Source organism: Nocardioides palaemonis, assembly GCF_018275325.1.
Classification (GTDB): domain Bacteria; phylum Actinomycetota; class Actinomycetes; order Propionibacteriales; family Nocardioidaceae; genus Nocardioides; species Nocardioides palaemonis.
Window position 1 is genome coordinate 1,346,456 of the sequence record NZ_JAGVQR010000001.1, and the last position, 113,422, is coordinate 1,459,877.

General features: G+C 73.3%; 111 protein-coding genes (2 of these 111 cut by a window edge). 80 read left to right on the forward strand and 31 right to left on the reverse strand.

The genetic code is table 11. From position 1 onward, the window contains the following. The 7 genes from KDN32_RS06595 to ftsY all read left to right on the forward strand — a co-directional run. On the forward strand, positions 1-1,120 hold the 3' portion of the coding sequence (locus KDN32_RS06595; RefSeq protein ID WP_211731253.1) for a hypothetical protein. The gene continues 347 nt to the left of window position 1, outside the view; 1,120 of the gene's 1,467 nt are visible here — the last part of the coding sequence; its start codon lies beyond the left edge, outside the window; the stop codon is at positions 1,118-1,120. A gap of 28 nt (positions 1,121-1,148) precedes the next feature. Next, on the forward strand, positions 1,149-1,622 hold the full coding sequence (locus KDN32_RS06600) for a GNAT family N-acetyltransferase (RefSeq protein ID WP_211731254.1): 474 nt from the start codon (positions 1,149-1,151) through the stop codon (positions 1,620-1,622). Between the two features lie 147 nt (positions 1,623-1,769). After that, positions 1,770-5,324, forward strand: a complete 3,555-nt coding sequence (gene smc / locus KDN32_RS06605) for a chromosome segregation protein SMC (RefSeq protein ID WP_211731255.1) — start codon at positions 1,770-1,772, stop codon at positions 5,322-5,324. Next, positions 5,321-5,803: an acyl-CoA thioesterase gene (locus tag KDN32_RS06610; RefSeq protein ID WP_211731256.1), complete on the forward strand. Its 483-nt coding sequence runs from the start codon at positions 5,321-5,323 to the stop codon at positions 5,801-5,803. Before smc ends, KDN32_RS06610 begins: the two co-directional genes overlap by 4 nt. A gap of 103 nt (positions 5,804-5,906) precedes the next feature. Then, entirely contained in the window at positions 5,907-6,083 is a 177-nt protein-coding gene (locus KDN32_RS06615) for a hypothetical protein (protein ID WP_211731257.1), read from the forward strand. A gap of 81 nt (positions 6,084-6,164) precedes the next feature. Then, the gene (locus tag KDN32_RS06620) at positions 6,165-7,091 is read left to right on the forward strand and encodes a methyltransferase domain-containing protein (protein ID WP_211731258.1); all 927 of its coding nucleotides are present in this window, start codon (positions 6,165-6,167) and stop codon (positions 7,089-7,091) included. Between the two features lie 12 nt (positions 7,092-7,103). Beyond that, on the forward strand, positions 7,104-8,252 hold the full coding sequence (gene ftsY / locus KDN32_RS06625; RefSeq protein WP_211731259.1) for a signal recognition particle-docking protein FtsY: 1,149 nt from the start codon (positions 7,104-7,106) through the stop codon (positions 8,250-8,252). Positions 8,253-8,371: 119 nt separating this feature from the next. On the opposite strand, the gene KDN32_RS06630 is transcribed toward ftsY, so the two are convergent. Then, positions 8,372-11,356: a glycosyltransferase family protein gene (locus tag KDN32_RS06630; protein WP_211731260.1), complete on the reverse strand. Its 2,985-nt coding sequence runs from the start codon at positions 11,354-11,356 to the stop codon at positions 8,372-8,374. Continuing rightward, on the reverse strand, positions 11,346-12,290 hold the full coding sequence (locus KDN32_RS06635; RefSeq protein WP_211731261.1) for a rhamnan synthesis F family protein: 945 nt from the start codon (positions 12,288-12,290) through the stop codon (positions 11,346-11,348). The genes KDN32_RS06630 and KDN32_RS06635 overlap by 11 nt, the downstream gene beginning before the upstream one ends. 216 nt (positions 12,291-12,506) lie before the next feature. On the opposite strand from KDN32_RS06635, the gene KDN32_RS06640 reads away from it, so the two are divergent. From KDN32_RS06640 to KDN32_RS06670, 7 genes are all read left to right on the forward strand, one after another. Next, positions 12,507-13,811: an ammonium transporter gene (locus KDN32_RS06640; RefSeq protein WP_307853780.1), complete on the forward strand. Its 1,305-nt coding sequence runs from the start codon at positions 12,507-12,509 to the stop codon at positions 13,809-13,811. Further along, positions 13,808-14,146: a P-II family nitrogen regulator gene (locus tag KDN32_RS06645; RefSeq protein ID WP_210438240.1), complete on the forward strand. Its 339-nt coding sequence runs from the start codon at positions 13,808-13,810 to the stop codon at positions 14,144-14,146. Before KDN32_RS06640 ends, KDN32_RS06645 begins: the two co-directional genes overlap by 4 nt. Positions 14,147-14,198: 52 nt before the next feature. Beyond that, positions 14,199-16,421 (forward strand): [protein-PII] uridylyltransferase, encoded by a 2,223-nt coding sequence (locus KDN32_RS06650; protein WP_211731263.1) that lies wholly within the window; start codon positions 14,199-14,201, stop codon positions 16,419-16,421. Positions 16,422-16,519: 98 nt separating this feature from the next. After that, on the forward strand, positions 16,520-18,085 hold the full coding sequence (gene ffh, locus KDN32_RS06655; protein ID WP_211731264.1) for a signal recognition particle protein: 1,566 nt from the start codon (positions 16,520-16,522) through the stop codon (positions 18,083-18,085). 233 nt (positions 18,086-18,318) lie between these two features. Next, positions 18,319-18,699, forward strand: coding sequence for an aminopeptidase (locus tag KDN32_RS22830; protein WP_211731265.1), 381 nt, complete (start codon positions 18,319-18,321; stop codon positions 18,697-18,699). A gap of 11 nt (positions 18,700-18,710) precedes the next feature. Continuing rightward, complete coding sequence (locus tag KDN32_RS06665) at positions 18,711-19,547, forward strand: aminopeptidase (protein ID WP_504739248.1); 837 nt, start codon at positions 18,711-18,713, stop codon at positions 19,545-19,547. A 12-nt stretch (positions 19,548-19,559) separates the two neighbouring features. Further along, on the forward strand, positions 19,560-19,922 hold the full coding sequence (locus tag KDN32_RS06670; RefSeq protein ID WP_211731267.1) for a hypothetical protein: 363 nt from the start codon (positions 19,560-19,562) through the stop codon (positions 19,920-19,922). Positions 19,923-19,928: 6 nt separating this feature from the next. On the opposite strand, the gene KDN32_RS06675 is transcribed toward KDN32_RS06670, so the two are convergent. Continuing rightward, complete coding sequence (locus tag KDN32_RS06675; RefSeq protein ID WP_211731268.1) at positions 19,929-21,176, reverse strand: ROK family transcriptional regulator; 1,248 nt, start codon at positions 21,174-21,176, stop codon at positions 19,929-19,931. An 81-nt stretch (positions 21,177-21,257) separates the two neighbouring features. Between KDN32_RS06675 and KDN32_RS06680 the strand changes: the two genes are divergently transcribed. Together KDN32_RS06680 and KDN32_RS06685 are read left to right on the forward strand one after the other, a co-directional pair. Next, positions 21,258-23,288, forward strand: coding sequence for a glycoside hydrolase family 3 protein (locus KDN32_RS06680; RefSeq protein ID WP_211731269.1), 2,031 nt, complete (start codon positions 21,258-21,260; stop codon positions 23,286-23,288). A 76-nt stretch (positions 23,289-23,364) separates the two neighbouring features. Beyond that, entirely contained in the window at positions 23,365-24,447 is a 1,083-nt protein-coding gene (locus tag KDN32_RS06685; protein ID WP_211731270.1) for an amidohydrolase family protein, read from the forward strand. Here the strand turns inward: KDN32_RS06685 and KDN32_RS06690 are convergent. Beyond that, positions 24,431-25,312: a VanW family protein gene (locus KDN32_RS06690; protein WP_211731271.1), complete on the reverse strand. Its 882-nt coding sequence runs from the start codon at positions 25,310-25,312 to the stop codon at positions 24,431-24,433. The two genes, KDN32_RS06685 and KDN32_RS06690, sit on opposite strands and share 17 nt — an antisense overlap. Positions 25,313-25,393: 81 nt before the next feature. Between KDN32_RS06690 and KDN32_RS06695 the strand changes: the two genes are divergently transcribed. The 13 genes from KDN32_RS06695 (at position 25,394) to KDN32_RS06755 (ending at position 35,860) form a co-directional block, all read left to right on the forward strand. Beyond that, a complete protein-coding gene (locus KDN32_RS06695; RefSeq protein WP_211731272.1) occupies positions 25,394-26,047 on the forward strand; it encodes a GNAT family N-acetyltransferase in 654 nt (217 codons plus the stop codon). Positions 26,048-26,238: 191 nt separating this feature from the next. Further along, positions 26,239-26,757, forward strand: a complete 519-nt coding sequence (rpsP, locus tag KDN32_RS06700; RefSeq protein WP_211731273.1) for a 30S ribosomal protein S16 — start codon at positions 26,239-26,241, stop codon at positions 26,755-26,757. 5 nt (positions 26,758-26,762) lie between these two features. Then, positions 26,763-27,005, forward strand: a complete 243-nt coding sequence (locus KDN32_RS06705; protein WP_191279416.1) for an RNA-binding protein — start codon at positions 26,763-26,765, stop codon at positions 27,003-27,005. 102 nt (positions 27,006-27,107) lie between these two features. Continuing rightward, a complete protein-coding gene (gene rimM / locus KDN32_RS06710) occupies positions 27,108-27,707 on the forward strand; it encodes a ribosome maturation factor RimM (RefSeq protein WP_307853783.1) in 600 nt (199 codons plus the stop codon). Then, on the forward strand, positions 27,704-28,876 hold the full coding sequence (gene trmD / locus KDN32_RS06715; protein ID WP_211731274.1) for a tRNA (guanosine(37)-N1)-methyltransferase TrmD: 1,173 nt from the start codon (positions 27,704-27,706) through the stop codon (positions 28,874-28,876). Before rimM ends, trmD begins: the two co-directional genes overlap by 4 nt. A 222-nt stretch (positions 28,877-29,098) precedes the next feature. After that, positions 29,099-29,449 (forward strand): 50S ribosomal protein L19, encoded by a 351-nt coding sequence (rplS, locus tag KDN32_RS06720; RefSeq protein ID WP_211731275.1) that lies wholly within the window; start codon positions 29,099-29,101, stop codon positions 29,447-29,449. A gap of 56 nt (positions 29,450-29,505) precedes the next feature. Beyond that, positions 29,506-30,333: a signal peptidase I gene (lepB, locus tag KDN32_RS06725; RefSeq protein WP_307853784.1), complete on the forward strand. Its 828-nt coding sequence runs from the start codon at positions 29,506-29,508 to the stop codon at positions 30,331-30,333. 44 nt (positions 30,334-30,377) lie between these two features. Then, a complete protein-coding gene (locus KDN32_RS06730; RefSeq protein ID WP_211732399.1) occupies positions 30,378-31,091 on the forward strand; it encodes a ribonuclease HII in 714 nt (237 codons plus the stop codon). Next, a complete protein-coding gene (locus KDN32_RS06735; RefSeq protein WP_211731276.1) occupies positions 31,088-31,396 on the forward strand; it encodes a DUF2469 domain-containing protein in 309 nt (102 codons plus the stop codon). The genes KDN32_RS06730 and KDN32_RS06735 overlap by 4 nt, the downstream gene beginning before the upstream one ends. Positions 31,397-31,720: 324 nt before the next feature. After that, positions 31,721-32,119, forward strand: coding sequence for a YraN family protein (locus KDN32_RS06740; protein ID WP_211731277.1), 399 nt, complete (start codon positions 31,721-31,723; stop codon positions 32,117-32,119). After that, a complete protein-coding gene (locus tag KDN32_RS06745) occupies positions 32,119-33,717 on the forward strand; it encodes a YifB family Mg chelatase-like AAA ATPase (RefSeq protein WP_211731278.1) in 1,599 nt (532 codons plus the stop codon). The genes KDN32_RS06740 and KDN32_RS06745 overlap by 1 nt, the downstream gene beginning before the upstream one ends. Then, positions 33,714-34,886 (forward strand): DNA-processing protein DprA, encoded by a 1,173-nt coding sequence (gene dprA, locus KDN32_RS06750; RefSeq protein ID WP_307853787.1) that lies wholly within the window; start codon positions 33,714-33,716, stop codon positions 34,884-34,886. The genes KDN32_RS06745 and dprA overlap by 4 nt, the downstream gene beginning before the upstream one ends. Positions 34,887-34,915: 29 nt before the next feature. After that, positions 34,916-35,860: a tyrosine recombinase XerC gene (locus KDN32_RS06755; RefSeq protein ID WP_372446478.1), complete on the forward strand. Its 945-nt coding sequence runs from the start codon at positions 34,916-34,918 to the stop codon at positions 35,858-35,860. Positions 35,861-35,871: 11 nt separating this feature from the next. Here the strand turns inward: KDN32_RS06755 and KDN32_RS06760 are convergent, their stop codons facing one another. Next, on the reverse strand, positions 35,872-36,480 hold the full coding sequence (locus KDN32_RS06760) for a M23 family metallopeptidase (protein WP_211731279.1): 609 nt from the start codon (positions 36,478-36,480) through the stop codon (positions 35,872-35,874). 431 nt (positions 36,481-36,911) lie between these two features. Between KDN32_RS06760 and rpsB the strand changes: the two genes are divergently transcribed. From rpsB to KDN32_RS06810, 10 genes are all read left to right on the forward strand, one after another. Beyond that, positions 36,912-37,835: a 30S ribosomal protein S2 gene (gene rpsB, locus KDN32_RS06765; RefSeq protein WP_211731280.1), complete on the forward strand. Its 924-nt coding sequence runs from the start codon at positions 36,912-36,914 to the stop codon at positions 37,833-37,835. A gap of 111 nt (positions 37,836-37,946) precedes the next feature. Further along, entirely contained in the window at positions 37,947-38,759 is an 813-nt protein-coding gene (gene tsf, locus KDN32_RS06770; protein WP_211731281.1) for a translation elongation factor Ts, read from the forward strand. Between the two features lie 184 nt (positions 38,760-38,943). Next, entirely contained in the window at positions 38,944-39,660 is a 717-nt protein-coding gene (gene pyrH / locus KDN32_RS06775; RefSeq protein ID WP_307853789.1) for a UMP kinase, read from the forward strand. A gap of 71 nt (positions 39,661-39,731) precedes the next feature. Continuing rightward, positions 39,732-40,286: a ribosome recycling factor gene (gene frr / locus KDN32_RS06780; RefSeq protein ID WP_211732402.1), complete on the forward strand. Its 555-nt coding sequence runs from the start codon at positions 39,732-39,734 to the stop codon at positions 40,284-40,286. A gap of 11 nt (positions 40,287-40,297) precedes the next feature. Further along, positions 40,298-41,185 carry a phosphatidate cytidylyltransferase gene (locus tag KDN32_RS06785; protein ID WP_211731283.1) on the forward strand — a complete coding sequence of 296 codons (888 nt, stop codon included), beginning with the start codon at positions 40,298-40,300 and terminating at the stop codon, positions 41,183-41,185. After that, positions 41,185-41,961, forward strand: a complete 777-nt coding sequence (locus KDN32_RS06790) for an SDR family oxidoreductase (RefSeq protein ID WP_211731284.1) — start codon at positions 41,185-41,187, stop codon at positions 41,959-41,961. Before KDN32_RS06785 ends, KDN32_RS06790 begins: the two co-directional genes overlap by 1 nt. After that, positions 41,958-42,482, forward strand: coding sequence for a histidine phosphatase family protein (locus tag KDN32_RS06795; protein WP_211731285.1), 525 nt, complete (start codon positions 41,958-41,960; stop codon positions 42,480-42,482). The genes KDN32_RS06790 and KDN32_RS06795 overlap by 4 nt, the downstream gene beginning before the upstream one ends. Positions 42,483-42,491: 9 nt before the next feature. Then, a complete protein-coding gene (locus tag KDN32_RS06800) occupies positions 42,492-42,842 on the forward strand; it encodes a hypothetical protein (RefSeq protein WP_211731286.1) in 351 nt (116 codons plus the stop codon). A 46-nt stretch (positions 42,843-42,888) separates the two neighbouring features. Then, positions 42,889-44,037, forward strand: coding sequence for a dual-specificity RNA methyltransferase RlmN (gene rlmN / locus KDN32_RS06805; RefSeq protein ID WP_211731287.1), 1,149 nt, complete (start codon positions 42,889-42,891; stop codon positions 44,035-44,037). A 114-nt stretch (positions 44,038-44,151) separates the two neighbouring features. Continuing rightward, the gene (locus KDN32_RS06810) at positions 44,152-45,354 is read left to right on the forward strand and encodes a glycosyltransferase family 4 protein (protein WP_211731288.1); all 1,203 of its coding nucleotides are present in this window, start codon (positions 44,152-44,154) and stop codon (positions 45,352-45,354) included. On the opposite strand, the gene KDN32_RS06815 is transcribed toward KDN32_RS06810, so the two are convergent. Continuing rightward, positions 45,332-46,435 (reverse strand): LOG family protein, encoded by a 1,104-nt coding sequence (locus KDN32_RS06815; protein ID WP_211731289.1) that lies wholly within the window; start codon positions 46,433-46,435, stop codon positions 45,332-45,334. The two genes, KDN32_RS06810 and KDN32_RS06815, sit on opposite strands and share 23 nt — an antisense overlap. A 40-nt stretch (positions 46,436-46,475) precedes the next feature. Here KDN32_RS06815 and KDN32_RS06820 point away from each other — a divergent pair, with 40 nt between their 5' ends. After that, positions 46,476-47,123: a maleylpyruvate isomerase family mycothiol-dependent enzyme gene (locus KDN32_RS06820; RefSeq protein ID WP_211731290.1), complete on the forward strand. Its 648-nt coding sequence runs from the start codon at positions 46,476-46,478 to the stop codon at positions 47,121-47,123. Between the two features lie 53 nt (positions 47,124-47,176). Beyond that, complete coding sequence (locus KDN32_RS06825; protein WP_211731291.1) at positions 47,177-47,776, forward strand: GNAT family N-acetyltransferase; 600 nt, start codon at positions 47,177-47,179, stop codon at positions 47,774-47,776. A 207-nt stretch (positions 47,777-47,983) separates the two neighbouring features. Here KDN32_RS06825 and KDN32_RS22260 read toward each other — a convergent pair whose 3' ends face one another. Both KDN32_RS22260 and KDN32_RS06835 read right to left on the reverse strand, forming a co-directional pair. Continuing rightward, positions 47,984-48,865 carry a serine protein kinase RIO gene (locus KDN32_RS22260; protein ID WP_307853791.1) on the reverse strand — a complete coding sequence of 294 codons (882 nt, stop codon included), beginning with the start codon at positions 48,863-48,865 and terminating at the stop codon, positions 47,984-47,986. Between the two features lie 171 nt (positions 48,866-49,036). Further along, complete coding sequence (locus KDN32_RS06835; protein WP_211731293.1) at positions 49,037-50,410, reverse strand: rhodanese-like domain-containing protein; 1,374 nt, start codon at positions 50,408-50,410, stop codon at positions 49,037-49,039. Between the two features lie 65 nt (positions 50,411-50,475). On the opposite strand from KDN32_RS06835, the gene KDN32_RS06840 reads away from it, so the two are divergent. After that, the gene (locus KDN32_RS06840; RefSeq protein ID WP_211731294.1) at positions 50,476-51,903 is read left to right on the forward strand and encodes a M1 family metallopeptidase; all 1,428 of its coding nucleotides are present in this window, start codon (positions 50,476-50,478) and stop codon (positions 51,901-51,903) included. A 5-nt stretch (positions 51,904-51,908) separates the two neighbouring features. Then, the gene (locus KDN32_RS06845) at positions 51,909-52,496 is read left to right on the forward strand and encodes a hypothetical protein (RefSeq protein WP_211731295.1); all 588 of its coding nucleotides are present in this window, start codon (positions 51,909-51,911) and stop codon (positions 52,494-52,496) included. A gap of 16 nt (positions 52,497-52,512) precedes the next feature. Here the strand turns inward: KDN32_RS06845 and KDN32_RS06850 are convergent, their stop codons facing one another. Next, complete coding sequence (locus KDN32_RS06850; protein ID WP_211731296.1) at positions 52,513-53,739, reverse strand: AAA family ATPase; 1,227 nt, start codon at positions 53,737-53,739, stop codon at positions 52,513-52,515. Between the two features lie 20 nt (positions 53,740-53,759). After that, complete coding sequence (locus tag KDN32_RS06855) at positions 53,760-54,815, reverse strand: tetratricopeptide repeat protein (RefSeq protein WP_211731297.1); 1,056 nt, start codon at positions 54,813-54,815, stop codon at positions 53,760-53,762. A 26-nt stretch (positions 54,816-54,841) separates the two neighbouring features. On the opposite strand from KDN32_RS06855, the gene dxr reads away from it, so the two are divergent. The 6 genes from dxr (at position 54,842) to KDN32_RS06885 (ending at position 60,531) form a co-directional block, all read left to right on the forward strand. Then, a complete protein-coding gene (dxr, locus tag KDN32_RS06860; protein WP_211731298.1) occupies positions 54,842-55,930 on the forward strand; it encodes a 1-deoxy-D-xylulose-5-phosphate reductoisomerase in 1,089 nt (362 codons plus the stop codon). A 13-nt stretch (positions 55,931-55,943) separates the two neighbouring features. Continuing rightward, a complete protein-coding gene (locus tag KDN32_RS06865; RefSeq protein WP_211731299.1) occupies positions 55,944-57,290 on the forward strand; it encodes a M50 family metallopeptidase in 1,347 nt (448 codons plus the stop codon). A 47-nt stretch (positions 57,291-57,337) separates the two neighbouring features. Then, positions 57,338-58,486 carry a flavodoxin-dependent (E)-4-hydroxy-3-methylbut-2-enyl-diphosphate synthase gene (gene ispG / locus KDN32_RS06870; RefSeq protein WP_211731300.1) on the forward strand — a complete coding sequence of 383 codons (1,149 nt, stop codon included), beginning with the start codon at positions 57,338-57,340 and terminating at the stop codon, positions 58,484-58,486. A gap of 49 nt (positions 58,487-58,535) precedes the next feature. After that, on the forward strand, positions 58,536-59,387 hold the full coding sequence (locus KDN32_RS06875) for a GNAT family N-acetyltransferase (RefSeq protein WP_211731301.1): 852 nt from the start codon (positions 58,536-58,538) through the stop codon (positions 59,385-59,387). A gap of 93 nt (positions 59,388-59,480) precedes the next feature. Beyond that, positions 59,481-60,077, forward strand: a complete 597-nt coding sequence (locus tag KDN32_RS06880) for an RNA polymerase sigma factor (protein WP_211732403.1) — start codon at positions 59,481-59,483, stop codon at positions 60,075-60,077. Next, positions 60,070-60,531 carry a hypothetical protein gene (locus tag KDN32_RS06885; RefSeq protein ID WP_211731302.1) on the forward strand — a complete coding sequence of 154 codons (462 nt, stop codon included), beginning with the start codon at positions 60,070-60,072 and terminating at the stop codon, positions 60,529-60,531. The genes KDN32_RS06880 and KDN32_RS06885 overlap by 8 nt, the downstream gene beginning before the upstream one ends. A gap of 18 nt (positions 60,532-60,549) precedes the next feature. On the opposite strand, the gene KDN32_RS06890 is transcribed toward KDN32_RS06885, so the two are convergent. Further along, the gene (locus KDN32_RS06890; RefSeq protein WP_211731303.1) at positions 60,550-61,827 is read right to left on the reverse strand and encodes a S8 family peptidase; all 1,278 of its coding nucleotides are present in this window, start codon (positions 61,825-61,827) and stop codon (positions 60,550-60,552) included. An 81-nt stretch (positions 61,828-61,908) separates the two neighbouring features. On the opposite strand from KDN32_RS06890, the gene KDN32_RS23235 reads away from it, so the two are divergent. Further along, positions 61,909-64,494: a CHAT domain-containing protein gene (locus KDN32_RS23235; RefSeq protein ID WP_211731304.1), complete on the forward strand. Its 2,586-nt coding sequence runs from the start codon at positions 61,909-61,911 to the stop codon at positions 64,492-64,494. A 3-nt stretch (positions 64,495-64,497) separates the two neighbouring features. Here KDN32_RS23235 and KDN32_RS06900 read toward each other — a convergent pair whose 3' ends face one another. Continuing rightward, positions 64,498-65,442 (reverse strand): hypothetical protein, encoded by a 945-nt coding sequence (locus KDN32_RS06900; protein WP_211731305.1) that lies wholly within the window; start codon positions 65,440-65,442, stop codon positions 64,498-64,500. Positions 65,443-65,562: 120 nt separating this feature from the next. On the opposite strand from KDN32_RS06900, the gene KDN32_RS06905 reads away from it, so the two are divergent. Genes KDN32_RS06905 through KDN32_RS06915 form a run of 3 tightly spaced genes read left to right on the forward strand, consistent with a single transcriptional unit; the run spans position 65,563 to position 68,973 of the window. After that, positions 65,563-67,344, forward strand: a complete 1,782-nt coding sequence (locus tag KDN32_RS06905) for a proline--tRNA ligase (protein WP_249216373.1) — start codon at positions 65,563-65,565, stop codon at positions 67,342-67,344. Positions 67,345-67,365: 21 nt separating this feature from the next. Continuing rightward, positions 67,366-68,235: a hypothetical protein gene (locus tag KDN32_RS06910; RefSeq protein ID WP_211731306.1), complete on the forward strand. Its 870-nt coding sequence runs from the start codon at positions 67,366-67,368 to the stop codon at positions 68,233-68,235. Between the two features lie 21 nt (positions 68,236-68,256). Then, positions 68,257-68,973 carry an HAD family hydrolase gene (locus KDN32_RS06915; RefSeq protein ID WP_211731307.1) on the forward strand — a complete coding sequence of 239 codons (717 nt, stop codon included), beginning with the start codon at positions 68,257-68,259 and terminating at the stop codon, positions 68,971-68,973. Positions 68,974-69,226: 253 nt separating this feature from the next. On the opposite strand, the gene KDN32_RS23240 is transcribed toward KDN32_RS06915, so the two are convergent. Both KDN32_RS23240 and KDN32_RS23245 read right to left on the reverse strand, forming a co-directional pair. Further along, entirely contained in the window at positions 69,227-69,664 is a 438-nt protein-coding gene (locus KDN32_RS23240; protein ID WP_211731308.1) for a DUF4439 domain-containing protein, read from the reverse strand. Beyond that, positions 69,661-70,173 carry a hypothetical protein gene (locus KDN32_RS23245; protein WP_211731309.1) on the reverse strand — a complete coding sequence of 171 codons (513 nt, stop codon included), beginning with the start codon at positions 70,171-70,173 and terminating at the stop codon, positions 69,661-69,663. Before KDN32_RS23245 ends, KDN32_RS23240 begins: the two co-directional genes overlap by 4 nt. Before the next feature lie 115 nt (positions 70,174-70,288). Here KDN32_RS23245 and rimP point away from each other — a divergent pair, with 115 nt between their 5' ends. From rimP to KDN32_RS06965, 8 genes are all read left to right on the forward strand, one after another. After that, entirely contained in the window at positions 70,289-70,777 is a 489-nt protein-coding gene (gene rimP / locus KDN32_RS06930) for a ribosome maturation factor RimP (protein ID WP_211731310.1), read from the forward strand. After that, positions 70,777-71,757: a transcription termination factor NusA gene (gene nusA, locus KDN32_RS06935; protein ID WP_211731311.1), complete on the forward strand. Its 981-nt coding sequence runs from the start codon at positions 70,777-70,779 to the stop codon at positions 71,755-71,757. Before rimP ends, nusA begins: the two co-directional genes overlap by 1 nt. A gap of 405 nt (positions 71,758-72,162) precedes the next feature. Continuing rightward, positions 72,163-72,471 carry a YlxR family protein gene (locus KDN32_RS06940; RefSeq protein ID WP_307853996.1) on the forward strand — a complete coding sequence of 103 codons (309 nt, stop codon included), beginning with the start codon at positions 72,163-72,165 and terminating at the stop codon, positions 72,469-72,471. Positions 72,472-72,568: 97 nt separating this feature from the next. Beyond that, on the forward strand, positions 72,569-75,346 hold the full coding sequence (gene infB / locus KDN32_RS06945; RefSeq protein WP_211731313.1) for a translation initiation factor IF-2: 2,778 nt from the start codon (positions 72,569-72,571) through the stop codon (positions 75,344-75,346). Positions 75,347-75,500: 154 nt separating this feature from the next. Next, the gene (rbfA, locus tag KDN32_RS06950; protein ID WP_211731314.1) at positions 75,501-75,962 is read left to right on the forward strand and encodes a 30S ribosome-binding factor RbfA; all 462 of its coding nucleotides are present in this window, start codon (positions 75,501-75,503) and stop codon (positions 75,960-75,962) included. Further along, complete coding sequence (truB, locus tag KDN32_RS06955) at positions 75,962-76,819, forward strand: tRNA pseudouridine(55) synthase TruB (RefSeq protein WP_211731315.1); 858 nt, start codon at positions 75,962-75,964, stop codon at positions 76,817-76,819. Before rbfA ends, truB begins: the two co-directional genes overlap by 1 nt. A gap of 21 nt (positions 76,820-76,840) precedes the next feature. After that, the gene (locus KDN32_RS06960; protein ID WP_211731316.1) at positions 76,841-77,779 is read left to right on the forward strand and encodes a bifunctional riboflavin kinase/FAD synthetase; all 939 of its coding nucleotides are present in this window, start codon (positions 76,841-76,843) and stop codon (positions 77,777-77,779) included. Positions 77,780-77,792: 13 nt separating this feature from the next. Further along, entirely contained in the window at positions 77,793-78,749 is a 957-nt protein-coding gene (locus KDN32_RS06965) for a hypothetical protein (protein ID WP_307853795.1), read from the forward strand. 139 nt (positions 78,750-78,888) lie between these two features. On the opposite strand, the gene KDN32_RS06970 is transcribed toward KDN32_RS06965, so the two are convergent. The 4 genes from KDN32_RS06970 to KDN32_RS06985 are packed head-to-tail and all read right to left on the reverse strand — an operon-like array spanning position 78,889 to position 82,960. Continuing rightward, a complete protein-coding gene (locus KDN32_RS06970) occupies positions 78,889-79,131 on the reverse strand; it encodes an HPr family phosphocarrier protein (protein WP_211731318.1) in 243 nt (80 codons plus the stop codon). Positions 79,132-79,173: 42 nt separating this feature from the next. Then, a complete protein-coding gene (locus KDN32_RS06975) occupies positions 79,174-81,246 on the reverse strand; it encodes a PTS fructose transporter subunit IIABC (protein WP_211731319.1) in 2,073 nt (690 codons plus the stop codon). After that, positions 81,243-82,196, reverse strand: coding sequence for a 1-phosphofructokinase family hexose kinase (locus KDN32_RS06980; RefSeq protein ID WP_211731320.1), 954 nt, complete (start codon positions 82,194-82,196; stop codon positions 81,243-81,245). Before KDN32_RS06980 ends, KDN32_RS06975 begins: the two co-directional genes overlap by 4 nt. Further along, positions 82,193-82,960, reverse strand: coding sequence for a DeoR/GlpR family DNA-binding transcription regulator (locus KDN32_RS06985; RefSeq protein WP_211731321.1), 768 nt, complete (start codon positions 82,958-82,960; stop codon positions 82,193-82,195). The genes KDN32_RS06980 and KDN32_RS06985 overlap by 4 nt, the downstream gene beginning before the upstream one ends. Positions 82,961-83,046: 86 nt before the next feature. On the opposite strand from KDN32_RS06985, the gene ptsP reads away from it, so the two are divergent. From ptsP to KDN32_RS07005, 4 genes are all read left to right on the forward strand, one after another. After that, positions 83,047-84,729, forward strand: coding sequence for a phosphoenolpyruvate--protein phosphotransferase (gene ptsP / locus KDN32_RS06990; RefSeq protein WP_211731322.1), 1,683 nt, complete (start codon positions 83,047-83,049; stop codon positions 84,727-84,729). Between the two features lie 41 nt (positions 84,730-84,770). Then, positions 84,771-86,507 carry a zinc-binding dehydrogenase gene (locus KDN32_RS06995; RefSeq protein ID WP_211731323.1) on the forward strand — a complete coding sequence of 579 codons (1,737 nt, stop codon included), beginning with the start codon at positions 84,771-84,773 and terminating at the stop codon, positions 86,505-86,507. A 213-nt stretch (positions 86,508-86,720) separates the two neighbouring features. Beyond that, positions 86,721-88,250 carry a PTS mannitol transporter subunit IIBC gene (locus KDN32_RS07000; RefSeq protein ID WP_249216375.1) on the forward strand — a complete coding sequence of 510 codons (1,530 nt, stop codon included), beginning with the start codon at positions 86,721-86,723 and terminating at the stop codon, positions 88,248-88,250. A 175-nt stretch (positions 88,251-88,425) separates the two neighbouring features. Then, complete coding sequence (locus KDN32_RS07005; RefSeq protein WP_249216376.1) at positions 88,426-88,860, forward strand: PTS mannitol transporter subunit IIA; 435 nt, start codon at positions 88,426-88,428, stop codon at positions 88,858-88,860. A gap of 60 nt (positions 88,861-88,920) precedes the next feature. Here the strand turns inward: KDN32_RS07005 and KDN32_RS07010 are convergent, their stop codons facing one another. Next, positions 88,921-91,038 (reverse strand): molybdopterin-dependent oxidoreductase, encoded by a 2,118-nt coding sequence (locus KDN32_RS07010; protein ID WP_211731325.1) that lies wholly within the window; start codon positions 91,036-91,038, stop codon positions 88,921-88,923. 114 nt (positions 91,039-91,152) lie between these two features. Here KDN32_RS07010 and KDN32_RS07015 point away from each other — a divergent pair, with 114 nt between their 5' ends. From KDN32_RS07015 to KDN32_RS07030, 4 genes are all read left to right on the forward strand, one after another. Then, positions 91,153-91,416 (forward strand): DUF6458 family protein, encoded by a 264-nt coding sequence (locus KDN32_RS07015; protein ID WP_211731326.1) that lies wholly within the window; start codon positions 91,153-91,155, stop codon positions 91,414-91,416. Between the two features lie 237 nt (positions 91,417-91,653). Next, positions 91,654-91,929: a 30S ribosomal protein S15 gene (gene rpsO, locus KDN32_RS07020; RefSeq protein ID WP_211731327.1), complete on the forward strand. Its 276-nt coding sequence runs from the start codon at positions 91,654-91,656 to the stop codon at positions 91,927-91,929. 266 nt (positions 91,930-92,195) lie between these two features. Continuing rightward, entirely contained in the window at positions 92,196-94,433 is a 2,238-nt protein-coding gene (locus KDN32_RS07025; RefSeq protein WP_211731328.1) for a polyribonucleotide nucleotidyltransferase, read from the forward strand. Between the two features lie 110 nt (positions 94,434-94,543). Further along, positions 94,544-95,851 carry a M16 family metallopeptidase gene (locus tag KDN32_RS07030; RefSeq protein WP_307853797.1) on the forward strand — a complete coding sequence of 436 codons (1,308 nt, stop codon included), beginning with the start codon at positions 94,544-94,546 and terminating at the stop codon, positions 95,849-95,851. Here KDN32_RS07030 and KDN32_RS07035 read toward each other — a convergent pair. Beyond that, on the reverse strand, positions 95,848-96,363 hold the full coding sequence (locus tag KDN32_RS07035; protein ID WP_211731329.1) for a class I SAM-dependent methyltransferase: 516 nt from the start codon (positions 96,361-96,363) through the stop codon (positions 95,848-95,850). The two genes, KDN32_RS07030 and KDN32_RS07035, sit on opposite strands and share 4 nt — an antisense overlap. A gap of 125 nt (positions 96,364-96,488) precedes the next feature. Here KDN32_RS07035 and dapB point away from each other — a divergent pair, with 125 nt between their 5' ends. Both dapB and KDN32_RS07045 read left to right on the forward strand, forming a co-directional pair. Beyond that, the gene (dapB, locus tag KDN32_RS07040; RefSeq protein WP_211732406.1) at positions 96,489-97,232 is read left to right on the forward strand and encodes a 4-hydroxy-tetrahydrodipicolinate reductase; all 744 of its coding nucleotides are present in this window, start codon (positions 96,489-96,491) and stop codon (positions 97,230-97,232) included. Positions 97,233-97,328: 96 nt separating this feature from the next. Continuing rightward, a complete protein-coding gene (locus tag KDN32_RS07045; RefSeq protein WP_211731330.1) occupies positions 97,329-98,939 on the forward strand; it encodes a M4 family metallopeptidase in 1,611 nt (536 codons plus the stop codon). 25 nt (positions 98,940-98,964) lie between these two features. Here the strand turns inward: KDN32_RS07045 and KDN32_RS07050 are convergent, their stop codons facing one another. The 6 genes from KDN32_RS07050 to KDN32_RS07070 all read right to left on the reverse strand — a co-directional run bounded on the left by KDN32_RS07050 (position 98,965) and on the right by KDN32_RS07070 (position 101,484). Beyond that, entirely contained in the window at positions 98,965-99,261 is a 297-nt protein-coding gene (locus KDN32_RS07050) for an AzlD domain-containing protein (RefSeq protein WP_249216377.1), read from the reverse strand. After that, positions 99,261-99,392 (reverse strand): hypothetical protein, encoded by a 132-nt coding sequence (locus KDN32_RS22835; RefSeq protein ID WP_283093372.1) that lies wholly within the window; start codon positions 99,390-99,392, stop codon positions 99,261-99,263. The genes KDN32_RS07050 and KDN32_RS22835 overlap by 1 nt, the downstream gene beginning before the upstream one ends. Further along, positions 99,383-99,991, reverse strand: coding sequence for an AzlC family ABC transporter permease (locus tag KDN32_RS07055; RefSeq protein WP_307853799.1), 609 nt, complete (start codon positions 99,989-99,991; stop codon positions 99,383-99,385). The genes KDN32_RS22835 and KDN32_RS07055 overlap by 10 nt, the downstream gene beginning before the upstream one ends. Positions 99,992-100,012: 21 nt before the next feature. Continuing rightward, positions 100,013-100,240: an OapA N-terminal domain-containing protein gene (locus KDN32_RS07060; RefSeq protein WP_211731331.1), complete on the reverse strand. Its 228-nt coding sequence runs from the start codon at positions 100,238-100,240 to the stop codon at positions 100,013-100,015. 96 nt (positions 100,241-100,336) lie between these two features. Next, a complete protein-coding gene (locus KDN32_RS07065) occupies positions 100,337-100,894 on the reverse strand; it encodes a GNAT family N-acetyltransferase (protein ID WP_211731332.1) in 558 nt (185 codons plus the stop codon). Next, complete coding sequence (locus tag KDN32_RS07070) at positions 100,891-101,484, reverse strand: DUF3043 domain-containing protein (protein ID WP_307853801.1); 594 nt, start codon at positions 101,482-101,484, stop codon at positions 100,891-100,893. The genes KDN32_RS07065 and KDN32_RS07070 overlap by 4 nt, the downstream gene beginning before the upstream one ends. A 170-nt stretch (positions 101,485-101,654) precedes the next feature. Between KDN32_RS07070 and KDN32_RS07075 the strand changes: the two genes are divergently transcribed. Genes KDN32_RS07075 through KDN32_RS07095 form a run of 5 tightly spaced genes read left to right on the forward strand, consistent with a single transcriptional unit; the run spans position 101,655 to position 105,417 of the window. Next, a complete protein-coding gene (locus KDN32_RS07075; protein WP_211731333.1) occupies positions 101,655-102,452 on the forward strand; it encodes a PspA/IM30 family protein in 798 nt (265 codons plus the stop codon). Then, positions 102,449-102,727 carry a PspA-associated protein PspAA gene (gene pspAA / locus KDN32_RS07080; protein WP_211731334.1) on the forward strand — a complete coding sequence of 93 codons (279 nt, stop codon included), beginning with the start codon at positions 102,449-102,451 and terminating at the stop codon, positions 102,725-102,727. The genes KDN32_RS07075 and pspAA overlap by 4 nt, the downstream gene beginning before the upstream one ends. Positions 102,728-102,735: 8 nt before the next feature. Further along, on the forward strand, positions 102,736-103,635 hold the full coding sequence (gene htpX / locus KDN32_RS07085; protein WP_211731335.1) for a zinc metalloprotease HtpX: 900 nt from the start codon (positions 102,736-102,738) through the stop codon (positions 103,633-103,635). Positions 103,636-103,651: 16 nt separating this feature from the next. Beyond that, entirely contained in the window at positions 103,652-104,224 is a 573-nt protein-coding gene (gene pspAB, locus KDN32_RS07090; protein ID WP_211731336.1) for a PspA-associated protein PspAB, read from the forward strand. After that, positions 104,221-105,417 carry a sensor histidine kinase gene (locus KDN32_RS07095; protein WP_211731337.1) on the forward strand — a complete coding sequence of 399 codons (1,197 nt, stop codon included), beginning with the start codon at positions 104,221-104,223 and terminating at the stop codon, positions 105,415-105,417. Before pspAB ends, KDN32_RS07095 begins: the two co-directional genes overlap by 4 nt. Positions 105,418-105,427: 10 nt before the next feature. On the opposite strand, the gene KDN32_RS07100 is transcribed toward KDN32_RS07095, so the two are convergent. Together KDN32_RS07100 and nadA are read right to left on the reverse strand one after the other, a co-directional pair. Then, positions 105,428-106,615, reverse strand: coding sequence for a winged helix DNA-binding domain-containing protein (locus tag KDN32_RS07100; RefSeq protein ID WP_249216378.1), 1,188 nt, complete (start codon positions 106,613-106,615; stop codon positions 105,428-105,430). 8 nt (positions 106,616-106,623) lie between these two features. Next, positions 106,624-107,808: a quinolinate synthase NadA gene (nadA, locus tag KDN32_RS07105; protein ID WP_211731338.1), complete on the reverse strand. Its 1,185-nt coding sequence runs from the start codon at positions 107,806-107,808 to the stop codon at positions 106,624-106,626. A 56-nt stretch (positions 107,809-107,864) separates the two neighbouring features. Here nadA and KDN32_RS07110 point away from each other — a divergent pair, with 56 nt between their 5' ends. After that, positions 107,865-109,103, forward strand: coding sequence for a glucose-1-phosphate adenylyltransferase family protein (locus KDN32_RS07110; RefSeq protein ID WP_211731339.1), 1,239 nt, complete (start codon positions 107,865-107,867; stop codon positions 109,101-109,103). A 185-nt stretch (positions 109,104-109,288) separates the two neighbouring features. On the opposite strand, the gene KDN32_RS07115 is transcribed toward KDN32_RS07110, so the two are convergent. Both KDN32_RS07115 and KDN32_RS07120 read right to left on the reverse strand, forming a co-directional pair. Continuing rightward, complete coding sequence (locus tag KDN32_RS07115) at positions 109,289-110,176, reverse strand: GNAT family N-acetyltransferase (protein WP_211731340.1); 888 nt, start codon at positions 110,174-110,176, stop codon at positions 109,289-109,291. After that, positions 110,173-110,592 carry an SRPBCC domain-containing protein gene (locus KDN32_RS07120; protein WP_211731341.1) on the reverse strand — a complete coding sequence of 140 codons (420 nt, stop codon included), beginning with the start codon at positions 110,590-110,592 and terminating at the stop codon, positions 110,173-110,175. Before KDN32_RS07120 ends, KDN32_RS07115 begins: the two co-directional genes overlap by 4 nt. A gap of 41 nt (positions 110,593-110,633) precedes the next feature. On the opposite strand from KDN32_RS07120, the gene KDN32_RS07125 reads away from it, so the two are divergent. Next, on the forward strand, positions 110,634-111,716 hold the full coding sequence (locus KDN32_RS07125; RefSeq protein ID WP_211731342.1) for a glycerate kinase family protein: 1,083 nt from the start codon (positions 110,634-110,636) through the stop codon (positions 111,714-111,716). Positions 111,717-111,901: 185 nt separating this feature from the next. Then, complete coding sequence (gene erpA, locus KDN32_RS07130) at positions 111,902-112,261, forward strand: iron-sulfur cluster insertion protein ErpA (protein WP_090971856.1); 360 nt, start codon at positions 111,902-111,904, stop codon at positions 112,259-112,261. Positions 112,262-112,319: 58 nt separating this feature from the next. Here erpA and KDN32_RS07135 read toward each other — a convergent pair whose 3' ends face one another. Continuing rightward, positions 112,320-112,586 carry a hypothetical protein gene (locus KDN32_RS07135; RefSeq protein ID WP_211731343.1) on the reverse strand — a complete coding sequence of 89 codons (267 nt, stop codon included), beginning with the start codon at positions 112,584-112,586 and terminating at the stop codon, positions 112,320-112,322. 64 nt (positions 112,587-112,650) lie between these two features. On the opposite strand from KDN32_RS07135, the gene KDN32_RS07140 reads away from it, so the two are divergent. Next, positions 112,651-113,422: the 5' portion of a carbohydrate kinase family protein gene (locus KDN32_RS07140; RefSeq protein ID WP_211731344.1), read on the forward strand. 215 nt of this gene lie beyond the right edge of the window; the window shows 772 of its 987 coding nt (coding positions 1-772); its start codon is at positions 112,651-112,653; the stop codon falls past the right edge of the window.

Below are 113,422 nucleotides of genomic sequence, written 5' to 3' on the forward strand. Positions count from 1 at the left end.
GACCGTCGTGCGCAGCGTCCAGCGCAGCCGGATCGGGCTCTACGACCCCCGCGACCTCGGCGCGAGCGGGTCCGGGAGCGCGTTCAGCGGTGCCGTCTCGACGGCCCTCGCCACCCTCGCCACCGCGCCGGCCGGCCCGAAGTGGATCATGTTCCTGTCCGACGGGCAGTCCGGCATCGACGACGCCCAGCTCGCGGCGCTCTCCGGGTCGGGGGTGCGGATGCGCACCTTCGGCATCGGTGCCGCCGCGACCTGCGACCGGCGTGGCAGCCTGTTCAAGATGGCCGCCGCCACCGGGGAGGCGTGCGTGGTCGAGCCCGACCCGACGAGCCTGGCCGCCCAGCTGACCGGCTCGCAGCCCGACGCGGTCAGCGGGGTCACGGTCACGATCGGCTCGACGGCCGTCGCGGCCACCGTCGACGCCGTCGGCGGCTGGAAGGCGGGCTTCACCCTCGGCGCCGGGACCTACACGGCCCAGGTCCGCGCCACCCTCACGTCCGGCAGGGTCCAGACCACCCAGCGCACGTTCACCGTCGCCGCCGGCGACGGCACCAGCCCCGCGCCCGGCACCGTCACGGGTGCCCCGGGATCGCTCCGGGCGACGGCGCTGAAGGTCACCCGTCCCGCCCCGACCCGGCTGTCGTTGCCGGCCAGGGTGAGCGGACGCGTCGGCCGCCCGGTCGACGGGTTCTCCGGCTCGGCGGCCCTGGCCGGTGCCCGGGTCGAGCTCCAGGCCCGCACTGCGGCCGGGACCGTGTGGACCACCGTCGCGAAGACCCGGGCCAAGCGGTCGGGGGCCTTCGCCCTCCGCTGGAAGCCCCGCGCACGCTGGACGGTCCTGCGGGTCGCCCTGCGGCCGCCGTCGGGCTTCGCCGAGAGCGTCGCCGCCGTCGCGCAGCCCGCGATCTCCGCCTGCAAGGTCGTCGGGAAGAAGCAGTGGACGGTCACCTGCCGCACGACCGCCAAGGCCCGCAGCCAGGTGCGCCTGCTCGACGGACGCACCGTGGTCGACCGGTCCCGGGTCCGCAAGGGCACCCTGCGCCTGTCGGGCCGCGGCCCGGTCGCGGGCAGCCGGATCGTGCTCGGCAGCGGCCGCAGGACCGTGGGCCTCACCCTCTGACACCAGCCGCGGCCGTAGCCTGCCCTGCATGCCAGGGACGCTGCGGCTGCGGCCGATGACCGAGGACGAGCACGCCACCTACCGCGCGCAGTCGGAGCGCGAGTACGCCGACGACATCGCCGAGGCGGGAGGGCTCGACGCCGACACCGCCGCCGCGCGGTCCGCCGAGGAGTTCGCCCGCCTGCTCCCGGACGGCACGTCCAGCCCCGGCATGCACCTGTGGACCGCCGAGGTCGACGGCGAGCCGGTGGGGATCGGGTGGATCGAGCTGCGGCAGCGTCCGAACGGGACGTCTGCCTGGGTCTTCGACCTCCGGGTCGACGACGCGCAGCGGGGCAAGGGGCTGGGTCGCGCACTGATGGAGGCGATGCACGCCGCGGCCCGCGACCTCGGAGCGACGTCCGTCGGCCTCAACGTCTTCGGGCACAACACCACTGCGGTCCGGCTCTACGAGTCGCTCGGCTACCGGGTGACCGCCCAGCAGATGCGCGTGGACCTCTGAGCCGTCCGCCCCGGCAGGCCGCCTGAGCCTGCGCCCCCGCAGGCGTCCCCGCGGGTAGGGTGAGCGCGCTGAGCCTCCCCACGCACCCCAGCGGTCCGTCGACGCACCGGTCGGCCGGGCCCCGACCAGCCCCGCCAGGAGCCCGCGTTGTACCTGAAGAGCCTGACCCTCAAGGGGTTCAAGTCCTTCGCGTCATCGACGACGATGCAGCTCGAGCCGGGCATCACGTGCATCGTCGGGCCCAACGGGTCGGGCAAGTCCAACGTCGTCGACGCCCTCGCCTGGGTGATGGGCGAGCAGGGCGCCAAGAGCCTGCGCGGCGGCAAGATGGAGGACGTCATCTTCGCCGGCACGTCCGGCCGGCCGCCGCTCGGTCGCGCCGAGGTGCAGCTCACCATCGACAACTCCGACGGCGCGCTCCCGATCGACTACGCCGAGGTCACCATCAGCCGGACCATGTTCCGCAACGGCGGCTCGGAGTACGCGATCAACGGCAGCGGCTGCCGGCTGCTCGACGTCCAGGAGCTGCTCAGCGACTCCGGCATCGGCCGCGAGATGCACGTGATCGTGGGGCAGGGACAGCTCGACTCGATCCTGCACGCGACCCCCGAGGACCGGCGCGGGTTCATCGAGGAGGCCGCGGGCGTCCTCAAGCACCGCAAGCGCAAGGAGAAGGCGCTCCGCAAGCTCGACGCCACCGACGGCAACCTCACCCGCCTCGCCGACCTGCTCTCCGAGATCCGGCGCCAGCTCAAGCCGCTGGGGCGCCAGGCCGAGGTCGCCCGCAAGGCGCAGACCGTCCAGGCCGACGTCCGCGACGCCCGCGCCCGACTGCTCGCCGACGACCTGGTGACCGCGCGCACGGCGCTGGACCAGGAGATGGCCGACGAGACGATCCTCGTCCAGCGCCGCGAGGAGGTCGAGGCGCAGATCGCCACCGGCCGTGACCACGAGGCACGCCTCGAGGCCGCCCTGCGCGAGGACCTGCCCCGCCTGGCCGCCGCCCAGGAGACCTGGTTCGCGCTGTCGGGGCTCAAGGAGCGTCTGCGCGGCACCGCCTCGCTCGCCGACGAGCGGATCCGCAACGCCGCCGGTGTGGCCGACGCCGACGCGGTCGACTCGGGCCGCGACCCCGGCGACCTCGAGGCGCAGGCCGCCCGGGTGCGCCGGCAGGAGGAGGAGATCGGGGCCGAGGTCGAGCAGCACCGCGCAGGCCTCGACGCGGCGGTCGCCGCCAAGCGCGCCGCCGAGGACGCCGCCGCCGAGGAGGACAAGCGGGTCGCGGCACTCCAGAGGGCGGCCGCCGACCGGCGCGAGGGGCTGGCCCGGCTCACCGGCCAGGTCAACGCGATCACGTCCCGCGCGGAGGCCGCCGACGCCGAGATCGCCCGGCTCACCGAGGCCCGCGAGGAGGCGGTGGCCCGGGCCGAGCGCGCGCAGCGCGACTTCACCGCCCTCGAGACGAAGGTCGCGGGCCTCGACGCCGGCGAGGAGGGCCTCGACTCCGAGCACGAGGAGGCCGTCGCCGTCCTCGACGAGGTCGAGGAGCAGCTCGCCGCCGCGCGCGAGGAGGCCCAGCAGGCCGACCGCGACCGGGCCGGCCTGGTCGCCCGCCGCGACGCGCTCGAGCTCGGGCTCAACCGCAAGGACGGTGCCGGGGCGCTGCTCGCGGCCGGCGACGCCGTCGACGGGCTGCTCGGGTCGGTGGCGGCCCTGCTCGACGTCGACCACGGCTACGAGACGGCCGTCGCGGCAGCCCTCGGGGTCGCCGCGGACGCCGTGGTCGTGAGCGGGACCGACGCCGCCCTCGCCGCGATCGCGCACCTCAAGACCGACGACCTCGGGCGCGCCGGCCTGCTGCTCGGCTCGGGCGGCGGTGCCGGTCACGACTGGCCGGACCTGCCGGCGGGGGCCGCCTGGGCGGTCGACGTGGTGACCGCGCCCGACGGCGTACGCCCCGCGCTGGTGCGTCTGCTCGACCGGGTCGCGGTCGTCGACGACCTCGACGCCGCACGCCGCCTCGTCGCCGAGCGCGGCGACGTGGTCGCGGTGACCCGCGACGGCGACCTGCTCTCGGTCCACTTCGCAGCCGGCGGCTCCAGCAGCCAGCCCAGCCTGATCGAGGTCCAGGCCGCGGTCGACGAGGCCACCACCCGCCTGGCCGAGGCGACCGCCACCACCGAGCGCCTCGGGTTCGAGATCTCGCGCCTCGAGGCCGCCCGTCACGACGCGCTCAAGCGCGTCGACGTCGCGCTCGCCCGGCTGCACGAGTCCGACGCCACCCTGGCCGCCGTGGCCGAGGAGCTCGGCCAGCACGGCTCGCAGGCCCGCGCCGCCCGCGGCGAGGCGGAGCGGCTCGAGCGCTCGCTCGCTGCCGCCACGGCCGCCCGCGAGACCGACCTCGCGGGCCTCGCCGAGCTCGAGGAGCGGCTCGCGGCCGCCCAGGACGTCACCGACGAGGAGCCCGACACCGCCGAGCGCGAGCGGCTCGCCGAGGCCGCACGCGACGCCCGGCAGGCCGAGATGGACGCTCGGCTGGCGCTGCGGACCGCGGAGGAGCGGGCCCGGGCGCTGCACGGCCGGGCCGACTCGCTGGTGCGTGCCGCCCAGGCCGAGCGCGAGTCGCGCGCGCGTGCCGCCGAGCGTCGCGAGCGGCTGCTGCGCGAGGGTCGGGCGGCGCAGGCCGTGGCCGCGGGCGTGCGCCAGGTGCTCCACCGCCTCGAGCGGTCGGTCATGCTCGCCGCCGACGAGCGCGCCGCCGTCGAGGAGTCGCGCCGGGGGAGCGAGCAGGAGCTGATGACGGTGCGCACCACGCTGCGCGACCTCGGCCGCGAGCACGACGAGCTGGTCAGCTCGGTCCACCGCGACGAGATGGCCCGCACCCAGCAGCGGATGCGGATCGAGCAGCTCGAGGAGCGCGCCCTCGACGAGCTCGGCCTGGACCCCGAGGGGCTGGTCGCCGACTACGGCCCGCAGACCCTCGTCCCGCACACGGGCGAGGTGCCCGACGGCGAGGAGGCTCCCGACCCGGTCCCGTTCGTGCGCGACGAGCAGGTCAAGCGGCTCCGCGCCGCCGAGCGGGCGCTCTCGATGCTCGGACGGGTCAACCCGCTCGCGCTCGAGGAGTTCTCCGCGATGGAGGAGCGCCACAAGTTCCTCACCGAGCAGCTCGAGGACCTCAAGCGGACCCGCAAGGACCTCCTCGACATCGTCCGCGAGGTCGACGCCCGGGTCGAGCAGGTGTTCACCGAGGCCTACGCCGACGTCGAGAAGGCGTTCGACCAGACGTTCGCGCGGCTGTTCCCCGGCGGTGAGGGCCGCCTGGTGCTGACCGACCCCGGCGACATGCTCGCCACCGGCGTCGAGGTCGAGGCGCGTCCGCCGGGCAAGAAGGTCAAGCGGCTCTCGCTGCTCTCCGGCGGCGAGCGGTCGCTGGTCGCGGTCGCCTTCCTCGTCGCGCTGTTCAAGGCGCGCCCCTCGCCCTTCTACATCCTCGACGAGGTCGAGGCGGCGCTCGACGACACCAACCTCGGCCGGCTGCTGCAGATCTACGAGGAACTGCGGGAGAACTCCCAGCTCCTGGTGATCACCCACCAGAAGCGCACCATGGAGGTCGGCGACGCCCTCTACGGCGTCACGATGCGCGGCGACGGGGTGTCCGCCGTGATCAGCCAGCGGCTGCGCGACGCCGAGCCGGCATGAGCGCAGGCTCCGCCGCGCGGCCGCCCCGGCCGACGCGTGACGACTACGTCGCGTGGCGCACCGCGACCACCCGGTGGCGCGACGACGACGCCTACGGACACCTCAACAACGCCACCTACTACGAGCTGTTCGACACCGCGGTCAACGCCTACCTCTACGAGGCGACGGGCGTGGACGTGCGGGCGCTGCCGGAGATCGGCGTGGTCGCCGAGACCGGCTGCCGCTACTTCCGCGAGATCGGGTTCCCCGAGCCGATCGAGATGGGCCTCGTGGTCGACCGGGTCGGCACCAGCTCGGTCGTCTACCGCATCGGGCTGTTCCAGGGCCCGTCCGACGAGGCGGCGGCGGAGGGACGCTTCGTCCACGTCTACGTCGACAACACCCACGGTGCCGGCAACCGGCCCGTCGCGCCCCTGCCCGACGTGGTTCGCGCCGCGGTCACGCCGCTGCTCCGGCCACGCCCCGCCGGCGGGGCGTGACGGGTCCCACAGCGACGCGCCCGGCGCCCTCACCGGTGCACCGACGCCACCGGTCGTGTGTGACGCTGGAGGAGCCCTGTCCGGTCCACCTCGGAGGAACCCCGTGCTCGCCATCGTCGTGACGATGATCCTCGGCCTGCTCGTCGCCGGCGGCGTCGCCGTCTACGTGGCGTACCCGCACCGTGGGGAGCGGATGCCGGTCGTGCCGCAGCTCGGCGACGCGATGCGCAAGGGCGTCGACTCCCTGCCGGTCCTCGAGGACTCCGAGTCGCGGGTCTGACCCGCCCACCGCGCGTCGCCGGACACGCGGACGACGGCGCGGCACCGCACGCGAGGGCTCCGCGCGGCTAGCCTGCGACACGTGACCACGTCACGCGAGCACCTCACCAGGACCTACTGCACCGTCTGCGGCTCGATGGTGTCGCGGGAGTTCCGGCCCGGTCCCGACGGCCGGCCGCACGCCACCTGCCCGCGCTGCCGGAGCCTCGAGCGGCACCGCTTCCTCGCCCTCCTGCTCGGCACGCTGGCGCCCGACCTGCGCGACCTCGACCTGGTCGTGGAGATCGCGCCGTCGCGCCAGACCACCCCGATGCTCGACCGCCTCGGCGCCCGTCGCCGGATCAGCCTGGACGCCGGCTACGACTCCCGCGACGTCGACGCGCTCGCCAGCGTGTGCCAGCTGCCGCTGCGCGACGGCTCGGTCGACCTGCTGGTCTGCTACCACGTGCTCGAGCACGTCCCGGACGACTGCGCCGCCATGCGCGAGATCGCGCGGGTGCTCAGCCCGCACGGGATCGCGCTCCTCGAGGTGCCGATCAAGGTCGGCGTCGGCACCGACGAGGACCTCGAGGCGCCGGAGGAGGAGCGGCTGCGCCGGTTCGGGCAGCGCGACCACGTGCGGTGGTACGGCGACGACATCGACGACCGGCTGTCCGCGGCCGGCCTGGCCACGGTGCGGGTGACGCCGCCGGCGCTGGTCGGCGAGGCCGCGGTCAAGTGGTTCGGCCTGATGGCGAGCGAGGTCGTCTGGATCGCCCGGCACGGCTCGGGCGCGGCGCCGGCGATGCTGGCCGGCGGTCCCGGCACCGGGCTCACCGCCGCGCTCGACGCGCTGCTGACCGACCTCGACCACACCCGCGAACGGCTGGACCGGGCGCGGACGCGGGCCGACCGGGCTGCGGCGCAGCGCGACGCGTTGCGCGCACGTCTGGCCAGCACGCGCGAGGAGCTCGCGCTGGCGCGGGAGGCGGGGGTGCTCACCCGGCTTCGTCGCGCGGTGCACCTCTGATTGGATTGACCCATGGGTGACTGGATCTCGCTGATCGTCGCGATCGCCGTCGTCGGCCTGCTGACGCTGGCCGGACTGCTGACCTCCGGACGCCGTCGGCGCGAGGTGCCGCCGTCCGGCGGGACCGACGTCGTCGCACCGCCGCCGACCGAGGCCGACACCGCGACCGAGGCGCCGCCCGAGCCGGCCGTCGAGGTCGCCCCGGAGCCCGAGGCACCGGCCGCCCCGGTCGTCGAGAAGCCCGAGGGCACCGCGTCGCGGCTGGTCCGCCTGCGCCAGCGCCTCGCGCGCTCGCAGGGCGGCCTCGGCCAGGGACTGCTCGCGCTGCTCAGCCGCGACCGTCTCGACGAGGACACGTGGGAGGAGATCGAGGACCTCCTGCTCACCGCCGACATCGGTGTGGCGCCCACGCAGGCGCTCGTCGACAAGCTCCGCACCCGCCTGCGGGTCGAGGGCGGGCAGACGAGCGACGTACGCGCCGTGCTGCGCGAGGAGCTGATCGAGCTCGTCGGCACCGACATGGACCGCCGCGTGCAGGTCACCGGCGCGGACGGCAAGCCCGGCGTGGTCCTGGTCGTCGGTGTCAACGGCGCCGGCAAGACCACGACGGTCGGCAAGGTCGCCCGGATCCTCGTCTCGCAGGACCTCACGGTCACCCTCGGCGCGGCCGACACCTTCCGCGCCGCTGCGGTGGACCAGCTCGCCACGTGGGGCGAGCGCGTGGGCGTCGAGGTGGTGCGCGGACCGGAGGGCGGTGACCCGGCGAGCGTCGCGTTCGACGCGGTCAAGCGGGGCACCGAGGACGGGGTCGACACCGTCCTGGTCGACACCGCCGGCCGGCTGCAGAACAAGGCCGGCCTGATGGACGAGCTGGGCAAGGTCAAGCGGGTCATCGAGAAGCAGGCCCCGGTCACCGAGGTGCTGCTCGTCCTCGACGCGACCACCGGCCAGAACGGCCTCATCCAGGCCCGCGTCTTCAGCGAGATCGTCGACGTCACCGGCATCGTGCTCACCAAGCTCGACGGCTCCGCCAAGGGCGGCATCGTGGTGCAGGTCCAGCGCGAGCTCGGCGTCCCGGTCAAGCTGGTCGGCCTCGGTGAGGGCGCCGACGACATGGCCCCCTTCGACGCCGCCGCGTTCGTGGACGCCCTCCTCGGCTGACGGTCGAGCCGTTTTCAGCGATCCCCGGCCGACCGGGGATCGCTGAACATGTCAGGCCGTGCACGGGCCGACATGTTCAGCGAGAGCCTGACAAGTCCGCGACCGACCCCCAGTTGGCGTCAGCGGCGGGCGAGGAGGGCGCGCACGGCGTCGTCGATGAGCGTCTCCGCGCGCTTGTCGAAGCTGTGCTCGGCGATGATGCGCGTCGCGATGGTGCGGCGGGTGGCGTCGTCGGGGAACGCGTCGTAGGGCGGCGTCGCGAGCCGGGCGAGCTCGCGCTCGTTGTCGAAGGGCAGCACCAGTCCGGAGAAGATCTCATCCAGGCCGTCGATGCGGTCGCTGAGGATGCGGGCGCCGCAGGCGGCCGCGTCGAAGAGCCGGTTGGACGCGAAGCTGTCGCGGCGCATGTCGAGGTGGTGGTCGTTGAGCACCACGCCGGCCGACGCGTAGAGCGCGCCGACCTCCTCGTTGGCCACGCCGCCCGAGGCGATCTGCTCGCGGTCGACGAACTCGGTCCAGTCGTTGCCGTGGAGGGTGAGGTCCGCGCCGATGGCGAGCGCGCTGCGCACGGCGTAGCGGTAGACGCCGCGCGAGTTGCCGACGAACAGCAGCGCGGGCCCGGTGCCGGGCTCGGCGCGGTCGGGGTGGAACCAGCGCGTGTCGGTGCACTGCAGCAGCGGCGCGACGGTGACGCCCCACTCGCGCGACACGCGCGCGGACCAGCTGGTGCTGGCGGCGTAGACGAGGTCGAACCCGGCGACCTCGTCCGGGACGATCATGTCGGGGTGGCTGATGATCCACTCGACGTTGAGCAACCCGGGGCGCGGCGCGACGCGGTCGAGGCCGCGCAGCACGAGCAGCACGTCGTCGTGGTCGCGGGAGTCGCGGTCGCGGGCGTCGCGACGGTCGATGGCGACGTGCTGGCCGCGCCGCTCCAGGGCGTCGGCGAGGGAGCGGGCGAAGTAGGTGTCGCCCCACCGGTCGCCGCGCGAGGCAGCGGGCGCGGCGATGTCGATCGCCCACCGCAGCCGCGGCGGTGACTCGTGGATGCCGAGCACCCGGCGCAGCACCAGCTCGGGGACCAGCACCGCGGGCGCCAGCCGGTCCTCGGGGTCGAGGGTGATCCGGCGGTTGCGGACATCGGTGATCTCCAGGCCGGCGGCGGCGAGGAGGTCGGCCGACGGGTCCGGCGGGACCTCGTGCGCCGCGCCGCGCAACGACGCCATCGCGCCGATCAGCTCCTCCGAGGTGGCGTACGCGGTGCGCGAGGTGACCACCGTGGCCGGCACGACCACGGTGTCACCGAGGCCGGCAGCGCGGGCGCGCAGCCCGAGGTCGGTCTCGGCCAGCACCGAGTGGAACCGCGCCGACAGCCCGCCGAGGGTGATCGCCGTCGACGTGCGCAGCGCGACGACGGGCGAGGCGGGTGCGGCGACCCGGCAGGTGCCGATCCGGAGCGCGTCGCTCGTGGGCAGGCCGGCCAGGAACAGGTCGGGGTGCGGGTTGCCGGGCGCGAACCGCGCCCCCGCGCTCAGCGTCACGCCGTCGAGGTCCACGACGAGCGGCTGGGCGACGGCCACGCCCGGCTCGGCGAGCGCGGTGCGCAGGCGGTCGGCGATCGGCTGGCGCGGCGGCATCGCCTCGGGGCGGACGAGCACGACGGTGCTGCCCCGGGCGTGGGCGATGCCGACGTTGGTCGCGGCCGACGTCGAGACGGGCGCGGGCACGGAGACGAACCGGGCGCCGGAGATCACCGCCGCGATCGATGCGGCCAGCACGTGGTGCGCGCGGCGCAGACGCACGCCGACGAGGACCAGCTCCGCGCCCTCGCGCGGCAGGGCGCTCAGCCACTCCACGGTGCGCCGCGGCTCGACGCCGAGGGGGAGCACGTGGCTGACCAGGGCGTCGTCGGTGGCGCGCACGGCAGCGGCGTCCCAGTCGACGAGCTGGCGCTCGAGGACTGCCGACCCCCAGTCGTCGCCGGTGTCGCGTGGCGCCTGCTCGGGCCGCTTGAGCACCGGCACGTCGACCGGCAGCGGCTCGTGCTCACGGGTCAGGCGCAGCACCAGGTCGCGCTCGGAGTCGCCGCCGAGGCCCTCGTCGAAGCCACCGACGTCCTTGACCGCGGCGCGGCGCAGCAGCGCCGTCGCAAGGTCGACCGGCCGGCCGGACAGGAGCTCCTGCCGGCTCCGGCCGACCGCCCCGGCGCCGGACAGCACGACGGCAGCACCCGAGTGGTGGGCGTGCGCGAGCAGGTCGGCGAGCTGGTCGGGGAGCCACTCACGACCCAGCGGGAGGAACGCGACGTGCTCCGACGTGGAGTGCTCGAGCGCGACGTTGAGGGCGCGGGCGTGGCTGCAGCGCGACTCGCGCACGAGGGTGACCCGGTCGTCGAACGCGGCAACGCCCTGCAGCACCGCCGCCGTGTCGTCGACCGAGCCCCGGTCGACGGCCACGAGCTGCCAGTCGGTGAAGGTCTGGGCCTGCAGGGACGCGACGGTGGCGTGCACCAGCGGACCAGCGTCCTGCGCCGCCATGACCACGGTGACGGTGGGGGAGGCGTCGGTGGCCACGGCCAGCGGGCCGGGTGGGGCGACGAGCGCCGGCCGCTCGACGACGACCTCCTGGCGCCAGGCGGCGGCGGCCTCGATCGCGGCGGCGCGGTAGGTGCCCCACGTGACCCGGCGGGGCAGCACGCGGGTCGGGAGCGGGGTGCTCGGCCCGGAGACGGAGAGCCAGTGGGACAGGGCGCCGAAGGGGTTCAGCCGCGCCTCCGGCATCGACGCGAAGACCACGCGCGGGTCGACCAGCGGGTGGGGGCTGATCCGGTTGCGGCGCCGGCGCTCGGAGAGGTACCAGACGGCGGGGTGCTGCCCGGCCCGCTGCCACGAGCGGCGGCGGCCGATCCAGTGCGCCTCGAACAGCGGGTGCGGGGAGAGGTCGCCGGCCTCGACGACCGCCCGTGCGGCCTCCTGGTCGGACGCGAACGAGCGCCCGAGCTGGGCGGCGACGTAGTCGCGGTCGACCAGCCCGGACTCGACGAGCGCGTCGACGGGGTCGTCGAGGCGCACCTGCTGCCCCGAGCGGCGGCGCTCACCGCGCATCGGAGTACCTCACGCGGGGGAACAGCGGCTCGAGGGCCAGCGGGGTGGGCAGCAGCCGCTCGGTGTCGCGGACCGGGTAGTAGGGCGCGGTGTCGGCCAGGAACTGGCGCACGCCGTCGAACCGCTCGGGGAAGCGCTTCTCGCACAGGTCGAGCAGGCGGTCGGCGTCGAGGTTGTAGGGGTCGTAGCGCAGGGTGTCGATCTTGACGTAGGGCAGCCGGGCGTCGTCGAGCACCCGGTCGGCCAGGCTCCGGGCGGGGTTCCAGGGCTCGTTGGCCCGCTCGCGCCACTCGCGCACCTCCGCGCGCGTGCGCGGGAAGGAGGAGCGGTGCGCGGCCCACCAGCGCATCCGCTCGCGGGCGATCCGACGGTCCTCGGGGGTCTCCACGAAGTAGGTGTCGGAGACGAAGCCGGCGTCGTAGAGGCGCCGCGACATGCCGATCTCGTAGCGCCGGATGACCTGGCGCCGCCGCGAGATCGGCTCCATCTGCTCCCAGAACTCGGTGAACGCGTGCGACGACACGACCCACGGACGGAAGGCGATGAAGAAGGACTGGATGTGCGGGGCGAGCCGCTCGGCGCCGGTGAGCCCCCAGAAGTCGCACGGCCGGGTGGCCATCTCGTCGAACACGGGGGCGTAGGAGTCGAGCGCGAAGACGTAGGTGTCGTTGCACACGACGACCTCGTCGTAGGCCGTGAGGTCGCCGGCGGCGTCGAGGCCGACCTTGTAGCTGAAGAAGTCGTAGCCGTAGTTGGCGCGCTCGACGAGCGTCGCCCGCTCGGACAGCCAGGAGCGGGCCGAGTCCTGCAGGCTCGCGGTCGTGCACACCAGCAGCGTGTCCACCGACGCGGCGAGCGCCTCGACCTGGCCGCGCACGTGGGGCCGCAGCTCCCCGGCGACGTCGAAGTGCGCCATCACGGCCAGTCTGGACACGGCCGAACACTAACAAGGGGCGCGGGTCGCCGGCCGGGCGCCGCGGCGTTCACACGGCCGTAACACCACGCGGCGATCCGTTGCGTCCCCGCAACATCCCCGGCGGCCCGACGTCACATCGCACCCGCAGGCTCTGGATGAACATGTGGACCCCTGCATGACACCGGCGTCATGCGCCCGGCGGTCCACCTGCCCGTACGTTTTCCTGGAGGTTCTGTGGACGGCTATTACGCCTTCATGCTGGTGGCGACCGCCTTCGTCCTGATGATGACGGTGCCCGCGCTGGCGCTGTTCTACGGCGGCATGTCCCGGTCGAAGTCCGTGCTCAACATGATGATGATGTCCTACGTCGCAGCAGCGATCGTCGGCATCCTCTACGTCGCCGTCGGCTGGTCGATGGGCTTCGGCGGGGACGGCACGCTCTTCGCCAACCCGCTCGAGCTGCTCTGGCTCGACGGGGTCTCGACCGGCGACTACATCTTCGTGATGTTCCAGATGACCTTCGCGATCATCACGGCCGCGCTCATCAGCGGCGCCGTCGCCGACCGGATGAAGTTCTCCGCGTGGGTGCTGTTCGTGCCGCTCTGGGCGGTCATCGTCTACTTCCCGATGGCCCACATGGTCTTCAGCTGCACCGACGACTCGCTGATCTGCGGCCGCATCGGCGCCCAGGACTACGCGGGCGGCACGGCCGTCCACATCAACGCCGGTGTCGCGGCGCTGGTGCTCGTGGTGCTGCTCGGCAAGCGCATCGGCTGGCCCAAGGAGCAGATGCGTCCGCACAACCTGACGCTCACCATGCTCGGCGCCGGCCTGCTCTGGATGGGCTGGTACGGCTTCAACGTCGGCTCGATCGTCTTCGGCGACGACCCGGAGACCCAGTTCCCCCTCGAGACCGGCCGCACCTTCGCGACCACCACGCTCGCCACGATGGCCGCGATCCTCGGCTGGCTGCTCGTCGAGCGCGTGCTGCACAAGAAGGCCACCTCCCTCGGCGCCGCCTCGGGCATCGTGGCCGGGCTCGTGGCGATCACCCCCGCCGCCGGTGCGGTCAACCTGTCGGGCGCCGTGGCCATCGGTGCGATCGCCGGCGGCGTCTGCGCCTGGGCCGTGGGCCTGAAGTACAAGCTCGGCTACGACGACTCGCTCGACGTGGTGGGCGTGCACCTCGTCGGTGGCATCATCGGCACCGTGCTGATCGGGGTCTTCTCCACCTCCGAGGGCGCCGGCGGCGTCGACGGCCTGATCTACGGCGGCGGGTTCGGCTCGCTCGGTGACCAGGCGCTCGGCGTGGTTGTGGCCGTCCTCTACTCCGGCGTGCTCACCACGGTCATCGCCCTGGCGGTCAAGTACACGATCGGCCTGCGCCTCGACGAGGAGGACGAGGTGGCCGGCATCGACCTCGCCGCCCACGGCGAGTCGGCCTACGACCTGCACACCGGCACCAGCGGCGGGCGCTCCAGCGTCCTCGCCCCCGCCGCCCCTGCCGCCACCGTCTCCAGCGAAGGAGCCAACGCATGAAGCTCGTGACCGCGGTCATCAAGCCGCACAAGTGGGAGGACGTCCGCGAGGCGCTCGAGACCTTCGGGGTCGCCGGTATGACGGTCTCCGAGGTGAGCGGCTACGGCCGCCAGAAGGGCCACACCGAGGTCTACCGCGGCGCGGAGTACGACATCGCCCTCGTCCCCAAGATCCGGATCGAGATCGTGGTCGACGACGCGGACGCCGACGACGTGGTCGGGATCGTGGTCAAGACCGCGCAGACCGGCCGCATCGGCGACGGGAAGGTCTGGGTCAGCCCGGTCGAGACCGTCGTGCGGGTCCGGACCGGCGAGCAGGACGCGTCCGCACTCTGATGGGTGCGCGTCTCGGGGCCGCCGCCACGGGAGCTCTCGTGGGGGAGGGCCTGTGAGCACCGCGGAACGCCAGGCCAGGGCCGCCTCGGCCGACGAGCTCTGCCGGCAGGCGTACGCCGCCTCCGGAGGGCCCGACGCCGGGGTGGCCCTGGTCGCGGTCGGGGGCTACGGGCGCGGCGAGCTCGCGCCCCACTCCGACCTCGACGTGGTGCTCGTCCACGAGGACGGCGTCGCGCTCGGCGAGCTCGGCAGCACCCTGTGGTACCCCCTGTGGGACTCCGGCCGGCGCCTTGACCACTCCGTGCGGTCGATGGGGGAGGTCCTCGAGGCGGCGGGCGACCTGCGGGTCGCGCTCGGCCTGCTCGACGTGCGCCACGTCGCGGGCGACCCGGGCCTCGCGCTGCGGCTGCGCACCACGATGCTGGCCGACTGGCGCCGGCAGGCGCGCTCGCGGCTGCCGGAGCTGCACGCGATGACCCGCAAGCGGCACGAGGTCACCGGCGAGCTGGCCCACGCGTCGGTGCCCGACGTCAAGGAGGCCGAGGGCGGCCTGCGCGACGCCGGCGTGCTCAAGGCGATCGAGGCGAGCTGGCTGGTCGACGCCTCGTCCCACGACCTCGAGTCCGCGCGGTTGCAGCTGCTCGACGTGCGTGACGAGGTCCAGGACCTCGCCGGGCGTCCGGGCGACCGGATCGCGCCCGAGGCGTGGGCGCCGCTCGCCGAGCGGCTCGGGCTCGACGACGCCGCCGCGGCCCAGCGCCACGTCCGCTCGCTGGGCCGGCGCATCTCGCACCTGTCACGCCTCGCGTGGCGCCGCACCGACGCGGTGCTGGCGCGCCCGACGGGGGAGCGGGGACGACGTACGCCCGCCCTCGAGCGGATCGCTCCGGGCCTGGCGCTGTCGCGGGGCGAGGTGGTCCTCGACGCCGGCACCCGGCCCGCCGACGACCCGACCCTCCTGCTGCGTGCGGCCGCCGAGGCGGCCGGCCGCGACGCGGTGCTGGCCCCCACGACCGCGGCCCGGCTCGTGCGCGAGGGCGCCGAGCTGCCGGTGCCGTGGCCGCCCGCGGCCCGCGACGCGCTGGTCCGTCTGCTCGCCAGCGGCCCCGCGCTGCTGCCGGTGTGGGAGACCCTCGACGAGGTCGACGGCATCGAGACCTTCCTGCCGGAGTGGGAGCAGGTCCGGCTGCTGCCGCACGCCTCGGCCATCCACCGCTTCACCGTGGACCGGCACGTCATCGAGACGTGCGCCGAGGCGGGCGCGCTGATCCGCGGCGTGCGACGTCCCGACCTGCTGCTCGTCGCGGCGCTGCTGCACGACATCGGCAAGGGGTCGCTGCAGGACCACTCCGTGGCCGGCGAGCCGGTGGCCCGCAAGATCGTCACCCGGATGGGGTTCACCGACCTCGACGCCGAGGTGGTCGCGTCCCTGGTCCGCTGGCACCTGCTCCTGGCCAACCTGGCCACCACCCGCGACCCCGACGACCCGGCCACGTCGGCCGAGCTGCTCGCCCACGTCCCCGACGCGGCGAGCCTCGAGCTGCTCCGGGCGCTCACCGAGGCGGACGCCCGGGCCACGGCGCCCGCGGCCTGGACCTCGTGGCGCGCGTCCCTCGTCGACCAGCTGGTCGCGCGCGCCGCCGCCGCGCTCGGTGCCGAGATCGTCCCCGTCACGTCGGTCGACCAGGTCGCCGTGCCGGACGTCGTGCGCCGTGACCCGACGGCCGTGTCGGTCACCATCACGCCGCACGACGTCGGCGCGACCGTCAGCGTCGTCGCCGCGGACCGGGTGGGCCTGCTCGCCGACGTGGCCGGCGGTCTCGCCGCGCTGCGGGTGCCGGTGAAGGCCGCCCGCGCCTGGTCGCAGGTCGACGCCGAGGGGGAGTGGGCGGTGAGCGCCTGGGAGGTCCCGGACGCCTACCTCGACGCCGCCGTCGTGCGCGAGCGGATCCGGCGGGTCGCCGACGGCGCCCAGGCGCTGCCCGACCTCCCCCCGCGCCGCGACGACGAGCTCCCGCCGATCGTCGAGGTGCGCCCCGACGCCTCACGGGCCTCGCTGGTGCTCGAGATCCGGACCTCGGACCGGCCCGGCGTCGTGCACCGGGTCCTCACCACCCTCGCCGGTCTCGGCCTCACCGTGGCCTCGGCGCACGTGTCGACGCTCGGCCCGCAGGCGGTCGACGTGTTCTACGTGCAGGAGGTCGGCGGCGTGCGTCCGACCGAGGAGCGCGCCGCGGCCGCCGCGCACGCGGTCCGCACGGCCCTCGGCGGCTGAGGCACCGCCTGCCGAATCGTGGGGTCCCTGCCCCGTCCGGATACGCTGGGCCGTCGTACGACCTGACTTCAGCCACCGATGCGAGGACTGACCACACCTTGTTCGCCACACTCTCCGACCGGCTTGCCGACACCTTCAAGAACCTGCGGGGCAAGGGCCGGCTCTCCGAGGCCGACATCGACGCCACCGCGCGCGAGATCCGCATCGCGCTGCTCGAGGCCGACGTCGCGCTGCCGGTCGTCAAGGAGTTCGTCGGCGCAGTGAAGGAGCGGGCCCGCGGCGAGGAGGTCAGCGGCGCGCTGAACCCGGCGCAGCAGATCATCAAGATCGTCCACGAGGAGCTCGTGACGATCCTCGGCGGCGAGACCCGGCGGCTGCGCTACGCGAAGTCCGGCCCGACCGTCATCATGCTGGCCGGCCTCCAGGGTGCCGGCAAGACGACCCTCGCGGCCAAGCTGGCGCTCTGGCTCAAGGACCAGGACAAGACGCCGATGCTGGTCGCTGCCGACCTCCAGCGACCCAACGCGGTGCAGCAGCTGCAGGTCAACGGCGAGCGCGTCGGCGTCCCGGTCTTCGCCCCGGAGCCCGGCAACGGCACCGGGAACCCCGTCGACGTCGCCCGCGCGTCGATCGAGGAGGCGAAGCGACGCCTGCACGACGTGGTCATCATCGACACCGCAGGTCGCCTCGGCGTCGACGCCGAGCTGATGCAGCAGGCCAAGGACATCCGCGACGCGGTGCAGCCCGACGAGGTGCTCTTCGTCGTCGACGCGATGATCGGCCAGGACGCGGTCACCACGGCGCAGGCCTTCCTCGACGGCGTCGGCTACGACGGCGTGGTGCTCACCAAGCTCGACGGCGACGCCCGCGGTGGTGCCGCGCTGTCGATCCGGCAGATCACCGGCAAGCCGGTCATGTTCGCCGCCAGCGGCGAGAAGATGACCGACTTCGACCTGTTCCACCCCGACCGGATGGCCTCGCGCATCCTCGACATGGGCGACATGCTCACCCTGATCGAGCAGGCCGAGAAGGCCTTCGACTCCGACCAGGCCATGAAGGCCGCGGAGAAGCTCGGCACCAAGGGCGGTTTCACCCTGGAGGACTTCCTCCAGCAGATGCAGCAGATCCGCAAGCTCGGCTCGATGACCAAGATCATGGGCATGCTGCCCGGGATGGGCCAGTTCCGCGACCAGCTCGAGAACTTCGACGAGCGCGAGATCGACCGCATCCAGGCGATCATCCAGTCGATGACCCCCGCCGAGCGGGAGAACCCCAAGATCATCGACGGTTCGCGCCGCGCCCGCATCGCGAAGGGCTCCGGCCGCCAGGTCTCCGACGTCAACCAGCTCGTCGACCGGTTCTTCGAGGCGCGCAAGATGATGGAGTCGATGGCGCGCGGTGGCGGGATGCCGGGGATGCCCGGGATGCCGGGGATGGCCGGCGGCAAGCGCTCCGGTGCCAAGCAGGCCCCGAAGGGCAAGAAGGGCAAGAAGCGGGTCTCCGGCAACCCCGCCAAGGCCGCGCAGCAGAAGGCCGCCGACAAGGCCGCCGCCGCGGAGAAGGCCGGCAACCCGTTCGGCAACCCCGACGGCGCCGAGATCGACTACGAGAAGGCCGCCGAGCAGCTCAACCTCCCCAAGGACTTCTCGCAATTCCTCAAGTGAGACGCCCAGCCGACCACGAGCGAAGCGAGTGGGCGGCGTCGGGCGGCCAGGTTGAGCAAGCGACACGACCGAGGAACGAGGTCGTACGAGCGCGTCGAAACCCACGTGGGAGGTCCGGCTGTATGCAGCCTCACGGGGGCCGACGGAGTTACGACGCACCGCACACACCGCTGGGCACCGCGACGCGCGAGTGGTTGGGTGGACGGCGTACGCCGGACCACCGAGGGGGAGCCATGACCGAGCCGTTCGACCAGCTGCTGGAGAGCTACGCGCGCCTCGTCGTGCGGGTGGGCGCCAACGTCCAGCCCGGGCAGGAGGTCGTCGTCAGCGCGCTGCCCGAGCAGGCCGACGCGGCGCGGGCGATCACCGCCGAGGCCTACCGCGTGGGCGCGTCCAAGGTCACGCTCCAGTACCGCGACCCCTTCGAGAAGCGTGCCGCGGTCGAGCACGGGCCCGAGGAGCTCCTCGGCACCTCGCAGGAGCACGAGTTCGTCCAGGTCCGCGGCTGGCAGCAGACCCGCCCGGCGATGATCTCGCTCACCGGAAACCCGCACCCGACGCTGATGGACGGGCTCGACCCCGCCCGGCTCGCGAAGCGGTGCCGGTCGAGCTGATCCAGGAGCTGATGCCCCTGATGACGACGAACCAGGTCGCGTGGACCGTCGTCGGGGCGCCCACCAAGGGCTGGGCCGACAGCGTGGGCGTCAGCGACGTCGCAGCCCTCTGGGACGCGGTCGCCACCAGCATGCGCCTCGACCAGGCCGACCCCGTGGCGGCCTGGCGCTCCCATATCGCCAAGCTCAAGGCGCGCGCCGAGGTCCTCAACGCCCACGGCTTCGACAAGATCCGCTACCGCGGACCCGGCACCGACCTCACCCTCGGGCTGACCTCTCGCTCGCGCTGGGTCGGCGGGTCGTCGGAGAACGAGGCCGGGGTCGAGTTCGTGCCCAACATGCCGACGGAGGAGGTCTTCGTGTCGCCGGACTGGCGACGCGCGGAGGGCACGGTCCGCACCTCGGCCCCGTTCTTCCTGGCATCGATGGGCACCCTGGTCGAGGGCCTCGAGCTCGAGGTCCGCGACGGCACCGTCACCGGCGCCAGCGCCCACCGGGGCGAGGAGGCGGTACAGGCGCAGTTCGACCTGATCCCGCGCTCGCGCCACTTCGGCGAGGTCGCCATCGTCGACGCCGACTCGGCCGTCGCGTCGACCGGCCTGGTCTACAAGGACATGCTGTTCGACGAGAACGTCGGCTCGCACATCGCGTGGGGGATGGGCTACACCGCTGCCATGGACGACACCGTCGGCCTCACCACCGAGCAGCGCATCGACGAGGGGCTCAACCAGGCCAACACGCACGTCGACATCGTCATCGGGAGCCCCGAGGTCCAGATCGACGGGATCCACGCCGACGGCTCGTCCGTGGCCGTCACCCGCGGCAACGAGTTCGTGCTCACCGACTGACACACTGGGGCCGTGAGCACGGTCCTCGTCGTCGACGGCGCCAACGTCGTCGGATCCGTCCCCGACGGCTGGTGGAAGGACCGCGCCGGGGCCGCCCGCCGCCTGCACGAGCGGCTGCTGGTCGGCGACACGGCGTACGACGAGATCGTGCTCGTGCTGGAGGGCCAGGCGAAGGGCGGCGTCCGGGCCGGGCGCGACGCCCACGTCCGCACGGTGCACGCCGCCCGCGACGGCGACGCCGAGATCCGCGAGCAGGCGCGCCGCGCGCTGGCCGACGGCAGCCGGGTCACCGTCGTGACCGCCGACCGGATGCTGGCAGCCAACGTCTCGCCGGCGCAGGTGCTCAGCCCCTCCTGGCTGCTCGACCGGGTCTGACCGCGCTCACTCGCCGGCCGTGGCCATCGCGACCGCCAGCGCCACCGCGCCCACGATGCCCGCGCGCTCGCCCAGTTCGGCCGAGCGGACCTCGACCGCGCCGGCGGTGGCGGGCTGGGCATAGCGGTCCAGCGCGCGGCGTACACCCTCGACGACCGACGACGCGGCCCCGAACGGGCCGCCGAGCACGATCATCGACGGGTTGAGGTGGTTGCTGAGGTCGGCCAGCACGCGCCCGACGGTCGTGCCGGCGTCGGCGAGCACCCGCCGCACCCCGGGGTCGCCGGTCGCCTCGAGCCCGAGCACCCGGGCGACGGTGAGGTCCTCGTCGTGGGCAGGCTGCAGCACGGCCAGCAGCCGGCCGGCGGAGACCCGGGTCTCGAGGCAGCCGCGGTTGCCGCACCGGCACACGTCGCCGTCCTCACCGATCTGCACGTGCCCCACCTCGCCGGCCATCCCGGTCGCGCCGCGGTGCACCCGCCCGCCCAGGACCAGGCCCGACCCGACGCCGCTGGCGAGCTTCACGTAGACCACGTCCTGGTGCCCCCGGGCCGCGCCGTGGCGCACCTCGGCGAGCGCCCCGAGGTTGGCGTCGTTGTCGACGACGACCGGCGCGCCGATCCGGTCGGCGAGCTCGGCCGCCGGGTCGACGCCCCGCCAGCCGGGGAGGATGCCGGTGCTGACCCGGCTGGTCCCGCGGTCGATCGGCGCGGGGACGCACATCCCGGCACCGTGCACCTCCTGCGCGTCGAGCCGCGCGGCGGCCAGCACCTCGCGGACCATGGCCGCGGCCACGTCGAGGGTGCCCGGACCGTGCCCGTCGACGTCGAGCACGCGCACGTCCTCCGCGAGCACGTCGCCCGTCGGCCCGGCGGCCGCGACGCGGACGTGACCGTGGCCGACGTCGACCCCGACCACGCCGCCAGGCGGGGTGGCGAGCTCGACGAGGACCGGCGGCCGGCCGGACCCGCCCTTGTGCGGGCGCCCGGTCGAGGTCTCGCGCACCTGGCCGGACGCGAGGAGCTCGCCGACCAGGCTGGAGACGGTCGTCGCCGACAGGCCGGTCGCCCGCGCCAGCTCGGCACGGCTGCGCGGCCCGGCGGCGCCGAGCTGGGCCAGCACCACCCGGCGGTTGGCGCGGCGCAGGTCCTCCAGCGAGCCGCCGCGGGGACGCCACGCGACCGGCGCGGGCCCCGGGCCGTCATTCCTGCGGGACCCGGCCGAAAGATCCTGTCCCCGGCGAGGTTTCGACATTGACGCGCACGATAGCCGCTTCCTACGTTCGGTGTGACGGGCGTCACCCGGCGCTCTCGACCTCGGGCAAGGGAGCACCTCATGCAACGTCCACCTCGACGACCCCGCGCACGCGCCGCACTCGGCCTGCTCGCCACCGCTGCGTTGTCCACCTCGCTGCTCGGCGTCCCGGCGCCGTCCGGCGCGCAGGAGTCCGGCCAGGGCTCCGCAGGCTCGGCACAGCCCGCGGCGGCACCCGCGACCGCGGACTACCGCAACCCCCGGCTGTCCACGGCGAAGCGGGTCGCCGACCTGCTCGGGCGGATGACGCTCGCGGAGAAGATCGGCCAGATGGCGCAGGCCGAGCGCCTCGACGTCGACGCCGACACGTCGCTGATCACCACCTACGGCCTCGGCAGCCTCCTGTCGGGCGGCGGCTCGACCCCGACCCCCAACACCGCCGAGGCCTGGGCCGACATGGTCGACCGCTACCAGCGAGCGGCCCTCGAGACCCGGCTGGGCATCCCGCTGCTCTACGGCGTCGACTCCGTGCACGGCCACTCCAACCTCGTGGGCGCGACGGTCTTCCCGCACAACATCGGGCTCGGTGCGACGCGCGACCCCCGCCTCGTCGAGCGGATCGCCGAGATCACCGCCGAGGAGACCCGCGCGAGCGGCCCGCAGTGGGCGTTCGCGCCGTGCCTGTGCGTCGCCCGCGACGACCGCTGGGGCCGGACCTTCGAGTCCTTCGGCGAGGACCCCGACCTCGTCACGTCGATGACCACGGCGATCCGCGGGCTCCAGGGCCGTCCGGGCCAGCTCGACCGCCCCGAGCACGTGCTGGCCTCCGCCAAGCACTTCGCCGGTGACGGGCTGACCACCTACGACGAGTCGGCCGCCGGCACCGGGGCGTACCCCATCGACCAGGGCGTCACCCAGGTCGACCACGAGACCTTCGACGAGCTCGCGCTCGCGCCCTACTGGCCGGCCATCCGCAAGTACGACGTCGGCTCGGTGATGCCGTCCTTCTCCAGCGTCGACTGGACCGAGGACGGGCTGGGCAACCCGACCAAGATGCACGCCAACGCCGAGCTCCTCACCGGCACGCTCAAGGGCGACATGCGCTTCGACGGGATCGTCATCTCCGACTGGCGCGCCATCCGGCAGCTGCCCGGCACCTACCGCGACCAGGTGAAGGCGTCCGTGCTCGCCGGGGTCGACATGTTCATGGAGCCGATCCAGGCACCGAACAACCCGACCGGCTGGGACGAGTTCATCCCGACGCTCACCGAGCTCGTCGACAGCGGCGAGGTGCCGGTGTCGCGGATCGACGACGCGGTCACCCGGATCCTGACCAAGAAGGTCGAGCTCGGGCTCTTCGAGCACCCGTTCACCGACCGGCGCCACCTGGACGACATCGGCAGCGCGAAGCACCGCAGGGTGGCGCGCCAGGCGGTCGCCGAGTCGCAGGTGCTGCTCAAGAACGAGCGCCGCGCCGTGCCGCTGGCCCGGCGCGCACCGGTCTACGTCGCCGGCGCCAAGGCCGACAGCATCGGCGACCAGGCCGGCGGCTGGACCGTCACCTGGCAGGGCGGCTCCACCAACCAGATCCCCGGCAACACCATCCTCGACGGCGTGCGCGGCGAGGCGACGCGGGTGACCTGGAGCCCCGACGGCACGAAGCCGGTCCCGGCGGGAGCCTCGGCCGTGGTCGTCGTCGGCGAGACGCCCTACGCCGAGGGCTTCGGCGACGTCGGCGGCCCGCAGTGGGCCTACGACCCGGGCGACAACAACGTCCCGCGCCCGGCGCAGACGATGGAGCTGTCCACCTCCGACCAGGACCTGGTCCGGTCGGTCTGCTCGAAGGTCGAGACCTGCGTGGTGGTGCTGCTGTCCGGTCGCCCCGTCGTCATCGAGCCCTCGCTGATGTCCTCGATCGACGCGCTGCAGGCCGCGTGGCTGCCCGGCAGCCAGGGCGAGGGGGTCACCGACGTGCTGTTCGGCCGCAAGCCCTACACCGGCAGGCTGCCGGTGAGCTGGCCGCGCAGCGTGGCCCAGGAGCCGATCAACGTCGGTGACGCCGACTACGACCCGCTCTACCGCTACGGGTTCGGCCTGCGCGCCCGGCGCTGAGCGCCCACCCGCCGCGACCCCGGTCGCCCGGCCCACGCACGGGCCGGGCGACCGGGGTCCTCGCTAGGGTCGGGCCATGCCCCTCGAGCCAGCCCAGCGCTTCCGCGGCCCGGTCCTGCCCGACGGCGAGCCGCGCGACCTCTACGTCGTCGACGGCCGGATCACCTACGAGGCGCAGCCGGGCGCCGACACGGTCGCCGAGGGCTGGATCGTGCCCGGCCTCGTCGACGCGCACTGCCACCTCGGGCTCGACGACTTCGGTGCCACCGACGACGCCGCCACCGAGCAGCAGGCGATCGACGACCGCGACGGGGGAGCGCTGCTGATCCGCGACGCCGGCTCGGCGGCCGACACCCGCTGGATCCACGACCGCGACGACCTGCCGCGGCTGATCCGCTGCGGCCGCCACATCGCCGCCACGAAGCGCTACATCCGCAACTACGCCCACGAGGTCGAGCCGGAGGACCTCGCGACCTACGCCGCGCAGGAGGCCCGCAACGGCGACGGCTGGATCAAGCTCGTCGGCGACTGGATCTCCCGCGAGGAGGGCGACCTCGCCCCGTCGTTCCCGGCCGAGGCGTTCGCCGCCGCGATCGACGCCGCCCACGCCGAGGGGGCCAAGGTCACCGCCCACTGCTTCGGGCACGGGGTGCTGCCCGGCCTGATCGAGGCCGGCATCGACTGCATCGAGCACGGCACCGGGCTCACCGAGGACCTCATCGACGCGATGGTCGCCCACGGGACCCGGCTGGTGCCGACCGTGATGCAGCTCGACAAGTTCCCGGAGCACGCTGCCGCCGGCGCCGAGCGGTTCCCGGACTACGCCGCCACCATGACCGACCTCTACGCCCGGATGCCCGCCACGATCATGGCCGCCCACGAGGCCGGCGTGCCGATCTACGCCGGCTCCGACGGCGGCGGGATCAGCCGGCACGGCAACATCGCCGGCGAGATCGAGGCGCTGGTCCGGATCGGGATGCCGGCCCACGACGCGCTCGGCGCGGCCAGCTGGCGGGCGCGCGAGTGGCTCGGCGTCGACGGGCTCGTCGAGGGCGCCTCGGCCGACTTCGTCGTCTACGACCGCAACCCGGTCGAGGACCTGTCCGTGCTGCGCACCCCCACCTGCACCGTGCTGAGGGGCGTCACCCGACGTCGATGACCTCGACGCCCGGGCCGGGCTCGTAGACGACGAGCGCGCAGTTGGTCTTGACCAGCTCGTCGCCGACCTGCGCGCCGGTGCGCCGGTCGATCACCCGTCGCCACACCTGGTTGCGGCGGAAGACCCGGCCCTCGCGGCGCAGGAACTGCTCGTCGCGCGCCTCGACCTTCCAGGAGTGCGCGGGCCACGCGTCGGTGCGCAGCTGGCCGTGGAGGTAGCGCTCGCCCACCCACGTACGCAGTTGGAACGGGTGGTCGGTGTCGTTGCGCACGACCAGGTCGACGTAGTTGTAGACGATCGAGCAGCCGACGCCCCACGGCAGCACGCGGCCCTGGTCGGGGAACGGGTCGAAGGAGTGCTCCGAGCGCTCGACCACGGTGAGGTCGGAGTGCAGGACCATCCAGTGCACGAGGTTGGCGAGCTGGCAGATGCCCCCGCCGGTGCCGGCCTCGGCGGAGCCGTTGGACAGCTTCATCCCGTCGACGTAGCCCTTGCGCCGGGTGCAGTTGCCGACCACCCGGTTGAAGGAGAACGTCTCGCCGGGCGCGACGACGAGTCCGTCGAGCCGGGACGCCGCCAGCCGCAGGTTGGTGACCTTGTTGTGCTGCAGGTGCATCCGGTCCGGGTCGAGCTCGCGCAGCAGCAGCGAGCCGTGCTGCTTGAGGCGCACCGGGAGGTCGACCGCAGCACGGGTCCGCGCGAACCGCACCCGGCCGGACAGGGAGTCACGCGTCCAGCGGACGCGGCGTCGCGCGCGGTGCACGAGCATCGCCACCGGGAGCAGCACCGGGTGGCGCTGGGTGAGCCGCGGGGGAGCAGTGAGCCGGGCCGGGAGCTCCAGCGGCGCGACGCGGGCAGTGGTCATGACACAAGGACGTCGCGCGGGCGCGGAAGGTTGCGGGGAATCCGGTTGGTGGGTGCGGGGCGGGTCCGTGAGGATGGCGCCATGCTGAGCGCCACCGACGTCTACCCTCCCTTCGGCCTGCGGGTCGTGGCCGGCCCGATCGAGCTGCGCGGACTGACCGACGAGCTGGTCCTCGAGCTGTGCGACGTCGCCGAGCGGGGCATCCACGACCCCGGTGAGATGCCGTTCTACGTCCCCTGGTCGACCGCGCCGGCAGGTCAGCTCTCCCGCAACACCGCGCAGTACCACTGGAGCAAGCGGTCCACCTTCCGTCCCGACGACTTCTGCCTCGACCTCGCCGTCCTCGTCGACGGCCGGGTCGTGGGCTCGCAGGGGGTCGCGACCAGGAACTTCCCCGTCACCCGGACCGGCGAGACCGGGTCGTGGCTGGGCCGGGAGCACCAGGGGCGGGGGATCGGCACCGCGATGCGCCGCGCGTTCTGCGCGCTGCTCTTCGACCACCTCGGCTTCGAGGAGATCACCTCGGCGGCGTTCGTCGACAACCCGGCCTCGCTCGGCGTCTCGCGCAAGGTCGGCTACCGGCCGACCTCGGTCAGCCGGATCAGCCGCCAGGGCCGGCTCGCGCTCAACCAGGGCCTCGTCCTCACCCCCGAGGACCTCGTGCGCGACGACGTACGCCTCGAGGTCGAGGGTGCCGAGGCGGTGCGCGAGTTCATCGGTCTTGGCGCCGCCTGAGCCGCTCCGGGACGGGCTGCACGACCGGATTGGTCGCACCCGGCCGGTGTCTGGCAGAATCGCCGCTCGTGTCCTGCGTGCCCGGACCCTCTCATCCGGACACGCAGCGCCCATCGAGCTGTTCGGTCCTGGTGTCCCCACCGGCGGACCGGCCCCTCACCCACGACAATTTCTGAGGAGACACCACAAACGTGGCCGTCAAGATTCGCTTGAAGCGCCTGGGCAAGATCCGGGTGCCGCAGTACCGCATCGTCGTCGTCGACTCGCGCAAGAAGCGCGACGGCAAGGTCCTCGAGGAGATCGGCAAGTACCACCCCAAGGAGGAGCCGTCGCTCATCGACGTCACCTCCGAGCGGGCGCAGTACTGGCTCGGCGTGGGCGCCCAGCCCTCCGAGGCCGTCGAGGCCCTCCTCAAGGTGACCGGTGACTGGCAGAAGTTCAAGGGTCTGCCGGGCGCCGAGGGCACCCTCAAGGTCAAGGAGCCCAAGCGCTCCAAGCTCGACATCTTCAACGAGGCCCTCAAGGAGGCCGCCGCCGAGCCCAAGGGCGCCGCGGTGACCGCCAAGAAGAAGGCCGAGAAGACCGAGAAGGCCGAGAAGACCGAGGCGCCCGCCGAGGTCCCCGCCGACGAGACCCCCGAGGGTGCCGCTGACGCCGCCGAGGCGACGGAGACGGTGACCGCCGAGGACGCCGGCAAGAGCGAGGCGTGAGCGACGTGCTGGCCGAGGCTCTCGAGCACCTGGTGCGTGGCATCGTCGACCACCCGGACGACGTGAGCGTGCGCGACAAGCAGCTCCGGCGCGGCTCGATCCTCGAGGTCCGGGTGCACCCCGACGACCTCGGCAAGGTGATCGGCCGCAACGGCCGCACCGCGACGGCGTTCCGCACCGTCGTCTCGGCCCTCGCCGGCCGTGGCGGTGCCCGGGTCGACTTCGTCGACACCGACCGCCGCCGCTGAGCCGGCACCAGCACCGGCACCACCACCGCACGTCGACGGGCGCCACCCCCTGGGGGTGGCGCCCGTCGCTGCGTCCCGGGGCACCGGCGATAGCCTCCTCGCGTGAGCGAGGACAGCGCAGGCATCGAGGTCGTGGTCGGCCGCATCGGCAAGCCCCACGGCATCCGCGGCGAGGTCACCCTCGACGTCCGCACCGACGAGCCCGACCGACGCTTCGCGCCGGGGACCGTCCTGCGCGCCCAGGCCCCGGCCGGCGCCGACCGGCGCCCGGCCTCCCTCACCGTCGCGCGGGCCCGGTGGCACCAGAGCACGCTGCTGGTCACCTTCGAGGAGCTCGCCGACCGCAACGCCGCGGAGGCGGCGCGCGGGACCCTGCTGCACGCCACCATCGCCGCCGACGAGACGCCGGAGGACCCGGAGGAGTTCTACGACCACCAGCTCGTCGGGCTGGCCGTGGTGGACCTCGACGGCACCGCGCTGGGGGAGGTGAAGGCCGTCGTGCACGGCTCCGCGCAGGACCTGCTCACCGTCCGCACGCCCGACGGTCGCGACGCGCTCGTGCCGTTCGTGAGCGCGCTCGTCCCCGAGGTCGACCTGGCCGCCGGCCGCGTCGTGGTCGCGGACCGGCCCGGGCTGGTCGCGCCCTTCCCGGACGAGCAGGCGTCCGGCGGGCAGGCGCCCGGCGAGCAGGGCCCCGCATGAGGATCGACGTCGTCACGATCTTCCCCGACTACCTCGCGCCGCTGGGGCTGAGCCTGCCGGGCAAGGCCCGCGACAAGGGCCTGCTGGACGTGCACGTCCACGACCTGCGGCGGTGGACCAGCGACCGGCACCGCACGGTCGACGACACGCCCTACGGCGGCGGTGCCGGCATGGTGATGAAGCCGGAGCCGTGGGGGGAGGCCCTCGACGAGGTCGCGCAGGGAGCCACGATCGTCTTCACGACGCCGAGCGGTGAGCCCTTCACCCAGCGGGTCGCCGCGGAGCTCAGCGGCCACGAGCACCTCGTGTTCGCGTGCGGGCGCTACGAGGGCATCGACCAGCGGGTCCTCGAGCACGCCGCCACCGTCGGGACGGTCCGCGAGATCAGCCTCGGCGACTACGTCCTCAACGGCGGCGAGGTCGCCGCGCTGGCGATCACTGAGGCCGTCGTGCGCCTGCTGCCCGGCTTCATGGGCAACGCCGAGTCGCTGGTGGAGGAGTCGCACGCCGACGGCCTCCTGGAGTACCCCGTCTACACCAAGCCGGCCTCCTGGCGCGGTCGCGAGGTCCCGGACGTGCTGCTCTCCGGCGACCACGCGCGGATCGCCGCGTGGCGCCGCGAGCAGGCCGAGCAGCGCACCGCCGAGCGGCGCCCCGACCTGCTGCCGCGCACGGGCGCGGTCGGCGCGCTCGCGGACCTCGACGTACGCGCTGCCGTCCCGGCCGACGCCGGCGAGCTGTTCACCCTGCAGCGCGCGTGCTGGCTGCAGGAGCAGCAGGCCAACCCCGGGGTGGAGATCCCGGCGCTGCACGAGTCGCTCGACGACGTGCGTCGCGGCCTGGGGGAGTGGACCGTGATGGTCGCCCGTGAGCCGTCGTCGGGCCGTCTCGTCGGTGCCGTGCGCGGCCGGGTGGACTCCCACGGCGAGTGGGACATCGGCCGGATCATGGTGGCGCCCGACCTGCAGGGCCGCGGCCTGGGGCGGGCCCTGCTCGGGCTGGTCGAGGACCTGGCGCCGGCCGACGTGACGACCTACGTCCTCTTCACCGGCGAGCGGTCGACCGACAACCAGCGGATGTACCGGAAGGCGGGCTTCCGGCTGCGCACCGACCGGCGGGCTCCTGCGGGCGCGGTGGTGATGACCAAGCCGGCCCGGCGGCGGGCCTAGGCACCACCCCGGCCGGATTTCACGCCGGCCCGACGCCTCTGGCAGACTTCACCACTGGTCTGCTCGAGGCCAGGGTCGCCCGGACGCATCTCGCGATGCACCGCCCCGGGGTCCCGCCGAACCGCACCTGCCACAGGGGGCGCGCCGGCCGGCCACCACGAGCGTCCGTCCGACACACGACTATGTCCGCGGCTGACCTGTGGCACTCGCGAGGAGCACCCGATGAGCAACGTCATCGCCGATCTCGGCACCGCCATCAAGCGCGACGACGTCCCGGCCTTCCGCGCCGGCGACACCGTCAAGGTCCACGTCAAGGTCATCGAGGGCAGCCGCTCGCGTGTCCAGGTCTTCCAGGGCGTCGTGATCCGCGTCCACGGCTCGGGCATCGGCCGCACCTTCACCGTCCGCAAGGTCTCCTTCGGCGTCGGCGTGGAGCGCACCTTCCCGCTGAACTCCCCGATCTTCGAGAAGATCGAGGTCGTGACCCGCGGTGACGTGCGCCGCGCCAAGCTCTACTACCTGCGCAACCTGCGCGGCAAGGCTGCCAAGATCAAGGAGCGCCGCGAGGCGTGAGCACCGTCCGGCGCCGGGTGGCGCCGGTCCGACCAGGGACTGGTTAGTCTCTGCGCGTGACTTCTGACGACCGCGGTTCCACGTCCGCCCCGATGGACGAGGAGCCGCGGTCGTCGCGTCCGGAGGAGGAGAAGGTGGAGAGCCGCCACGACGGTCGACGCGGCCGGGGCCGGCGCAAGCAGCTGCCGCTCTGGCAGGAGACGATCCTCCTGCTCGGGATCGCGCTCGTGCTCGCGATCGTCATCAAGAGCTTCTTCGTCCAGGCCTTCTACATCCCGTCGGAGTCGATGGAGCCGGGCCTGGTCCTCAACGACCGGATCCTGGTCGAGAAGCCGTCCTACTGGGGGGACGGCGGCCCCGAGCGCGGCGACGTCGTGGTTTTCAAGGACCCGGGCGGCTGGCTCAACCCCGCCGACGCGGCCGGTCCGACCAACCCGGTGGCGAAGGGGATGGCCAAGATCGGTCTCTACCCGACCGGCGGCCACCTCGTGAAGCGGGTCATCGGCGTGGCCGGCGACACCATCCAGTGCTGCGACGACCAGGGCCGGCTGATGATCAACGGCACGGCGATCGACGAGTCCGCGTTCGTCAAGCGCGGCGACGCCACGTGTGACGGTCCGATGGTCGACGAGTGCACCACCGACTGGGAGGTCGGGCCGATCCCCGAGGGCCACGTGTTCGTGATGGGGGACAACCGCTCCCGCTCGGCGGACTCCTCGTTCCACATGTGCAAGCCCGGGCGGACCGAGTGCGTCCCGGGAGACGAGTTCGTCCCCGTCGACCTGGTGGTCGGCAAGGTGTTCGTCCTGCTCTGGCCGGCCGACCGGTTCCGCTGGAACTCGCGTCCCGACGCGTTCGAGGACGTGCCGGAACCCTCGTCGTGACCCCCTCGCCCGCGACCCAGCCGCCGCTGCCGGTCCCGGGCGCGGTGACGGTGCGCCGCGACGCCGGGCTCTACGGCTACGAGCGCGCGCTGCGCCGCGTCGGCCTCGAGCCCGTGGCCGGTGTCGACGAGGCGGGCCGCGGCGCCTGCGCCGGCCCGCTCGTCGCCGGCGCCGTCGTGCTCCCACCCGGCAAGGCCGGCATCGTCCCCGGCCTGGCGGACAGCAAGCTGCTCACCGAGGCTGCCCGCGAGCGGGTCTACGCCCAGGTCGTGCGCCGGGCACTGGCCTGGTCGGTGGTCGTGGTCGAGCCCGAGGAGTGCGACCGCCTCGGCATGCACGTGGCCAACCTCGAGGCGCTGCGCCGCGCGGTCGCCCGCCTGGCCACGCGGCCGGCGTACGTCCTGACCGACGGGTTCCCCGTCGACGGCCTCGGCGTGCCCGGCCTCGCGGTGTGGAAGGGCGACCGGGTCGCCGCCTGCATCGCCGCCGCGTCGGTGGTGGCGAAGGTGACCCGGGACCGGCTGATGGTCGACCTCGACGGCGACTGGCCCGCCTACGACTTCCGGACCCACAAGGGCTACATCACCGAGACCCACGAGGCGGCGCTGGCCGCCCACGGCCCGTCGCCGGTGCACCGGATGCGCTTCGTCAACGTGCGCCGCGCCGCGGGGCTCGAGCCGGGCGCGGAGGTGCCCACTAGGGTCGGTGGCCAGGAGCACGAGCAGGGACCGGGCAGCGGCGAGCAGGAGGACGGATGAGCGCGGAGGACCTCGAGAAGTACGAGACCGAGATGGAGCTCACCCTCTACCGCGAGTACCGCGACGTGGTGGGGATCTTCAAGTACGTCGTGGAGACCGACCGCCGGTTCTACCTGTGCAACCAGGTGGACGTGAAGGCCCGCTCCGAGAGCGGAGACGTCTTCTTCGAGGTCTCGATGAGCGACGCCTGGGTGTGGGACATGTACCGCCCGGCCCGGTTCGCCAAGAACGTGAAGGTGCTGACGTTCAAGGACGTCAACGTCGAGGAGCTCGCACCCCAGGACATCGACCCGCCCAAGGACTGACCGGCGGCCGCGGTCGGTGCGGTCCTGGGGCGAGCGGCGTACGGCTGCCCCCGGAGCGGTGGGTGAGGGGGATTCTGGGCCGTCGAAGTCCTCTTCACGCACCGCTCAACGCGGGGTGGTCCGCGCGTACGCCACCGCGAGCGCCACCGCCCGCGCTGCCCGCACGACCGTCTGGTCGACCGGGGCGTCGGTGCGGTCGAGGACCACCAGGTGTCCACAGCCCCCGGTCGGGCGGCGTCCTCCACAGGCGGCGTGACCACCGCCTGCTCGCCGTCGGTGCCCCGCGGTGTGCTGGTGCCTCCAGCCGACCGGAAGGCACCCGCGATGACCAGACCCACCGTCCCGCTCGTCCCGCGCGACCCCGTCGCCGCGCACAACCGTCGCCTCGGCCGCCGCGGCGAGGAGCTCGCGGCCCGCCACCTGACGTCGCTCGGCATGGTGCTGCTCGACCGCAACTGGCGCTGCGCGGCCGGCGAGATCGACCTCGTGCTGCGCGACGGCCGGGTGCTGGTGATCTGCGAGGTCAAGACCCGGTCGTCGACCTCCTACGGCACGCCCCTCGAGGCGGTCGACGCCCGCAAGGCGGAGCGGCTGCGCCGGCTCGGCGCCCGCTGGCTGCGTGCCCACGACTGCCACCCCGACGACGTCCGGGTGGACCTGGTGGGCGTGCTCGCCCCGCCCAGCGGGCCGGTGGAGGTCGAGCACGTGCCGGGGGTCGGCTGATGGCGTTCGCGACCGCGCGCTCGCTCGCGCTCCGGGGCGCCGACGGACACGTGATCGACGTGCAGGTCGACGTGTCCCCAGGACTGGTCAGCACCACGATCATCGGCCGGGTCGACAAGTCCCTGTCCGAGGCCCGCGACCGGGTGCGGATGGCGATCAACAACGACTGCGGCCGGTGGCCGGCCACCAAGCGGGTCACGATCCTGCTCGCCCCGGCCGACCTGCCCAAGTCCGGCACCCACTACGACCTCGCGATCGCGACAGCCGTGCTCGCGGCCGACCCCCAGCACGAGGACCTGCTGCCCGAGCACCTCGCGGGCTGGGCGTTCGTCGGTGAGCTCTCCGTGTCGGGTGCGCTCCGCCCGGTGCCGGGCGTCCTGCCGATGGTGATCGCGGCGGCGGCCCACGACATCACGCGGGTGTTCGTCCCGGAGCCCCAGGCCGCCGAGGCGGCGCTGGTGCCGGGCATGACGGTGTTCGGCGTGCGCTCGCTGGCGCAGGTCTCCGCCGTGCTGCGCGGCGTGGAGGTTCCCGAGGCGGCGCCCGTCGTCGCCGCGTCGGCCAGCCCGCTCGCGACCTGGCGGGGCGAGGACCGGCTCGCCGGCCTCGACCTGCGCGACCTCGACGGCCTCGAGGACGTCCGCTACGCGGTGGAGGTCGCGGCCGCGGGCGGGCACCCCACCATGCTCATCGGCCCCCGGGGCACCGGGAAGACCTCGATCGCCGAACGGATCCCGTCGATCCTCCCCGACCTGACCACCGAGCAGGCCCTCGAGGTGACCGCCCTCCACTCCGTCGCAGGGGTCCTGCCGGAGGGCAGTGGCCTGCTGCGCCGACCGCCGTGGTTCGCCCCGCACCACTCGGCGACGGCGGCGAGCGTGCTCGGGGGCGGGACGGGCCGGGTCCGCCCCGGCCAGGTGAGCCTGGCCCACCACGGCGTGCTGTTCCTCGACGAGTTCCCGCACTTCCGCGCCGACGTGATCGAGGCGATGCGCCAGCCGCTCGAGGCCGGGGAGGTCACCATCGCCCGCGGCGACGACGCCGCGACCTACCCCGCCCGCTCCCTGGTGGTGCTGGCCGCGAACCCGTGCCCGTGCGGCAACTTCCACGGCTCCTCCGGTGGGTCCTGCGAGTGCTCGGACGTGCAGCGACTTCACTACCGCCGCAAGCTCACCGGCCCGATCCTCGACCGCGTCGACATCTGGATGGAGGTGCGGCCGCAGGGTCGCAGCCGGACCGTGTTCGGGCCCGAGCGTGAGTCCTCCGAGGACGTCCGCTCCCGGGTGGCGGAGGCCCGCCAGCGCCAGGCGCTGCGCTACCGCCACTGCCCGTGGCTGCTCAACGCCTCGTGCCCGGGGCCGGTCCTCGCCGAGCACTGGCCGCTGGAGCCCGAGGCGCAGCACCTCGTCGACGCCGACCTGGCGGCGGGTCGTCTCACCCGCCGTGGCCTGACCCGGGTCCAGCGCCTGGCGTGGACGGTGGCGGACCGCTCGGGCGTCGCCCGGCCGGGCGAGGAGGAGGCGCGGATCGCGCTCGCGCTGCGGTCGGCGGACGCCGCCGGCACGTTGCCGGCCGCCGTGGTGGGGGTGGCGTCGTGAGCGACGTGCCCCTCCGTCCCGCGGGCCCGACCACCGCGTCCCGCGTCGGCGACGCCGACCGGCTGGCGAGGGTCATCCTGAGCTGCGCCGTCGAGCCGGGCGACGGCACCACCTCCTCGATGGTGCGCCAGGTGGGCGCGGTGCGTGCGCTCGAGCAGCTGCGCGTCTCGCGCAGCGACACCGGCGTCGCGGAGCGGCTGGCCGAACGGCTCGGCGAGGTCGAGCCCGAGCGCGAGCTCGACCAGGCCGCCCGCTGCGGCATCCGCTTCCTGGTCCCGGGCGACCCGGAGTGGCCCGACGGCCTCGACCGGCTCGACGACACCATCACCCTCGACGGGTTCGGCGGTGCGCCGCCGGGGCTGTGGGTGAAGGGCCCGATGCCCCTCACCGAGCTCGCCTGCTCGGTGGCCGTCGTGGGGTCGCGGGCCGCCTCCTTCTACGGCGTCGAGATGACCCGCGGCGTCTGCGCCGACCTCGCCCACGCCCGGGTGCCGGTGGTGTCGGGTGGTGCCCTCGGCATCGACTTCGTCGCCCACGACTCCACCCTGGCCGCCGCCGGCACCACGGTGGCGGTGCTGGCCTGCGGCGTCGACCGGGTCTACCCCGCCCAGAACCGGCCGCTGATCCAGCACCTCGCGGCCGAGCACGCGGTGGTGTCGGAGCAACCGCCCGGATCCACGCCGACGCGTCCGCGGTTCCTCGCCCGCAACCGGCTGATCGCCGCCCTGACCACCGGCACGGTCCTCGTGGAGGCAGCGCTGCGCAGCGGGGCGCTCAACACCGTGGGCTGGGCGGAGGGCCTCGGCCGGCAGGTCATGTGCGTGCCGGGTCCGGTCACCAGCGTCACCTCTCAGGGGGTCAACCAGCTCCTCCGCGACGGACGCGGCACCGTCGTGACGAGCGGACGCGAGGTCCTCGAGCTCGTGGGCAGGTCGGGGACCCACCTCCTCGAGCCGCCGCGCGGCGAGACCCGCCCCCGCGACGACCTCACCCCGACCGAGCAGCAGGTCGTCGAGTGGGTGCCGGTCAGCCGGCCCGCCGAGGTCGACGAGATCTCCGTGCGGTGCGGCCTGCACGTGCGCACCACCGACGGAGCCCTGCGCCGGCTGCGCGCCAAGGGCCTGGTGCGCCTCGACGAACGGGGGTGGCGGCTCGCGCCTGACGCGTGAGGGCGGTCCGCGCGCCTAGGCTCGGCGACGTGAGCGACGAGCCGACGACCGATGCCCCGGGACTCCCGGAGCCGATGGTCCGGCTGCTCGGCGACTACGAGCGCCACCTCGTCTCCGAGCGTGACCTGACCCCCCACACCGTCCGGGCCTACCTCGGCGACGTGTCGAGCCTGCTGGACCACTGCGTCCGCCTCGGGCACGACGACGTCACCGACCTCGACCTCCGCACGCTGCGCAGCTGGCTGGCGCGGCTGCAGACGACCGGCCGCAGCCGGACCACGATCGCCCGGCGGGCGACGGCGGCACGGGTCTTCACCGCCTGGTTGCACCGCACCGGACGCCTGCCGGCCGACCCGGGGGCCGCGCTCGGCTCGCCGAAGAAGCTCAAGACCCTGCCGCCGGTGCTCCGCGCCGACGAGGCGGAGGCGCTCATCAGGTCGGCCGCGGACCGGGCCGACGACGGCACCCCGGTCGGCCTGCGCGACGTGGCCATGCTCGAGCTGCTCTACGCCACCGGCATCCGGGTCGGCGAGCTGGTGGGCCTCGACGTCGACGACGTCGACGACGAGCGGCGCGTGGTCCGGGTGCTCGGCAAGGGTCGCAAGGAGCGGTCGGTGCCCTACGGCACGCCAGCCGGACGCTCGCTCGACCGCTGGCTGGCCGGCGGGCGGCCCGAGCTGCGGGTGGAGGGGTCCGGCCCGGCGCTCTTCCTCGGTGTCCGGGGCAGGCGCATCGACCAGCGGGCCGTCCGCGACCTGGTCCACCGTCGCATCGCCGACGTCCCCGGTGCCCCCGACATCGGGCCGCACGGCCTGCGCCACACCGCCGCCACCCACCTGCTGGAGGGCGGTGCCGACCTGCGCTCGGTGCAGGAGCTGCTCGGCCACGCCTCGCTCGCCACCACCCAGCTCTACACCCACGTCACCACCGACCGGCTGCGCCGGGCCTACCAACAGGCCCACCCGCGCGCCTGAGCGCGGCGGGGTCAGCCCAGCCAGTCGAGCGGGCGGCGCCAGGCGTCGAGCGGGGGAGACCAGGACGTCGGGGTGGCCGCGGGCTCGTCGCGCCAGAGCGGGAGCAGCCTCACCGGTCCGCCGCCGACGAGCGTCAGCGGGTCGAGGTAGACCCGGTCGTCGCCGCTCCCGCGCACCAGGCCCCAGTGCAGGCAGGCCGCGGGGAAGCAGTGGCCGTGGGTGACGGCCAGCCGGCCGAGGACGTCGCCGGCCGCCACCGGATCGCCCTTCGCGACCGTGGTGACGACGGGTTCGTAGGTCGTGCGGAGGCCGTCGGCGTGGAGCACGGTCACCACCGGCTTGCCGCCGATCGACCCGGCGAACCCGATCGTGCCGCGCACCGCCGCCCGCACCGGCTGACCGGCGGCGCCGGCGAGGTCCGCACCCCGGTGGCCAGAGGCGTAGGGAGACGGCGGCGGCTCGAAGGGACGTACGACGTCGGGCCGCGGGTCGAGCGGCCACACGCCTGCCGGACCGCCCGCCCGCAGGGGCACCGGCAGGAGCACGGGCCGGGCGGCGGCTGCCGTGGGGGACAGGAGCGTCGTCAGCACCAGCAGCAGGACGTACGGGAGGGCTCGCATCCACCGACGATCGCGCCCGCGGCCGGGCGCCGCGACCGGCGCCCGTCGCGCCTGTGGAGGACGGGCCGGCCAGCAGGGCTGGGGACGGTTCGTGGACGATGGTCCACGACCCCCGGATCCGCGCCCGCAGCGATTCGCCCGCGGGTGACCCGGGGGCCTACGATGTGCGGAGCAGTCCACCCGGACTGACTTCGCACGCTCGCAGACCGCGTCGGAACTGCATCCTGGTTCCGGACCGCCCGTGGGCGTCGGTCCTCAGTTCCGCGTCTCCGGCCCCGCCGGGATCGCGGGTCGGACCGGCGCGTGAGCGTCAGGGCCCCGGCTCCCGCCGGGCGCAGCAACTGAAAACCAACAGGAGCACCGCTCTCCGGCCCGGCCTGCCGAAGGTCGCGCGCACATCGGCGAGCGCCTCCGCAACAACAGGAGAACCCATGGCAGTCGTCACCATGCGCCAGCTGCTCGAGAGCGGCGTCCACTTCGGTCACCAGACCCGTCGCTGGAACCCCAAGATGAAGCGCTTCATCATGACCGAGCGCAACGGCATCTACATCATCGACCTGCAGCAGTCGCTCGCCTACATCGACCGCTCGTACGCCTTCGTCAAGGAGACCGTCGCCAAGGGCGGCGTGATCATGTTCGTCGGCACCAAGAAGCAGGCCCAGGAGGCGATCGCCGAGCAGGCGACCCGCGTCGGGATGCCCTACGTCAACCAGCGCTGGCTGGGCGGCATGCTCACCAACTTCCAGACCGTGCACCAGCGGATCAACCGCCTCAAGGAGCTCGACGACGTCGACTTCGACACCGTCGCCGGCTCGGGTCGCACCAAGAAGGAGCTCCTGCAGATGAAGCGGGAGCACGCCAAGCTCGAGAAGACCCTCGGCGGCATCCGCGAGATGTCCAAGGTCCCCTCCGCGGTGTGGATCGTCGACACCAACAAGGAGCACCTGGCCGTCGAGGAGGCGCGCAAGCTCCGGATCCCGATCATCGGCATCCTGGACTCCAACTGCGACCCCGACCTCGTCGACTTCCCGATCCCGGGCAACGACGACGCGATCCGCGCGGTCGGCCTGCTGACCCGCGTGGTCGCCGACGCCGTCGCCGAGGGCCTCATCGCCCGCTCCGGTGCCAAGACCGCCGGCGAGGCCGTCGGCGCCGAGGAGCCGCTGGCCGAGTGGGAGCGCGAGCTGCTCCAGGGTGACGCCGACCAGGCCGCCGCGGCCGCCACCGGCGACGCCGCCGCCGAGACCCCGGCCTCCGAGGCCACCGGTGCCGCGTCCGAGGCCCCGCAGGCCGAGGCTGCCGCCGACGCCGCCACCGAGGCGCCCGCCGAGGCCGCCGAGGCGAAGCAGGACTGATCGCACTGCGCCGGTCGCGGGCCCAGCCTGCGACCGGCACCGTGCCGTCCACCCCCACCTCCGGCCTCGCCCCACGGCGGGGCCGGTCCCGACTGCAAGGAAGAAGGACCCATGGCCAACTTCACCGCTGCCGACGTCAAGAAGCTCCGTGAGCTGACCCAGGCCGGGATGATGGACTGCAAGAAGGCGCTCACCGAGACCGACGGCGACTTCGACAAGGCCGTCGAGCTGCTCCGCGTCAAGGGTGCCGCGAAGGCTGCCGCCCGCGGCGCCGAGCGGGAGACCGCCGCCGGCCTCGTCGCCACCTCCGGCAACGCGCTGGTCGAGCTGAAGAGCGAGACCGACTTCGTCGCCAAGAACGAGGAGTTCATCGCCAAGGCGCAGCAGATCGCCGACGTCGCCGACGCCGTCAAGGCCGCCGACACCGAGGCGCTCAAGGCCGCCGAGCTCGACGGCAAGACCGTCGGCGAGGTCGTCGAGGACCTCGCCATCACCATCGGCGAGAAGATCGAGCTGGGCGAGGTCGCCTACTTCGAGGGCACCACCGTCACCTACATGCACAAGCGTGCCGCCGACCTGCCGCCCGCCGTGGGCGTGCTGGTCGAGTTCGAGGGTGACGAGGCCGCCGCCCGCGCCGCTGCGATGCAGATCGCCGCGATGAAGGCGCAGTACCTCACCCGCGACGAGGTCCCGGCCGACGTCGTCGCCTCCGAGCGCTCCATCGCCGAGCAGAAGACCCGCGAGGAGGGCAAGCCCGAGCAGGCGATCGCCAAGATCGTCGAGGGTCGCCTCGGTGGCTTCTTCAAGGAGATCGTCCTGCTCGAGCAGGAGTCGGTCACCGAGTCCAAGAAGACGGTCAAGGCCGTCCTGGACGAGGCCGGCACCACCGTCAAGCGCTTCGCGCGCTTCGAGGTCGGCGCCTGAGCCCCGCTCCACCCGCACCGACCGGGGCCCGTACGCAACCGCGTACGGGCCCCGCTCGCGTCCGACGGGCGTCGCGCCGGGATCCGCGGCGGCCGGCCCGCCCGCACGGGCGTGCGGTTCGACCCACCGGGTGCCGGACCGGTAGGTTTCTCGGCGAACCACCATGCCGTGCGAAGGGATCGAAGTGACGGCCTACCAGCGTGTCCTGCTCAAGCTCTCGGGTGAAGTGTTCGGCGGTGGGACGGTGGGCGTCGACCCCGACGTCGTCTCCAAGGTCGCCCGGGAGATCGCGACCGTCGTGCGCGAGGGCGTCGGTGTGTGCATCGTCGTCGGCGGCGGCAACTTCTTCCGCGGCGCCGAGATGCAGCAGCGCGGCATGGACCGCAGCCGCGCCGACTACATGGGCATGCTCGGCACCGTCATGAACTGCCTCGCGCTCCAGGACTTCCTGGAGAAGGAGGGCATCGAGACGCGCGTGCAGACCGCGATCGCGATGGGCCAGGTCGCCGAGCCCTACATCCCGCGCCGCGCGATGCGCCACCTCGAGAAGGGTCGCGTCGTGATCTTCGGGGCCGGCGCCGGCATGCCGTTCTTCTCCACCGACACCGTCGCCGCGCAGCGGGCCCTCGAGACCCACTGCGAGGTGGTGCTGATGGCCAAGCAGGGCGTCGACGGCGTCTACAGCGCGGACCCGAAGAAGGACCCGTCCGCGACGAAGTACGACACGCTCAGCTTCGCCGACGCCCTCCAGCAGGGCCTCAAGATCGCCGACGCGACCGCGTTCGCCCTGTGCATGGAGAACGACATGCCGCTCGTGGTCTTCGGCGCGGACGACGAGGGTGCCATCCTGCGGATCGTCAAGGGTGAGAGGATCGGCACGCTGGTCAGCCGCGACGGCTGAGCACCCCACACGCTTCCGCACCACCCCGGCCGCCCGCGGCCGGCACCGACGAGAGAGAGAACGCGACCGTGATCAACGACGTCCTGAACGATGCCGACTCCAAGATGGGCAAGTCCGTCGACGCCACCCGGGAGGAGTTCGCGGCGATCCGCGCCGGCCGCGCCAACCCCGCGATGTTCGCCAAGATCACCGCCGACTACTACGGCACCCAGACCCCGCTCCAGCAGCTGGCGAGCTTCACCTCCCAGGACGCACGCACCATCCTCATCCAGCCCTTCGACATCGGCGCGATGGGCAACATCGAGCGCGCCATCCGTGACTCCGACCTCGGCGTCAACCCCGCCAACGACGGCAAGGTGCTGCGCTGCGTCTTCCCCGAGCTGACCGAGGAGCGCCGCAAGGAGTTCATCAAGCTCGCCAGGTCCAAGGCCGAGGACGGCCGGGTGTCGGTGCGCAACGTGCGCCGCACGGCCAAGCAGTCGCTGGAGAAGATGGCCACCGACGGCGAGGTCGGCAAGGACGACGTCACGGGTGCCGAGAAGCGCCTCGACGGCATCACCAAGACCCACACCGACAAGATCGACGAGATGCTCAAGCACAAGGAAGCCGAGCTGCTCGAGGTCTGAGCCACCCATCGATGACCACCCCTGACACCCCGCCCGCGCCGGCACCCAAGAAGGACCACGGTCGCGCCGGCCGGGACCTCCCTGCTGCCATCGGCTCGGCCGTGGTGCTCGTGGGGGCGATCCTGCTCTCGCTCTTCTTCTGGAAGACCGCCTTCATGGCGATCGTCGCCGTCGCGGTGGTGGTGGCGATCTGGGAGCTGCACCGCGGGCTGTCCGCCAAGGACATCGACATCCCCGAGCAGCCGCTCATGCTCGGCGGCGCCGTCATGGTGGTCGTGGCCTATGTCTGGGGTGCCCCGGCGCTCGTGACCGCGACCGCCGTCACCGCGCTCGCGATCATGCTGTGGCTGCTGCGGCGCGGGGTCGAGGGATACGTCAAGAACGCCACCGCCTCGGTGTTCACGCTCGTCTACGTCCCGTTCCTCGGCTCGTTCGTCGCCCTCCTGCTCGCCGAGGGCAGCCGCCTGCCCGGGTTCGGGCTGGACCTGGCCGACGACGGCGTGCGCGGCATCATCACCTTCATCGCGATCACGGTCGCCTCCGACACCGGCGGCTACGTCGCCGGCGTGCTGTTCGGCAAGCACCCGATGGCGCCGGTGATCTCGCCCAAGAAGTCGTGGGAGGGCTTCGCCGGCTCGGCGGTGGCCTGCGTGGCCGTCGGCGTGTGGCTGGTGGCCTCGTTCCTCGACGGCGACTGGTGGGTCGGCGTGCTGCTCGGCCTGATCACCGTCGTGATGGCCACCCTCGGCGACCTGTGCGAGTCGGTCATCAAGCGCGACCTCGGCATCAAGGACATGAGCCAAGTCATCCCCGGCCACGGCGGCCTGATGGACCGGCTCGACTCGCTGCTCGCCACGATCGCCCCGATCTGGCTGGTGCTGCACTACCTCGTCTTCTGATGCGGCTCCTCGTCACCGGCGGCCGCACCGGGTACCTCGGACGCCACGTCGTCCGCGCGGCAGCGGGCCACGACGTCGTCGCGGTCGGCTCGGCCGACGCCGACGTCCGCGACGCCGGTGCCGTGGCGGCGCTGCTCGAGCGGCACCGCCCGGACGTGGTCGTCCACACCGCGTACGTCCAGTCCGACCACGAGGTGACGGCCACCGGCGCCGCGCACGTCGCCGACGCGACCGCCGACCGTGGCGCCCGGCTCGTTCTCGTGTCGAGCGACGTGGTGTTCGGCGGGTCGCCGGAGCCCTACGCCGAGGACGCGCCCACCGACCCGGTCAACGACTACGGGCGGGCGAAGGTCGAGGCCGAGCGGGCGGCGCTCGCCACCTGCGACGACGTCGTGGTCGTCCGCACGTCGCTGATCCTCGGTGACGGCGCGTCGGTGCACGAGCAACTGGTCCGCGACCTCGCAGGCGGCGCCGACGGGGCACTCTTCGAGGACGAGCGGCGCACCCCCGCGCACGTCGAGGACCTGGCGGCGGCCCTGGTCGAGCTCGCCGGCAACGACGTGCAGGGCGTGCTGCACTGCGGCGGCGCCGACGCGCTGAGCCGCCTCGAGCTCGGCCGGCTGGTCGCCCGTCGCGACGACCTCGACCCCGGGGCGCTGCGCGCCGGACGTCGCGCCGACCTGGCCGACCCGGGACCCGTCGACGTACGCCTCGACTCCTCGCGGGCCGCGACCCTCCTCACGACCCGGCTCCGCGGCGCGCGGGAGTTCCTGTGACCCTCCACCTCGTGCGCCACGGCCGGCCGCTGGTCGTCCCGGGCGAGCCGGCCGCGTCGTGGGACCTCGACCCGGCGGCGTACGACGACGTGTGGGCGCTGCGGTCCTCCGGTCGGCTGCCGGCGCGCGCCGCGTGGTTCGCCTCGCCCGAGCCGAAGGCGCTGCAGACCGCCCAGCTGCTCACCGACGCCGACGTGGGCGTGCTCGACGACCTGCGCGAGCACGAGCGGTCGGGGGAGTGGGTGGACGACTTCGCCGGCACGGTGCGGCGCGCCTTCGAGCGCCCGGACGTGCCGGCGACGGACGGGTGGGAGCCCCTGACGGCCTGCCGCGACCGCGTGGTGCCGGCCGTGCGGCGGGTCCTGGAGGTGCACGGGGACGACGACGTGGTGCTCGTCGGTCACGGGACGGCGTGGACCGTGGTGGTCGCCGCGCTCACCGGGCGCCCGCCCGACGTCGAGCGCTGGGCGGGGCTCGCCATGCCCGACCTGATCACCGTCGACGCGGTCCCCGGCGCCTAGGATGGCGCCATGAGCACGCCCCACACGACGGACGTCCCCGCCGACGAGCGGGAGCGCCACTTCGAGTGGTGGCACCACAGCCACCCCACGTTCGCGGGCATCACCGGCTTCTTCGCCGGCATGCTCTTCGTCACCGCAGTTCCTGGCTTCTTCGCCGGCGTGCTGCGGCTGCTGTTCAGCTACCAGACGGCCGAGAAGCTGTTCCCCTTCGTGCTGCTGGCGCTGGCGCTCCCGATCGCGATGCTGGTCAAGCGCAAGACCCGCCGGTTCGCGCAGTTCATGTTCGTCGGGATGCTCGTCACCGCGGCCGTCGTCCTCGGCGTCACCTCGCTGGTGCTCTACTTCATGGTCGACGCCTGACCCGCTGAATCGACCCGCCCACCGTCGGGATGGGAGACTCGGGGCGATGTCCGACTCCACTCCCGATGCGGCCCGTGAGCCGATCAAGACGCTGCCCCTCGTCTTCGACGAGCCCCGCGGGCGCAAGAAGCCGCCGCGCCACCTGGCCGACCTCGACGAGGCGGGCCGCAAGGCGCTGCTGGAGGAGATGGGCCTGCCCGGCTTCCGCGCCAAGCAGCTCTCCACCCACTACTTCTCCCGCCTGGTCGACGACCCGGCCGAGATGACCGACCTCCCGGCCGGCCAGCGCGACGACCTCGTCGGCGCGCTGCTGCCCGAGCTGATGACGCCGCTGCGGACCATGGAGGCCGACCGCGGCACCACCCGCAAGACGCTGTGGAAGCTCTTCGACGGCGCGCTCGTCGAGTCGGTGCTGATGCGCTACCCCGACCGCGCCACGATGTGCGTGTCCAGCCAGGCCGGCTGCGGCATGGCCTGCCCGTTCTGCGCGACCGGCATGGGCGGTCTCCAGCGCAACATGTCGACCGCCGAGATCGTCGAGCAGGTCGTCGCCGGAGCGCGGTCCCTCGCGCGCGGCGAGGTCCCGGGAGGCCCGGGCCGTGTGTCCAACGTGGTCTTCATGGGCATGGGCGAGCCCCTCGCCAACTACAAGGCCGTCATCGGCGCCGTGCGACGCCTGACCGACCCCGCGCCGGGCGGCCTCGGGATGAGCGCCCGCGGCATCACCGTGTCCACCGTGGGGCTCGTGCCGCGCATCCGCCAGCTCACCGAGGAGGGCATCCCGGTCACGCTGGCGCTGAGCCTGCACGCCCCGGACGACGAGCTGCGCAACGAGCTGGTGCCGATCAACACGCGCTTCTCGGTCGCCGAGACCGTCGAGGCCGCGTGGGACTACGCCCGCGTGACCAAGCGCCGCGTGTCGATCGAGTACGCCATGATGCGCGGCATCAACGACCAGGCGCACCGCGCCGACCTGCTCGCCGACGTGCTCAACTCGTACGGCGACTGGGGGTGGGTGCACGTCAACCTGATCCCGCTCAACCCGGTCGAGGGGTCGAAGTGGACCGCCTCCGACCCGGCCGACGAGCGCGAGTTCGTGCGCCGGCTCGAGGCCAAGGGCATCCCGACGACCGTCCGCGACACCCGTGGGCGCGAGATCGACGGCGCCTGCGGCCAGCTCGCAGCCAAGGAGTAGCGCCAAGGAGCAGCGCCGGGCAGGCACCGGGGCACCTGAGGCGTCGGCGCGTGTTCACGTGTCGGTCGCCCGGCCCGGTGGGTCCGTTGCCCGACGCTTCCTAGCGTCCGGGGCATGGACCTGCTCGAGAGGCGGCGTCGCAGCCGCACCGTCCCCGCGGACGTCGTGCCGCTCCCCGTCGCGTCGACCGGGCGGCTCCGCGTCCTGGTCGTCACCGAGTCCTTCCTGCCCCAGGTCAACGGCGTGACCAACTCGGTGCGCCGGGTGCTGGAGCACCTGGCCGCCGCAGGCCACGACGCCGAGCTGGTCGCGCCGACCGGACCCGATTCGTATGCCGGCTTCCCGGTGACCCACGCACGCGGCGCCTGCCTGCCGTTCTACAGCGACTTCCGGATCGGCCTGGAGACGCGCCGGCGGCTGCGCGCGACGATGGAGCGGTTCCGTCCCGACGTCGTCCACCTCGCCTCGCCGGCCACGCTCGGCCACCAGGCGGCGCGGGCCGCGCGGTCGCTCGGCATCCCGACGGTCGCGATCTACCAGACCGACCTCGTCGGCTTCGCCGACCGCTACCCGGTGCCCGGCGGCGCCCGGGCGATGGAGCGCCTCACCCGCCGCATCCACCTCGCCGTCGACCGCACCCTCGCGCCATCGTCGGCCAGCATCGGCCAGCTCGAGCGGCTGGGAGTGCCGGCCGTGCACCGCTGGCCGCGCGGTGTCGACCAGGTGCTGTTCGACCCGGCGCGCCGCGACGCGGACCTCCACGCGCGCCTCGCGCCCGACGGAGAGGCCCTCGTCGGCTACGTCGGCCGGCTGGCGCCCGAGAAGGAGCTCGAGCTGCTGGCCCACGTCGACCGGCTGCCCGGTGTCCGGCTGGTGCTGGTGGGCGGCGGCCCGGAGGAGGCGCGGCTGCGGGCGCTGCTGCCGCGTGCGGCCTTCCTGGGCGTGCTGCACGGCGAGGAGCTCGCCCGGGCGTACGCGACGCTCGACGTGTTCGTGCACACCGGACGCCACGAGACCTACTGCCAGTCCGCGCAGGAGGCGCTGGCCAGCGGGGTGCCGGTGGTCGCGCCGCGTGCCGGCGGACCGGTCGACGTCGTCGACGACACGGTCGCCGGGTTCCTCTACGAGCCGGGCGACGGGGCCGAGCTGGCGGCGCACGTCGAGCGGCTCGTCGCCCAGCCGGTGCTCCACCGGCGGATGGCCCTCGCCGCGCGCCACAGCGTCCGTGACCGGACCTGGCAGGCGGTCAACGAGCTGCTCGTCGAGCACTACCGCGCGGCCGCCGGCGCCACGCTCAGCCGGCGTCGGGCGGGCTGACCCCCACCACCTCGACCGCCTCCTCCACGGAGTCGACGAGGTGCACGTGCGGCTCCATCGCGCGACCGCGGGCGAGGGCCCGCAGCAGCGGCCAGGCGGGCAGGTCCTCGGTCCAGTGCCGCCGGCCGACCAGCACCATCGGCGCGACCGACGCCTCGTCCGCGTAGTAGTTCTCGCACGCGTCCTGGAAGACCTCCTGCACGGTGCCACCGGCGCCGGGGAGGAACACGATGCCGGCGTTGCAGATCTCGAGGAGGACGGCCTCGCGCGGAGCGTTGCGGAAGAACTTGGCGATCGCCGTGGCGAAGACGTTGGGCGGCTCGTGGCCGTAGTGCCACGTCGGGATGCCGAGCGAGTCGCGCCCGGGGCCGTCGACCTCCTCCACGACGTCGAGCCCGGCCCGCGCCCAGGCGCCCACGTCGGGCGTGAACGACGGCACGCGCGCGAGGTGGGCAAGCGCGCGGTCGAGCAGGTCGGTCTGCCCACCGGGCACGAACGCGCCGAGGTTGGCCGCCTCCATGGCTCCGGGACCCCCGCCGGTCGCGACGGTCAGCGCGTCGCCGAGCAGGTGGCCGAGCCGCGCCGCGTCGGCGTACTCCGCGGACCCGCGCACGAGGGCGTGCCCGCCCATCACGCCGACCATCCGGCGGCCCGACACCCACGCCTCGAGCGCCTCGTCGACGTGGTGGTCGTGCAGCGCCATCGCGAGGGTGTCCTCGGGCGTGGTCCGGCCGCGCGACCACGCGTAGGCACGGGCGTCGGTGCTGTCGTCGTAGCGGGGCGTGTCGTAGAGGTCGGCGGGGGAGTAGAGGGTCGAGCGGTAGGGGTCGACCGGGCTGCCGGGGATGTCGTGCAGCACCACCCCGCCGGCGCGGCGCACCGCGTCGTCGTCCCCGTCGGCGAACTCGCAGCCGAGGAACAGCGACTGGGCGAGCGACCGCTCCAGCAGCGCCGGCCCACGCTCGGTGAGGTCGAGGCCCACCACCCGCCAGCCGGCCAGCGTCCGGGCTCCCGCGGCCAGGCGCCGGTCGAGGTCGTCGAGGGTGGTGACGTCGAGGACGCGTCCGCGCGAGTGCTTCACGGCGCCCAACCTAGGGGGCGGGCCGTGGCAGGGTGGCGACATGGTCTCGGAGGAGGACGTCTACGCACTCGCCACCCGCAACCGGCTCCTGGCCGCCGACATGTTCGCCGGCCTGAGCGAGGCGCAGTGGACCACCCCCAGCCTGTGTGCCGGCTGGTCGGTCCGGGAGGTCTGCGCCCACCTGGTCCCGCCGCCCGGCGGCCACCGGCTGCTGCCGCTCGTGGGCGCCGTGCTGCGCTTCCGCGGCGACCTGGCTCGCTTGGTCGACGTCACCACCCGGGAGCGGGCGGCGGCGACGCCGACCGACCAGCTGGTCGCCGAGCTGCAGGAGCGGGCCGGCGACCGGCTCGAGGCTCCGGTCGTGGGGGCGCTCGGTCCGATGGTCGACACCGCGATCCACCTGCGCGACGCCGCGCGCCCGCTGGGGCTCGACGTCGGACCGCCGCCGGACGACTGGCGGCCGGTGCTCGACTTCCTGCGCACCGGCCCCGCCGAGCGCGGCTTCGTCGGGCGGGGGCGCACCGCCGGCCTCCGGCTCGAGGCGAGCGACACCGACTGGTCGTCGGGCGCGGGTGACCTCGTGCGGGGCGCCGCCGAGGCGCTGGCCCTCGCGGTGGCGGGCCGGCCGGTGGCCTACGCCGAGCTCGAGGGCCCGGGCGTCGAGGTGCTCCGGTCACGCGATCGGTGAGCCGTCGGCACAACCGGTCGTCGATCGTCCGCAACCCGGCCTAGCGTGCTGCCATGAGCATGATCGCGGGCTTGGACATCGACGGCCACGAGGTCGTGCCGCTCGTCCCGGAGACCTGGGACCTCTTCGCCCAGATGGCGGGCCGGACCGGCCTGTTCGGCGGCTGCTGGTGCGTCCACTTCCACTGCCTGCCCGACCCGCCCGAGCGCGAGGAGATGGGCAACCCCGCCTTCAAGCGGATGCTCGTGGAGCAGGGCGTCGCCCACGCGGCGCTCGTCCTCGACGACGGAGAGGCCGTCGCGTGGGCCGAGTACGGCACGGTCGCCGAGCTGCCCAACATCCAGCACCGCAAGCAGTGGGAGGCCGAGACCGAGTCGCCGCCGGAGTTCCGGATCACGTGCGTCCAGGTCCGCAAGGACCACCGTCGCCGGGGCCTCGGGTCGGTCGCGGTGAAGGGCGCCGTGGCGCTGGTCGCCGCGGCCGGCGGGGGCCGTGTCGAGTCCTACCCGCACGACCTCCCGCCCGGCAAGAAGATGTCCGCGTCGTTCCTCTACAACCTCACGCGGACCACCTACGAGCGCCTCGGGTTCACCTACGTCCGGCCCAAGGGCCAGGGCAACTGCGTGATGGAGCTGCAGGTGCCGCCGGCCTGACCGCACGCGCTCCTCCCTCGCTGGTCGAGGTGTGAGGAGCGCCGGCGACGAGCCTCGAGACCTGCTCGGCCAGTGGTTTCGAGGCTCGCTCCGCTCGCACCTCAACCACCGAGGGGACGCGCTCGCACCTCAACCACCGAGGGGACGCGCTCGCACCTCGACCACCGAGGGGACGCGCTCGCACCTCGACCACCGAGGGGACGGCCGTCAGAACGCGTGCGCCATCAGCTCGCCGAACAGCTCCTGCTCGTCGACCGCCAGGCCCCGGGAGCGGAACCACGCGCACATGTTGGCGCAGTCGCGCAGCAGGAAGTCCATGCCCTGCGGGTTGCCGACCAGGTCCACCACCTGGGGCAGGTCGATGACGACCAGCCGGTCACCGGCCGCGAGGGTGTTGTAGGGCGACAGGTCGCCGTGGACCAGACCCGCCTGCACCAGCGCGGCCAGCGCGTCGCGCAGCTGCTCGTAGTAGCCCTCCAGCACCTCCCGCTCGGGCCGGACCTGCGCCAGGCGCGGAGCGGTCTCGCCGTCGTGGGTGATCCACTCCATCATGATCTCGGTCTCGTCGATCTGGACCGGGTAGGGGACCGGCAGGCCGAGCTCCCAGCAGCGGCGCAGCGCGTTCCACTCCGAGATCGCCCACTCGCCCGCGGCGACCTGCTTGCCCCACGTCGACTTGCGCTTGACGGCGCGCTCGTCGCGCGAGCGCTTCATCGAGCGGCCCTCGGTGTAGGAGGCGGCGCGGTGGAACGTGCGGTGGTCGGTGCTGCGGTAGCGCTTGGCGGCCATCACGACCGCCGAGCCCGGCCGGTGCGGGTCCTCGCGCTCGACGAGGAAGACGTCGGCCTCCTTGCCGGTCTTGAGGACGCCGAGCTCGGTGTCGATGGCGCCGCTGGACGTCACCACCCAGTCGGGTCGTGGCTCGGGTCCCTTCATCAGGGCCTCGAGGTCCTCCCAGCGCGACCAGCGCTGGTGCTCGCCGAGCTCGTCGGCGTAGGTGTCGTAGCTGAAGACGAACGCGTCGTCGATGCCCTCGAGGGGCGAGCGGTCGTCAGGCCGGAGGAAGTCCTCCGGGAAGGTGTGCGTCACTGTGGGTGCTCCGTGGGTGCGAGAGGTGGTCGGCGGGCAGGCCGAGGACAGCGATGGACATGTCACGGCTCCTCTCACGGCGGGGCGCCTGCGCGCGGGCGCGGCAGGTCGGACGTACGGCGTCATCGTGGGCGACCCCGGCGGGTCGCGCAACCGAATATCGCCGGGCGGTCACCCCACCCGCGCGGGGACCGACCCGCGCAGCCCGTCAGGCAGGTGCTCGAGCACGTCGTCGACGTGCACCACCCGTCGGCCCGCGCGGGCGAGGAGCCCGGCCGCGACGGCGGCGCGGTAGCCGCTGCGGCAGTGCACCCAGACCTCCCCGGGCGGGACCTCGGCCATCCGCTCGACGAGCTCGGGGAGCGGGATCGCGACGGCGCCCCGCACCGGGTCCTCGACGACCTCCTGCGCGTGCCGCACGTCGAGCAGCACCACGTCGGCGCCGCCCGGGTCGGCCCAGTCGGCCCAGTCGGCCCAGTCGGCCCGGCGGAGACCATCGGAGGCGTGCGCCTCCTCTCGTGCGTCGAGCACGTGGAGCGACACCTGCTCGACGCCGATCTGGGCGAGGTCGTCGGCGGCGCGGCCGAGCACCGACGCGTCGTCGCCCAGCAGGACCAGGTGCTCGCCCCACGGCGTCACCCAGGCCGCCCACAGCGCGAACTGGTCGCCGTGCTCGACGTTGATGCTCCCGGGGACGTGACCGGCAGCGAACGCCTCGCGCGGCCGGAGGTCGAGCAGCCACGCACCGCGGCGGCGGGCGAGCTCGAGCGCCTCGCCGTCCAGCTCCAGCGGGACCGGCGGCGCGACCAGGCCGGCGCCACTCCGGTTGAGCGCCGCCATGTGCCGGTAGTGGCCGGGCACCGGGCCGAAGCCGGCCACCAGTCGGTCGACGAAGGTGTCGACATCGGTCGTCAGTGCCGGGTTGAGGACGGCCTGCTCGCCGATCGTGAGCCCCCCGCCGTCCGGTGCGCCGGCGGCGCAGAAGCTGCCGAAGCCGTGGGTCGGGTGCACGGTGGTGTCCGCGGGCAGCCGGCCCAGGCTGCGTACGCTCGCCCACTGCGCCCGGGCCAGGTCGCGCGCCAGGCTCGGGTCGACCAGGTCGGTACGCCCGACGGTGCCGGCGAGCATGCTGCCCCCGGTCAGCACCGCCCCGGGCGACGTCGCGTCGGACCGCGTGACGTGGAAGGCCTGGTGGTGAAGCGTGTGGCCTGGCGTCGCGAGCACCGTGACGCTGAGGTCGCCCACCGCGACCACGTCGCCCGCGCGGGTCGCCGCGACCTCCAGGTCGACGACCTCGTCCGCGGCGAGGAGGTAGTCGGCCCGGTGGCGTCGCGCGAGGCGGGGGCCGCCGGAGACGTAGTCGTTGTGCACGTGGGTGTCGGCCACCGCGACGATCTCGACGCCGGCCTGCTCGGCCAGTCGCTCGACCTCGTCGGTCGAGCGCGGCGGGTCCACCACCAGCGCCCGCCGACCGTCGTGCACCAGGTGGGTGCGGTTGCCAAGGCGGGGCAGGTCGAGCGGGAGCACGTGGAGGGACGGAGGCATGACGCTCCTTCGGTAACAAAGTCGAGTGTTTTACGCGAGTATTGCAGAGGCGCTAGGTTCGTCCGGTGATCTCGACGCGACGTGTGACCCGTGCCCTCGGGGGCCTGCTGACCGCCTCCGCCCTCCTCCTCCCGGCCATCGCCCCCGCCCAGGCGGGCGTGCCGGTCGACGGTGCGTCCGGCATCGGTGACGCCTACTGGCCGCTCGACGGCAACGGCGGCATCGACGTCTCCGCGTACCGGATCGACAACCGCTACGACCTCGCGCGCAAGAAGCTCTCCGGGCACACCACCGTCGAGCTCACCGCGACCAGCGACCTCAGCAGCTTCTCCCTCGACTTCCTGCTCGACGTCTCGCGGGTGCGGGTCGACGGCGTGGACGCGGCGTTCGCGAAGACCGACGGTGGCCACGAGCTGCGGATCACGCCCACGACCCCGCTGGTCGCCGGCACCCGCCACGACGTGCGGGTCACCTACGCCGACAAGCCAGGCCGCTACGCCTACGCGGGGGAGTCGAACTGGCTCGCGAGCAGGCGCGAGGTCGTGGCGATGAACGAGCCGCACATGGCGCCGTGGTGGTTCCCTGCCAACGACCACCCCCTCGACAAGGCGATCGTCGACGTGCGCACCACGGTCCCGAACGGGCGCGAGGTGATCTCGAACGGCGAGCTGAAGGGACGCAAGGTCGGCAAGCGGACCACGACCTGGCACTGGCGTGCGGACGAGCCGATGGCCACCTACCTCGCCTTCTTCGCCGCCGGTGACTTCGCGGTCGCGAAGGGCACGCACCGCGGCCTGCCCTGGCTGGTAGCGGTCTCGAAGCGCCTCGGCCCGGCCGACGAGCGCGCGAGCATGCGGCTGATGAAGCAGACGCCGCGCGTGATCAGCGGCCTCGAGAAGGACCTGGGGCGCTACCCGTTCTCGGTGGTCGGCGGCCTCACCACGTCGCTCGGCGTCGGGTTCGCGCTGGAGAACCAGTCCCGTCCGACCTACCCGGCCGTCGGCGGCAACGCGACCGGCCTGGTCGTCCACGAGCTCGCCCACCAGTGGTTCGGCGACGACATCGCGGTGCAGGGCTGGCGCGACATCTGGCTCAACGAGGGCTTCGCGTCGTTCATGGAGTGGCGCTGGGACGAGACCCACGGCGGGCGCGACGCCGCCGACACGCTGGCGAGCCACTACGCCGGCACCGCGGCCGACTCCTCGTTCTGGGACGTGACGGTCGCCGACCCCGGCGCGGACAAGGTGTTCGACTCCGCCGTCTACGGCCGCGGGGCGATGACGCTGCAGGCGCTGCGCAACCGCGTCGGCGATGACACCTTCTGGCGCATCATCCGCACCTGGATCCGCGAGCAGCGCGGTGGCAACGGCTCCTCGGAGGAGTTCGAGGCGACCGCCGCCCGGGTGAGCGGCGTCGACCTGTCGGCGTTCTTCACCGCCTGGCTCCGCACACCGGCCAAGCCCGCCCGCACCGCCGACAACGGGCTGTCCTGACCACGGTGGCGGACATCAGCTGGTTCCGCGCGCCCTCCGGGGACGACCCCGGGACCCTCAACGCCTGCTACCACGCACTCGACCTGCCCGTGATCCGCGGGCGGGCCGACGAGGTCGCGCTCGACCTCGGCGACGGGCCGCGGACCTACGCCTGGCTGCTGACCGAGGTCGCCGCGTGCGGCGGCGTGCTGCGCGCGTTCGGCGTCGACGTCGGCGACCGCGTGGTCCTCGGCGCGCTGCCGCTCGAGTCCGGCGTCGTGGCCGCGCTGGCGGTCGCCCGGGTGGGCGGCGTGGCGGCCCACGACGACGCGCCGGGCGCCGAGGGTCGCGTCGTGGTGCGGGCACTCGATGGCGGAGCGGTGTTCAGCGTCGACGGCGAGGACGTGGCGTGGGACGTCGCGATGCGCGCCGGGCGCACCGATCCGGCCGGCTGCGCGGACGTGCCCGGCGACGCCCCGCTCGCCCGCCACGGCGACGACGAGCTGACCGTGCTCGAGGCGGTCGGCGGGGCGGGCGACCCGGTCGCGCCGGCGGGCGCGCGTCTGGTCGAGGTGGGCGGCGTTCGGCTCTGGTCCTTCGCGCCGTCGCCCTGACCGGCGCCTGCGGTCGTCAGCGCTGCTTGCGCAGCCACTTCGCGAGGTCGTCGTACTCCCCGGAGGCGTTGGCATAGAGCGCGACGTTGCGCGCGGTCTCCATCCAGGGGCCGATCGACGGCCGGATCTCGGCGAGCGCCCGGTCGAAGTCGGCCATCTGGATCATCCGGACCGTGCCGGTGCCGACGGAGTCCATCAGCGCGTTCTCCGACGCCGACTCGCACAGGTGGGCGAGGTCGGCGCCGCTGAAGCCCTCGGTGGCCTTCGCCAGCCTCCTGGTGTCGATCCGCTCGACCGGACGGTCGCGCAGGTGGGTGCGCAGGACGGCCTCCCGGGCGTCACGGTCCGGCGGCAGCACGAGCAGGGTGCGGTCGAGCCGACCGGGGCGGCGCAGCGCGGGGTCGACGTCCCACGGGTGGTTGGTCGCGGCGAGGACGAAGACGCCCTCGTTGTCCGAGCCGACGCCGTCGAGCTCGGTGAGCAGCTGGTTGACCGTCGTCCGCGCGCCCGACGACCGGTTGAGCGAGCGCTTCCCGCCGATGGCGTCGAGCTCGTCGAGGAACAGCACGCACGGCGCCGAGCTGCGCGCGACCTCGAACAGCTCCTTGACGTTGCGCTCGCTCTGCCCGATGTACATGTCCAGCACGTCGGCCAGCGACACGTGCAGGAACGCCGCTCCCAGCTCGCCCGCGACGGCCTTGGCGAGGAACGTCTTGCCGCAGCCGGGCGGGCCGTAGAGCAGGAGCCCGCCGCGCAGGGACTTGCCGTAGAGCGCCCGCAGCTCGGGGTTGCGCAGCGGCGCGAGGAAGCTCGCCTCGAGCCGCTTCTTCACCTCGGTCAGGCCGCCGACGTCGGCGAGGCGGACCCCCGCGCGCTCCACGTCGTACGCCGCCGGGCCGGGGTCCTCGGTCGAGCCGTCGACGAACATCGGCCCGACGCTCGCGTCGATGTCGGACTCGGCCGCCTGCCAGTCGAAGCCACCCCGGTCGGTCGGGACCGCAGGGTCGTCCGGGCCGTCGGCGGGTGCCGGTGCCGCAGGAGCGGGACCACCCATCGCGCGTCCCATGAGGGCGAGGGCGTCCGCGGAGCCCGGGTCCGCGGCCAGCACCGTCGCCACGTGCGCCACCGCCTCCGGGCCGCGACCGGCGTCGACGAGCAGCCCCGCGAGGTGCAGCCGGAGCGTCAGGTCGTCGGGTGCCGCGCTCACCGCGGCGGCCAGGCTGTCGATCAGGCGCTCGTCCACGCCGCCACCCTAGGGGTCGGTCAGCGACCGCGCACGAGGCTCACGGCGGCGTAGCCGACCCACCCGAGCACGGCGACGACGCCGAGCACCTGGAGCACACCGACCAGCGCGAGCCCCGCGCCGACGGCCACCGCCTGCGGGGCGAAGGCGAGCAGCAGGACCGCCGCGGTCAGCAGCAGGAGCAGGCCGAGCAGGTAGCGGCCCGCCCACCGGGTGCGCCCCCAGAGCCCGCGCCCCCATCGCGTGACGCCGGCCGGGAGGTGGCCGCGCAGGGGGCGGACGAGCAGCACGACCACGACGAGGTAGGCCGTGCCCGCGACGGCGCGGCTCCACCACGGGGCGTCCTGGGCCAGCAGGGTGCCGAGCACCACCGCGGCGGCGCACATCGACCACAGCACGCGCCGGGCCAGCACCAGCAGCACCGCGTCGAGGTTCTGGCGCACCCGTCGCTCCTGCGGGTCGGCGCCGACCGCGGTCCTGAGCAGCGCGGCTGCGCTGCGCAGCCGTCCTCGGTCCAGCTCGGTGGCGGCGAGGTTGTTCTGCGCGAGCGTGTGCTGCGGGTCGAGGGCGAGCGCGTTGCGGAAGGCGGTCTGCGCGTGCTCGTGGTCGCCGAGGTCGTCGAGGCACAGGCCGACGAGGTTGTGCGCGTCGGGGCTGTGCGGTGCCAGCTCGACCGCGCGCAGTGCGGCGGCGTACGCGTCACGGGTGCGCGGGCGCCGCTGGGCGAGCAGCGCGCGGGCGAGCTGGTAGTGGGAGGTGAAGTCGTGCGGCTCGAGCCGCACGCCCTGCTCGGCGGCGGCGTGCGCTCCGGGCCCGTCGCGCCGGTCGACCAGCACGTCGACCAGCACGTGGTGGGCGCGGCCCCGCTCGGGCTCCAGGGCGAGCGCACTGCGGACCGCCTGCTCGGCCTCCTCGAGACGGCCCTGTCGCTGGAGCGCGCGGCCGAGCCCGAGCAGTGCCGTCGCGGACGACGGGTCGCCGGCCAGCACGTCGCGGAAGCGCTGCTCGGCCTCGACGTCGCGACGCAGCTCGAGCAGCTGCTCGGCGTGCGCGAGCGCCCGCCAGTCCTCGTCCACGGCGCCCATCCTGACAAACTGTCGCGGTGACTGCCCGCGACATCGTGATCCTCGGCTCGACCGGCTCCATCGGCACCCAGGCGCTCGACCTGGTCCGCGCCCACCCCGACCGGTTCCGGGTGGTCGGCCTCACCGCCGGCGGGTCGAACCCGGAGCTCTTCGACGCCCAGGTCGCCGAGTTCCGCCCGTCGTTCTCCGGGCTGGGGGAGGAGGCCTCGGTCGAGGCCGCCGGCCGCGAGTGCGACGTGGTGCTCAACGGCATCACGGGTGCCGTCGGGCTGCGGCCGACCCTCGCCGCGCTCGACGCCGGCTCCACGCTCGCGCTCGCCAACAAGGAGTCGCTCATCATCGGGGGGCCGCTGGTGAAGGAGCGGGCCCGTCCCGGCCAGATCGTCCCGGTCGACTCCGAGCACAGCGCGATCGCGCAGAGCCTGCGCTCCGGGTCGGCCGACGAGGTGCGCCGGCTGGTGCTCACCGCGTCGGGTGGCCCGTTCCGCGGGCGCACGGCCGCCGAGCTGGCGGAGGTGACGCCCGCGCAGGCCCTGGCGCACCCCAACTTCGCGATGGGCCGGGTCATCACCACCAACTCCGCGACCCTGGTCAACAAGGGCCTCGAGGTGATCGAGGCCCACCTGCTCTTCGACGTGCCCTTCGACCGGATCGACGTCGTCGTCCACCCCCAGCAGCTGATCCACTCGATGGTGGAGTTCGTCGACGGCGCCGTGGTCGCCCAGCTGGGCCTGCCGACGATGCTGGTGCCGATCGCGCTCGGCATGGGCTGGCCCGACCGCGTGCCGGACGCCGAGACGCCCATCGACTGGACCCGGGCCGCGGACTGGCGCTTCGAGCCGCTCGACGACGAGGTCTTCCCCGCCGTCACGCTGGCCCGGCGCGCCGGCGAGCTCGGCGGCACCGCCCCGGCGGTCTACAACGCCGCCAACGAGGTGGCCGTCGACGCCTTCCACGACGGGCGGCTGGCCTTCCCCGGGATCGTCTCCACGGTTGCCCGGGTCCTCGCCTCCCACGACGTACCATCGGAGCAGCACCTCACCGTGGACGACGTCCTCGCCGCCGACGCCTGGGCGCGCGCCGAGGCCGCGGCCCTCATCACCTGACAAGGACCCCCTCATGACAGCCCTGCTCTACACCGCGGGTGTCGTCGCGTTCGTCGTGGCGATCCTCGCCTCCATCGGGCTGCACGAGTTCGGCCACCTGGTGCCGGCGAAGAAGTTCGGCTGCAAGGTGCCGCAGTGGTTCATCGGCTTCGGGCCGACGGTGTGGAGCAAGCAGATCGGCGACACGGAGTACGGCGTCAAGGCGATCCCGCTCGGCGGCTACGTCAAGATCGTCGGGATGCTGCCGCCCGGTGCCGAGGGCCTGGTCGAGGAGACCACCTACGACGAGGACGGCGAGCCGGTCCACAAGGTGCGCCGATCCAACACCGGGATGTTCACCCAGCTGATCTCGGACGCGCGCGCCGCGGAGTGGGAGTACGTCAAGCAGCACGACACCGACCGGCTGTTCTACCGCCTGCCGTGGTGGAAGAAGGTCGTCGTGATGGCCGGCGGCCCGATGGTCAACATCGCGATCGCCTTCGGCCTCTTCGTCATCCTCTTCGCCACCTACGGCAACCCGCGCGACGAGGTCGTCGAGCCCACCGTCGCCGCGGTCCCCGAGTGCGTCATCCCGGTCGCGGAGCAGCGCACCACCTGCACCGCCGACGACCCGGAGAGCCCGGCGGCGAAGGCCGGCATCGAGCCCGGCGACGAGATCGTCAGCTTCAACGGCACCCCCTACACCGACTGGCAGAGCCTGCAGGCGCAGATCCGCGACAACGCCGACGGCGACGCGGTCATCGAGGTGCGTCGCGACGGCGAGCTGCTCACCCTCGAGACCAGCACCACGGTCACCCTGCGGCAGACCTCGCTGGAGGACCAGACGCTCACCGAGGTCGGCTTCCTCGGCGTGCAGCCCGCCTCCCACCTGCAGACCGGCGGTCCGCTCTACACCGCGAAGCAGATGGAGTCGATGACCGCCGAGACGGTCCAGGCGCTGGTCCACCTGCCGGTGAAGGTCTACGAGGTCGGGCGCGCGGTCGTCGGGCTCCAGGAGCGCGACCCGGAGGGGCCGGTCTCGATCGTGGGCGGCGGCCGCTTCGCCGGCGAGGCCGCGGCCAGCGACGCGTTCCCGCTCACCGACAAGCTGGTCACGCTGCTGTTCCTCGTCGCGAGCTTCAACTTCTTCATCGGCATGTTCAACTTCGTGCCGCTCCTCCCGCTCGACGGCGGCCACATCGCCGGGGCGCTCTACGAGGGCCTCAAGCGGGGCGTCGCGCGGCTGCGCGGTCGCCCCGACCCGGGACACGTCGACGTCGCCCGGCTGCTGCCGGTGGCCTACGTCGTGGGCCTCGCGATGCTGGTCATGGGCGTGGTGCTGATCGTGGCCGACCTCGTGGTGCCGCTGCACATTAGCTGACCTCGGCCGGCTCGGCCGCGCGGGGTGCGGCCTCCTAGACTGGCGCCATGACCGTCGGCCTCGGCATGCCCGCCCTCCCGCCCCCCGTCCTCGCGCCGCGGCGCCAGACCCGCCAGATCAAGGTGGGGTCCGTGGGGGTCGGCAGCGACCACCCGATCTCGGTGCAGTCGATGACCACGACGCTCACCTCCGACGTCAACTCCACGCTCCAGCAGATCGCCGAGCTGACCGCCACCGGCTGCGACATCGTGCGGGTGGCCTGCCCGAGCCAGGACGACGCCGACGCGCTGCCCGAGATCGCGCAGCACTCGCAGATCCCGGTGATCGCCGACATCCACTTCCAGCCGAAGTACGTCTTCGCCGCCATCGACGCCGGCTGCGCGGCGGTCCGGGTCAACCCGGGCAACATCCGCAAGTTCGACGACCAGGTCAAGGAGATCGCCAAGGCCGCCAAGGACCGCGGCACCTCGATCCGGATCGGCGTCAACGCCGGGTCGCTCGACAAGCGGATCCTCGACAAGTACGGCAAGGCCACGCCCGAGGCGCTGGTCGAGTCCGCGGTGTGGGAGGCGAGCCTGTTCGAGGAGCACGACTTCCACGACTTCAAGATCTCGGTCAAGCACAACGACCCGGTCGTGATGGTCCGTGCCTACGAGCTGCTCGCCGAGGCGGGCGACTGGCCGCTGCACCTCGGCGTGACCGAGGCCGGACCTGCCTTCCAGGGCACCATCAAGTCGGCCGTCGCCTTCGGCCACCTGCTCAGCCAGGGCATCGGCGACACCATCCGCGTCTCGCTGTCCGCGCCGCCGGTCGAGGAGGTCAAGGTCGGCCTGCAGATCCTCGAGTCGCTCAACCTCAAGCCGCGCCGCCTCGAGATCGTCTCCTGCCCGAGCTGCGGCCGTGCGCAGGTCGACGTCTACAAGCTCGCCGAGGAGGTCACCGCCGGCCTCGACGGGCTCGAGGTGCCGCTGCGCGTCGCGGTCATGGGCTGCGTCGTCAACGGTCCGGGCGAGGCCCGCGAGGCCGACCTGGGCGTCGCCTCCGGCAACGGCAAGGGCCAGATCTTCGTCAAGGGCGAGGTCATCAAGACCGTTCCCGAGTCCCAGATCGTGGAGACCCTCATCGAGGAGGCCATGCGGATCGCCGAGGGCATGGAGGCCGTCGAGGGCGCGGAGGCGTCGGTCACCGTCAGCTGACCCCCCGCGGGCAGTCCCCGCGGTGGCTCGACGTGGGTAGGCTCCGCACGTGCTGAGGACTCGCGAGCTGGTGCGTGTGCTGGGCCCGGCCGACCGGGACCGGTTCATCGAGCTCGCGGAGCAGGACCCGGTGGTCAACGTCTTCGCCGACTATCGCGCCCGCCTCACCAACCTCGACGAGCGCTGGCTCGGCGGCCAGGTCTGGGGCCGCTTCGTCGGCGACGACCTGGTGGCGGGCTGCCACCTCGGCGCGAACTTCGTGCCGGTGCAGTGCACCCCCGACGACGTGGGCGCCTTCGCCGACGTCGCCCTGCGGCGCCGCGCCTCCGTCGGCACCATCGTCGGGCCGCACGACGTCGTGGCCGCCCTGTGGGAGGAGGTCGAGGCGCGCTGGCAGCGTCCGCGCGAGGTGCGCGCTAGCCAGCCCCACCTCGAGATGGACCGCCTGCCGTCCGTCGCGCCGGACCCGTCGGTCCGGCTCACCACCCCGCGCGACCTCGACCTGCTCTACCCGGCGTGCGTGGCGATGTACACCGAGGAGGTCGGGGTCTCGCCGGAGAACGACTCGGGTGGCGGCGACCTCTACCGCGCGCGCGTCCAGCAGCTGATCGGCCGGGGCTGGTCGCTGGCGAGCTTCGACGAGCGCGGCGTGGTGTTCAAGGCCGAGGTGGCGTGCGCGACGCCGTACGCCGCGCAGGTGCAGGGCGTGTGGGTCCGGCCCGACCGCCGCGGCGAGGGCCTCGCCACGCGCGGCATGGCGTCGGTGGTCCACCACGTCATCGGGACCGGGGTCGCGCCCGTGGTCTCGCTCTACGTCAACGACTGGAACACCGCGGCCCGGGCGACCTACGCCCGGGTCGGCTTCGAGCAGACGGCGACCTTCTCCACCGTCATGTTCTGAGCGCCCGGAGCGGGCCGGCAAAGTTTTTCTCGGTCCGGACGTATCACCGTGGCGGGTGTCGCCACCTGTGCTGACATGGGGACAATGGTCACCATGTCGGAGAACCGAGGGGCTGAGGGGCAGCTCCATGAGTCGCCGTGGGACGCAGCCAGTGGGGCGTTCAGGGCGTGGCGCGCAGGGGACGCCACGGCCGTGGACGATCTGGTCACCACGATGAGTCCGGTTCTCTGGCACGTGGTGCGAGCCTACGGACACGATCGCCAGACGACGGAGGACGTCGTCGCGGCGACGTGGTTGGGGTTCGTGCGGCTGCACCAGACCATCGAGGACCCGAAGGCGGTCGCGTCCTGGCTGATCACGTCAGCCAGGCGCGGCGCCGCCGACCACGCACGGAAGGCGCGACGCGCCACCCCCGTGCAGGACGAGGCGCTCGCCGCCCGGCTGCCCGACGAGGAGTCGGCCGAGGCGATCGCCGTGCTGGACGACGAGAGCGCCCGCCTGTGGCGGGCGGTGGCCTCCGTCGACGAGAGGTGCCGCAAGCTGCTGCGCGTGGTGGCCTTCATGGAACGACCCGACTACCGATCGCTGAGCCAGGAGCTGGACATGCCCGTGGGGAGCATCGGCCCGACGCGGGCCCGGTGCCTGGCCAAGGTGCGGACCGCGCTGACCGAGGGGGACACGCATGAGTGACGACGACAGGCTCCTCGCCGACCTGCGCCGCATGTGGCAGGTCGCCGACCCGCCGCCGCCCGGCCTCGGCGCCGCCATGGTCGCCACCGTCGCCGCCGCCGACCTCGACGAGGAGTGGGAGCTGCTCGTGCTGGTCCGCGACTCCGCAGGCGAGGACCTCGCCGCGGTCCGCGGTCTCGGCACGGCCCGGATGCTCTCCTTCAGCGCCGCCGCCGGGTGGTCGCTGGAGGCCGAGATCGACGGCGAGCAGTTCAGCGGCCAGGTGCTCGACCTCGGGGACGACCAGGACCCGACGGACGTCGTGGTGGCCGTCGAGACGCGCGCGGGTGAGTCGTGGTCGACCCCGCTCGACGAGTTCGGCTTCTTCTCGCTCGTCGCCCACGCCCGCGGCACGCTCCGCTTCACGGTGCGCTTCGGCGGCGTGGTCGCGAGCAGCCACTGGGTCGAGGTCTGAGGCTCGCGACCCGGTCCCTCACGCGTACGGCTGGCGCAGCTCCATGTGGGGACCGATGGTCGGGTCGGAGTCGTAGACCGCGCGCGCCAGCACCACGTCGCGGGCGTCGGCCGCGGAGCAGCCCGTCTCGCTGATCTCCCGGGCGATCAGCCCCGCCACGAGCGGCGCCGCGAAGGACGTACCGCTCCAGCGCGCCATGCCGGTGGAGAACACCCGGACGTCGCCGACGTCCGGGGTCTCGTTGCAGACGAACGTGCCGTCCGGGAACGCGTTGACGTGGTTGCGACCGAGTGCGTACACGTCGGCCGAGACGCCGAAGTTGGAGTAGTCCGACACCCGGCCGTCCCGGTCGAGCGAGCCGACGCCGACGCACCACCCGAAGGCGGCCGGCCAGAACGGCGCGGCCCAGGAGTCGTTGCCGGCGGCGGCGACGAGCACGCAGTCGCGCTTGCGCAGCCGCGTGCGGTGGAACACCTCCAGCGGGAGCGAGGGCAGGTCGAACCGTGTCCGGCAGCCGGCGGAGAGGTTGATGACGTGCGGGTCGTGGGTGAGCGCCGCCTCGAGGTGGACGACGAGGTCCGACTCGAGGATGCCGCCGCCGCCCACGCCGCCGATCGCGAAGCCGTCGACGAACACCTTCGTGTCAGGCGCGATGCAGCGCACCACGCCCGCGATGAAGGTGCCGTGACCGGCGTAGGGCCGCAGGTCGGGGCCGTTGAGCTCGTCGTCGCCGTCGACCCCTGCGAGCCACGGCGTACGCGGGTCGGTGGCGGCCGGCGGGTGCCAGCCGGTGTCGACGACGACGACGCTGACCTCAGAGCCCTTCGACTGCGGTGCGACGGGCGGCCACGGGTCGCGGAGCCCGGTCTCCTGCGGCTCGATCGCCGGGCACAGGTTGCCGCCCGGGCCGCCGGGGGAGACGTGCACCCAGTGGTCCGGCGAGGCGGCACCGCGTCGCAGCCCACCGGCCTCGAGCAGGTCGAGCACGTCGGGCACCGACTCGCCGCCGCGGCGGGGCGCCAGGACGTAGCGCACCAGCTCGCCGTCGAGCAGGGTCGCCTCGTCGCGCCGGGGCGACTCGCCGAGCACCTCCTTGTCGAGCGTCTCGGCAGCGCGCTCGAACGCCTCGACGTCCGCGGCCCGCACGAGGACGCGGTCCGGGTGGTAGAGGTACGTGAAGTCCGCCGGCGCCTCGGTGTCCCAGGCGACGGAGCCCTCGTTGGCCGCGCGGAACGCGCGGAGCTGGTCGGTGGTGCGTCGGCGCCTGTCGCTGCCGATCTTCCAGTCGCTCGCCATGGCCTGACGCTAGCGCCGTCGGATCGTCGCGTTGTAGTGGTTCGGGCAGGTTTTTCCTGACGGATCGGCGAGGATGTCGCCGTGGACCGCGACCAGGCCGAGGAGCTGCTGCGCACGCTCTTCGCCGATCCTGCACTCGCGCGGTCCCGCGCGGAGCAGGAGCTGGTGGGTCACGACGACCCCGCGCTCGCCTCGATCGGCCACCAGGTCGTCGGGATCGTGGTGCGCGACCTCGGTGACACCGAGGTCGCGATGGGCGAGCTGCGGACGGCCGTCCGGCTGGCCCGCAGGTCAGGCGACACCAGCCGGTGGGGCGACGCGCTCGCGACGCTCGGCCTGTCGCTCTGCGTGGCGGGATGGACCCGCGACGGCATGCGGGTCCTCGGTCAGGCGGTCTCGGTCCTCGAGGGCGTGCCTCGCGGCCGTGCCCTGGTGCGGCGCGCCTACGTCACCGGACACCTCCTCGCCCGCTTCGAGGAGAGCGCCGCCGACCTGAGGGAGGCACGGAGCATCTTCGCCGAGGAGGGCGACCACGTCTGGGAGACGCGGGCGCTCAACCTCGAGGGCCTCGTCGACGTCGGGCTGGGCGACCTCGAGGGCGCCGAGCGGGCGTTCACCGCCCACGGCGACATCGCCGCCCGCCTCGGCGATCAGTACGACATGGGTCTCTCGCAGCACAACCGGGGCTGGCTGGCCTTCGTGCGGGGCGACCTGCCGGTCGCCCTCGAGCACTACGCCGCGGCCTCCGCACGCTACGACGCGATCGACCTGACCAGCACCGACCTGGTCTACGACCAGTGCCTCGCCTACCTCGCGGCCGGTCTCGCCGACGACGCGATCGAGGTCGTCGAGCGTGCCCTGGCCGTCCGTCCGCTGCTGCCGCGCGAGGAGGCGGACCTGCTGCAGGCGGCCGCCGAGGCGGCGCTCGCGGCCCGGGACTGGCCCCACGCCACCGCGGTCGCGGACCGGGCCGCGCGGATCCTGCGCCGGCAGTCGCGACGGGTCCACGCGCTGCAGGCCGACCTGCTCGCCCTCACCGCGCGGGCCGAGGCGGGCGCACCCGCCGGGCCGCTGCTGCGCCGGGCCGAGCGGCTGGTCGAGCGGATGCGTGCCGATGAGGTCGTCGACCTGCCGCTGGCCCTCCACGTCGCCGCCCGGATCGCCGGCCGGGTCCGGTCGGAGCGGGCCGCGACGCTGCAGCGCGGCTGGCTGGACGAGGTGGCCACCCACAGGACCAGCCCACGGGCGCGGCTGCAGGTGCTCGGGTGGTACGCCCTGGCCCAGCGGCGCGCCGTCGAGGGCGACGACCGCGGCGTGCTCCGGGCCTGCGACGCCGGCCTGCGTGTGCTGGAGAAGCAGCGTGCCGCCCTCGGGAGCCAGGAGCTGCGCGCCGTGTCCTCGGGCCACGGGTCCCGGCTCGCCGAGCTCGGCACCCGGACCGCTCTCGCCAGCAGCGACGCCCGGCAGCTGCTGCGCTGGTCCGAGCGGTGGCGGGCCAACGCCCTCACGATCCCGCAGGCCTACGGCGAGCACGACCCCGAGACCACGGCCGACCTCGCCGCACTACGGGCGCAGCACCGGCGCATCGCCGACGCCGCGGCGGACGGAGCACCGACCGAACGGCTCGAGGCGCGCGCGGCGCGGCTCGAGCGGGCGGTCCGCCAGCGGCTGCTGCACGCCCGCGGCTCGGGGGCCAGGGAGGCCGCGCTCGACCTCGGTGCCCTGCTCGAGGCGCTGAGCGAGGACGACACCGTCCTCGTCGAGCTGACCGAGGTCGACGGCGTGCTCCATGCCGTGATCTCCGGACACGGGCGGGTGCGCCACCGCGTCGTCGGCGACGCCACGACGGCTGCCCGTGCCGTGGACTTCGCGCTGTTCACCTTGCGCCAGGCGGCGCGGGGCCGACGTGCCCAGGTCGCCGTCGCCGGCCGCCGGCTGCAGGAGGCGCTGCTCGGCCCGGCGGTGCGCGGGCTGGACGGTGCCCGGGTCGTCGTCTCCCCGACGACCGCGCTCCAGGGCGTCCCGTGGGGGATCCTGCCCGACCTCGCCGACCGCCCGGTGACGACCACCCCCTCGGCGCGGCTCTGGCTCCGGGCGCGCTCGGCCGTGCCGACCGGTGAGCACCGGGTGATGGTCGTCGGCCCGGGCCTGGGCAGCGGCGGCGCCGAGGTGCCGGTCATCGCCGCGGACGACCCGTCCGCGGTGGTGCTGGACGGTGAGGCCGCCACGGCGGCGGCCACCCTCACGGCCCTCGACGGCGCGTCCCTCGCCCACGTCGCCGCCCACGGCCGGTTCCGCGAGGACAGCCCGCTGTTCTCCTCGCTGGCGCTCGCGGACGGGCCGCTCCTGGTCCACGACCTGCAGCAGCTGCGACACCCGCCGCACCGGGTCGTCCTCTCCGCGTGCGAGTCGGGTGTGCTGGCCCCCGTCGGCGACCAGGAGCTCCTCGGGCTCTCGGCCGCGCTGCTCTCGATGGGCACCGCCGGCGTGGTGTCAGCGCTCGCGGAGGTCGACGACGCCGCCACGGTCGAGGTCATGGTCGCGCTGCACGCCGCGCTGCGACGAGGCGCGGGCCTCGGGGAGGCGCTCCACGCCGCTCGGGCGGCCGCCGGCACCGACCCCGTCCTCGTCGCCACCGCAGCCTCCTTCACCGCAATGGGGACCTGACCCTCAGGGCATCTGCACCTTCACCGGGTCGCTCGCGTTCTCGCACGCGTCGAGCACGCAGCGCACGGTCGACGACTTCCGCTGCCCGTTGACCTGGAGCAGCACGGCGTCCGGCGATTCCCACTGCCAGCCGCCGAACCAGTTCGTGGTCCACGTCGCCAGCCGCTTCCCGTCGGTGCGGCGGAGGTCGATCTCGTTCGGTCCGAGACCGTCGACGAGGATCCCGACGGTCAGCATGCGCGTCCCGTCGGGCGACAGGGCCACCACCCGCTGGCTGCAGGAGCGCCACACGGTGTCGGCGAGGTCGCTCAGCCGCACCATCCGCACGCAGCCGCCGACGTACGGGTCCTTGGTGTAGGTCTCGAGCAGGTCGTGCTCGATGCTGGCGAGCGCCGAGAGACGGCGGGTCACGAGGCGGACCCGGTCGGGACCGGTCCGCCAGCGCACCAGCCGGCCGTCGTGGCGCACCAGGACCTGGCGCTCGTCGGCGGTGACCACCTCGGGCCAGCCGCCGAACGTACGCTCCGGTCCGGCCGAGCCGTCGAGCGCCGAGAAGGTCTGCACCGCGGTGCGACGGCGGGCCGGGTGGTCGAGGGTGACCAGGCGGCTGCCGTCCTCGCTCAGCGTGGTGAGGGTGACGTCGACCTTGCGCAGCAGCGTGCGGGTGCTCCCGTCCGGCTCGATGCGGATCACACGGCGTCGGTCGGTCCCGACGACCCAGCCGTCGCCCGACTCCCCGATCACCCGGACCACCCGGCCAGCGAGGTCGACGCGCAGGTCACCAGCGACGAAGTCGAAGTCCTCGACGTGCGCCACCGCGACGTCGGGCCCCCGGTCGAGACGCTGCGGCTGCAGCTCGGTGGTGGGCGCGGCGGCCCCGGCCGGTGCGACGAGCCCGAGGCCCGTGGCGAGAGCCGCGACGAGTGCGGCTGCGGTCGTACGACGCATGGTGGATCCCCCTGGTGTGTGCGCTCTCATGGGGGAGACGCGGCGCGACCTCCGCGGGTTGCGTCCGCCGCGGGGGAATCGGTTCGCGGCTCCCGGAGGGCCACACCTATTGTTGCGCCCATGACTGGCCGCATCCTCCGCATGTCGTCCCTCTTCGTGCGCACCCTGCGCGACGACCCGAACGACGCCGAGGTGCCGAGCCACAAGCTGCTCGTCCGCGCCGGCTACATCCGCCGCAACGCCCCCGGCATCTACACCTGGCTGCCGCTCGGCCTGCGCGTGCTGCGCAAGATCGAGGCGATCATCCGCGAGGAGATGGACGACATCGGCGCCCAGGAGCTGTCGTTCCCCGCGCTGCTGCCCAAGGAGCCCTACGAGGCGACCAACCGGTGGGTCGAGTACGGCCCCAACATCTTCCGCCTGCAGGACCGCAAGGGCGCCGACTACCTGCTCGGCCCCACGCACGAGGAGATGTTCACCCTCGTGGTGAAGGACCTCTACTCCTCCTACAAGGACCTCCCGCTCTCGATCTACCAGATCCAGACCAAGTACCGCGACGAGGCGCGTCCCCGTGCGGGTCTGCTGCGCGGGCGCGAGTTCGTGATGAAGGACTCCTACTCCTTCGACGTCGACGACGCCGGGCTCGAGGTGGCCTACCAGAAGCATCGCGACGCCTACGTCCGCATCTTCGACCGCCTCGGCTTCGAGTACGTCATCGTCAAGGCGACCTCGGGTGCCATGGGCGGCTCGGCCAGCGAGGAGTTCCTCGCCAAGGCCGAGGTCGGCGAGGACACCTACGTCCGCTGCACGCACTGCGACTACGCCGCCAACGTCGAGGCCGTCGCGGTCCGCGCGCCCGCCGCCGTGCCCTTCGACGATGCGCCCGCCGCGCACGCCGAGGACACCCCCGACACGCCCACCATCGACACCCTCGTCGACCACCTCAACGCCACGTTCCCCCGTGACGACCGTCCCTGGGCGGCCGGCGACACGCTCAAGAACGTGCTGGTCGTGCTCAAGCACCCCGACGGCACCCGCGAGCCGCTCGCCATCGGCCTGCCCGGCGACCGCGAGGTCGACCAGAAGCGGCTCGAGGGCCAGCTCGAGCCCATCGAGGTGGAGGCGATGGACGAGGCCGAGCTCGCGAAGCACCCCGCGCTGGTGAAGGGCTACATCGGCCCGGAGGTGCTGGGGGAGGAGTCGAAGTCCGGCATCCGCTACCTCGTCGACCCCCGCGTCGTGGAGGGCACCCGCTGGGTCACCGGCGCCAACGTCCCCGGCTCCCACGTCGTCGACCTGGTGGTCGGGCGCGACTTCACGCCTGACGGCACGATCGAGGCCGCCGACGTGCGCGACGGCGACGAGTGCCCCAACTGCACCGAGGGCACCCTGCAGTCCGCCCGCGGCGTCGAGATGGGCCACATCTTCCAGCTCGGCCGCAAGTACGCCGACGCGCTCGGCCTGAAGGTGCTCGACGAGAACGGCAAGCTCGTCACCGTCACGATGGGCTCCTACGGCATCGGCCCCTCGCGCGCCGTGGCCGCCATCGCCGAGGGCACCCTCGACGACATGGGCCTGTGCTGGCCGCGCAACGTCGCGCCCGCCGACGTCCACGTCGTGGCCGCCGGCAAGGACGAGGCGATCTTCGCCGCCGCCGAGGAGCTCGCACGCGACCTCAAGGCCGCCGGCCTCGAGGTGCTGCTCGACGACCGCGCCGGCAAGGTCAGCCCCGGCGTGAAGTTCAAGGACGCCGAGCTGATCGGCGTCCCGACGATCGTCACGGTCGGCCGCGGCCTGGCCGACGGCCTCGTCGAGGTCCGCGACCGCAAGTCCGGCGAGCGCGAGGACGTCGCGGTCGGCGACGCGGCCACGCACGTGGCCGACCTGGTGCTGCGGGGCTGAGCCAAGGTCTCGGTGGTCGAGGTGCGAGCGAGGCGAGTCTCGACACCACTCACCGGGTGGCGCGCGCACCTGGCCGCGATCCGCCCGGACGCCGACCCGGTAGAGGCCGACTGGTGGGACACGTCGTGGGAGACCCCCACGCCCGCGGCCGTCGGCTTCCTCGTCCCGGCGGGATTCGAGGCGTACGCCCGGGTGCTCCACCCGGCCCACGACCGGCACCGGGACGCGGTGAGGTGGTCGACCGTCGCGGAGGAGTGCGGCACGGTGCTGCACGCCGAGGCGCAGTGGCACGCCCTCGCCGGGCGCAGGTCCTCGCGCGAGCACAGCCCGCCCCCGACCGGCACGGGCTGGCCCGGCAACGAGCCCGACGTCGGCTGTCTCGACCGGACGTCGCTCGAGGCGCTGGCCGACGTGCTCGCGCGCCACACGACGACGGCGGTGACGACCTACGTGGCGTTCTGGGTGGGCTACGGCCTGTGGCCGGACGCGTGGTCCGACGCGCCCACCACGGCGCGTCCGGTGCGCGAGGCGTACCTCTTCCAGCGGCCGCTCGACGAGGTCGCCACGCTGTGCGCGGAGGCGCCCGCGGTGGCGCTCGCGCTCGGGACGCCGACCGGCTCCGCGGTCGTCTGGTCGACCGACGGGCGCAGCTGGGTCCCGACTCCGGACGAGCAGTTCACCACCTGGGCGTCGCTGCAGTGGCAGAGCCCGAGCGCGTGGTGGCCCGCCGATCGCGCGTGGGCGACGTCCAACGACACCGACCTCGACTCCACCCTCGTCGGCGGCAGCCGCGCCCTCGTCGCCGATCTGCTCGGCGACGACCGCCTCGAGGCGCTGCCCTGGCCGGTCGACGGCTCGCTGTGGTCGGGCGCGGACACCATCAACCGGTAGGCGTCGCGTAGGTTCGCGCGCATGGCGATCGAGGCGGTGATCTTCGACTGGGGCGGCACGCTCACCCGCTGGCACGACGTGGACTTCCACGCCGAGTCGCTCGCGCTCGCGGAGGCGGTGCGCCGGACGCCGACGTCCGAGGACGACCACCACGCCCACGCCGAGCGCCTGCACCGCGCCGGCGCCGTGGTGTGGGGGCGCAGCCGCGACCACCAGCAGAGCGCGACGATCGCCGACCTCTTCACCGAGGCCGGGCTCGACCACGACCCCGACCTCCTGCAGGCCTACTACGACTTCTGGGAGCCGCACACCCTCACCGACCCCGAGGCCGGTCCGATGCTCGAGGAGCTGCGCTCGGCCGGGATCCGGGTCGGCGTGCTCTCCAACACCATCTGGCCGCGCGCGTGGCACGTCGGCTTCTTCGAGCGCGACGGGGTCTACGACCTCTTCGACGGCGACGTCTACACCAGCGAGATCCCGTGGACCAAGCCCTCTCCGCTCGCGTTCCGGGCGGCGATGGACGCCGTCGGGGCCAGCGACCCGGCGGCGTGCGTCTACGTCGGCGACCGGCTCTTCGACGACGTCTGGGGCGCGCAGCAGGCGGGCATGCGCGCGATCCACGTGCCGCTCAGCACCATCCCGGCCGCGCAGGTGGGGCACAGCGAGGGCGAGCCGGATGCGACCGTCACGTCGCTGGCCGAGGTGCCCGAGGTGGTCCGCCGCCTCGGCACGACCTGAGGCCCCTCCTGCATGTTTGTGCGTTGCAGCAACCTGCAGACGGGATTCGGTTGGCCGGGCCGCCGATCGAATGCATGATTGTGCATGCGGCGCCGGCCACCCCCACAGGTCGGACCGCACGGGTGATGCTGACCAACCCCACACGACGGTCCGCGTCCTCGGCCGTTGGGAAGGATCTCGGGACTTTCCCAATGGTTGAGGCCGCGGGCCGTCTCCCATTTCACGAGGTGGCGTCGCCGGACGGCCGACGGTGTCAGCCGAGCTCTGGCGCTCCGGGCCAGGTGGCCGGCTCGCCGCCGAGCTCGACCTGCCAGGTGGCCGACCAGACGGCCTCGTCGAGCGCCCACGACCGCACGTCGCCCGCCGAGCGCGCGACGAGCGCCGCCAGCGCCTCCGTGCTGCGCGCCTCGACCTCGCGGGCCACGGCCTGCACCTGCTCGACGCCCTGCGCCGGTCCGGGCACCGCGTAGGCCGGGTCGGCCGCGACCGGCTCCCCGCCCTCGTCGGCGACCAGCAGGCGCAGCCGGTCGCGGCGCGCCCGGTGGCGGCGGTAGGCCACGGTGAGGACGTCGTAGAGCGCGGGCGTGGCCGACTGCGAGGTGCGCGCGCCGAGCACGCCGTAGGTGTAGAGCGCGGCGTGCTCGTCGGCGAGCACGTCCTGCAGGGCGTCGAGGACGGTCTCGGTGCTCACGAGACCACCTCCGTGGACAGCGCCGCGGCGTGCTGCGAGGTCGAGGCGGCCACGCTGGCCAGCACCCGGGCGAGGTCGCCGCTGGCGGCGACGAGGCAGGCCTCGCGCGCCGCGCGGAGCAGGCGCTGCTCGGAGCGTCCGACGGTCCGGAGCGCGGGGACGATCCGGGGTGCGACGGTGACGGGCTCGGCCGTCGGCAGGTCGGCGTCGGGGACGGCACCGGCCAGCACCTCGCGGTGGGCGGCGTGCGCGTCCGCGACCGGCGCGAGGCGCTCGGCCAGGCTCGGGACCGCGGCGACCGCCGCTGCCACGACCGCCTCCGCGCGGACGAGCTCGGCGACGACGGACGCCACGAGTGCGGAGTCCTCGGGGGGAGGTGCGGTCTGCCCCGGGGCGGGCTCGGCGCGAGGCGGGTCGATGTCGCAACCGCCCAGTGCGAGCGGCAGCAGCACGGGGGTCGCGAGCGCCGAGCCCAGCGTCGTACGACGGGAGATCAGCGGTGCGGCCACGCCCGAACCCTAGCCGCCGGTCGAGGCGGCGCGGGCCGGGTGGCGGTGGGTGACGGAGCCGGTCCGCGGGCCGGTATCGTGATCCCTCGACAACAGCACAAGGAGGTCGCATCCGATGAGCACCCCACGACAGGACGCCACCCGGGACCGCATCGAGGCGGAGCTGGTCGACCCCCTGCGAGTGCTCGACCTGGACGTCGAGGCGGTCGAGATCACCCCGGCCGGCAAGCGACGCGTGCTGCGCGTCGCCGTCGACAAGGACGGGGGCGTGACGCTCGACGACGTCGCCGACGCGACCCGCGAGGTGTCGCGGGTCCTGGACGAGTCGGACGTGATGGGCGAGATGCCCTACACGCTGGAGGTCACCTCCCGCGGCGTCGACCGGCCGCTGACGCTTCCGCGCCACTGGCGCCGCAACGAGGACCGCCTGGTCAAGGTGACCCTCTCCGACGGGTCGAGCGTGACGGGCCGTGTGCTCGCCTCGACCGAGGAGTCGGCCACGCTCGACGTGTCCGGCACGCACCGCGAGGTCGCCTACGCCGACGTGGCCAAGGCCCTCGTGCAGATCGAGTTCAACCGCACGACAGAGAAGAAGGACGACTGATGGACATCGACCTGAGCATCCTGCGGATGCTGGAGCGCGAGAAGGAGATCTCCTTCGAGGTCCTGGCCGAGGCCATCGAGACGGCGCTGCTGACGGCCTACCAGCGCGCGACCGAGTCGCAGCACCCCGCCCGCGTCGAGCTCGACCGCAAGACCGGCCACGTGACCGTGTGGGCGCGCGAGCTCGACGAGGACGGCACCGCCGGCCCGGAGTACGACGACACCCCGCAGGGCTTCGGGCGGATCGCCGCCACCACCGCCAAGCAGGTGATGCTGCAGCGGCTGCGCGACGCCGAGGACGAGAAGACGTTCGGGGAGTTCTCCGGCCGCGAGGGAGACGTCATCTCGGGGATCATCCAGCAGGGCCGCAACCCCGACGACGTGATGGTCGACCTGGGCAAGCTCGAGGCGATCCTGCCGGTCAGCGAGCGGGTCCCGGGGGAGGAGTACGTCCACGGCGAGCGGATCAAGTGCCTGGTGACGTCGGTCCGCAAGGGCATGCGCGGGCCGCAGGTCACCCTCTCGCGCTCGCACCCGACGCTGGTCAAGAAGCTCTTCGCCCTCGAGGTCCCCGAGATCGCCGACGGCACCGTCGAGATCGCCGGCATCGCCCGCGAGGCCGGCCACCGCACCAAGATCGCGGTCCACTCCACGGTGCCGGGCGTCAACGCCAAGGGCGCCTGCATCGGTCCGATGGGCCAGCGGGTGCGCAACGTCATGGGCGAGCTGCACGGCGAGAAGATCGACATCGTCGACTGGGCCGAGGACCCCGCCGAGCTCGTCGCCCACGCGCTGTCGCCGGCCCGCGTCACCTCGGTGGAGATCGTCGACCTCGCCGCGCGCTCGTGCCGGGTCGTGGTCCCCGACTTCCAGCTCTCGCTGGCCATCGGCAAGGAGGGCCAGAACGCCCGGCTCGCCGCGCGGCTCACCGGCTGGCGCATCGACATCCGTTCCGACGAGGCCCCCGCGCCCCAGGACTGAGGGTCACGGCACCGGTCGCCGTCCACGAGGCGAGTTGAGCGGACCTGTGGCCGCTCGACGCCCGCCATGGCGGTCGCCTAGCGACCACCGGGGTGTCCTAGCGACCACCGGGGTGTCCCAGCGGCCACGAGGGTGCTCGAGCAGACGTACGGCCGCTCGACGCCCACCGTGCCGGGCGTCCAGCGACCACATCGGGCGTCAGGCGTCCGCACCACCCGGTCGCGTCCTCGCCGTCGCCACGGAGGCCCGGGAGCGCGCCACGCCGCGCGATCGGGGCCGTACGTGCGGCGTGTCGGCGCGAGGGTGCGAGGGCGCCGGTTCGTAAACCACTGGCGTCACGGGATAGAGTGCTCACCAGTGGCCACCACGTCTGACACCCCTGCGCCCGGACCCGTCCGGACCTGTGTGGGTTGCCGGACCAGGGCTGCTGCGAACGAGCTGCTGCGCGTGGTCGTGGGCTCGGACGCCGAGGGTCGACCGGCCCTGGTGCCCGATCCGCGCCGCCGAGCACCCGGCCGGGGAGCGCACGTCCACCCCACGCAGGAGTGTTGGCAGCTCGCGGTGCGACGCCGAGCCTTCCCCCGGGCCCTCCGCTCGGGAACCGGGCTCGACACCGCGCCGGTGGAGGAGCACCTCACGCTGCTGCTCGCCGCGCACGCACCGCCGTCCGAACCACAGCACCACCGACCAGAAACTGGAGCACGCAGCTCATGAGCACTCGATGAGTCACTCGCGATGAGTTTGCACACCCACTAGCTGTTCCGTTTCCCCTCCTTCTGGGGTCACGGACCAGAAGGAGCGAAAGACAACCGTGGCAAAGACCCGAGTCCACGAACTCGCCAAGGAGTTCGGAGTCGAGAGCAAGTTCGTTCTCGAGAAGCTCAAGGAGATGGGGGAGTTCGTCAAGTCGGCGTCGTCGACCGTCGAGCCCCCCGTCGAGATGCGCTTCAAGAAGCAGTACGGCGAGGAGCTGAAGGCCGCATCGGCCGCCGCCCCCGCCGCCGACGCAGCGTCCGAGGCGCCGGCCGAGAAGCCGGCCGCCAAGAAGGCCGCTCCCAAGCCCGGCCCGAAGCCGGCGCCGGTCGCCGAGACCCCCGCGCCCGCCGCGGAGGCACCTGCTGCCGCCGAGCAGCCGGCCGCCCCGGCGACGCCGGCCGCCCGCCCCGGCCCCAAGCCCGGCCCCAAGCCGGCCGCCGCGGAGCCGCAGGCCCCGCGCACCGAGCCCGAGGCACCGTCCGCCCCGGCCGCGCCCGCGGCCAAGGCGCCGTCCCCGGCCCCGCGCCCGGTCGGCAGGCCCGGCGCCCCGCGCCCGGGCAACAACCCGTTCGCCTCCAGCCAGGGCATGGGCTCGCGCCCTGCCCCGCGTACTCCCGGTGGCGACGACAACCGTCCGCCGCGTCCGCCGGCCGGCGGTGGCGACACGCGCTCGGGCATGCCGCGCCCCAACCCGGCGATGATGCCCAAGTCGCCCGCTGCCTTCGGCAACGGTCCCGGCGCCCGTCCCGCCCGCGGTGGCGCTCCGGGTCGTCCCGGTGCCCCCGGCCGTGGCGGCGCCCCGGGTCGTCCCGGTGGCGCTCCGGGCGGTGCGCCCGGTCGTCCGGGTGGCTTCGGCCCCGCCGGCGGCGGTCGCCCCGGCGGCGGTCGTCCCGGCCAGCGTGGCCAGACCCAGGGTGCCTTCGGTCGCCCGGGTGGCCCGTCGCGCCGTGGCCGCAAGTCGAAGCGGGCGCGTCGTCAGGAGTTCGAGGCCATGGAGGCCCCGACCATCGGCGGCGTGCGCGTCCGCAAGGGCAACGGCGAGACCGTCCGGCTGCCCCGCGGCGCGTCCCTGACCGACTTCGCCGAGAAGATCAACGTCGACGCCGCCGCGCTGGTGCAGATGCTGTTCTCGCTCGGCGAGATGGTCACCTCGACCCAGTCGGTGGGTGACGAGACGTTCGAGCTGCTCGCCGAGGAGCTCAACTACGTCGTCCAGATCGTGTCCCCGGAGGACGAGGACCGCGAGCTGCTCGAGACGTTCGACCTCGAGTTCGGCGCCGACGAGGGCGACGACTCCGACCTGGTGGTCCGTCCGCCGGTCGTCACCGTCATGGGTCACGTCGACCACGGAAAGACCAAGCTCCTCGACGCGCTGCGCAACGCCAACGTCGTCGACAAGGAGGCCGGTGGCATCACCCAGCACATCGGTGCCTACCAGGTCCACACCGAGGTCGACGGCGACGACCGTCGCATCACCCTCATCGACACCCCCGGTCACGAGGCGTTCACCGCGATGCGTGCCCGTGGTGCCCAGGCCACCGACATCGCGATCCTCGTGGTGGCGGCGGACGACGGCGTGATGCCGCAGACGGTCGAGGCGCTCAACCACGCCAAGGCCGCCGACGTCCCGATCGTCGTCGCGGTCAACAAGATCGACAAGCCGGACGCCGACGCCACGAAGGTCCGCGGCCAGCTGACCGAGTACGGCCTGATCCCCGAGGAGTACGGCGGCGACGCGATGTTCGTCGACGTCTCCGCGAAGGCGGGCCTCAACCTCGACAAGCTGCTCGAGGCCGTCGTGCTCACCGCCGACGCGTCCCTGGACCTGCGGGCCAACCCCGACCAGGACGCCCAGGGCCTCGTGGTCGAGGCGCACCTCGACCGTGGCCGCGGCCCCGTCGCGACCGTGCTGGTCCAGCGCGGCACGCTGCGGGTCGGTGACTCGATCGTCGCCGGTCCGGCCCACGGCCGCGTCCGGGCGATGCTCGACGAGCACGGCAACGAGATCACCGAGGCCGACCCGTCGCGTCCGGCGATGGTGCTGGGTCTCTCGGCGGTGCCGGGTGCGGGCCAGAACTTCATCGTGGTCGAGGACGACCGCATGGCCCGCCAGATCGCCGAGAAGCGCGAGGCGCGCGAGCGTGCGGCCATGCAGGCCAAGCGTCGCGTCCGCCGCAGCCTCGAGGACTTCATGGCCTCCATGGAGAAGGGCGAGAGCCAGGAGCTCAACCTCATCCTCAAGGGCGACGTGTCCGGTTCGGTCGAGGCGCTCGAGGACGCGCTGTCGCAGATCGACGTGGGCGACGAGGTGTCGCTGCGCGTCATCGACCGCGGTGTCGGTGCGATCACCGAGACCAACGTCGACCTGGCCGCCGCCTCCGACGCGATCATCATCGGCTTCAACGTCCGCCCGCAGGGCAAGGCGACCGAGATGGCCGACCGCGAGGGCGTGGAGATCCGGTACTACACCGTCATCTACCAGGCCATCGAGGAGATCGAGGCCGCGCTCAAGGGCATGCTCAAGCCGGAGTACGAGGAGGCCACCCTCGGTCAGGCGGAGATCCGCGAGATCTTCCGCTCGTCGCGGGCCGGCAACATCGCGGGCTGCATGGTCACCTCGGGTGTCATCCGGCGCAACGCCAAGGTGCGGGTCATCCGGGACGGCTCGGTCGTCCAGGACAACCTCGACCTCGCCTCGCTGCGCCGCGAGAAGGACGACGCGTCCGAGGTCCGCGAGGGCTTCGAGTGCGGTCTGGTGCTCCGGAACTTCCAGGACATCAAGATCGGCGACATCGTCGAGTCCTTCGAGATGCGCGAGATCCCGCGCAGCTGATCGACCGGCGCTCCGGCGCCGCGCACGGCGTCTGTTCAGTGATCCCCGGTCAGCCGGGGATCACTGAACATGTCGGCCCGTGCAACGCCTGACAACTTCAGCGATCCCCGGTCAGCCGGGGATCGCTGAAGACGCTTCTGAGAGAGTGAGCACCATGAGCAACCCCCGCGTCCGCAAGATCGCCGACCGGATCCAGGTCGTCGTCGCCGAGATGCTCGAGCGCAGGATCAAGGACCCGCGCCTCGGCTTCGTCACCGTCACCGACGTGCGCGTCACCGGCGACTCCCAGCAGGCGTCGATCTTCTACACCGTCCTCGGAAGCGAGGACGACCTCGCCAGCACCGCGGCCGCGCTGGAGTCGGCCAAGGGCGTGATCCGCTCCGAGGTCGCCAAGCAGCTCGGCATGCGGATCGTCCCGACCCTGACCTTCATCCCCGACGCCCTCCCGGAGAGCGCCCGTGCGCTCGACGAGGTGCTGGCCCGCGCCCGCCAGCAGGACGAGGAGGTCGCCGCGCGCCGCGTCGAGGCCTACGCCGGTGAGGCCGACCCGTACAAGAAGCCGCGTGAGGTCGTCGACGAGGACGACCTGGACGACGACGAGGACCTCGACGACTGATGGCCGACTCCGGACTGGTCGTGGTCGACAAGTCCGCGGGCATGACCTCCCACGACGTCGTCGCGCGGGTGCGCCGGCTCGCCGGCACCCGCAAGGTCGGCCACGCCGGCACGCTCGACCCGATGGCCACCGGCGTGCTGGTGCTCGGGGTGGAGCGGGCCACGCGGTTGCTCGGGCACCTGATGCTGACCGAGAAGGCCTACGACGCCACGATCCTCCTCGGCGTCGCGACGACGACCGACGACGCCGAGGGCGAGGTCACCGCCACGGCGGCGACCGACGGCCTCGACCCCGACGACGTGCGCGACCAGCTCGCGCGGTTCGTCGGTGACATCGAGCAGGTGCCCACGGCCGTGTCCGCGATCAAGGTCGACGGCAAGCGGGCCTACGCCCGCGTCCGCGACGGGGAGCAGGTGGAGCTCAAGGCCCGCCCGGTCACGGTCCACGAGCTCGTCGTCCACGAGGTGGCGCTGCCCGAGGTGCGGATCTCGCTGCGCTGCTCGTCCGGGACGTACGTCCGCGCGATCGCCCGCGACCTCGGCGCGGCGCTCGGCGTCGGTGGCCACCTGACTGCGTTGCGGCGCACCGCCGTCGGTCCGTTCGACCTGGCGGTGGCCCGCACCCTCGAGCGGCTCACCGACGACTTCGGCGTCGTGCCGATCGCCGACGCGGCCCGGGCGTCGTTCCCGGGCGTGGACCTCCACGAGGAGCAGGCCGCCCACGTCCGGTTCGGGCGCGGTCTCGACCTGGTCCTCCCCGGGGAGGGACCGCACGCGGTCTTCGCCCCGGACGGGACCTTCCTCGCGCTCTACGAGCAGCGCGGCGCCGAGGCCCGCCCGGTCGCCGTCTTCGTCTGATCGCGCCAGTAGGCTGCGGCCGTGCAGATCTGGCGAGACGTCGACGACGTGCCGGCCGACCTCGGCCGCACGGTCGTCAGCATCGGCAACTTCGACGGCGTCCACCGCGGGCACGCCCACGTGCTGCGGCAGGCCCGCGAGACCGCGACCCGGCTGGGTGTCGACACGGTCGTCGCGGTCACGTTCGACCCGCACCCGATGGCCGTGCTGCGACCCGAGCACGCCCCGCCCACGCTCACCTCGATCGAGACCCGCGCGCGGCTGCTCGAGGGTGCCGGGGTCGACGCGATCCTGGTGGTGGGCTTCGACCGGGAGATCGCCGGCTGGTCGCCGGAGGAGTTCATCGACCGGGTGCTGGTCGACGGGCTGCACGCCGCGGCGGTCGTCGTCGGCTCCAACTTCCGCTTCGGCGCCAAGGCGGCCGGTGAGGTCGCCACGCTGGTCGCCGCCGGCGGCTCCCGCGGCTTCGAGACCGTCGGGGTGGCCCTCGACGGCGGCCCGCAGGTCTGGAGCTCGACCTACGTGCGCCAGTGCCTGGCCACCGGTGACGTCGCCGGCGCGTCGGAGGCGCTGGGCCGCCCCTTCACCGTGCGCGGCACGGTCGTCGAGGGGGACAAGCGCGGCCGCGAGCTCGGCTACCCGACGGCCAACGTCCCGGTGCCGCCGGTCGACGCCGCGCCGGCCGACGGCGTCTACGCCGGCTGGCTGACCCGGCTCGACACGGGCGAGCGCTACCCCGCGGCGATCTCCGTCGGCACCAACCCGACCTTCGAGGGCGAGCGCGAGCGGCGGGTCGAGTCCTACGTCCTGGATCGCGACGACCTCGAGCTCTACGGCGTCGAGGTCGAGGTCGCCTTCACCGAGCGGCTGCGCGGGATGGTGAAGTTCGACGGGATTGACGCGCTGCTGGAGACGATGGCCGACGACGTCGTCCGGGCGCGCGAGGTCCTGGGTGCCTGAGCGGCACGATCGCGTGGAGGACTGGTTCCTCGCGCACGGCTTGCCCTACTTCGTCGCCGAGGAGCGAGCCGCCGCCCGTGCGGGCCTGCGGCCGCGCCGCCTCGCCACGCTGTTGCTGGCGCTGCTGGTGCTGGCCGGCGCCGCCGGCCTCGCGGCGTACGTCTCGGACACCTATGCCGCCGGTCCTGCGCTCTGGATGTCGGTCGGTGGCCTCGCGCTCCTCTGGTACGCCCTGACCGCGCTCCGGGCCAGGCCGATCGTCGGCTTCGCGGTGTCGAACACCCTCGGCAGCCTGCGCTTCATCGCCCCGATGGCGTCGCGGGCGCTGCCCCTCCTGCTGGTCTTCGTGACCTTCCTCTTCGTCAACGCCGAGGCCTGGCAGATGACCAGCAACCTCCCCTTCGGCCTGCTCTGGTCGACGGTGCTGCTGATGTTCGGTCTCGCGGTCCTGTTCCTGCTGGTCCGACTGCCGGAGGAGGTGGACCGGGTCGACGACCAGGTCGACGACGACTTCGTGGTGCGCACCTGCGCCGGGACGCCGCTGGAGGCCGCGAGCCGTGAGGTGGCCGCCGATCCGTCCGTCGACCCGCAGGACCACGCCCAGGTCTCCGGCTTCGAGCGGTGGAACCTGATCCTCGTCCTGCTGGTGATCCAGTCGGTCCAGGTGCTGCTGCTCTCGACGACCGTGTTCGTCTTCTTCATGCTGTTCGGCTCGCTGGTGATGCAGACCGACACCCAGCTGGCCTGGACCCAGCTGCGGAGCCTCGACCACCTTCCCGGCCTGTCGAACCTCACGCTCTCGCTGGTGAAGGTGTCGCTGTTCCTCGCATCGTTCAGCGGCTTCTACTTCACGGTCTCGGCCGTCACCGACGACACCTACCGGCGACAGTTCTTCTCGGTGGTCGAGAGCCAGCTCGAGCGGGCCGTGGGCATGCGGGCGGTCTACCGCGCGACGCGCGAGCGCGCCTGACCCCTCACGCACCGCTCGGAGGCGGGACACGCCCGGACGCGACCGTGGGCGGTGCGTGAGGGGGACTCCTGCAGCTCGGAATCCCCGTCACGCACCGCCCACGGGTGGAACGGGGTGGTGCGGGTGGTGCTGGGTCGGGTCAGGCGTCGAGGTCCTGCTCGACCAGCGCGGCGATCGCGTCGACCGCCGCCTCGTCGTCGCCGGCGACCTCGACGGTGTCGCCGTGGCCGGCGCCGAGGGTCATGATCATCAGCGACGAGCTGGCGTCGACGCCGTTGATGGTGACGTCGGAGCCGAGCTCGCCGGCCTTCTCGGCGATGATGGCGGCGGGGCGGGCGTGCAGGCCGACGGCGGAGCCGACGACGACGGACTTGCTGGGCATGGTGCTCCTTCGGGTGGGGAGTGTGTCGGGTCGTGCGGTGGGTCAGACGGTAGCGAGGTCGGCGTCGGTGCGGCCCAAGCTCTTGAGGACGATCACGAGGGCGGCGCTGACGAGGACGCCGGCGAGCAGCGCCACGAGGAACCAGATCTTGTTGTCCACGGCGAAGAGCACGAAGATGCCGCCGTGCGGGGCGCGCAGCCCCACGTCGAGGCCCATCGAGAGCGCTCCGGTGACGGCGCTGCCGGCCATGATCGACGGGATCACGCGCAGCGGGTCGGCCGCCGCGAACGGGATCGCGCCCTCGGTGATGAACGACGCGCCCATCAGCCAGGCGGCCTTGCCGTTCTCCCGCTCGGGGACCGTGAAGAGCCCGGGGCGTACGACGGTGGCGAGCGCGAGTGCCAGCGGCGGCACCATGCCGGCGAGCATGACGGCGGCCATGACCTTGAGCTGCGGGGCGTCCGTCGCGGTGGCGGCGGCGCCGAGACCGGCGGTCGCGAAGGCGTAGGCCGTCTTGTTGAGCGGGCCGCCCATGTCGAAGGCCATCATCAGGCCGAGGATGACGCCGAGCAGGACCGCGGAGCCGCCGCTCATGCTGTTGAGGCCGTCCGTGAGGGCGGACATCAGGCTGGCGAGCGGCTTGCCGAGGACGACCACCATGACGAACCCGGAGATGAGGGTCGCCAAGAGCGGGATCACCAGCACGGGCATCAGCCCGCGGGCCCAGGTCGGGACCTTCCACGAGGCGATCCAGTGAGCGGCGAGACCGGCGAGGACGCCGCCGATGATGCCGCCGAGGAAGCCGGAGTTGAGAGTGCCGGCGATCGCGCCCATCACGAAGCCGGGGGCGATACCGGGGCGGTCGGCGATGGCGTAGGCGATGTAGCCGGCGAGCGCCGGCACGAGGAAGCCGAACGCGGCCGCTCCGAGGGTGAAGAACAGCGCGCCGAGGTAGGCGAAGAACGAGCTGCCGGCGAGCGCGTGGTCGAGGCCGAGCTCGTTGACGTCGGGCAGGTTGAACAGCGTGTTGTCGACCGCGATCGACTGGCCGTCGTTGACGATCTCGTAGCCGCCGAAGAGGAAGCCGAGCGCGATCAGCAGACCACCGGCCGCGACGAACGGGATCATGTAGGACACGCCGGTCATCAGCACGCGGCGGATCCGGCCGCCCCATGACTCGTCGGCGGCGTGGCCGGCGCCGGCGGACGACGCCTCGCCCTCGACCTTGGGTGCACTGGCCGGGTCGGCGGCGTAGCGCAGCGCCTCGGCGACCATCGCGTCGGCGTCGTCGATCGGGCGCTTCACGCCGCTGCTGACCATCGGCTTGCCGGCGAAGCGGCCGCGGTCGCGGACCCCCACGTCGACGGCGAAGATGACGGCGCCGGCGGCGGCGATGGTGTCGGGGGACAGGGGGGTCGACCCGGCCGAGCCCTGCGTCTCGACCTGGAGGCGTACGCCCGCGCGCTCGGCGGCGGCCTCGAGGGCCTCGGCTGCCATGTAGGTGTGCGCGATGCCGGTCGGGCAGGCGGTGACCGCCACCAGCGACGGCTTCTCCGACGAGGCCGCGGCGGCAGCGGGTGCCGCGGCGGCAGCGGCAGGAGCGGCGGCAGCGGCAGGAGCGGCGGCAGCAGCGGCCGGTGCGGCGGCGTGCTTGGCCGGCGCCGGCTCGCCGAGCTCGTGGGTGACCAGGTCGACGACGTCCTCGTCGGTCTCGGCGGCGCGCAGGGCGTCGGTGAAGGCGGGCTTCACCAGCGCGCGGGCCAGCTTGGTGAGGATGGTGAGGTGGTCGGCGTCGCCACCGGCGGGCGCGGCGATGAGGAAGGCGATGTCGGCCGGGCCGTCCTTGGCGCCGAAGTCGACCGGCGGCTCGAGCCGGGCGAACGCGAGCGTCGGGACCTCGACGCCGGCGGTGCGGCAGTGCGGGATCGCGATGCCGCCGGGCAGGCCGGTCGCCGAGGTGGACTCGCGGGCGAACGCGTCCTCGACCAGCTGGTCCTTGTCGGTCGCGCGGCCGGCGTCGTCGACGACGCCGGCGAGCGCCCGGATCACGTCGTGCTTGTCGGAGCCCCAGTCGGCTCCGAGCCGCACGAGTGCGGTGGTGATGAGGTCGGTCATGCGATGACTCCCAGTGCGGTGACGCCGACGAGCTCCGTGCGGAGCTGCGAGGGCAGGGGGATGGTGGTGCCGGGTAGGCCTGCGGCGGCGCTGCCGTAGGAGACTGCGAGGGCGAGGCGGTCGGGGGCGGCGAGCCCCCGGATGTCGCCGAGGAGGTAGCCGAAGAGGCTGGAGTCACCGGCGCCCACGGTGCTGACGACGGTCGTGGGCGGAGGGGTGGCGTGCCAGGCACCCTCCTCGGTCACGAGGACGGCGCCGTTGCCGCCGAGGGTGGCGAGGACGGCCCCGACCCCCCGGTCGACGAGCTGTCGGGCCGCGGCCGCGGCGGCGGCCGGATCGGACTCGAGGGTGTCGGCGTCGCCCCCGGTGAAGGAGGCGAGCTCCTCGCCGTTGGGCTTCATCAGGTCGGGGGCGGCGTGCGGGAGCGCGTCGACCAGGGCCTGGAGCGGTGCCTCGGAGGTGTCGACCGCGACGTGGCCGCCGGCCTCGCGCAGCCGGCGTACGAGGTCGGCGTAGAACGTCGGCGGTGCGCCCGCGGGCAGCGAGCCGGCCAGCACGGTCCAGGACGCGGAGGCGGCGCGGACCAGGACGGCCTGGGCCATCAGCTCGAGGTGGAGCGGCAGCACCTCGGCGCCGGGGGAGTTGAGCTTGGTCGTCGTGCCGTCGGGCTCGGTGATGGTGAGGTTGACCCGTACGTCGCCGGCGGGCTGGACGGGTCGGCAGTCGATGCCCGCGCCGAGCAGCTCGAGGACGAACGGGTCCTCCTTGGCGGCCGGGACCACGGCGATGCTGGGGATGTCGGCGCTGACCGCCGCGCGGGAGATGTTGACGCCCTTGCCGCCGGCCTGCGAGGTCACCGAGGCGACCCGGTGGACCTGGCCGCGGACCAGCTCGCCGTCGAGGGCGACGGTGCGGTCGATGCTCGGGTTGGGGGTGAGGGTGAGGATCATGCGACCACCACCTCGATCCCGGCCTGCTCGAGCGCCCGGCGGTCGGCGGTGTCGGTGGCGCCGTCGGTGACCAGCGCGTCGAGGCTGTCGAGGGTGGCGAACCGGACCGCGGTCTCCACGCCGAACTTGGTGGAGTCGGCCAGCACGACGGTGCGCCGTGCGCACGCGATGATCGCCCGCTTGGTGGCGGCCTCGTCGGCGTCGGGCGTGGTGAGGCCGTGACCGACGGTGATGCCGTTGGTGGCGACGAACGCGACGTCGGCACGCAGCTCGTGCAGCGCGGTGACGGTGTCTGCGCCGACCGCGGCGTGCGTGGTGGGCCGGACCCGCCCGGGCAGCAGGTGCAGCTCGATCTGGGGGAGACCGGCGAGCCGGGTCGCGACCGGGACCGCGTGGGTGATCACGGTCAGCCGGTGGTCGCGGGGGAGGGCGGCGGCGAAGCGGGCCGTCGTGGTGCCGGCGTCGATGACGACCACCGAGTCCGGCGGCGGGAGCAGCGCGACGGCCGCCGCGGCGATCGCCTCCTTGGCCTGCGTGTTGCTCTGGTCGCGCTCGCCGATCCCTGATTCGATGACGGTGAGCGAACCGGCGGGGACCGCCCCGCCGTGCACCCGTCGGACGAGGCCCATCCGGTCCAGCGTCGACAGGTCGCGGCGCACGGTCTCCGTGGTGACCTCGAACTCCCCGGCGAGCTGCACCACCGACAACCGACCGCGACGACTGATCAGCTGGGCCATCGCCTGCTGGCGTTCCTCGGCGTACATCGGTCCTCCTCTCGGGGATCTGTGTATGTGTTGTTTTAGTCCCGAATGTGTTGCTTGTCAACCATGGCGTGTTCTACGGTGTGTCCATGACCACACCCGCCAGCACCACCCTGAGCGGGACCCCGGTCGTTCCGGGTGTCGCCGCCGGACCCGTCCTCCACGTGCGCGGCGAGGTCTCGCCGGACGCCATCGCGCGCTACGGCGAGGGCGACTTCGCCGACGCCGATGCCGCGCTCGCCGGCTACGACGAGGCGGCCGCCGCCGTCGCCGCGACCTTCACCGAGAAGGCCGCCTCGGCGCAGGGGGCCGCGGCCGAGGTGCTGACCGCGAGCGCCGGCCTCGCTCGCGACAAGGGCCTGAGGTCAGCGGTGGCGAAGAACCTCCAGGCCGGCCAGGGTCCGGTCGCGGCGGTGCAGGGCGCGGTCGAGCAGTTCGTCACGATCTTCACCAACATGGGCGGCCTGATGGCCGAGCGGGTCACCGACCTGCGCGACATCGAGCGCCGCGTGGTCGCCCACCTCGTCGGTGAGCCGGCGCCCGGGGTGCCGACGCCGTCCGAGCCGTCGATCCTCGTCGCGGAGGACCTCGCTCCGAGCGACACCTCCGGCCTCGACCCCGCGCTGGTCACCGCCCTCGTCACCGAGCGCGGCGGCGCCACCAGCCACACCGCGATCATCGCCCGCCAGCTCGGCATCCCCTGCGTCGTCGGTGCCGCGGGCATCACCGAGCTGGCCGAGGGGACCTTCGTCGTCGTCGACGGCGAGGCCGGCACCATCGAGCAGGGTGCCGACCGTGAGGAGGCGTCGGCGCGGGTGGAGGAGAGCCGCCGCCTGCGCGAGGAGCTCGCCGCCTGGGACGGCCCGGCGGCGACCGCCGACGGGATGCCGGTCAAGCTGCTCGCCAACGTCGCCGACGGGCCGTCCGCGGAGTCGGCCGGCGTCGAGCCGGTCCAGGGCGTCGGCCTGTTCCGCACCGAGCTGTGCTTCCTCAACCGCAAGGACGAGCCGGGCGTGGAGGAGCAGGCCGACATCTACGCCGGCGTCCTCGCGCCCTACGCCGACGGCCGGTACGTCGTCGTCCGCACCCTCGACGCGGGGTCCGACAAGCCCATCGCCTTCGCGACCCACGAGGGCGAGGAGAACCCCGCCCTCGGCGTGCGTGGCCTCCGGCTCAGCTTCGACAACCCGGGCCTGATGGACCGCCAGCTCGACGGCATCGCCGCGGCCGCGGAGCGTACGGGCACCGAGACCTGGGTGATGGCGCCGATGGTGGCCACCGTCGCCGAGGCCGCCGACTTCGCGGCGAAGGTGCGCGCCCGGGGCCTCAAGCCCGGGGTGATGGTCGAGATCCCGAGCGCGGCGCTGCTGGCCCACCGGATGCTCGAGGTCGTCGACTTCCTCTCCATCGGCACCAACGACCTCACCCAGTACGCGATGGCCGCCGACCGGATGGCCACCGACCTCGCCCACCTCACCGACCCCTGGCAGCCGGCCGTGCTCCAGCTGATCGCCATCACCGCCCACGCGGGTGCCGAGGCCGGCAAGCCGGTCGGCGTCTGCGGCGAGGCCGCCGCTGACCCGCTGCTCGCGACCGCCCTCATCGGCATGGGCATCACCTCTCTGTCGATGGCGGCACGCGCCGTCCGCCCGGTCGGCGCACAGCTCGCGCGGGTGAGCTTCGAGACCTGCGAGATCGCCGCCGAGGCCGCCCTCGGCGCCCCCGACCCGATGGCCGCGCGTGCGGCCGTACGCGAGGTGCTGGGCCACTGACGCCCGACGCCCACCGACCCCTACGTCACCCGGAGGAACCGATGACATCTGCCTACGACCGCTACCGCGCGGCCGACGACGACCGACCGGACCAGGCGTGGGCCTGGCTGCTGCACGGAGCGGGGGAGGACAACATGGGCGCGGACGGCGCGCCCGAGCGGGTGCCGGTGCCCGAGCCCGCCGCCGACCAGATGCTGGTGCGGATCGACAGCGTCGGCCTGTGCTTCTCCGACGTGAAGATCATGCGCCAGGGCGGCAGCCACCCCAAGCTCTACAACCGCGACCTCGCGAAGGACCCCACCCGCCTCGGGCACGAGGTCAGCCTCACCGTGGTCGAGGTCGGCGACGAGCTGGCCGACCGCTTCCACGCCGGCCAGCGGCTCGCGGTGCAGCCCGACATCTACCAGGACGGGAAGAGCACGGCCTACGGCTACACGATCCCCGGCGGGCTCATCCAGCACCACGTGATGGGCACCGAGATGCTCGACACCGACGACGGTGTCTGCCTGCTGCCGCTGCCCGACTCGATGGGCTACGCCGAGGCCTCCACGCTGGAGCCGTGGGGCTGCGTGATGGCGGCCTACACCCAGCGGCGGCGCCTCGAGCCGAAGGCGGGCGGGACCATGTGGATCGTCGGGCGCCCCGGCGACGAGCGGGACTACGAGTTCTCGGCCGGGCTCGACGCCCCGTCGACCATCGTCCTGACCGACGCACCTGCCTCGGTCGCCGCGCTCGTCGAGGGCACCTCGGCCACCGTCGTCGTCCGGGACGGCCTCGGCGCCGACGACTACCAGGCGCTGGTCGACGAGCTGACCGACGGTGCCGGCTTCGACGACATCGTCCTGCTCGACCCCCGCTCTGCGACGACCGCGGGCGCCGTCGCGACCCACATCGCCCGGCGCGGCACCCTCAACCTCGTCGGCGAGACCGCCCTGGACGGCCTCGTGGACCTCGACGTGGGGCGCCTGCACTACGACTACACCGCCTACCTCGGCGGCCGCGGCCCCGACATCGCCGCGTCCTACGGCGAGGCGCGCAACCGCTGCGACCTGCGCTCGCGCGGCACCACCGTCTTCGTGGGTGCCGGCGGCCCGATGGGGTTGATGCACGTGCAGCGAGCGATGCAGCAGGCCGACGGCCCCCGCACGATCGTCGCCACCGAGGTGAGCGACGAGCGGCTGAGGAGCCTCGTGGACCGGCTCGGCCACCTCGCGGCGGACAACGACTGCGAGCTCGTGACCTTCAACTCCCAGACCTCGGAGCAGTCGCTGCACGACTTCGTGATGGAGCTGACCGACGGGCGCGGCGCCGACGACGTGGTGGTCAGCGTCCCGATCTCCGAGGTGATGGCCGAGGCCGACACGATCATGGCGCCGGACGGCATGCTCGTCTTCTTCGCGGGCGTCCCCAACGGCACCCTGGCGCCGATGGACCTGAGCCGGGTCTACCTGGCCAACGCGCAGTACACCGGCACGTCCGGCCTCACCATCCACGACCAGCAGCAGGTGGTCGACCTGGCCGAGGCGGGCGAGCTGTCGCCCGGGTCGATCGTCGGTGCCGTCGGCGGCATGCGCGCGGCGAAGGACGGCCTGGCCGCGCTGGTGGAGGGTCGCTACTCCGGCAAGGTGCTGATCTTCCCGCAGATCCACGACCTGCCCCTGATGGGCCTCGACGAGCTGGCCGAGAAGCTCCCCGAGGTCGCCGCGAAGCTCGGCCCGGGTGGCACCTGGAACGGCGACGTGGAGCGGGCGCTCTTCGACAGCCAGCTGGGCGGCTGAGTCCGCCGCGCGACGTCGTACCCCGTGGTCGTGGAGCCCCCGAGCCGCCAGACGGCTCGGGGGCTTCGTGGTCATGGGGAGTCGCCCTCTACCCAAAACCAAGCATTCGGGCAAAAAACGTGCCCGAATGCTTGGCAACGTGCCCGAGTGTGATGTTAACTACAGGCAACATGTGATCGGGGTCACCCGACGTTCTTCTGGAGGACACACAGCATGGCGACGACAACCACCACCCCGGCGGGCACCACGTCCGCACGGGTCCGCGTGCAGAAGTTCGGCACGTTCCTCTCCAACATGGTCATGCCCAACATCGGCGCCTTCGTGGCGTGGGGCCTCATCACCGCACTGTTCATCCAGGTCGGCTGGATCAACCTCGGCGGTGGCGACAACGCCTGGCTGGCCGACGACAGCTGGGTCGCGAAGATCGGCGGCTGGGGCGAGTACGCCACCGGCGGCATCGTCGGCCCGATGATCAAGTACCTGCTGCCGACCCTCATCGCCTACACCGGCGGCAAGATGGTCTACGACAACAACATGCGCGGCGGCGTCGTCGGCGCGGTCGCCTGCTTCGGCGTCATCGCGGGCACCGAGGTGCCGATGTTCATGGGCGCGATGATCATGGGTCCGCTCGGTGGCTGGTCCATGAAGAAGATCGACGCGATCTGGGACGGCAAGATCAAGCCCGGCTTCGAGATGCTCGTCAACAACTTCTCCGCCGGCATCTGGGGCGGGATCCTGGCGACGCTGGGCTTCTTCGCCCTCAGCCCGGTCCTGACCTGGGTCGCCGACCGCTTCGGCGACGGCGTCGAGTTCCTGGTCGACAACAACCTCCTGCCGTTCGCCTCGATCGTCATCGAGCCGGCCAAGGTGCTGTTCCTGAACAACGCGCTCAACCAGGGCGTCCTGACGCCGCTCGGGCTCCAGGAGTCGGCCGAGTCAGGCAAGTCCATCCTGTTCCTGCTCGAGGCGAACCCCGCCGCCGGCCTCGGCCTGCTGCTCGCCTACATGGTGTTCGGCAAGGGCCTCGCGAAGGCGTCCGCCCCGGGCGCGGCGATCATCCACTTCTTCGGCGGCATCCACGAGGTCTACTTCCCCTTCGTGCTGATGAAGCCCAAGCTGATCGTCGCGATGATCGCCGGTGGTGCGACGCAGATCCTGATCAACGTGATCTTCGGCAGCGGTCTGCGCTCGCCGGCCGCCCCCGGCTCGGTGTTCGCGGTCTACATCGCCGCGCCGACCGACCTCACCAACCTGCTCGGCGTCACGTTGTCGATCATCGGCGGCGCGGCGGCCAGCTTCGCGGTGGCCGCGATCATCCTCAAGACCGACAAGACCGAGGAGGCCGACGACGAGCTGGTCCACGCCACCGCGTCGATGGAGTCGATGAAGGGCAAGCAGTCGATCGCCTCGTCCATGGTCGCCGGCAGCGGCACTTCCGCCACGGCCACCAAGGAGATCCGCAGCATCGTCTTCGCCTGCGACGCCGGCATGGGCTCGTCGGCGATGGGTGCCTCGGTGCTCCGCAAGAAGATCCAGTCGGCCGGGCACGACGAGGTCACGGTGGTCAACAAGGCGATCGCCAACCTCGACGACAGCTACGACCTCGTGGTGAGCCACCAGGACCTCACCGACCGCGCCCGGGAGCGCACGCCGTCCGCGGTCCACGTGTCGGTCGACAACTTCATGGGCAGCCCGCGCTACGACGAGATCGTCACGATGATCGACGAGGGCAAGCGGGCCTGACCGGCCCGCGCTAGAACACCCCCGCACGAGAACACCCCCGCAGGAAATCACCCCCGAACCGGCCCGGCCCTCCGCACGGAGGGCCGGGTCGACCACCCTCACCGCCGCGCACCGGCGTGGTGGGATGGGGAGCACCGACCGACACCGAGGCACACGGAAGAGGAGCGAGACGCACATGGGCGACGTACTGAGCAGGGACTCGATCGTGCTGGGCGGGCGGGCCCGCGACCGCGAGGCGGCCATCACCGAGGCGGGCGAGCTGCTCGTGGCGTCGGGCGCGGTGGACGCGTCCTACGTCGCGGCGATGCACGAGCGCGAGGGGTCGGTCTCGACCTTCATGGGCAACGGGCTGGCCATCCCGCACGGCACCAACGAGGCGAAGGCGCTGATCAGCCGGACCGCGATCTCCTTCATCCGCTACGACGAGCCGATCGACTGGAAGGGCAGCCCCGCCCGCTACGTCGTCGGCATCGCCGGGGCCGGCGACGACCACCTGACCGTGCTCCAGGCGCTGGCCGGCGCCTTCACCGACGACGACCAGATCGCCGCGCTCGACCGGGCACAGACCCCCGACGACGTGCTCGCGGTCCTCGGCGACGTCAGCACCTGACCCCACCCCACGACCCGAGCGACGGGCCTCCGCCGGACCACCGGCGGGGGCCCGTTCGCGTCAGCAGGCGGTGACGGCCACCGGAACGCCGTTGAGCGCGGCGTTGCCCGAGACGTCGAGCAGCTCGGGGTCGGTCAGGTCGTTGACCGAGACGCCCGGGACGTCGCGGCTGCGGCCCATCAGCACGCCCTCGCGGGCGTGGCCGTAGCCGTGGGGGAGCGAGACCACGCCCGGCATCAGGTCGTCGGTGGCGGCCACCTCGACCTCGACCGAGCCGACCCGCGACGTGACCCGGACCCGGGCGCCGTCGACGAGGTCGCGCGCGGCCAGGTCCGCGGGGTTCATCAGCAGCTGGTGGCGCGGGCGGCCGCGGGTGAGCCGCTCGGAGTTGTGCATCCACGAGTTGCAGTCCTGCTTGTGGCGTCGCCCGATCAGCAGCAGGTCGTCGGTCGTCGGGACGTCGGCGGCGTCGAGGCGCCGGACGTCGGCGACCACGAGGTCCGGAGCGAGGTCGAGACGTCGGTCCTTCGTGCGCAGCCGCTCGGGGAGCTGCCCGGCCCGCAGCGGCCCGAGGTCGATGCCGGACGGGCGGGCCCGCAGCTTCTTCAGCGTCACCCCGCTGGAGCCGCGTCGCAGCAGCTGGCCGACGAGGAAGGTGGGGCTGGCGGTCAGCCGGGCGCGCTGGACCAGACGCTTCTTGAGCGGCGCCTTCCGGCTCAGCCGCGCGGTGGTGCGCAGGGTGATCTCGCGGAAGATCTCCCAGTCGTGGCGCTGGTCGGCCTCCTTCTCGAAGACCGCGGGGGTGAAGCGCGCGGTGTCGCGCACGGCCAGCAGGTGGAAGACCAGGTCGTAGTGGTCGCGCTCGAGCGCGGTCGTCGGCGGCAGGATCACGTCGGCGTGGCGGGTGGTCTCGTTGACGTAGATGTCGACCGCCGCCATGAAGTCGAGGCCGGCCAGCGCGGTGTCGAGCCGCCCGCCGTCGGGCGTGGACAGCACCGGGTTGCCGGCCACGGTCAGCATCGCCCGCACCTGCCCCTCGCCGGGCGTCTCGATCTCCTCGCGCAGCGCCGACACCGGCAGCTCGCCGGCGGTCTCCGGGAGGCCACGCACGCGCGAGCGCCAGGCGTCGTGGTGGCCCCGGCCGATCAGGCCCGTGCCGACCGCGTCGATCGCGGGGGAGGTGAACATCGCGCCGCCGACCCGGTCCAGGTTGCCGGTGAGGACGTTGAGGCAGTTGACCGCCCACTGGCACACGGTGCCCCACGGTCCGGCCGAGACGCCGATGCGGCTGTAGGCGACACCGCCGTCGGCGGCGGCGAGCGCCCGGGCCAGGCGGCGTACGTCGTCGGCCGGGAGGCCGCTGACCTCCTCGGCGCGCTCGGGGGTGAAGGGCGCGACGAGGTCGACGACCGCCGCGAGCCCGTCGGCGTACGCCGCGACCGCCGGCGGCTCGGGGGTCTCGGCGGTCAGGACGTGCAGCATCGCCAGCAGCACCCACGCGTCGGTGCCGGGGCGGACGAAGTGGTGCTCGTCGGCGACCTTCGCGGTCTCGGTGCGGCGTGGGTCGAGCACGACCATCCGCCCGCCGCGGGCGCGCAGGTCGCGGACCCGCTGCGGGAAGTCGGGCACGGTCATCAGCGACCCGTTGGACGCCATCGGGTTGGCGCCGACGACGAGGAAGAACGACGTCCGGTCGATGTCCGGGACCGGCAGGAGCAGCTGGTGCCCGAACATCAGGTGCCCGACGAGCTGGTGGGGGAGCTGGTCGACCGAGGTCGCGGAGTAGCGGTTGCGGGTCCGGAACGACTTGAACATCGCGGTGCCGTGGGTCATCGACCCGAGGCTGTGCGCGTTGGGGTTGCCGAGGTAGACGCCGAGCGCGTCGTCACCGTGCTCCTCGATCACCCGGGCCAGGTTGTCGGCGACCAGGTCGAACGCCTCGTCCCAGCCGATCTCCTCCCAGCCCGACCCGACGCGACGCACCGGACGGCGCAGCCGGTCGGGGTCGGCGTAGACGTCCGCGATGGCGACGCCCTTGGGGCACACGTGGCCGCGCGACAGCGGGTCGGCCGGGTTGCCGCGCACGCCGACGACGTCGCGCCCCTCGATCGTGAGCTCGAGGCCGCAGATGGCCTCGCACAGGTTGCACACGCCGATCCGCTTCTCACCGCTCGCCATGCGGCCGATCGTGCCACCCTCCGCAGAGGTGGTGACACGCCCGCGCCGGTGGGGGGAGACTCCACGGCGCTCCGCCCCGCCCGGGGCGGGACCGCCGACAGAACGGAGCACGTGATGGGATTCGGAGGGCCGATCGGCCTCATCGTCATCGGACTGATCCTCGCGCTGGCCTTCAACGACCAGCAGGTCGGTCCGCTCGAGATCCCCACCATCGGCTGGATCCTCGTCCTGGCCGGTGCGCTGTGGCTGGTGCTGACGCTCGTCCAGCAGAACACCCGGCGCCGCCACACGACGACCGCCACGACGACCGACGCCCAGGGTCGCCAGGCCACGACCCAGCGCACCAGCGAGTCCGACCCGCCGCCGCCGGCGGTGTGATCACCCCGCGGCGTTCTCCTCCTCCGCTTCGCTCCTCCGGACAACGCCGCGGGGACCCCGTTCCTTCGGAGAGGCTGCTGGTCTGCCGGACGCGCGGATTGGCCCGCGCGTCCGGCGCCTCGATATGCTGCTCCGGTTGCCCACCACGGGTGACACGCCGTCACGACGGCCGCGGAACCAGAGTGCCCCGGTGAACAGGCCCGGGCGCGCCGCGCAACGAGAGCCGAAGGAGCCCCCATGTCGATTGGTACCGACGCGGAGACCAAGAAGAAGATCATCGCCGAGTACGCCCTGACCGAGGGTGACACCGGTTCGCCCGAGGTGCAGATCGCGCTGCTCAGCCACCGCATCGCCCACCTCACCGAGCACCTCAAGCAGCACAAGCACGACCACCACAGCCGTCGTGGCCTGCTCCTGCTCGTCGGCCAGCGCCGTCGCCTGCTGAACTACCTGCAGAAGACCGAGATCGAGCGCTACCGCTCGATCGTCGAGCGCCTCGGCCTCCGCCGCTGATCACGGATCGGGCGACCTCCCGGACACGGGAGGTCGCCCGAGCCGCATCCGGCTCCGGGCCGCGCTAGTCTCGGCCCAGACGCCCTGCGTCACGCACAACTGAACAACCACAGATCCAGGAGCGACCCGCGCACCCGGCTCGGTCCTCGGTAGTGGCTCTCAGGTGCCCCGCTCAGCGGGTGCCGCACCTGCGGGCCTCGATCGAAGACCGGCACCTCATGCGGCGTCGCGGATCGCTCCGCGAAGAGAAAGCAGATCCTGCTTCCATGAGTGAACCCATCATCTCCGCTGTCGAGACCGTCATCGACAACGGTTCCTTCGGCAAGCGCACGGTCAAGTTCGAGACCGGCCTGCTCGCCCGCCAGGCGGCCGGCGCCGTCACGGCGTACCTCGACGACGAGACCATGCTCCTGTCGGCGACCACCGCGGGCAAGACGCCCAAGGACCACTTCGACTTCTTCCCGCTCACGATCGACGTCGAGGAGCGGATGTACGCCGTGGGCCAGATCCCCGGCTCGTTCTTCCGGTCCGAGGGCCGCCCGGGCGAGGACGCGATCCTCACCTGCCGCCTGATCGACCGCCCGCTGCGCCCGACCTTCAAGAAGGGCCTGCGCAACGAGGTCCAGGTCGTCATCACCGTCATGGCGCTCGACCCGAACATGCCCTACGACGTGCTGGCCATCAACGCCGCGTCCATGTCGACCCAGCTCTCCGGCCTGCCGTTCTCCGGCCCGGTCGGCGGCGTGCGCGTCGCGCTGATCGACGGCCAGTGGGTCGCCTTCCCGACCCACCAGCAGCTCGAGTCGGCCGTCTTCGACATGGTCGTCGCCGGTCGCGTCACCGAGTCGGGCGACGTCGCGATCATGATGGTCGAGGCCGAGGCCCCCGAGGACACCTACACCCTCATCCAGGGTGGCGCCCAGGCGCCCACTGAGGAGGTCGTGGCCGGTGGCCTCGACGCCGCGAAGCCCTTCATCAAGCAGCTGTGCGAGGCACAGTCGCAGCTCGCCGCCGAGGCCGCCAAGCCGGTCGAGGAGTTCCCGATCTTCCTCGACTACGAGGACGACGCCTACGCCGCCGTCGAGGCCGCCGCGAAGGCCGACCTGACCGCCGCGATGCAGATCGGCGACAAGCAGGAGCGCGAGACCCGCACCGACGAGCTCAAGGTCGCCCTGCTCGAGAAGCTCGGCGCCCAGTTCGAGGGCCGTGAGAAGGAGATCGGCGCGGCGTTCCGCTCGGTCACCAAGGCGGTCGTGCGCGAGCGCGTGCTGCGCGACAAGATCCGCATCGACGGTCGCGGCCTCGCCGACATCCGTCCGCTGCACGCCGAGGTCGGCGTGATCCCGCGGGTCCACGGCTCCTCGCTCTTCGAGCGTGGCGAGACCCAGATCCTGGGCGTCACCACCCTCGACATGCTCAAGATGGAGCAGCAGCTCGACACGCTGTCGCCGGAGAAGCACCGCCGCTACATGCACAAGTACGTCTTCCCGCCGTTCTCCACCGGTGAGACCGGCCGCGTCGGCTCGCCGAAGCGTCGCGAGGTCGGCCACGGTGCGCTCGCCCGCCGCGCGCTCCTGCCGGTGCTGCCCTCGCGCGAGGAGTTCCCCTACGCGATCCGCCAGCTGTCCGAGGCCATGGGCTCCAACGGCTCCACCTCGATGGGCTCGGTCTGCGCCTCGACCCTCGCCCTGCTGCAGGCCGGCGTGCCGCTGAAGGCGTCCGTCGCGGGCATCGCGATGGGCCTCATCTCCGACCAGGTCGACGGCGAGACCCGCTACGTCGCGCTGACCGACATCCTCGGCGCCGAGGACGCGTTCGGCGACATGGACTTCAAGGTCGCCGGCACCCGCGAGTTCGTCACCGCGCTCCAGCTCGACACCAAGCTCGACGGCATCCCGGCCGAGGTGCTCGCCGGCGCGCTGACCCAGGCCCGCGACGCGCGCCTGGCGATCCTCGACGTGATGGCCGAGGCCATCGACGCGCCGGAGGAGATGTCGGTCCACGCGCCGCGCATCATCACCATCCGCGTGCCCGTCGACAAGATCGGCGAGGTGATCGGTCCCAAGGGCAAGGTCATCAACCAGATCCAGGACGACACGGGCGCGACGCTGTCCATCGAGGACGACGGCACGGTCTACATCGGCGCGACCAACGGCGAGGCCGCCGAGGCCGCCAAGGCCGCGGTCAACGCGATCGCCAACCCGACCATGCCCGAGGTCGGCGAGCGCTACCTCGGCACGGTCGTCAAGACGACCAACTTCGGTGCGTTCGTCTCGCTGCTCCCGGGCAAGGACGGCCTGCTGCACATCAGCAAGCTGCGCGCCCTGGCCGGCGGCAAGCGCGTCGAGGCCGTCGAGGACGTCCTGTCGGTCGGCCAGAAGGTCCAGGTCTCGATCGCCGAGATCGACGACCGCGGCAAGCTCTCGCTGGTCCCGGTCGTCGAGGACGAGGGCGGCTCGGACGAGTCGTCCGAGGCCGACGTCGAGGCCACCGACGCCGAGTGACCTGACCCACCCGCTCCACCCGCGACCGGCCGGCCGTCAGGCCGGCCGGTCGTGGCGTTCCACCCCTGTTCCACCTCCGCTCCACCCCTGCTCCACCCGGAAGGACCCCCGTGCAGAAGAACGGCACCACCCGCACCCTCCACACCGTCAAGGACGACGACGGGACGGTGACCTCCCGCGTGCGGCGCACCGTCCTGCCGAGCGGACTGCGGATCGTCACCGAGCAGATGGCCGGGTCGCGCTCGGCGAGCATCGGCGTGTGGGTCGACGTCGGCTCGCGCGACGAGACGCCGGCCCTGCACGGCTGCTCGCACTTCCTCGAGCACCTGCTCTTCAAGGGCACGCCCGAGCGCTCGGCGATGGAGATCTCGGTCGCGCTCGACGCCGTCGGCGGGGAGTTCAACGCCTTCACCACCAAGGAGTACACGGTCTTCCACGCCCGGGTCCTCGACCAGGACCTGCCCACGGCCGTCGACGTGCTCGGCGACATGGTGGTCGCCTCGACGATCGCCGAGGCGGACGTCGAGGCCGAGCGCGACGTGATCCTCGACGAGATCGCGATGCACGACGACGACCCCGACGACGTGGTCCACAACCTCTTCGCCGCCCAGGCCTGGGGCGAGAGCCCCCTGGGCCGGCCGATCGCCGGCACCGAGGCGTCCATCAGCGCGATGACCCGCGCGCAGATCCACCGCTTCTACCGCCGCCACTACCGCCCCGACACCATGGTCGTCTCGGTCGCCGGCAACGTCGAGCACACCGCCGTGGTCCGCCAGGTCGTCAAGGCCTTCGGGCGCGGCGGGTTCCTCGACACCGAGTCCGAGCCGACGCTCTCGCAGCAGTCCGAGAAGGCGCGCAAGGTGCAGGCGGGGGAGTCGCGCACCGTCCGCCCACAGGAGCAGGTCAACCTCGTCCTCGGCGTCAAGGGCCTCACCCGCACCGACCCCCGGCGCTACGCCCTCGGCGTGCTCAACACGGCGCTCGGCGGCGGTACGTCGTCGCGGCTCTTCCAGGAGGTGCGCGAGCACCGCGGCCTGGCCTACTCGGTCTACTCCTTCGCCACCCACCACGCCGACGCCGGCGTGGTCGGGGTGTCCGTGGGTTGCCTGCCCGGGAAGTACGACGCCGTGCTGGAGACGGTGCGCGCCGAGCTCGCCAAGGTGGCCGCGGACGGCCTCACCGCGGAGGAGCTCGAGCGGGGCAAGGGCCAGCTCAAGGGCGGCCTGGTGCTCGGCCTGGAGGACTCCGGCTCGCGGATGTCACGCATCGGCAAGGCCGAGCTGGTTTTCGACGAGCTGCTGACCATCGACGAGGTCGTCGAGCGGATCGAGGCCGTCACGCTCGACGACGTCGCCACGCTCGCCCGGGACCTGTTCACCCAGCCCGAGCTGCTCGCCGTGGTGGGTCCGCAGGCCTAGCGCCGGCCGATGAGGCCGATGACCGGGGGAGCCTTCTGCTCCACCACGCTGACGCGGAACCCGCCGCGCAGCAGGTTCTCCGAGGCCTTCTTCACGATGTTGGGCACCAGCTCGGGGCGCGCCGCCTCGTAGAACAGGTAGACCGCGCCGCCGGGCACGACCCGCTCGTGCAGCAGCGCGATCTCGTCGTCGCAGGCGCGGACCCAGAAGAGGTTCACGTTGAACGCGAACACCTTGTTGAGCCGCTTCACCGGCACCCGCAGCGTGGCGAGGTCGATCTGGCGCACGACGAGCCGGCCGGCGTCGACGTACTGCTGGTTGCGGCGCTTGGTCCGGTCGACGCCCGACTCGGAGCGGTCGATCGCGAACAGCTTGCCGGTCTCCAGCTTGCTGCAGATCGCCTCGGCGCCGGCGCCGGGGCCGCAGCCGATCTCCAGGACCTGGTCGCCCGGCTGGACGTCCATGAGGTCGACGGCCCACTTGATGCGCGGCGGGATGGTCGAGGTCGGCATGGCGTACAGACTGCCAGACGGGGGGCAGGGCGTCAGCCACCGCCACCCTCTCGTCGGGGTCGGCGATAGGTTGGGGCCGTGAGCAGCGCTGAGCGACCCGAGCCCGACACCGCCCCTCCGGCCCGATCCGCGTGGGCGTGCTGGGTGCCCGGGGCAAGGTCGGCAGCGAGGTCTGCCGCGCGGTCGAGGCCGCGGCCGACCTCGAGCTCGCCGCCGCCGTCGACGCCGGTGACGACGTCGAGGAGCTGGTCCGTGCGGGCGTGCAGGTCGTCGTCGACTTCACCCACCCCGACGTGGTGATGGACAACCTGCGCTTCTGCATCGAGCGCGGCATCCACGCGGTGGTCGGCACCACCGGCTTCGACGACGAGCGGCTCGGTCGCCTCGAGGAGTGGCTGGGCGCGTCGCCGGGCACGGGCGTGCTGATCGCGCCCAACTTCTCGGTCGGGGCCATCTTGATGATGCGCTTCGCTGCCCAGGCCGCACCCTTCTTCGAGTCCGTCGAGGTGGTCGAGCTGCACCACCCCGACAAGGCCGACGCACCGTCCGGCACCGCCACCCGCACCGCGCGGCTGATCGCCGAGGCCCGGCGCGAGGCCGGCTGCGCCCCGATGCCCGACGCCACCTCGTCGGGACTCGAGGGCGCGCGCGGCGCCGACGTGGACGGCGTACGCGTCCACGGCCTGCGCGTGCGCGGTCTGGTCGCCCACCAGGAGGTCCTGCTCGGCACGGCGGGGGAGACGCTCACGATCCGCCACGACTCGCTGGACCGGGTCTCGTTCACGCCCGGCGTGCTGGTGGGCGTGCGCGGGATCGCCGCCCGGCCTGGCCTCACGGTCGGGCTCGAGGACCTCCTCGACATCGGCTGAGCCCGACCCGCCGGTAACCCCGGCGGGACCGCGTCGTTGGACGGGTAGTCGCCGCGACCCGCTCGGGGGTCCGGCACGTCCCCCGGAGGTACTCCCATGCGTCGCACCGCAGGACTCGCCGCCCTCGCCGTCGCCGCCGCGACCGCGGCGGCACTGCCCGTCACCTCAGCGAGCAGCGCCCCCGGCGCCGCGCCGGCGCGCGCCGGCGTCGCCGCCGACGCCCTCTCCGCCCTCCAGCAGCACCCGGGCGCCGCGCGCGCCGTCGCCGGGCAGGAGTTCGTCGTCCGCTCGACGCTCGTCGACCCCGACGGCAGCACGCACGTCCGCCTCGACCGCACGCTCGGCGGCCTGCGAGTCGTCGGCGGCGACCTCGTCGTGCACCGCGACGCCCGCGAGCAGTGGGAGGGTGTCAGCCAGACCCTGGCGGCACCGCTGACCCTCGCGACCGACCCCGCGGTCACCGCGGCCTCGGCCACCAGCCGCGTGCTCGCCCGCAACGCCCGGACGCGAGCCGTCGCGGGCGACGGCGAGGCCGAGGCGCGCGAGCTCGTGGTCGACGCGACCGGCGCGACGCCCCGACTCGCGTGGGAGGTGGTCACGGGCGGCACCCAGGCCGACGGCACGCCGTCGCGGCTCGCGACGTACGTCGACGCCGGCAGCGGGAAGGTGATCCGCAGCGAGCAGCAGGTCGTCAACGTCGACGGCGAGGGCCAGACGCTCTACAGCGGCACGGTCCCGCTCCAGGTGAGCGGCTCGGGGACGTCGTACACGCTGAAGGACGCCACCCGCGGGGGCACCTACACGACCGACATGGCCAACAAGGAGGACACGATCCTCTGCCAGATCTTCGGCGCCGGCTGCAAGACCGGCACCACGGTCACCTCGACCAGCCCGACCTTCGGCAACGGCAGCACCTCCGACCGGGCGAGCGCCGCCGCCGACGCGCAGTACGGCTCGGACGAGACGTGGGACTACTTCCAGCAGGTCCACGGCCGCGACGGGATCTGGGGCGACGGCCGCGGCTCCTACAACCGCGTCCACTACGGCAACGGCTACGTCAACGCCTTCTGGGACGGCACTAAGATGACCTACGGCGACGGTGACGGGGTGAGCTTCGGGCCGCTCGTGTCCCTCGACGTGGCCGGGCACGAGATGTCGCACGGCGTCACCGAGAACTCCGCGGGCCTGACCTACTCCGGGGAGTCCGGCGGCCTCAACGAGGCGACCTCCGACATCTTCGGCACGATGGTGGAGTTCCACGCCGCCAACGCGAACGACCCGGGCGACTACCTCATCGGCGAGCAGTTCGACCTCGCGCAGCACGCCGGCTTCCGCCGGATGGACCGCCCGTCGTCGGACGGCTCGTCGCTCGACTGCTGGAGCAGCGGGGCCAAGGACGTCGACGTGCACTACTCGTCGGGCATCGGCAACCACTTCTTCTACCTGCTCGCCGAGGGCAGCGGCGCGAAGACCATCAACGGTGTCGCGCACAGCTCGTCGACCTGCGACGGGTCGAGCGTGACCGGCATCGGCCGCGACGACGCGGCGGCGATCTGGTACCGCGCGCTGACGGTCTACATGACGTCGGGCACGACCTACGCCGGCGCCCGGACGGCGACGCTCAGCGCCGCGGCCGACCTGTTCGGCCAGGGCAGCACGCAGCACACCGGCGTGGGCGCTGCGTGGAGCGCGGTCTCGGTCGGTTGACCGCGACCTCGCACGGGTGGGGGTGTCAGACCAGGCGGGCCAGCGCCGCCACGACTGCCGCCCCCACCACCACGACGAGGAACGGCGCGCGGAGCAGCAGCGCCACCACGGCGAAGACGAGCCCGAGCACCCGCGCGTCCAGCGTCAGCGACGGTCCGTCGGCGAACACCTGGACGGCCACCAGCGCAGCCAGCAGCGCGACCGGGATCAGGTCGGCGACCCGCTCCACGGTCGGGTGGGCGAGCACCCGCTCCGGGAGCGACAAGCCGGCCAGCTTGAGCAGGTAGCAGCCCACGCCCGCCAGCACCACGGCGGTCCACATCAGCGGTGACCTCCCGCCACGTCGCCGGGGCCCGGGACCTCGGTCGGGTCCTGGGCACGCGCCAGGGCGCCGGCCACGACCGCCACCCCGCCCGCGGCGAGCACCGGGACCCCGGCCGCGGTCACGGGCACCGCGGCCAGTGCCACGGCAGCGGCCGCGACGCGACCAGCACGTTGCGACGAGCCTGCAGGCGCGGCCACAGCAGCGCGAGGAAGGCGGCGCCGACGGCGGCGTCGAGGCCGAACGTGCGCGGGTCGCCCACCGCCTCACCCGCGAGCGCTCCGATCGCGGTGGCGAGGTTCCACAGCACGAAGACCGCCACGCCGGTGGTGAGGAAGCCGAGGCGGGCCGCCTCGGTGGTCTCGCGGTTGACCGACATCGCCGTCGACTCGTCGATGAGCACGTGCGCGGCTGCCGCCCGCCGCCAGCCGCGCCAGCCCAGCTTCGGCGCCATCCGCAGGCCGTAGAGCGTGTTGCGGGTGCCGAGCAGGAGCGCGGTCGCCGCCCCGGAGAGGGGCGCACCGCCGGCTGCGACGACCCCGGCGAGGGCGAACTGGCTGGCGCCGGTGAACATCACGAGCGACAGCACGCAGGTCTGCGCGACGCTGAGGCCGGAGGCCACCGCCACCGCACCGAAGCCGACGCCGTAGGCACCGGTCGCGACGCCGACGGCCAGCCCGTCGCGGACGATGCCGGCGCGCTCGTCGGGGGACAGGGGGGCCTCGCTCACCCCGCCGAGGCTAGTGCGTGCTCAGGGCGTACGACGTCGGGCCCGCGCCGGCCGGACCTGACGGCGGTGGAAGTCGTGCACGAGGACGAACGCCGCGGCCGCGCCGGCGGCGCTGCCGGCCAGCACGCCCACCCTCGCGGTGAGCGGTACCTCGGGCATGACGCCGAACCAGAACCCGATGCCGGTGCAGACGACGAGCGCGCCCACCACGAGCAGCAGCCGGTGGAGGGCGGGAAGCGGTCCGAACATGTGGTCAACCCCCGTGGTCGGCGGGCCGGGCGGCCCGCACCTCCCATGGTGACCTCCGTCACACGGAAATCAAGCACCCGAAGGGAGGATCTTCACTCACCCGATCGCGGTGTGGAGCCGGACCTGCTTGACCCGGGTGGCGCCGGTGCCGTCCAGGTCGAGCTCGCGGTGGGCCGTGTCCGGCGCCCAGCCGGCGTCGGTCAGGAAGGTGCGCAGCGCGTCGTCACCGGCGTTGACCCAGCTCACCGCGCGCGTGAAGTGGTCGGCGGCGAGGGTGTCGACCGCCGCCTGCAGCAGCCGCGAGCCGTGCCCCTTGCCGCGCTCGCCCGGGTCGAGCGTCACCTCGGACACCTCGCCGTCGGCGACCGGGTCGCAGTCCGGGTCGGTCGCCGGCGAGGTCAGCGCGAAGCCGACCACGCGGTTGCGCTCGAGGGCGACCAGCACCCGGTGGCGGGCGTCCGCCGGACGCGACAGCGAGCGGTGCCACTGCGCGGCCACGGCGTCGACGTCGGTCGGGAACGCCTCGGCGGGCAGGACACCGGCGTAGAGGTCCGGCCACGCCCGCACCTGGAGGGCGGCGATCGACCCGGCGTCGTCGGCCCAGGCGACGCGCACCGAGACGTCGGCGGTCGGCCCGCCGGCAGGCGCCGTCATCGGTAGGTCTCGGGGAGCTTCTGGCCGATCTTGACCTGGGGCTTGGGCAGCCGCAGGAACTTCATCTGCAGCGAGCGCATCACGGCGTAGCCGGTGGCGCCCTTGGTGGACTGGCCGGGGAAGCGGGTGGAGAGCTCGCGGCGCAGCCGGAACCGCAGCATCACGATGTCGACGATGATCACCATGATCGTGGTGAACATGACCGTGTTGCCGATCTGGACCAGTCCCTGCCTGCCGGTCGTGCCGAGCAGCAGCGAGACGAGGAGCAGCGGGAGCATCAGCTCGATGAAGGAGAACCTCGAGTCGACGTAGTCGCGAATGAAGCGGCGCACGGGTCCGCGGTCACGCGCGGGCAGGAAGCGGTCGTCGCCGGTCTTCATCGCCTCGCGCATCCGGCGCGAGGCGTCACCGCGTGCCGCGCTGCGGGCGGCGGCCTGCTCCTTGCGGGTCCGGGGCGTACGCGCCCGGGCGCGGGCGGCCGCCTCGGCCTCCTTGCGGGTCGGGGTGGGGCGACCCTTCCCACCGACCTTGTCGGTCGCGGGGGTCTGGGGCTCGGGGCTGGAACGACGGAACAACGCTGCTGCCTTCACGTGGATCGGATGCTGGCCGCAGCCTATCCCGCGCGTGCCGACGCGCGGCGCCCCGCCGAGGTGGGCGCAAGTCCCTACCTCCTGCTTGGCTTTGGTCCTAGGGTGAGGACAACGCCACGACGGTTCCACCAGCCATTGACACGCACCACCCAGAGAGGGTCCGCACCCCGATGAGTCTCATGAAGCGCATCAGCCTGATCTTCCGTTCCAAGGCCAACAAGGCCCTGGACAGGGCCGAGGACCCCCGCGAGACCCTCGACTACAGCTACCAGCGCCAGCTCGAGCTGCTCTCGAAGGTGCGCCGTGGCGTGGCCGACGTCGCGACCAGCCGCAAGCGGGTCGAGCTCCAGGTCAACCAGCTCGAGCAGCAGGCCGCCAAGCTGCAGGCCCAGGCCGAGAAGGCGATCGCGGCCGACCGTGAGGACCTCGCGCGCGAGGCGCTGACCCGCAAGTCCGGGCTGGCCCAGCAGATCACCAGCCTCAAGGAGCAGCAGGCCACGCTCCAGGGCGAGGAGGAGAAGCTGGTCCTCGCCCAGCAGCGCCTGCAGGCGAAGGTCGAGGCGTTCCGGACCCGCAAGGAGACGATCAAGGCGACCTACACCGCCGCCGAGGCGCAGACCCGCATCGGCGAGGCGATGTCCGGCATCGGCGAGGAGATGGGCGACGTCGGGCTGGCCATCCAGCGCGCCGAGGACAAGACCGCCCAGATGCAGGCGCGCGGCCAGGCGATCGACGAGCTGATCGCCTCCGGCGCGCTCGACGACGCCTCCTCGCTCAACGCCGGCGACGACATCTCCCGCGAGCTCGACGCACTCAGCTCCACCTCCGACGTCGAGGCGGAGCTGGCCCGGCTCAAGGCCGGCTCGGCCGCACCGCAGGCCATCGAGGCCGGTGACGGCGGCGACATCCTCGAGCCGGCGCCCGAGCAGCAGGCCGCGCAGCGCCCGGCCGAGGGCGGCCAGGCATGATCGTCCGGATCCTCGGCGAGGGTCAGTACGACCTCGACGACGGGGCCCTCGACGCCCTCAACGGCCTCGACACCCAGATCGAGAGCGCCATCGAGGCCGGCGACGAGGACATGTTCCGCACCGCCCTGCAGGGACTGCTCGCCGCGGTCCGCTCGAGCGGTACCCACCACGCCGCCGACTCGCTCGACGAGTCCGACCTCATCCTGCCGCCGCCCGACGCGACGATCGACGAGGTCCGCGACCTGCTGGGCGACGACGGCCTGATCCCGGGCTGAGCCACCGCGTGGCGACGTCGCGCTTCGTCGGGGACTCCGGGCTGACCGCCCGGATGACCCTCACGATGTTCCTGCTCGGTGGGCTCTTCGTGGGGCTGGTGGTCGCCCTGATGGCCACCTTCCGCGGGTACTCGGTGCTGATCGCCGTGATCGCGATCGGCGTCGCGTTCTACCAGTGGTGGACCTCCGACACCGTCGCGATGCGGGCGATGCGGGCGCGGGAGGTCACCCCGGAGCAGGCCCCCGAGCTGCACGGGATGATCGACCGGCTGTGCGCGCTGGCCGACATGCCCAAGCCGCGCGTCGGGATCGCGGACCTCTCGGTGCCCAACGCGTTCGCCACCGGTCGCTCGCCCGACCGGTCGGTGGTCTGCGTGACCACCGGGATCCTCCAGGTGCTCGACGCAGAGGAGCTCGAGGCCGTCCTGGCCCACGAGCTCAGCCACGTCGCGCACCGCGACGTGCTCGTGATGACCGTCGCCTCGTCGGCCGGCATCGCGGCCGGCCTCCTGATGCGCTTCACCCAGTTCGGCGCGATGGGTCGCTCGCGCAACAACACCGGTGCCCTCCCTGCCGTCCTGGTCGCGCTGGTCGTCAGCCTGGTGGTCTACGCCGTGAGCTTCGTGCTGCTGCGCCTGCTCTCGCGCTACCGCGAGCTCAGCGCGGACCGGGCCGGCGCCTACCTCACCCTCAAGCCGGCCGCGCTGGCCTCGGCGCTCCAGAAGATCAGCGGCGAGGTCGCCGCCACACCGCGCCGCGACCTGCGGGCCGCCGGCGCCGCCAGCGCGCTGTGCATCGTGCCGGCGCTGAGCGGCGGGCTCAGCGGCCTGGCCGCCACCCACCCGCCGCTCCAGCAGCGCCTCGAGCAGCTGGCGCGGATCCAGGCCGAGCTGAGCAGGCCCAGCTGATGGCGGGGGAGCGGTGATGGGTCTCTGGGACGCGGTCCGCGGGCGTACGCAGCCGCGCCGCAACGACCTCGACGCGCTGTTCCACGTCCCGAGTGCGGCGATCACGCTCCAGACGGCGCTGGGCCTCGAACCCACCGGCCAGGCGTCCGTCTGCTACCGCTCGGCCGCCGGTGCGGCGTTCGCGCAGACCCAGGCGGAGGTGGAGGCGCTGCTGCGCGACGACGTCGACGCCCCCGACGTGTCCGTCACCCGCGACGACTACGGTTTCACCTGGCTGGTCGTCACCGGTGACCGGTCCGACGTCCCGGGTCTCTGCACCGACCTGCACGCCGTCAACACCACGCTGGAGCTCAACGGCTTCGCGGGCAGCCTGCTCTGCTCGCTGGTGCCGTTCGCCGACGCCGGGGGACGGCGCGTCGGCCTGACCTACCTCTACAAGCAGGGCACCTTCTACCCCTTCGCACCGTCGGGCGAGCAGGAGCGCGACACGCTCCTCGAGCTCTCGGTGCGCGACCTCTTGGACAAGGAGCTTCCGATGGAGCCCGACCTGCAGCGCTGGCTGGCCGTGTGGAAGGCGCCGGGCCTGTGAGCCCCGACGAGGCGCGCCCCGACGCCGACCGCCGGAGCGACGCCCAGCGCGACCGCGCGATCGGCGCCTACCACGTGCTCGACCACGAGCCGCGGCGCGAGCTCACGGCGCTCGTCGACCTGGCGGCGCAGGTCGCCGGGGTCCCCTACGCCACGATCAACCTGCTCACCAGCAGCCTGCAGCACCAGGTCGCCACTGCCGGCTTCGTCGGGTCGTCGTCACCCGTGGAGACCTCGATGTGCCGCACCGTGGTCGACCGCGGGGAGCCGGTCATGGTGGCCGACGCCAGCCAGGACGAGCGCTACGCCGACAGCCCCTGGACCACGGGCGAGGTCGCGACCGTGAAGTTCTACGGCTCCCACCCGCTCCGCACGCCCGACGGGCTGGTGATCGGCACGCTGTGCGTGTTCGACGACGAGGCGCAGAAGGTGACCCCGGAGGCCGCGGCGGGGCTGGCGCAGCTGGCCGACCGGGTGGTCGACGTGCTGGAGCTCGAGCTGGCCGGGCGTCGACTGCGCGATGCCAACGCCAGGCTCGCGCAGTCCAACGAACGGCTGGCCCACTTCGCCGGGCAGGTGACCCACGACCTGAAGAACCCGCTCACCTCGATCTCGCTGTCGCTCGAGGCGCTGGAGATGGAGGTCACCGACCCCTACCTGGTCGACACCGTGGCGCGGGCGCGCCGCGGGGTGGACCGGATGACCGAGATGATCGCCCACCTGCTCGCCTTCGCGTCGCAGGGCTCCGCGCCCGGCCACGACGAGGTCGACCTGAACGACGAGATGGCCGCGGCGCTCGACGACCTCGCTGGCCGGGTGGACCGGTCGTGCGTCACGGTCGAGCAGCTCCCGGTCGTCCGCGGCGATGGCGTCCAGCTGCGTTCGGTGCTGATGAACCTCGTCGACAACGCCGCGAAGTTCACCCTCCTCGGCGAGCAGCCCGACATCGAGGTGGTCGGCGTGGAGCTCGAGGACCGGCACCGCGTCGAGGTCCGCGACCACGGGCGCGGCGTGCCCGCCGACAAGCGCGAGCGGGTGTTCGCGCCCCTCGCCCGCCTCGACAAGAGCGTGGAGGGGTCGGGCCTCGGCCTCGCGACCTGCCGACGCATCATCGAGGCGCACGGCGGCTCGATCGGCGTCGACGAGCGCGAGGGTGGTGGCTCGGTCTTCTGGTTCGAGCTCCCGGACCACTAGCGGGAAGGGGTCAGGGGAGCCGCGCCTGCTTCATCTGGCGCGAGGCGTAGACGTTGCCGATGACGGTGCCGTCGAGCCAGGCGGTCAGGCGCGCGGCCTCGTGCTCGAGCGCCGCCTGCCCGTCGGGTCCGACGTCCTCCAGCAGCGAGAGCCGGACCACGCCCGCGTCGTCCTGGACCCAGCAGCCGACGACCCGACCGTCCCACCACGCCGTGGTGCCGGCGTTGCCGTTGGTGTCGAAGAGGTACGGCACGTGGGCGGGGTCGAGGTAGAACCCGCGGGACTTCCAGCCCATCACCGTGGGGTCGAGCGTCGGCAGCAGGGCCGCCCACGGCTCCACCGGGTCGGTGTCGTCGGTGTCGTCGGGGTGCACCCAGCCGGTGGAGCCGTCGTCGAGCGCGACCTCGACCGCTCCGACGTCGACCAGGGCGCGGGTGACCGCGGTCTTGGTGGACCCGAGCCACCACTGGATGTCGGCCGCGGTGCCGGGACCGAAGGTGTGCAGCCACGACTCCACCAGCGCGGCGTAGCCCGCGGCCTCGCCCAGCGGCTCGGGGACGACGCCCAGCCACTGCTCGGTGGTCGTCCAGGTCGGCTTGTTCAACCTCCAGTGCCCGGCGTTGCGTCCGCGCACGGCACGCCCCTCGAGCCCGAGCGTGGTCAGCACCCACGGGGCGACCGGCACGGGACGGTCCCAGGTCTTGTCGGTGTCGCCGCCGATCGTCCCGGCCAGCTCGGGCAGCTCTGCCCGCAGCTCGGCCGTCGAGGCGGGACCGACGGCCAGCCGGGCGAGGGTGGCTTCGTGGGCGGCGTCGAGCCACGCCTCGCCGTCGGCGGCGATGCCGGCGCCCGCGATGGCCTTCGCGATCCGCTTGCGCTCGGCGGTGGCGACCCGGGCGGACGCGCTGCCCCACGCGGCGGTCAGCAGGTCGCGCGGGAAGACGAAGAGGGTGCGGCGCATCGCCAGTTGCTTGACGACGTCGCGGGTGTCGTAGAGCGCGGCGTCGACGTCTGACGGGGCGACGCCCTCGGCCCGCGCCGCGACCGCGAGGTGGACGGTCGCCGCCTCCGTGGCGTGCAGGACCGTCATCGCCCGGGTGACGCCCACCACGTCGTGGCGGCGGTGCGCCGGCGCCAGGCAGTGGCGTACGGCGATGCGCCGGCGCCGCTCGGCGTCCGTGACGTGTCGCAGGGACATCGGCGCGCTCAGTCGCGGTGGGACTTGCCGGGCAGGTCGAGCATCCGCTGGAGCGCGACGAGTGCCTCGGCCTCGGTCTCGGGGTCGACGACGATCCGGTTGACGACGGTGCCGGCGACGAGGCTCTCCAGGGCCCACACGAGGTGGGGCAGGTCGATGCGGTTCATCGTCGAGCAGTAGCAGACGTTGCGGTCGAGGAAGACGATCGTCTTGTCCGGATGCGCGTCGGCCAGCCGCTTGACCAGGTTGAGCTCGGTGCCGATGGCCCACACGGTGCCGGGCTCGGCGGCCTCGATCGTCTTGATGATGAACTCGGTGGAGCCGACCAGGTCGGCCTTGAGGACCACCTCGTGGCGGCACTCGGGGTGGACGAGCACGTTGATGCCGGGGTGCTGGGCGCGCAGCTCGTCGACGACGTCCTCGGAGAACCGTCCGTGGACCGAGCAGTGGCCCTTCCACAGGATCATCCGGGCCTGTTGGAGCTCGTCGGCGGTGAGGCCGCCGCCGGGCTGCAGCGGGTCCCACACGACGCACTCGTCGAGCCCGATGCCCATCTGGAGGACCGCGGTGTTGCGACCGAGGTGCTGGTCGGGGAGGAACAGCACCTTCGCGCCGCCGACCGCGTCGGGCTTCTGCGCGAACGCCCAGTCGAGCGCGACGTCGGCGTTGGACGAGGTGCAGACCACGCCGCCGTTGCGGCCGCAGAAGGCCTTGATGTCGGCGCTGGAGTTCATGTAGGTCACCGGCACGACGTCGTCCTGCACGCCTGCGGCGGCCAGCGCGTCCCACGCGTCCTCGACCTGCCGCAGCCGGGCCATGTCGGCCATCGAGCAGCCGGCCGCGAGGTCGGGCAGCACGACCTGCTGGGTCGGCGAGGTGAGGATGTCGGCCGACTCGGCCATGAAGTGCACGCCGCAGAAGACGATGAACTCGGCGTCCGGCCGGGCCGCGGCGTCGCGCGCCAGCTTGAAGGAGTCGCCGGTGACGTCGGCGAACTGGATCACCTCGTCGCGCTGGTAGTGGTGGCCCAGCACGAAAACCCGCTCGCCGAGGGCCTCCTTCGCCGCGCGCGCCCGCGCCACGAGGTCGGGGTCTGACGCGGCCGGGAGGTCCCCGGGGCACTCGACGCCGCGCTCGGCGTCGAGGTCACGGCCCTTGCCGAGGGGGAGGAGCGGCAGGTCGACGAGACTCATGGAGCACATCCTAGGGAGGGTCGCCGACACGATCGCGCCGGTGGGAGGCTTCGCGCATGCCACGACGCGGAGAGGTGCTGGCCCTGGTGCAGGCCGGGGGACAGGGGTCACGGATGGACGTGCTCACCCGCGAGCGGGCCAAGCCGGCGCTGCCCTACGGCGGCGTGCACCGGCTGATCGACTTCGCGCTCTCGGGCCTCGTCCACGCCGACCTCGCGGACGTGTGGGTGTCGCTGGAGTACCAGGTGACGTCCATCGACGAGTACCTGTCCGGCGGGCGACCATGGAGCCTGGACCGCAACCGTGGCGGGGTCCGCCGGATGGTGCCGCAGACCGGCACGGGGCCCGCGACCGAGAGCGGCTTCGCGCACGGCAACGGCGACCTGCTCCTGCGGATGTCGGCCGACCTCGAGGCGTCCGGCGCCCGCACCCTCGTCGTCTGCAGCGCCGACCACGTCTTCAACGCCGACCTGGCGCCGGTCGTCGAGGAGCACGTGGCGGCGGGGCGTACCGCCACGGTGCTGACCAGCGAGGTCACCAGGAAGGACGCCTCCGACAACGTCGTCGTCCTCGCGCGCCGCGACGGCACGGTCACCGGCGTGGAGCACAAGCCCTCGCGACCCTCGGCCGGCACGGTGGCCACCGAGATCTTCGTCTACGACACCGAGGCGCTCCTGGAGGCCCTGCGCGACCTGCGGGCCGAGCTCGCCGGTGACCCCGACCTCGCCGACGGCGACAGCGGGATCGGCGACTTCGGCGAGCGGCTGCTGCCGCGGCTGGTCGGGGGTGGCCGGGTCGCCGCGGTCCCGCTGGAGGGCTACTGGCGCGACGTCGGCCAGCCCGGGCTCTACCTCCAGTCCCACCGCGACCTGCTGGCCGGGCGCGTGGACGTGTTCGACCACCCGTCGCGGCCGGTGGTCTCGCACTGGCCCGACCGTCCGGCCGCCCGCGTCCGGGCGACGGGGGAGTGCCACGACGCGCTGCTGTCGCCGGGCGCCGACGTGTCCGGGCTGGTGGTCGGCAGCGTGCTCGGCCCGGGCGTCGTCGTCGAGAAGGGCGCCGAGGTCCACGACAGCGTGCTGATGGAGGACTGCTTCGTGCGCGCTGGCTCCGTGGTCCGCACGTCGGTGCTCGACGAGCGCTGCGAGGTCGCGGGTGCCGGTCGGGTGGGCGCGGAGCCGACCGCCCGGCTCGCGCGCGACGAGGACCTCGTGCTGGCGGGTCGGGACTGCCGGATCGCCGGCCCGGTCCCCGCCGGGGCCAGGCTCGAGCCGGGGGCGGTCGTCGACGGGTGACGGCCGGTTCGCGCGTACGCCACGCCGGCAGCGGTGAGCCACCCACACTCCTGGCGCGCGAAATGTGGCTCAGCCACCGCCATCGGCCGGTCGCGCGTACGCCACGCCGGCAGCGGTGAGCCAGCCACACTCCTGGCGCGCGAAGTGTGGCTCAGCCACCGCTCCCGACGACCGACGCGCGCCTGCTAGAGCAGGCTGCCGTGGTGGAGGTAGGGCGTGGGCGGCTTCATCCGCCGCAGGCAGAGGTAGCCGTTCTGGTGGATCGCCATCCGGGCGGCGAGCCCGACGTCGAGGGCCCAGGCGTTGGCCGCCGTGACGTGGTGCACCGAGACCTGCTCGCCGGGCGGCGAGGAGGCCAGCGCCTCCCACATCAGCTGCGCGGCGGTGCGCCGGTTGGTGGCGGCGAGCAGGGACGGCGAGCCGGTGTCGTCGACGTACGCGTAGCCGGAGCCGGTCGTGTGGTCGACCACCACGAGGCGGAACTGCGCGAGCAGCAGCTCGTGGTCGGAGAGGTGCGCGGCGCCGCGGGTGCGGCGGTCGACCGAGTCGAGCAGGTCGACGTCGGCCGCGGTCCCCTCCCGCACCCGCTCGACGACCGGGATCGCGCTGCGGTCCACGACGCCGGTGACGAACATCTGGGGGTGCAGGTCGAAGCCGGCCAGCCGGTAGCGGCGCACGGCGCCCGGGTCGGCGCTCGCGGCGAACATCCCGCGCAGGCAGCCGCGCCCGTGGTGCATCGCCGCCGCCATCAGCTGTGCCCCGATGCCCTGGCCCTGCTGGTCGGGTCGCACCGCGAAGGAGGCGAGGATCCACATCAGCTCGCGCACCCGTGACACCGCACCGCCGACGAGGACGCCGTCGACCTCGGCCGCCCAGCAGCCGCCGGGATCGGTGCGCAGCGCGGCCCGGGCGCGGTCGATCCACGCGCTGTTGCGGCCCGGTGGGCGGCGGACCGGCTCGGGCCACGACCGCTGGAACGTGCGCTGGTCGACCTCGTGGTAGCTCGTGGCGGTGATCTCGCCGAACGCCTCGAGGTCCTCCTCCCGCAGCGGGCGGACGAGCGCGTCGGTCACGACACGTGGGCCGCGAAGCGCGCCAGCAGGTCGCCCCAGTGGGTGTACTTCTCGCGCAGTGCCTCGGTCTCCTCGGTCCAGCCGCTGTGGACGAGGCGGACGAGCGTGCTTCCGTCGCCGGTGTCGGTGAAGCGCACGTCGAGCACGGTGGCCTCGTCCTCGGGGTGGCCGAGCCAGAACTCCTGCGCGTAGTGGCCGATGGGGTCCCACGACATCACCCGCCCCCAGACGTACTCCTCGTCGCCGTGCACCATCGCCACGGGACCGTTGGGGTCGATCGAGATGCCGGTGTAGGTCGCGGAGTCGGGGGTCAGCAGCGGGTCCCACCACTCGCCCATCTGGGCGGTGAAGCCGACGAACGCCGCCCTCGGGCTCCCCGGGACGACGACCTCGGCGACGACGGGATCAGTGCTCATGCGACCAGCATGCCCGACGGGTGCACTGCAAGGATGCAGGCATGCGCGTGCTGATCGCCCCCGACAAGTTCGCCGGCACCCTCACCGCGGTCGAGGCCGCCGAGGCGATCGCCGCCGGCTGGCGGAGCCGGGCCCCCGAGGACGAGCTCGACCTCGCGCCGATGGCCGACGGCGGGCCCGGCTTCGTCGACGTGCTGCACGCCGCGCGGGGTGGCGAGCTGGCCGCCGTGACGGTCTCCGGACCGCACGGCACACCGGTCCCGGCCGTGGTCCTGCGTGTGGGGGACACGGCGTACGTCGAGAGCGCCCAGGCGGCGGGTCTCCACCTCGCCGACGGCGACCCCGAGACCGCCACCAGCCACGGCGTCGGCGATCTCGTCCTCGCCGCCGTCGAGGGGGGCGCGACGACCGTCGTCGTGGGCCTCGGTGGCTCGGGCACGACCGACGGCGGTGCGGGTGTGCTGGCGGCGCTCGGCGCGAGCGCGGACGTGGACCTGTCGTCCGGCCCGGCCGGGCTCGTCGGCGTGACGCGCGTCGACCTCGCACCCGCACGCGAGCGGCTCGCGGGCGTCACGCTCGTGGCCGCCAGCGACGTCGACAACCCGCTCACCGGCCTGTTCGGGGCGGCCAAGACCTTCGGGCCGCAGAAGGGCCTCGCCGAGGACCGGATCGCGGTCGTCGACGGCTGGATCGAGGCGTTCGCGGCCGCCACCGACCGGCGTACGTCGCTGGAGAAGGGCGCGGGCGCCGCCGGGGGCATCGGCTACGCCCTCCTCGCGCTCGGTGCCACCCGTGAGCCGGGCATCGCGCTGGTCGCCGACGCGGTCGGTCTCGAGGACCGGGCGCGCGCCGCCGACCTCGTCCTCACCGGCGAGGGGTCCTTCGACTTCTCCAGCCGCGCCGGGAAGGTGCCCTACGGAGTCGCGACCGTGGCGGCCGAGGTGCTGCGCCCGTGCGTCGCGCTGGCCGGGCAGGTCCTGGTGGGCTCGCGCGAGATGCGGGCGCTGGGCATCGAGTCGGCGTACTCGCTGGTCGAGCTGGTGGGGGAGGAGCGGGCGCTCGGCGCGCCCGCGGACGCGCTGGCCGAGCTGGCCGAGCGGGTCGCACGCACCTGGTCGCGGTGATCGGCTTCCCCCAGGTACGGCCCGGCTGGCGTTCAGGCCGGCTTGCCCGGCTCCGCCGTGCTGCGCCGCCTCGCGTCGTGAGCGCACGGCGACTCCGTCACCGGTCGCTCACGGCGTTCGGGGAATAACCCCGCCTGTGCGACCATTGGGACGAGCAAGACCCCGAGACGTCCTGGAGTGATGAGATGACCGAGCAGGTCGAGACCACCGAGCGCCGCACCGACCAGATCAACCTGTCGGCCGTCGCCGCAGGCAAGGTGAAGAGCCTCCTGGAGCAGGAGGGCCGTGACGACCTGGCCCTGCGCATCTCCGTGCAGCCCGGCGGCTGCTCGGGCCTGCGCTACCAGCTGTTCTTCGACGAGCGCACGCTCGACGGCGACGTGACCACCGACTTCGACGGCGTGACCGTCGTCGTCGACCGGATGAGCGTCCCGTACCTCAACGGTGCCGAGATCGACTTCGTCGACACCATCGAGAAGCAGGGGTTCACCATCGACAACCCCAACGCCACCGGCTCCTGCGCCTGCGGCGACAGCTTCCACTGAGCTGACACACGCAAAGGGCCCCCTGCCAGCGGCAGGGGGCCCTTCGTCGCGTTCGGGGTCAGTCCAGGTGCAGGTGGAGCGCCGCCGCCAGCCGGGCGGCCGCCTCCGAGACCTGGATCTCGCGCTTGCCGACTTCGGCCGGGTAGTCCTCGAAGCGGAGGCTCGGCGGCGCTGACACGGCGGCGCGCGCGGCCCGCTCCAGGCGTGCCTCGAGGCCGAGGTTGCGGCCCGCGGCGCGGCAGTCGGCCGCCATCTCCTGCGGGGTCGCCAGCTCGTCGTGGACCAGGTGCGAGGGGCGCTGCGGACGCGGCGTCGAGGTCGTCATGTCGACGACGGTATTGGCTACTGATTGGTATGCGGAGACGTACCGAAAGGTAGTGTTCCCCGGCGTGTCCCTCCTCGTAGCCGGATCGATCGCGACCGACCACCTGATGTCCTTCCCGGGCAGGTTCTCCGACAGCCTCGTCGTCGACCAGCTCGACAAGCTGTCGGTGTCCTTCCTCGTCGAGGACCTCGAGGTCCGACGCGGCGGGTGCGCGGCCAACATCTGCTTCGGGCTGGGCAACCTCGGCCTCCGGCCGGTGCTGGTCGGCGCCGTCGGCGAGGACTTCGCGGAGTACCGCGCGTGGCTCGAGCGCCACAACGTCGACTGCGGCTCGGTGCACGTCTCCGAGACCCGCCACACCGCCCGCTTCGTGTGCACCAACGACACCGCGCACGCCCAGATCGCGAGCTTCTACGCCGGCGCGATGAGCGAGTCGCGCGAGATCGAGCTCAAGCCGATCGTGGACCGCGTCGGCGAGCCCGACTACGTGATCATCGGCCCGGACGACCCGCAGGGCATGCTGCGCCACACCGAGGAGTGCCGCCAGCGCGGCTACCGCTTCCTGGCCGACCCCTCCCAGCAGCTCGCCTTCGGCGACGGCGACCTGATCCGTCCACTGATCGACGGCGCGGAGATCCTCTTCTCCAACGAGTACGAGGCCAGCCTGATCACCCAGAAGACCGGCTGGAGCCGCGAGGAGGTGCTCTCCCGCGTCGGCACCTGGGTCGTCACCCTCGGCCCCGACGGCGTCCGGATCGACCGCGAGGGCGAGGAGTCGGTCGTCGTGCGGGCCGTGCCCGAGATCGAGAAGGTCGAGCCCACCGGCGTCGGCGACG

Coding starts and splice junctions, on each gene's coding strand:
- KDN32_RS06600 (WP_211731254.1), top strand. CDS start 1,149: ATGCCAGGGACGCTGCGGCTGCGGCCGATGACCGAGGACGAGCACGCC.
- KDN32_RS06610 (WP_211731256.1), top strand. CDS start 5,321: ATGAGCGCAGGCTCCGCCGCGCGGCCGCCCCGGCCGACGCGTGACGAC.
- ftsY (WP_211731259.1), top strand. CDS start 7,104: ATGGGTGACTGGATCTCGCTGATCGTCGCGATCGCCGTCGTCGGCCTG.
- KDN32_RS06630 (WP_211731260.1), bottom strand. CDS start 11,356: ATGCGCGGTGAGCGCCGCCGCTCGGGGCAGCAGGTGCGCCTCGACGAC.
- KDN32_RS06645 (WP_210438240.1), top strand. CDS start 13,808: ATGAAGCTCGTGACCGCGGTCATCAAGCCGCACAAGTGGGAGGACGTC.
- KDN32_RS22830 (WP_211731265.1), top strand. CDS start 18,319: ATGACCGAGCCGTTCGACCAGCTGCTGGAGAGCTACGCGCGCCTCGTC.
- KDN32_RS06665 (WP_504739248.1), top strand. CDS start 18,711: ATGCCCCTGATGACGACGAACCAGGTCGCGTGGACCGTCGTCGGGGCG.
- KDN32_RS06675 (WP_211731268.1), bottom strand. CDS start 21,176: ATGTCGAAACCTCGCCGGGGACAGGATCTTTCGGCCGGGTCCCGCAGG.
- KDN32_RS06680 (WP_211731269.1), top strand. CDS start 21,258: ATGCAACGTCCACCTCGACGACCCCGCGCACGCGCCGCACTCGGCCTG.
- KDN32_RS06685 (WP_211731270.1), top strand. CDS start 23,365: ATGCCCCTCGAGCCAGCCCAGCGCTTCCGCGGCCCGGTCCTGCCCGAC.
- KDN32_RS06690 (WP_211731271.1), bottom strand. CDS start 25,312: ATGACCACTGCCCGCGTCGCGCCGCTGGAGCTCCCGGCCCGGCTCACT.
- KDN32_RS06695 (WP_211731272.1), top strand. CDS start 25,394: ATGCTGAGCGCCACCGACGTCTACCCTCCCTTCGGCCTGCGGGTCGTG.
- trmD (WP_211731274.1), top strand. CDS start 27,704: ATGAGGATCGACGTCGTCACGATCTTCCCCGACTACCTCGCGCCGCTG.
- rplS (WP_211731275.1), top strand. CDS start 29,099: ATGAGCAACGTCATCGCCGATCTCGGCACCGCCATCAAGCGCGACGAC.
- KDN32_RS06735 (WP_211731276.1), top strand. CDS start 31,088: ATGAGCGCGGAGGACCTCGAGAAGTACGAGACCGAGATGGAGCTCACC.
- KDN32_RS06740 (WP_211731277.1), top strand. CDS start 31,721: ATGACCAGACCCACCGTCCCGCTCGTCCCGCGCGACCCCGTCGCCGCG.
- KDN32_RS06745 (WP_211731278.1), top strand. CDS start 32,119: ATGGCGTTCGCGACCGCGCGCTCGCTCGCGCTCCGGGGCGCCGACGGA.
- KDN32_RS06760 (WP_211731279.1), bottom strand. CDS start 36,480: ATGCGAGCCCTCCCGTACGTCCTGCTGCTGGTGCTGACGACGCTCCTG.
- rpsB (WP_211731280.1), top strand. CDS start 36,912: ATGGCAGTCGTCACCATGCGCCAGCTGCTCGAGAGCGGCGTCCACTTC.
- tsf (WP_211731281.1), top strand. CDS start 37,947: ATGGCCAACTTCACCGCTGCCGACGTCAAGAAGCTCCGTGAGCTGACC.
- KDN32_RS06785 (WP_211731283.1), top strand. CDS start 40,298: ATGACCACCCCTGACACCCCGCCCGCGCCGGCACCCAAGAAGGACCAC.
- KDN32_RS06790 (WP_211731284.1), top strand. CDS start 41,185: ATGCGGCTCCTCGTCACCGGCGGCCGCACCGGGTACCTCGGACGCCAC.
- KDN32_RS06800 (WP_211731286.1), top strand. CDS start 42,492: ATGAGCACGCCCCACACGACGGACGTCCCCGCCGACGAGCGGGAGCGC.
- rlmN (WP_211731287.1), top strand. CDS start 42,889: ATGTCCGACTCCACTCCCGATGCGGCCCGTGAGCCGATCAAGACGCTG.
- KDN32_RS06810 (WP_211731288.1), top strand. CDS start 44,152: ATGGACCTGCTCGAGAGGCGGCGTCGCAGCCGCACCGTCCCCGCGGAC.
- KDN32_RS06820 (WP_211731290.1), top strand. CDS start 46,476: ATGGTCTCGGAGGAGGACGTCTACGCACTCGCCACCCGCAACCGGCTC.
- KDN32_RS06825 (WP_211731291.1), top strand. CDS start 47,177: ATGAGCATGATCGCGGGCTTGGACATCGACGGCCACGAGGTCGTGCCG.
- KDN32_RS06835 (WP_211731293.1), bottom strand. CDS start 50,410: ATGCCTCCGTCCCTCCACGTGCTCCCGCTCGACCTGCCCCGCCTTGGC.
- KDN32_RS06865 (WP_211731299.1), top strand. CDS start 55,944: ATGACAGCCCTGCTCTACACCGCGGGTGTCGTCGCGTTCGTCGTGGCG.
- ispG (WP_211731300.1), top strand. CDS start 57,338: ATGACCGTCGGCCTCGGCATGCCCGCCCTCCCGCCCCCCGTCCTCGCG.
- KDN32_RS06880 (WP_211732403.1), top strand. CDS start 59,481: ATGTCGGAGAACCGAGGGGCTGAGGGGCAGCTCCATGAGTCGCCGTGG.
- KDN32_RS06885 (WP_211731302.1), top strand. CDS start 60,070: ATGAGTGACGACGACAGGCTCCTCGCCGACCTGCGCCGCATGTGGCAG.
- KDN32_RS06890 (WP_211731303.1), bottom strand. CDS start 61,827: ATGGCGAGCGACTGGAAGATCGGCAGCGACAGGCGCCGACGCACCACC.
- KDN32_RS06900 (WP_211731305.1), bottom strand. CDS start 65,442: ATGCGTCGTACGACCGCAGCCGCACTCGTCGCGGCTCTCGCCACGGGC.
- KDN32_RS06905 (WP_249216373.1), top strand. CDS start 65,563: ATGACTGGCCGCATCCTCCGCATGTCGTCCCTCTTCGTGCGCACCCTG.
- KDN32_RS06915 (WP_211731307.1), top strand. CDS start 68,257: ATGGCGATCGAGGCGGTGATCTTCGACTGGGGCGGCACGCTCACCCGC.
- rimP (WP_211731310.1), top strand. CDS start 70,289: ATGAGCACCCCACGACAGGACGCCACCCGGGACCGCATCGAGGCGGAG.
- nusA (WP_211731311.1), top strand. CDS start 70,777: ATGGACATCGACCTGAGCATCCTGCGGATGCTGGAGCGCGAGAAGGAG.
- rbfA (WP_211731314.1), top strand. CDS start 75,501: ATGAGCAACCCCCGCGTCCGCAAGATCGCCGACCGGATCCAGGTCGTC.
- truB (WP_211731315.1), top strand. CDS start 75,962: ATGGCCGACTCCGGACTGGTCGTGGTCGACAAGTCCGCGGGCATGACC.
- KDN32_RS06970 (WP_211731318.1), bottom strand. CDS start 79,131: ATGCCCAGCAAGTCCGTCGTCGTCGGCTCCGCCGTCGGCCTGCACGCC.
- KDN32_RS06975 (WP_211731319.1), bottom strand. CDS start 81,246: ATGACCGACCTCATCACCACCGCACTCGTGCGGCTCGGAGCCGACTGG.
- KDN32_RS06980 (WP_211731320.1), bottom strand. CDS start 82,196: ATGATCCTCACCCTCACCCCCAACCCGAGCATCGACCGCACCGTCGCC.
- KDN32_RS06985 (WP_211731321.1), bottom strand. CDS start 82,960: ATGTACGCCGAGGAACGCCAGCAGGCGATGGCCCAGCTGATCAGTCGT.
- ptsP (WP_211731322.1), top strand. CDS start 83,047: ATGACCACACCCGCCAGCACCACCCTGAGCGGGACCCCGGTCGTTCCG.
- KDN32_RS06995 (WP_211731323.1), top strand. CDS start 84,771: ATGACATCTGCCTACGACCGCTACCGCGCGGCCGACGACGACCGACCG.
- KDN32_RS07000 (WP_249216375.1), top strand. CDS start 86,721: ATGGCGACGACAACCACCACCCCGGCGGGCACCACGTCCGCACGGGTC.
- KDN32_RS07005 (WP_249216376.1), top strand. CDS start 88,426: ATGGGCGACGTACTGAGCAGGGACTCGATCGTGCTGGGCGGGCGGGCC.
- KDN32_RS07010 (WP_211731325.1), bottom strand. CDS start 91,038: ATGGCGAGCGGTGAGAAGCGGATCGGCGTGTGCAACCTGTGCGAGGCC.
- KDN32_RS07015 (WP_211731326.1), top strand. CDS start 91,153: ATGGGATTCGGAGGGCCGATCGGCCTCATCGTCATCGGACTGATCCTC.
- rpsO (WP_211731327.1), top strand. CDS start 91,654: ATGTCGATTGGTACCGACGCGGAGACCAAGAAGAAGATCATCGCCGAG.
- KDN32_RS07025 (WP_211731328.1), top strand. CDS start 92,196: ATGAGTGAACCCATCATCTCCGCTGTCGAGACCGTCATCGACAACGGT.
- KDN32_RS07035 (WP_211731329.1), bottom strand. CDS start 96,363: ATGCCGACCTCGACCATCCCGCCGCGCATCAAGTGGGCCGTCGACCTC.
- KDN32_RS07045 (WP_211731330.1), top strand. CDS start 97,329: ATGCGTCGCACCGCAGGACTCGCCGCCCTCGCCGTCGCCGCCGCGACC.
- KDN32_RS07050 (WP_249216377.1), bottom strand. CDS start 99,261: ATGTGGACCGCCGTGGTGCTGGCGGGCGTGGGCTGCTACCTGCTCAAG.
- KDN32_RS07060 (WP_211731331.1), bottom strand. CDS start 100,240: ATGTTCGGACCGCTTCCCGCCCTCCACCGGCTGCTGCTCGTGGTGGGC.
- KDN32_RS07065 (WP_211731332.1), bottom strand. CDS start 100,894: ATGACGGCGCCTGCCGGCGGGCCGACCGCCGACGTCTCGGTGCGCGTC.
- KDN32_RS07075 (WP_211731333.1), top strand. CDS start 101,655: ATGAGTCTCATGAAGCGCATCAGCCTGATCTTCCGTTCCAAGGCCAAC.
- pspAA (WP_211731334.1), top strand. CDS start 102,449: ATGATCGTCCGGATCCTCGGCGAGGGTCAGTACGACCTCGACGACGGG.
- pspAB (WP_211731336.1), top strand. CDS start 103,652: ATGGGTCTCTGGGACGCGGTCCGCGGGCGTACGCAGCCGCGCCGCAAC.
- KDN32_RS07100 (WP_249216378.1), bottom strand. CDS start 106,615: ATGTCCCTGCGACACGTCACGGACGCCGAGCGGCGCCGGCGCATCGCC.
- nadA (WP_211731338.1), bottom strand. CDS start 107,808: ATGAGTCTCGTCGACCTGCCGCTCCTCCCCCTCGGCAAGGGCCGTGAC.
- KDN32_RS07110 (WP_211731339.1), top strand. CDS start 107,865: ATGCCACGACGCGGAGAGGTGCTGGCCCTGGTGCAGGCCGGGGGACAG.
- KDN32_RS07120 (WP_211731341.1), bottom strand. CDS start 110,592: ATGAGCACTGATCCCGTCGTCGCCGAGGTCGTCGTCCCGGGGAGCCCG.
- KDN32_RS07125 (WP_211731342.1), top strand. CDS start 110,634: ATGCGCGTGCTGATCGCCCCCGACAAGTTCGCCGGCACCCTCACCGCG.
- erpA (WP_090971856.1), top strand. CDS start 111,902: ATGACCGAGCAGGTCGAGACCACCGAGCGCCGCACCGACCAGATCAAC.
- KDN32_RS07135 (WP_211731343.1), bottom strand. CDS start 112,586: ATGACGACCTCGACGCCGCGTCCGCAGCGCCCCTCGCACCTGGTCCAC.